Consider the following 111,185-nt stretch of genomic DNA (forward strand, 5'->3'; position numbering starts at 1 on the left):
TCGCGCACCGAGCCGGACCAGGGCCGGCGCGGGCCGGAAAGCCCGGCCGCAACCATGCCGCCGAACGTGGCGCCGCTGAATCTCGGCGGCTCGCAGGGCAGCAATTGCCCGGCCTCGTCCAGCGCCGCTTCGATCTCCGCCAGCGGCGTGCCCGCGCGGGCGGTCAGCACCAGTTCGGTCGGGTCGTAGCTGACGATGCCGCTGTGGGCGCGAGTATCCAGTTCCACGCCGCTGACCGGGCGGCCGAGGAAGGCTTTGCTGTCGCCGCCACGAATGCGCAACGGCGTTCGCGCGCTGAGTGCCTGGTTCACCTGTTCGAGCAGGTCCGCGCTGGCGTCGGCCATCAGAAGCGCTCCAGGTCGGGGAAGGGCAACTGTCCGTGATGCACGTGCATTGCGCCGAACTCGGCGCAGCGGTGCAGGGTCGGGATGTTCTTGCCGGGGTTGAGCAGGCGGTCCGGGTCGAACGCCGCCTTTACTGCATGGAACAGGGTCAGCTCGTCACTGTTGAACTGCGCGCACATCTGGTTGATCTTCTCGCGCCCTACGCCGTGCTCGCCGGTGATGCTGCCGCCCACTGCCACGCAGAGTTCGAGGATCTTGCCGCCGATGGCCTCGGCGCGCTCCAGCTCGCCGGGCACATTGGCATCGAAGAGGATCAGCGGGTGCATGTTGCCGTCGCCGGCGTGGAACACGTTGGCCACGCGCAGGCCGAATTCCTCCGACAGCTCGGCGATGCCGTGCAGCACGCGCGGCAGCTCGCGACGCGGGATGGTGCCGTCCATGCAGTAGTAGTCCGGCGAGATGCGCCCGACCGCCGGGAAGGCGTTCTTGCGCCCAGCCCAGAAGCGCACGCGCTCGGCTTCGTCGCAGGCCAGCCGCACGTCGGTGGCGCCGGCCGCGCGCAGCACGCCATCGACGCACGCGCAGTCGTCCTGCACGTCCGCCTCCACGCCGTCCAGTTCGCACAGCAGGATGGCGGCGGCGTCCACCGGGTAGCCGGCGTGGATGAAGTCCTCGGCGGCGCGGATCGACAGGTTGTCCATCATCTCCAGCCCGCCGGGGATGATGCCGGCGGCGATGATGTCGGCCACCGCGCGGCCGGCCTTTTCCACTGAATCGAAACTGGCCAGCAGGACCCGCGCCACCTGCGGGCGTGGCAGCAGTTTGACGGTGACTTCAGTGACGATGCCGAGCATGCCCTCGGAGCCGGTGAACAGTGCCAGCAGGTCGAAACCGGGGCTGTCGAGGGCATCGCTGCCCAGCGTCAGTTGCTCGCCTTCGACGGTGAGGATGTCCACCTTGAGCAGGTTATGCACGGTCAGGCCGTACTTCAGGCAATGCACGCCGCCGGCATTCTCGGCGACGTTGCCGCCGATGGAACAGGCGATCTGCGAGGACGGGTCGGGCGCGTAGTACAGGCCATGCGGGGCAGCGGCCTGGGAGATCGCCAGGTTGCGCACGCCGGGCTGCACACGGGCGAAGCGGCCCTGCGGGTTTACCTCAAGGATGCGGTTGAAGCGCGCCATCACCAGCAGGATGCCTTTCTCCAGCGGCAGCGCGCCTCCGGAGAGCCCGGTGCCCGCGCCGCGCGCCACCACCGGCACCTTGCGCGCATGGCAGAGCCTGAGCAGCGCCTGCACCTGCTCGATGCGTTCGGGCAGCGCCACCAGCATCGGCACGGTGCGATAGGCAGAGAGTCCGTCGCATTCGTAGGGCTTGAGGTCTTCGGCGGTGTGCAGGAGTTCGAGGTCGGGCAGTGCCGTTCGCAGTTCGGCCAGCAGGGCGGATTTGTCGACGGTGGGCAGCGCGCCGTCGACGCGCTCGTCAAAGAGGATATTCATGGGCCACGGTGCTCTGATCTTGTTATTGGATGAGCCCGTCAGGCGGGCTTCTTGAGCCACAGCGCCGTGAACATGCGGCCGCCGCTTCGCAGGCGTCCATCGGATTTCACACTGGTCCGACCAGTTATTGAGTGCCGGTACGCTGGAAAGGCCCTGTCCTCGCAGCTAGGGTTCTTGGCGACAGGACGGGCGAAGAGGCACTGGTCCTACCAGTTGTGGAGAGCTGTGATGACGACTTACCCGCAGGGCAAGCAGCGCGTCGCCGATCAGGTGGCGGAAAAGATCGAGCGCCTGATCGTCGATGGCGTGCTCAAGGTCGGCCAGGCGCTACCGTCGGAACGGCGCCTGGTGGAGAAGCTCGGCTGTTCGCGCTCGGCATTGCGTGAGGGGCTGCGTGCGTTGCGCGGGCGCGGCATCGTCGATACCGAGCAGGGGCGGGGTTCATTCGTTGCAGACCTGACCGGCGCCGACGACGTCTCACCGCTGATGCACCTGTTCCGCTCGCAGCCGCGCACGCTCTATGACTTGCTGGAGGTGCGCGCGCTGCTGGAAGGGGAGTCTGCCCGGCTGGCCGCCTTGCGCGCCACGGATGTCGACCTGTTGCTGATCGGCCGGCGGTTCGAGGAGATGCACTCGGCTTTCGACGAGCCGCAACCGCTGGACCCACGCGAGCATGCCCGGCGCGACCACGCCTTCCACCAGGCGATCAGCGAGGCCTCGCACAACCCGGTGCTGGTGCACACGCTGCAGTCGCTCAATGAACTGATGCTCAGCACCGTGTTCGCCTCGGTGAACAACCTCTACAACCGGCCACCACAGAAGCGCCAGATCGACCGCCAGCACGCGCGGCTGTATCGCGCCATCTGCGAACGCCAGCCGGAGCAGGCGCAGCGTGCCGCCCGCGAACATATCCACGGCGTCAGGGACAACCTGCGGGAGATCGAACAGGAGGAGCAGCGCCTGGTGCGCGCGACCTTGCGCCTAGAGGGTTGGAAGTGATGTAGGAGCGGACTCTGTCCGCGATGTCCAACCGGCCAGCTCAGCGTTGCCGGGAATCGATCGCGGACGGAGTCCGCTCCTACGCGAGCCGAAAGAAGCAATCGGCTGCCAGCGGCTTTTCGTAGGAGCGAGCTTGCTCGCGAACCGCTTCGCGCCGGAGTGGCCTGGGAGTACCGTTCGCGAGCAAGCTCGCTCCTACAGGTTCTGTATCAGCGCCGCGCCTTGCGTTCGCGAATTTCCGCCAGCATGCGCTCGGCATTCGCTGCACAGCCCATGCCCTCGGGCTTGTTCTCGATCCCGTCGATCACCGCCAGCAAGCGCTCGCGGTTCTGCCGCAACTGCTGCTCCATCGCTTCGATTTCCGCAACCTTGCGGCGCAGGCCAGCGACCAGTTCGCCGTGGCCGTTCTCGATGGGATTGGAGTGCGGCAGCAGGTTGCGGATTTCCTCCAGGCTGAAGCCGGTCTGCTGGGCGCTGCGGATGATCTCCAGCAGGTCGAGGGTCTCCGGCGGGTAGGCGCGGTAGCCGTTGGCCAGGCGCCGCGCCGGGGCGATCAGCCCGCTGGCTTCGTAGAAGCGGATGCGCGAGGGAGCGAGGCCGCTGAGGTTGGCCAGTTCACCGATTTTCATGCTGGGCTCCGAAAGGGGCTTGACCTTGAAGTGAACTTTAAACTTAGCCTTGCTGGCACCACAACCTCGGAGTCGCCTCATGTCGCCTTTCCAGCCCCTGCGCCTGCCCAACGGCGGCGAAGTCCCCAATCGTATCGCCAAGGCCGCCATGGAAGAGAATATGGCCGACGCCGACCAGGCGCCCTCGGCCGAGCTGCTGCGCCTTTACCAGGCCTGGGCGGATGGCGGCGTCGGCCTGATCCTCAGCGGCAACGTGATGATCGACGGCCGCGCCATGACCGGCCCCGGCGGCGTGGTGCTGGAAAACGACCGCCATCTGGAGCGCTTCCGCGAATGGGCGCGCATCGGTCGTTCCCGCGGCGCGCAGTTCTGGTTGCAGTTGAACCATCCCGGTCGCCAGGTGCAGACCAACCTCGGCCAGGGGGCCATTGCGCCCTCGGTTGTGCCGCTGGAGATGGGCAAGTTCTCCAAGCTGTTTGCTGTTGCCCGCGAGATGACCGAGGACGATATCGCCGAGGTGATTCGGCGCTTCGTCCGCGCTGCAAAGCTTTCTGAACAGGCCGGTTTCACCGGCGTGCAGATCCATGCAGCGCACGGCTACCTGCTCAGCCAGTTCCTCTCGCCGCTGGCCAACAAGCGCCAGGACCGCTGGGGAGGCTCGCTGGAAAATCGCGCGCGCCTGTTGCTGGAGGTCGTTCGCGCTGTCCGTGCCGAGGTGTCGCCGGCGTTTTGCGTGGGGGTGAAGATCAACTCCGCCGATTTCCAGCGCGGCGGCTTCGACGCCAGTGATGCGTGCCAGGTGATCGAGTGGTTGAACGACGAACAGGTCGACCTGGTCGAGCTCTCCGGCGGCAGCTACGAGGCGCCGGCCATGCAGGGCGATGCCCGCGATGGCCGCACCCTGGCGCGGGAGGCTTACTTCCTCGAGTTCGCCCGCGAGATGCGCAAAGCGGCGCGCATGCCGCTGATGGTGACTGGCGGCATCCGTCGTCTGCCGGTGGCGGAGCAGGTGCTGGATAGCGGGCTGGAGATGGTCGGTATCGGCACCGCCCTGGCGCTGGAGCCGCAGCTGGTTCTGCACTGGCAGCGCGGCAGCCAGACCCAACCACAGCTACCGGCGATCCGCTGGCGCTCCAAGCCGTTGGCGGCGCTGGCCTACATGGCGCTGGTCAAGCTGCAGCTGCACCGCATCGGCGCCCGCCGCGCGCCCAACCCGCAGGCCTCGCCGTGGCGCACCTTGGTGATGGAGCAATGGCGCACGTTGCGCCGGGCCAAGCAGTACCGCCGCTGGGCAGCGCGCCAGATCGGTTGATTGGTGCGTAGGAGTGGACTCAGTCCGCGATGTGTAATCGCCGCTCTGCGGATGATCCTGGCGATGGGATCAGCCGATCGCGAACGGAGTCCGCTCCTGCAAATGCCTGGGCCCCTCCCTCAAGGGGAGGGCTGGGCGGGCCTGGCGCCGATCACGCCTGCTGCCGCGTCGCCGCCAGCACGATCTCGCGAATGCACACGCCCTGTGGCTGGTTGTAGGCGTAGCCGATGGCGTTGGCCACGTCCTCGGCGCTGAGCACCTTGCCGCCCATCTCGCGCTTCCAGTCCTGGTAGCCGCTCTTGATCGCCTCGTCGGTGGTGTGGCTGAGCAGTTCGGTCTCCACCGCGCCGGGGGCGATGGTGACGACGCGGACGTTATGCGCCGCGACTTCCTCTCGCAGGTTTTCGGAGATCGCGTGCACCGCGAACTTGGTACCAACGTAGGCGACATGGTTGGGGAAAGTCTTGCGCCCAGCCACCGAGCTGACATTGATCACGGTGCCCTGGTTGCGCTCGACCATGCCCTTGAGCACGGCGTGCACACCGTTGAGCAGGCCCTTCACGTTGACGTCGAGCATGCGCTCCCACTCGGCCGGGTCCTGCTCGACCATATTGCCCAGCAGCATCACGCCGGCATTGTTCACCAGCGCGTCGGCTGGCCCGAAGCGCTTCTCGGCATCCGCCACGGCAGCCAGCAGCGCCTCGCGGTCGGTCACGTCCACTGCTCGGCACAGCGCGTTGGGCAGCTTCAGCGCTTCCAGTCGGTCAATGCGCCGGGCCAGCAACAGCAGGGGGTGGCCCTGCTCGGCGAAGAGGCGGGCGGTGGCTTCGCCGATACCGGAACTGGCGCCGGTGACGATGATCAGGGGCTTGCTCATGGTGGTTCTCCTGCAATCGAAAATCTGGATGCCTAAACGATGCAGTGAAGTATATTTAGCAATAATTCGCCTGAAAAATGGCTTATTCCTGTGTCTGGCATCGGGATTTCCTATGGATATTCGACAGCTCGCCGCCTTCGTCGCGGTCTTCGAGGAGCGCAACATCACCGCCGCTGCGCAGCGCCTGTTCGTCAGCCAGCCCACGCTGTCCGCTACCGTGCGCCAGTTGGAGGAGAGCCTGGGCACCGAGCTGTTCGTGCGCCAGCCACGCGGCGTGGATGTCAGCGAAGCGGCACGTACCCTGTACCCGCGCGCCCGTGCCTTGCTCGCCGAGGCGGACGGGTTGCGCAACCTGTTCCGCCAGTCGTCGGAGCGACAGCCACTGCACCTGGGCGTGGAAGGGGACATCAGCGCCGGGCAGGTGGAGAGTTTCGTCGGCCTGGTGCAGCAGGCGATCCCGAACCTGCAGCTGCATCTGGAAGAAGGTTGTGTGGGGGATGCTCGGCTGGCAGCGGAGGAGTTCTGTTGCGAAGACGAGCTTTTCGTCCCGGTCTGGGACGACCCCTACGTGCTGGCGCTGCCGCCAGGTGACGGACGTGCACAGGTCGACGCATGGATCACCTGCCCGTCGCACCCGTCCCACCAGCGACTGATGACGGCCTATGGCAGCGCACCCGTGGTAGCGCAGGCCAGCACGCTGAATCTTGCCCTTCGGCTGACCAACGCCGGTCTGGGCGCAGCCATCCTGCCCGCCTCGCTGCTGAGCGGCGCTCCGGCAGTTCGGAGTGGGAGCCTGAATCTTCCCCTACCCGTACGCCGCATTGGCCTCTGCCATTCCGCCCAGGCGCTGGAGCAGCCGGCGGTGCGCGGGCTCTACGACTTCCTGCGAGCCCGCGAGGCGGCCTGACTCAGGCCTGCGCCTTCTGTGCGGCGGGCGTGCGCAAGGACAGCAGCAGGACCAGCGAGGCCGCGAGAATCTGCAGGCTCGCATAGCCGTTGGTGGTGGCGATCAGGCCGTAGCGCTGGATCGCCAGCCCGGCAAGAATCGCCGGCACGCTGAAGGCCAGGTAGCTCAGCACATAGAAGCTTGCCATCAGCGCACCACGTTCATGGAAGTTGCCGCAGGTCGACCGCATCGTCGATCGTCTGATGGCGCCGCTGGTGTACCGCATCCTGTTTTCCGGCGAGGAGCTGGAGGTGGCGTATGTCGAGCGGTTGGTCGACCTGACGCTGGAGGGGTTGTAACCGCTGCCGTGGGCTCGCTCTTTGCCGGCCGGTGCTGGTTTGCAAATCTCAACTGCTTCTGGCGGGCGACGCCCGGCACGTACCTGTAGGAGCGAGCTTGCTCGCGAACCGCCAAGCACTGTCACTTCGAGGGATGCTGTTCGCGAGCAAGCTCGCTCCTACAATCTCCGTAGGGCGTCTGCCCATGCCTGCAAAGCTTCACAGGCCACGAGCGCAATCTCCTCGTCGCTGCGCCCGGCAAACACCCGCTCCAGTGCATCCGCCGCGATCAGCCCGGCAACGGTCGGTGTACCTACGGCGTCGGTGAGGTCCAGCCACTCACCGAAGCTGGCCGGCGTGTCGTACCAGCGCAGGTAACCCGACGGCGAAACCGGCCACCAGCGCTCGTCGAATTGCAGCACGACTTTCTCAAGTTGCCCCATGCCCAGGTGGTCGAGCGCATTCTGCTGCGCGGGTGGCAAAGGCGGATTGAAGTGAATATCGCGCAGTACGCCGATGGGCACGGTGCAGATGCAGAAGTCGGCGCTTTCATCCGCCACTCGCACCTGATCGCCAGACCAGTCGATGGCGGTCGCCGGCCGGTTGAGGCGGATATCCAGCCCTTCGGCAAGATGCGCGACCAGCTGTGAATACCCCTGCGGCAGGAAGCGGTCGCCGGCGCCGACACCTTCTTCGTCGAGTGCATCGACCGACAACGATTCCAGCGGCAGGCAGGCCTCCAGGATCAGGTTGGCGTCCAGGGCGAAGCGAGTGGCGCGGCGGACAGCTTCATCACGTGATTCGAGATAGCGCGCCACGCCATCGGCCAGCGGCAGGCTGCGGTCGATCCCCGCGCGCAGGGCCTCCCAGGCAGCATCGATGTCGGGCAGCGTGCCATCCGCTGCCGCGGCCAGGGGTTGGCCGAAATCGGTTTCCCGCAACGGCAGGCCAAGCTGCCGGGCATGGATGGCCAGGGGGTTGTCGTTGAACTGTTGCAGCCAGGCGGCGCCTTCGTCCACCCAAACCGGGCCCAGGGCAATGCTGTGGACGCGCCCACCGAGGCGGTCGCGGGCTTCCAGCACCACGCACTCGATGCCGGCCTCCCGCAGGTGCCGCGCCGCGGCCAGGCCGGCGAATCCCGCGCCGATCACCAGCACGCGGCGGGCGCCGGCTTCGATGGCGATTCGGGCGGCGCGCAGGCCGTCGTTCCAGGCGCCATGGGTCATGGCCGGAGCGACGGGATTGCAGGCCTCGCCGGCCAGCACCAGCTTGCCGTCCAGCACTTCGCCGAGGCTGCGCCGATGTTCCGGTGTGCCGCCGGGCAGCAGGCTGCTGTAGGCGCCACGGCTGAACGGGTCGTCGCTCCAGTGGGTGACGTGGAAGCGGATGGGGTGGTGGCGAAGGCTATCCATGACGGGCTCGCTCGATAACGAGCGACGACCTTAGCGGGGGTGGGTTCGCCGGCACAAGATCCCGGATGGGCGCACTTTGTAGGAGCGAGCTTGCTCGCGAATGGCGTCAGCCGGCAGCTACAAGGTTGGGCGGTTCGCGAGCAAGCTCGCTCCTACAGGTCAGACGTGGCTCAGGCGTACGACTTGGCGCGCCACCCACACCCCGGTGAACAACACCACGAACAGCCGCAGTGTCTGCATCGCGAGCACCAGGCCGACGTCGGAGTGGGTATCCACCGCGATGATCGCCATGGCGTCCAGGCCGCCGGGGCTGGTGGCGAGGTAAAGGGAAAGGAAGTCCATCCCGGTGATGGCCGCAAGCGCCCAGGCGAACAGCGCACAACTGACGATCAGCCCGACTGCGCTGACGATCATGGCCGGCAGGTGGCGGCCGACATAGGCCAGGCTTTCGCGGTCGAAGCGCAGGCCGATGTAGCAGCCGATCACGCCGTAGGCGGTGGCCAGCAACCAGTGCGGCAGGGTGATGTGCAGTACGCCGGTGAGCTGCAGCACGGCACCGGCCACCAGCGGCACCAGCAGCGGCCCGGCCGGTAACTTTGCGCCAGCGGTGGTGCAGACGAAGATCAGCAGCAGGCAGTTGATCAGATCGGGCAACGTTGCGGTATCGATGATCGGCGTGCTGTGCGCTACCGAGCCGCCGCCTTCGATGCCCAGGAGCCGCCCGGCCAGGGCACCGGCCATGACCACGCAGACCACCCGCACGTACTGCATGGTGGCGACCACGCGCGGATCGGCGCCGTTGGCTTCGGCCATCGACACCATCGCCGCGGCGCCACCCGGTGCGGTACCCCAGGCAGCGGTGCTGCCGGGGATACCGCCGAAGCGCACCATGGCGTAGCTGACGGCGGCGGAGAGCAGCACGGTGAGCACCGTGGCGCTGAGCATCAGCGGCCAGGAAGCGACCATCGCCTGCAGCACCGACCAGCTCATCGCATGGGCAACCAGCAGGCCGATGCAGCCCTGGCTGAGACGGAAGGCGCTGCGTGGCAGACGGATTTCCGCGCCGCTGACACCAAAGGCGATGGCCACCAGCATGGGGCCGAGGAACAGCGCGGCGGGGATGCCGAGCCAGCCTAGCAACTGCCCGGCGCCTCCAGCCCCGAGCGCCAGGGCCAGCCATTGCAGACTGACGGGGATGCGGGCGGTGGAGAGGGCTGGGCGGCTGGACACGGACGGCTCCGGGCGGGGGAAGACGGAAAAATTATCGGTAGCCGGATCGATCAAGTCTATTTTCTAATAGTCATGAATCCATTCCTGAAATTTATCGGTTGGCCACCATGGACCTGCGCGATCTCGCCTATTTCGAAACCATCGCCGAGCTCGGCCACCTGGGCCGCGCCGCCGAGCGCCTGGGACGTAGCCAACCGGCACTGACCAAGAGTATCCAGCGCCTGGAGGAATCCCTGGGTGCGCGGTTGTTCCAGCGCGATGGCCGACGGATTCGACTGACACCGGCCGGCGAATTGATGCTGCAACGTGCCAGGCAATTGCGTCAGGACATCGAGGAAACCCGCCGCGAGGTGCGCGATTTCGCTAGTGGGGTGGTGGGCAATATCCGACTCGGCTGCGCGGCGACCATGGCCGAGTACCTTTTGCCGCGCTTGACCGAAGACCTGCTGGCCCGCGCGCCGGATGTCACCATGAGTCTGGTGCTGGGGCAGGACGATGTGTTGCGCGAGGCGTTGCGCAGCGGGCGGTTGGACATGGCGATCTGCTCGCGAATCGTCGACGACCCGCAACTGAGCAGCGAGCCGCTGCTGCAGGACCAGGTAGTGGTGGTTGCCAGTCGTGACCATCCGATCTTCGACGCACCCGTAGCCATGGCCGACCTCTGCCGTTATCGCTGGGTGCTGCCGGCCACCGGGGTGTCGTCGCGGCGCTGGATGGATGCCACCTTCCAGGCTCACCAGTTGCCCATGCCGCAGGTGCAGATCGAGACCAATGCGATCCCCATGCTGCCCAACCTGATCGCCCGCACCCGCCTGCTCAGCTTCATCGCGCGCGAGGCGCTGGCCGGCGGGCACGGCATGGACCAGCTGCGCGAGGTACAGTTGGCCGAGACGACGCTGACGCGGACGATTGGCCTGGCGGTGCGGGAAGGGGCTTATCTCTCACCTGCTGCACAGTTGCTGCGGGGGATGTTGCGCGAGCAGGCTGGGCGGTTCGGGGCGGAGTGGTAGCGGCGACGATTTCCGTAGGGCGGATAACCTGTCCCAGGTTATCCGCCCCGACGCAGTCACGAGACTGTAGGAGCGAGCTTGCTCGCGAACCGCTTCGCTTCGGAGTCGCCGGGAAGCACCGTTCGCGAGCAAGCCCGCTCCTACGAAAAGCGAAGCGCCGTACGTCAGCGGCTGGGGATTTCGCCCACCACGGTGGTGCGATACATCTCCCGCCGCATGCCGTGGTAGTCCGACACCGGGTAGTGCCAGGTGCTGCGGTTGTCCCAGATCGCCAGGGTGCCGGCGCTCCAGCGCATGCGGCAGGTGAAGGCCGGCTGGGTGGCGATGCCGAACAGGTAGTCCAGCAGCGGCTGCGACTCGGCCGGGCGCATGCCCTTGATGCCGCTGGTGTAGGCCGGGTTGATGTAGAGGACTTTCTTGCCGGTCTCCGGGTGTTTGGTTACCAGCGGGTGCGAGCGCACTTCGCCGTCGTGGCTGCCATAGCGCACCGCCATGTTTTCCATCAGGTCGTTGTGCTTGGCCTCGGCGCCGTAGGCGCGTTCGGGGCTGTGGATGGCGTCGAGGGTTTCCAGTTGCGCGCGCAGTTTCGGTGACAGCCATTCGTACGCCAGCGCCAGGTTGGCGTAGAGGGTGTCGCCGCCGAACGGCGGGATGTCATGGCCGTAGAGCAGGGTGAAGGCCGGCGGGCGCTCCTGGAACGACCAGTCGCTGTGCCAGGCGCCGCCGAACACCACCGGGGTCTTCTCGTTGGCTTCCTTCACCACCCGCACCACATGCGGGTGGTCCTCCATGCCGACCACATAGGGTTCGCGGCCAAATTCGCCAAAGCGCAGGGTGACGGCTTCGAGGCTCTCCACGCTGAGATTCTGCCCGCGGATGAACAGCACCTTGTGCGCCAGCAGCGCCTGGCGCAGCTCGGCGTAGCCGGCTTCGTCCAGCGTGGTCAGGTCGACGTCGCTGACGTCCGCACCGATCGCGCCGGTGGCCGGGACGATGCGGAAGTGCTTGTACTCGGCGGCGCGGTTCTGGCTCGGCAGCGCGTAGAAGAACTCGAACATGGGGAAGCCTCTTGTGAGTGTTATTGGCACCTGAAGCATGGTCAGCGCCGTCACTTTCTTCCATGATCAAGCCCGCCAAAAATTGACTTTCTCCGCCATGCAACGGTCAGCGAGGCATTCTTGATGGACTGGCGCCAGACCCGCGAAATCACCGGAGTGCAGTACCTGCTCGACAGCGCCCGGGACGAAGGCATCGCTGCGGACGATTGCCTGGTGGGCAGCGCCATCGCCCTGGCCGACCTGCAGGCGCGCGCCGGGCGCATCCAGGCCTGGCAGGAACTGGCGGTGATTCGCAATCTGCTGCAGCGGGTCAGCCGTCCCGGTCTTGGGTTGGCGACGGGACGGCGCTATCACCTCACCTCGTTGGGGCTGCTGGGATTCACCATGCTTGCCAGCCGCACCTTGGAGGAAGCCTTCGAGACCTTCGGCCGCTTCCAGAGCCTGGCGCTGACGCTCTGCCCGGTGAGCAGCGAGACGGAGGCTCGCGGGCTTTGGCTGGTGTACGACGACCGCGTGTTGCCCGAGGATGCCCGCGCCTTCGTGGTGGAGCGGGGCATTGCCGGGTGCTGGCAACTTTCCGGCGAGCTACTCCAGCGATCCTTGCAGCCGCTGGCCATTGAGTTGCGCAGCGCGGCACCCGCGGACATCTCGCCGTTCCTCGACACTTTCGGCATCGAGCCGGTGTTCGATGCGCCGCGCAACGCCATGCTCTTTGCCCTGGAAGACTTGCAGGCGCCGCTGCCGCAAGCGCAGATCAGCGCCCGCGACAGCGGTGAGCAACTCTGCGAACGCCTCTGTGGAGAACTGGCATTGACCCTGGCCAGCACACCGACTGCGCGGCAGGTCCAGCAATTGCTGTTGGGCGATTCCGCCAGCCTGCTCGGTGCGGCGGCGGTGGCCGCACGCATGGGGCTTTCCGAGCGCACGCTGCAACGGCGTCTCGCAGAGGAGGGGCAAAGCCTGCAGGTGCTCAATGACGGCATCAAACAGCGCTTGGCCGAGCGGCTTCTGCGCGAATCGCGCATGGATCTGCACGGCATAGCCCAGTGCCTGGGGTACGCCGAGGCGGCGAGTTTTTCCCGGGCCTTCCAGCGCTGGACGGGGCAGTCGCCCGGTCGTTGGAAACGTCAGTCCGGAACCCTCCCGGCGCCCTGAAGTCGAACCGCCCGCGACGCCTCTGCAATGGGCGAAAGCCGCGAGATAGAGCCTCCTGGTGTGGCCGATTGCCATCGGTTGCGGGTTAATTTCGCGCGCTTCCCATCCGTTGCCCTCAAGAGGCGCATCGCCATTTTTCGTGAGGCGCCCAACAAGAAAAGGAGAATCCATGTCCTCAGCAACCTGCCTGCACGCGTGCCTCGGAAGGCGCGGCGCGATGACCTTCAGCGCACTGCATTGGCCGGCGTGAGCCGCCATCCAACCCTTGCACCGGCACCGCGCAAGCGGCGCGGCCGAGTGCCCCTGGCCGGGCATCCGGCCGTCATCCGAGCATTGAGGGAATCAATGAGCAAGACCTTCCGACTGGCCGCCGTGGCCGGCAGCCTGCTGGCTACCGGACTGCCCGCGCTGGCCTATGGCGCCGAACTCGAGGCGCAGATCCGCTGGACCCGTTACGGCATTCCGCACATCCAGGCCAGGGACGAACTGGGCCTGGGCTATGGCATCGGCTACGCCTACGCCCGCGACAACGCCTGCCTGCTGGCCGAGGAAGTCCTCACTGCGCGCGGAGAGCGTTCGCGTTACTTCGGCGTGGAGGGCAAATCCTCCGCCGGCATCGGCAACCTGCCTTCGGACTTCTTCTACACCTGGCTCAACGACAACGAATCGCTGCGCCGCCTGCGCAGTGCGCAGCCGCAGCCGATCCGCGACCTTCTCGATGGCTACGCGGCCGGCTACAACCGCTGGCTGTGGGACACCCAGGCCGCCGGCACGCAGTGCGCGGGCAAGGCCTGGCTGCGCCCGCTGGAGGCCGACGACCTGCTGCGCCTGACCCGTCGCTTGCTGGTGCAAGCCGGCGCCGGACAGTTCGCCGAGGCCATGATGGCGGCCACGCCGCCGGGGCAGGCGAGCACATCGGTGGTCAGTGACGGCGAGGTGCTGGCGGCGATGCAGCGTCGCGAAAACTTCCACCGCGACCACGGCAGTAACGCCGTCGCCGTGGGTAGCGAGCGCTCGGCGGACGGCAACGGCCTGCTGTTGGCCAACCCGCACTTTCCCTGGTTCGGGGCGTTGCGCTTCTACCAGATGCACCTGACCATTCCCGGCCAGCTCGACGTGATGGGCGCGTCGCTGCCCGGCATGCCGCTGGTGAATATCGGTTTCAGCAAGGACGTGGCCTGGAGCCACACGGTGGATACCTCCAGCCACTTCACCCTGTACCGCCTCGACCTCGATCCGCAGGACCCGCACAGCTATCGCGTCGATGGCCAGTCGCGGCCGCTGAAGGAAATCACCCTGCGCGTTCGCGTGCTGGAACCCAACGGCCGCGTGGGCGTGCGCAGCCATACGCTGTACGAGTCCGAGTACGGCCCGCTGCTCAGCGTGCCGGGAAAATTCCCCTGGAACGCCAGCGAAGCCTTCGCAGTGCGCGACGCCAACCTGGGCAACGACCGCGTGCTGCAGCAGTGGTACGCCATCGATCACGCGCGCAGCCTGGATGAGTTGCGTGACAGCATCGAGCATGTGCAGGGCATTCCCTGGGTCAACACCCTGGCCACCAACGCCGAGGGCAACGTGCTCTACCTCAACCAGTCGGTGGTGCCGTACCTGAGCCAGCAGCAACTGGCCGACTGCGCCATTACCGAGTTCCAGGGCTTGCCGGTGCTGCAGGGCGGGCGCCGCGCGTGCAACTGGTCGAGCGCGCCGGGGAGCCGTCACGCCGGGCTGACGCCGCCGGAGCAGATGCCGGCGCTTGCGCGCGAGGACTTCGTGCAGAACTCCAACGACAGTGCCTGGATGAGCAACCCGGCGCAGCCGCTGACCGGCTTCTCGCCACTGGTGAGTCGCGATTCGGTTCCGGTCAGCGCCCGTGCGCGCTTCGCCCTGGAGCGGTTGAAGGGAGATGGCAAGATCGGTCCGGACGATCTGCAGAAGATGGTCACCGACAACCGCGTCTACGTTGCCGACATGCTTCTCGACGACCTGCTGCAACTGTGCAAGCCGGCCACCGCGGGCACCGAGGCGGCCTGCGCAGCGCTGGGTTCGTGGGACCGTCACGTCAACCTCGACAGCAATCCGGGCTTCGCCTACTTCCAGGCCTTTGTCGCGCGCTTCCTGACGATCGACGGTGGTTGGCGCCTGCCCTTCGATCCCAAGCTGCCGCTGGCCACGCCTTCGGGTATCGCCCTGGACAAGCCGGAGGTACGCCAGCAGGCGCAGCAGGCGCTGGTAGCGGCCGCGCAGGAGATCGACGGCCGCCGCATCCGCGCGGACGAGAAGTGGGGCGAGCTGCAACTGACCGGCGATGTCGCCAACCCGCTGGGCATCCCTGGCGGCACCGGCAACGAGGGCGTGTACAACGCCATCACCTCGGAGTGGCAGGGCGACCATTACCGTGTGCTCAGTGGCAGCAGCTATATCCAGTTGGTGGACTTCACCGCCGACGGGCCGAAGGCGCGTGGGTTGCTGGCGTTCTCGCAGTCCAGCGAGCCGAGCTCGCCGCATCATCGGGACCAGACGGAGCTTTTCGCCCGGCAGCAATGGCCTGAGTTGCCGTTTACCGACGAGCAGATCAAGGCTGATCCGGAGTTGAAGGTGATGGAGTTGCGCGAGCAGTAGAGGAACATCGGTAGCCGGAGTGCTTTTGTAGGAGCGAGCTTGCTCGCGAACAGTGTTCTCCGGCCCCCACCCCGGAGTTGTGCGGTTCGCGAGCAAGCTCGCTCCTACAGGGCGACCGCTGTCACCAGCCTGACACCGAGCGCCCCTAGTCTGGCGGCAAAGCCCCGACGCGTAGGCCGCCGCCATGCCCCTGACCAATGAATCCGTGATCCGCCGCATCCACCGTGAACTGCTCGACCACAGCGATGAAGAGCTGGAACTGGAACTGCTGGAAGATGTGCGCAACCTCGACGAACTGTTCGACGAGCACGCCGACGTCGACGAGGAAAAGCTCGCCCGCCGTCGTTACTTCAGCGAGCTGTTCCGCCTGCAGGGCGAGCTGGTGAAGCTGCAGAGCTGGGTGGTGAAGACCGGCCACAAGGTGGTGATCCTCTTTGAAGGCCGCGATGCGGCAGGCAAGGGCGGCGTGATCAAGCGCATTACCCAACGCCTGAATCCGCGCGTGTGCCGGGTCGCCGCGCTGCCCGCGCCGAATGACCGCGAGCAGACCCAGTGGTACTTCCAGCGCTACGTCTCGCACCTGCCGGCGGCGGGGGAGATCGTCCTGTTCGACCGCAGCTGGTACAACCGCGCCGGGGTGGAACGGGTGATGGGGTTCTGCAACGACGAGCAGTACGAGGAGTTCTTCCGCAGCGTGCCGGAGTTCGAACGCATGCTGGCGCGCTCGGGCATCCAGTTGATCAAGTACTGGTTCTCCATCTCCGACGACGAGCAGCACCTGCGCTTTCTCAGCCGCATCCACGACCCGCTCAAGCAGTGGAAGCTCAGCCCCATGGACCTGGAGTCGCGCCGCCGCTGGGAGGCTTACACCAAGGCCAAGGAAATCATGCTGGATCGCACCCACATTGCCGAGGCGCCCTGGTGGGTGGTGCAGGCCGACGACAAGAAGCGCGCGCGGCTCAATTGCATCAGCCATCTGCTGAAACTGATCCCCTACGAGGACGTCGAGCACCCGGCGGTGATCCTGCCTGCGCGGCAGCGCCACGAGGATTATTCGCGTACGCCGACGCCACGGGAAATCGTGGTGCCGGAGGTTTACTGAGGCCAGGTGGGCAGCGCTTTTCGTAGGAGCGAGCTTGCTCGCGAACCTGGCCGATTGCCGCGGCGTCAGGCACTTCGCGAGCAAGCTCGCTCCTACAGCGTTCGATGCCGGGACTGAGACACAACTTGTAACATTCCCCGCCGATCATGACCGGGACACCCCTCCACGCGGACTCCCAGCATGACCACCGATACCCTGGCCGCCGGCGATCTTCCCGTCGTCGAAGAACGGCCCCATCTGGAACACAAGCCCGGCCGCATCACCGCCTTTATCTTCTTCGCCGTGCTCGCCGTCGGCCTGCTGTTCTCGGCCTGGAGCCTGGTGCGCGACGTCGACGACGTCACCACCGCGGTCACCACCTGGACGCCATTCCTACTGCTCGGGGTCGCCTTGTTCATCGCCCTGGGCTTCGAGTTCGTCAACGGCTTCCACGACACCGCCAACGCGGTGGCCACGGTCATCTATACCCACTCGCTGCCGCCGCACTTCGCGGTGGTCTGGTCGGGCTGCTTCAACTTCCTCGGCGTGCTGCTCTCCAGCGGCGCAGTGGCCTTCGGCATCATCGCCCTGCTGCCGGTTGAGCTGATCCTGCAGGTCGGTTCCTCGGCCGGCTTCGCCATGGTCTTCGCCCTGCTGATCGCCGCCATCCTGTGGAACCTCGGCACCTGGTGGCTGGGCCTGCCGGCATCGTCCTCGCACACGTTGATCGGCTCGATCATCGGCGTCGGTATTGCCAATGCGCTGATGCACGGCCGCGACGGCACCAGCGGCGTCGACTGGGCGCAGGCGACCAAGGTCGGCTACTCGCTGTTGCTCTCGCCGCTGATCGGCTTCGTCTGCGCCGCGCTCCTGCTGCTGGCGCTGCGCCTGCTGGTGAAGAACCGCGCGCTGTACAAGGCGCCCAAGGGCAAGACGCCGCCGCCGTGGTGGATTCGCGGCCTGCTGATCCTCACCTGCACCGGTGTGTCGTTCGCCCACGGCTCCAACGACGGGCAGAAGGGCATGGGCCTGATCATGCTGATCCTGGTCGGCACCTTGCCGATGGCCTACGCGCTGAACCGCACCATGCCGGCGGACCAGACCGTGCAGTTCGTGGCCGTTGCCGAAGTTACCCAGCAGGCGTTGGTCCGCGCCGCGCCGCAGCCGGCGCCGGCCGACCCGCGTGCGGTGCTGTCGGAATACGTACGCACCAAGGAAGCCAAGCCGGAGCTGATCCCGTCCCTGGCGGCGCTGACCGGCGCCATCGGCGCGGAAGTGAAGGGCTACGGCAGCCTGGCCCGCGTGCCGGCCGAAGCCATGGGCAACGTGCGTAACGACATGTACCTGACCAGCGAGGCGATCCGCCTGATGGACAAGGACAAGGTCGGCAACTTCGACGCGGACACCACCAGCAAGCTGGCCGCGTTCAAGGGTAAGATCGACGAGTCGACCCGCTTCATCCCGCTCTGGGTGAAGGTCGCCGTGGCCATCGCCCTCGGCCTGGGCACCATGGTCGGCTGGAAGCGCATCGTGGTCACCGTCGGCGAGAAGATCGGCAAGACCCACCTGACGTACGCCCAGGGCGCCTCGGCGGAACTGGTGGCGATGATGACCATCGGCGCGGCGGACATGTACGGGTTGCCGGTGTCGACGACCCACGTGTTGTCCTCGGGTGTGGCCGGCACCATGGCGGCCAACGGCTCTGGCCTGCAGATGCGCACCATCCGCAACCTGCTGATGGCCTGGGTGCTGACCCTGCCGGCGGCCATCGTGCTCTCCGCTTCGCTCTACTGGCTGTTCACCCATCTGTTCTGATTGGCGTGTACTCACCTTGTAGGAGCGAGCTTGCTCGCGAACAGACCATCCGCCGACTCGGAAGCCGGGCGGGTTCGCGAGCAAGCTCGCTCCTACACGTGTCCTGCCTGCGATCCGGCAAGGTATATCCGATCTTCGGCCCGCTTGAAATATCGAACGCGTGGTGCGTATTTTGTACGGGCTCGCGCACCTCGCGCGGCGTCCTGTGACAAGGACAAGAAGAACAAGGATAAGAAGTCATGAGTAGCGATCTAGCGAACCCACTCGCCGAACGCCTGGCTGGAGTGGAAGAGATCGAGTGCGTCACCCCCGACCTCAACGGGGTGCCGCGTGGCAAGGTGATGACCGGCGAGGGCTTCCTCACCGGGCGCCGGCTGCAACTGGCGCGCGGCGTTCTGCTGCAATGCATCATGGGCGGTTATCCGCCGGCCAAGTACTACGGCAGCGACGATGGCGACCTCGCCCTGATCGCCGAGCCGACCCAGATTCACCGTCTGCCCTGGAGCGACGAACCCCGCGCCTTCGCCATCTGCGATGCGGTGGAACTCGACGGCAAGCCTTCCGGCCTGTCCACCCGCGGCCTGCTCAAGCAGGTGGTCGCGCGCTACGCCGAGCGCGGCTGGAGCCCGGTGGTAGCGACCGAACTGGAGTTCTTCGTCTTCGCCCCCAACCCCGACGCCAACGAAGCCTTCCAGGCGCCGGTCGGCCTCGATGGGCGCCGCGAGATCGGCCACTCGGCCTTCAGCGTGTCCTCCAACAATGGCCTGCGTCCCTTCTTCCAGGACGTCTACCGCTGCATGGAAGCGGTCGGTCTGGAGCGCGACACCTTCATGCACGAGATGGGCACCACCCAGTTCGAGATCAACTTCCTGCATGGCGATCCGGTGCTGCTGGCCGACCAGACCTTCCTGTTCAAGCATCTGCTCAAGGAAGTGGCGCTCAAGCACGGCCTGATCGTGGTGTGCATGGCCAAGCCATTGGCGCATACGCCGGGCAGTTCGATGCATATCCACCAGAGCGTCGTCGATGGCGACGGCCGCAACATCTTCACCGATGCAGGCGGCGAGGCCACGCCGGCGTTCCGGTATTTCATCGGCGGCCAGCAGGCTTGTCTGGCGGACTTCACCCTGCTGTTCGCGCCGAACGTGAACTCCTTCCAGCGCCTGTGTCACCCGTACGCCTCGCCGAACAATGCCTGCTGGTCCCACGACAACCGCGCCGCCGGACTGCGCATTCCGGCCAGTGCGCCGGTGGCCCGGCGGGTGGAGAACCGCCTGGCCGGCGCCGACGCCAACCCCTACCTGGCCATTGCCGCGAGCCTGGCCGCCGGCCTGCACGGCATCGAGCAGACGCTCGAACCCACCGCGCCGATCCAGGGTGAGTTCGAGGTGCCGGATGAGTTGCTGCTGCCCTGCACGATGTACGACGCGATGCAGCGTCTCAAACGCAGCGAACTGGCCCGCGAGGTGTTCGGCAACGAGTTCATCGATGGCTACTGCGCGACCAAGTCCATGGAGCTGACCAGCTTCTTCGACGAGATCAGCCCGTGGGAGCGTCGCGTCCTCGCCGCCCAGGCCTGATGTTGAAAGCCTGATGCGCGGGCCCGCCGACACAGCTGCGGCGAAAGTCTGATGCAGCTGTGATCGGCGGCCATTTCCAGGGGATCTTCAAGCCATCCTCGTGCATCCCGCCGACATCCTTCGAATTGCCTCGCATCACCGTGCGCGACGCTCGCCATTCCGGGCCCGGCAGGCCCCTCGACGCGCCGATTGGCAGCCTCTAATGTGTCAGCGCAAGTCCCGCTTTCCGCTGCCCGGACATTGTGCCGGGGTTGTCCTGGACCAGGAGGTCCAATGCTTCGGATCGTCACCGCGTTTCGTGCTCTGTACTTCGCTGCCGTCATGCTCCTGACCGGTTCCGGTCTGCTCAGTACCTACCTCGCGTTGCGCCTGGGCGCGGAGAAGGTCGATGGGCTGTGGATCGGCGCCATGATGGCCGCCTACTACCTCGGCCTCGTCCTCGGCGGCAAGATCGGCCATCGGCTGATCGCCCGCGTCGGTCACATCCGCGCCTACGTCGCCTGTGGCGGGCTGGTCACGGCGGCGGTGCTGGGCATCGGTCTGTTGCCGTGGATCGGCTTCTGGCTGGTGCTGCGGGTCGCCATCGGCCTGGGGATGATGTGCCAGTACATGGTCATTGAGAGCTGGCTCAACGAACAGGCCGAGGCGCGCCAGCGCGGGCTGGTGTTCGCCGGCTACATGGTCGCCTCGTACCTGGGGCTGGTGCTCGGCCAATTGGTGCTGGTGGTGCATCCGGGGCTGGGCCCGGAGCTGCCGATGCTGATCGCACTATGTTTCGCGATGTCGCTGATCCCGGTGGCGATCACGCACAAGGTCCACCCCGCGCCGTTGCGCCCGGCGCCGCTGGAGCCGCGCTTCTTCATCAAGCGGGTGCCGCAGTCGCTGACCACGGTACTGGTGTCCGGGTTGGTGATCGGCTCCTTCTACGGTTTGGCGCCGCTCTACGCGGTGCGCCAGGGGTTGAGTACGGAGGAGATCGGCCTGTTCATGGGCGGCTGCATCTTCGCTGGGCTGGTGGTGCAATGGCCTCTGGGCTGGCTGTCGGACCGCTACGACCGTGCGGCGCTGATCCGTAATGCTGCGATTCTCTTGCTGGTGGTCGCATTGCCGCTGGCCCTGCTGCCGATGTTGCCGCTGCCGCCAATGACGCTGGCCTGGTTGCTGCCGCTGGGCTTCGTGGTCTGCCTGGTGCAGTTCACGCTGTACCCGCTGGCGGTGGCGTTTTCCAACGACCACGTCGAAGGCGAGCACCGCGTCTCCCTCACTGCCATGTTGCTGGTGACCTTCGGTGTCGGCGCCTGTATCGGCCCGCTGGCGGCCGGCGCGCTGATGAAAGCTTTCGGCGCCAACATGCTCTACGCGTTCGTCTGCGCCTGTTCGCTGATCCTGATCTGGCGCGTGCACCCGGAGAAAGTCAGCGGCGTGCACCGGGTCGACGAAGCACCGGTCAAGCACGTTGCCACGCCCGATAGCCTGGCCTCTTCGCCGCTGTCCGCCGCGCTCGACCCGCGGGTAGCCGAAGCCGCCGTGGAGGAGCAGATGAAAGGCAACGACAGCAGTGCGCCTGCACCTGATGCGGCAGCGGAAGCAGAGGAAGAAAGCCGGCCTGCGTGAGGCCGCAGGGGAAGGGCGGCAAGCGTTTGCCGCCCGGGACGAACTAGAACAGCTCGTCTTTCTCGAATCGCCGGGCTTCGCGTTGCAGCTGGTAGACGAAGCGCTCGATGTTGCGCTGCGCCAGGCCGCTCATTTGATGAAAGCGTACGCCGGCAAAGCTGTAGCCGACCTTTTCCTCGAAATGCACGTGGCGCAGTTCGACTTCCATGGTCAGGGCGCCGAAGGGCAGGCGCGCGGTGAATTCCTCATAGACCTGGCCGGGCTGCAGGCGCTCGACTGCGTTGCCTTCCAGGCGAATCTTGCAGCCAGTGGCGGAGATGTCGATCAGGTTGCCCTTGAGCGGCGATTTCAGCTTGCTGCCACCGATCTCCACGGCCACCGGCTGGCCTTGGCCGACAGGGGCGCGGAAGGCATTGCGGCGCTGGTGGTAAAGCATCTCGGCCGGTACGGGAAGCCAGTAGCAGCGGGCGCCGTCGATTTCGGAGAAGAAAGCGTTCTGGGTGCATTCCCAGGCGATGCGCACGCCTTCGTGGAAGGCTTCGATGCGGAACTGTTCGCCGTTCTGCAGGTAGCGTTCGCCGTCGTTGGGAATGAGTTCGTCGAGGGCGACGATATTGCGGTCGCGGTTGATCTCGACGACGAAGCTCTGGAAGCGCTGGCTGCGCCCTTCGAAGGTGACAACCAGGGGATCGTGACTGTCCATCAGCATTTTCAGGCTGGAGTGGATCTCCACCGGAGCTTTCAACACCTTCGGTGGTTGAGGGCCATTTTCCTCGACGAACAGATTGGACACGGTCCGCGGGTCTCCATTGTGTTTGTTATGAGTCTTGCACGGGGCAGGGCGTGTGATGGCATTTTGCCCGAGGGCGGGCAGTCAGACCAGTGCTGATCGCTGCGATCAGCCTGAGGCTCAGGCCTGGCTGAGCGGGCGCTGGCGACTGCTCTGGGTCGAGCCGCCATGGCGATCGTAGAGACTGGGAGTGTCCTGGCCGCGCAGGATATCGAGCAGGCGCCCGGTGCTGGCCTGGCCGGCGCGGATGACCTTGCCGTTGCGCTGGTTGGCTTCCTGGCACTGGTCGAGGAGGGCGGCGAGCTCGTCGCCACGCGCCAGCAATTCGTTGTTGCCGCTGGCCTGGGCGAGCTGGGCGAGACCCTCGCGGTCGATGCTCACGCCGGCCTGCTGCAGCGCCAGGCTGCGTTCGCGACCATTGCGCTCGAGCTGCTGGAGCAGCGGCAGCTTGCGATCGAGCAGCTTCTGCAGCTGGGCCAGGTCGCGCACCTGCAGCGCCTGGAACTCGTCTTCGATCAGCTGCAGCAGCGCGGTGGCTGCTTCGATGTCGCCATGGATCAGGGAAAGCAGGGCGTCAGACATCTTGGGCTCGGCGTTCTACGAGGGTGGTCCAGCGCGAGTCGGCTCAGCGCTGGGATTCGAAATCGAGCAGCTTGCTGGCGACTTTCTGGCTGTCGACCTGATAGCTGCCGTCAGCGATGGCCGCCTTGATGCGAGCCACTTTTTCATTGTCGACCACGGGCTGATCCTTCAGTTGATCGCTCACTTTCTGCAGCTGCTGCGCGGTATCGCTGAGCTGCACCGATTCGCCGCTCTTGGCCGGGGCGTTGACGGGGGGCTCGGCGGCGGCTTCGCTGCGACCGCTCTGGGCGGCACCGCTACGGCCAGTGCTGACTGGCGTAGTGGCCGGGTTCAGCCGGTTGAAGTCGATAACCATGTTGGAAACCTCTGGAGGTATTGGACGCTTGCCAAGCTTTTCGGCCGTCTTGAGAGAAACTTTAGGCCGAATTTTCGTGCGCCCGAACACATTTCGCGCACCACAGAGACCATCATGCCAGAAACGGCCTCGAACCGCAGGGCTACAGGGTGACCTCGACCGTGCCTGGCTCGATCACCCGAGCCTTGACGATACGCTGCGAGCGCAGGTTGCGCACGCGGATCTGCTCGCCGGGCACGCCGTCGGACAGCGCCTCGCCGGGCATCAGCACATTGATGGCGCTGGTGCGGGCGCGGATCACCACCTGCTCGCCCTTGCGCACGGCGGCGGCCTGCTCGAGAAAGATCGGGGCCAGCACCTGATCGTTCACCGTGGAGCGCTTGAGCTTCTGGCCCAGGGCGCGTTCGGGGTCGGTCAGGTAGCCCTGGGTCAATGCGCCGACGTCGCGCTCGACGACGCTGATGTCGGCGGCTTCGATGACGTGGTCGCGCTTGAGTGGCTGAGTGGTGACGACCACTGGGCGGAAAAGCTTGACCGTGGCCGGCACGAAGACGGTCCAGGGCGAGCTGCCGTCGCAGCGCACGCGCACGGTGACCCGACCAACGGGCTGCGCCGGGCTTTCCAACGCCTGCGTCAGGTCCTTGTCGCACTGTGCCAGGCGCAGGCGGGGGTCGATGCGTGCGACTTCGATGTCGTAGCGCGCGTCTATGCCGGAAGTCTGCAGATAATCTTCCACCTTGAACTCAAGAAAGCCCTGGGTGGAGCCGATAAGGATTTCAGGCGCGGTGAAGCCTTCCGCCCCAGCCGGGGAGAGGGTCAGCGCACCCGTCATGCCGAGCAGCGCAGCCACCAGGGCGCGCGCGGGTCTCAGCTGTCGGAAAAATGTCGTTGCTTGCTTCATGCAACGATCCAAGCAATGGTCATGCCGTCTTCGTGAGTCGGGGCGGCGTTGCGTGCACAGGAGGCTCAATGGCCGGAGTCATGGATTCGGTCAACCAGCGTACGCAGCTGGTTGGCCAGAATCGTCTCGAACTGCTGCTGTTCCGCTTGAACGGCAGCCAGCTGTACGGGATCAACGTGTTCAAGGTGAAGGAGGTGCTGCAATGCCCCCGCCTGACCGTGATGCCCAAGTCCAGCCAGGTGGTGCGCGGGGTGGCGAATATCCGCGGGGGCACCATCCCGATCCTTGATCTGGCGCTGGCGACGGGGCGTCATGCCCTGCGGGATGTCGCCAACAGCTTCGTGATCATCACCGAGTACAACACCAAGGTGCAGGGTTTCCTCGTGCACTCGGTGGAGCGCATCGTCAACATGAACTGGGAGTCGATCCATCCGCCACCCAAGGGGACCGGCCGTGATCACTACCTGACGGCGGTGACGCGGGTGGACAATCAGTTGGTGGAAATCATCGACGTGGAGAAGATCCTCGCCGAAGTGGCCCCGACCTCGGAGGACATCTCCGAAGGCGTGCTGGATGCCGACACCCAGGCCCGAGCGGTCAGCAAGCGCGTGCTGGTGGTGGACGATTCCTCGGTGGCGCGCAAGCAACTGGTGCGTTGCCTGGAGACGGTCGGCGTGGAAGTGCTGGCGCTCAACGATGGCCGCCAGGCGCTGGATTACCTGCACCAGATGGTGGAGGCCGGCGGGCATCCTGGCAGCGATCTGCTGATGGTGATCTCGGATATCGAGATGCCGGAAATGGACGGCTACACGCTCACGGCGGAAATCCGGCACGACCCGCGCATGCAGGATCTGCACATTCTCCTGCATACTTCGTTGTCCGGGGTGTTCAACCAGGCCATGGTGAAGAAGGTCGGCGCTGACGACTTCCTCGCCAAGTTCCGTCCCGATGACCTGGCGGCCCGCGTGTCGGACCGCATCAAGGCAGTGGATGGCGCGACGGCCTGATCCGTTGTGATGAAGTGCGGGTGGCGCCGGTGCCGCCCGCATCGTCTATGGTTTTTTGAGCACCGGTCAGGCAGTTGTCGCCGTAGTCGCGTCGGCAGCCGCCCACGAGCAAAGAGGTTTATCTGTGACATCCACCAATTCTGAATTCGAGCTGTTCCGGGATTTCCTGGAGAAGACCTGCGGCATCCTCCTGGGCGCCAACAAGCAGTACCTGGTCTCCAGCCGCTTGAACAAGTTGATGGAGCAGCAGGGCATCAAGTCCCTGGGCGAACTGGTACAGAAGATTCAGATGCGCAGTCAGCTGCGCGAACAGGTGGTCGACGCGATGACCACCAACGAGACCCTCTGGTTTCGCGATACCTATCCGTTTGAAGTCCTGAAGAACCGCGTGCTGCCGGAGATGATCAAGGCTGCACCCGGCCAGCGCCTGCGCATCTGGTCCGCGGCCTGTTCCTCGGGACAGGAGCCGTACTCGCTGTCGATGTCGATCGACGAGTTCGAACGCACCAACCTCGGCCAGTTGAAGGCAGGCGTGCAGATCGTCGCCACCGACCTCTCTGGCTCCATGCTCACCGCCTGCAAGGCCGGCGAGTACGACAGCCTGGCCATCGGCCGCGGCCTGTCGCAGGAGCGTCTGGCCCGCTACTTCGATCAGAAGACGCCGGGGCGCTGGACGGTGAAGCCGGCGATCAAGAGCCGCGTGGAGTTCCGCGCGCTGAACCTGCTGGACAGCTACGCGACCCTGGGCAAGTTCGACATGGTGTTCTGCCGCAACGTGCTGATCTATTTCTCGGCCGAGGTGAAGCGCGACATCCTCCTGCGCATCCATGCCACGCTCAAGCCCGGCGGCTACCTGTTCCTCGGTGCTTCCGAAGCGCTCAACGCGCTGCCGGACCATTACCAGATGGTTCAGTGCAGCCCAGGGATCATCTACAAGGCCAAGTAACCGGCCGCAGCCCCGCCTGTTCGGGCGGGGTTCCTGCTTCCGCATTCGCATTCATTCGATTGCCGATCATTCGATTGCCGACGGAGTCGGCACCTGCGAGATACGCTTGCGCTCTGGCGTGCTCTAACCCTCTCCCTTTGGAGCGGGGCGCGCAGCCAGGGGGGGGAAGGAATGGGCACCGAGTTACCGGAAGAAAGCCCGTTGCTTCCTCGTATGGTTCCGCTGCCATAGAAGCGGGCTCCGTCTGCAATTTGCCGTGTATCCGCTTCGCATGTTCTTTCTGTAGGAGCGAGCTTGCTCGCGAACGAACTCCGTCGAGTGGCCAGGTTCGCGAGCAAGCTCGCTCCTGCAAATAAGCTCCAGGCAAGCGCGGCAAGCTTGCCGCCTTGCCCGAAGCGGCAAGGAAAGCGCTTGCCGCTTTGCCGCTGTTTGCCGCCCCTTGCCGCTCTTCTGTTTCCTTCAAGCCATTGAAATTAAAGGGTATGCGGTTTTGGCACGCGCCTTGCTGAAGTGTTGGCAAGCCCACACCGGCAAACAGGTTCGCGACCATGAGCATCAGCTTCGACAAAGCCCTCGGCATCCACCAGCAAGCACTGAGCTTCCGCTCCCAGCGCGCGGAAGTCCTGGCCAATAACCTGGCCAACGCCGACACGCCCAACTACAAGGCCCGCGATCTGGATTTCGCCTCGGTACTGGCGGCCCAGTCGGACAAGATGAAGAACGGCACCTTCAGCACCACGCTGACCAATGCCCATCACATCGAGGCCGACGGTTTCGGCATCGGTGACGAATCGCTCAAGTATCGCAACCCGACCCAACCGTCGATCGATCAGAACACCGTCGATGAACAGATCGAACAGTCCAACTACGCGGAAAACTCCGTGCAGTTCCAGGCCTCGTTCACCTTCCTCAACAGCAAGTTCAAAGGGCTGATGAACGCCCTGCGCGGGGAGTAATCGCCATGTCGCTCGCCAGTGTCTTCAACATCGCCGGTACCGGCATGAGTGCCCAGACCACCCGTCTGAACACCACCGCGTCGAACATCGCCAACGCCGAGACCGTTTCCTCCAGCGTGGACCAGACCTACCGCGCCCGCCATCCGGTGTTCGCCACCATGTTCCAGCAGGCTCAGGGCGGCGGCGACCAGGGCTCGCTGTTCGGCGAGACCGACCAGGCCGGCTCCGGCGTACAGGTGCTGGGCGTGGTAGAGGACAAGAGCTCGCTGGTACCGCGCTACGAGCCGAACCACCCGGCTGCCGACAAGGACGGCTACGTCTATTACCCGAACGTCAACGTGGTGGAGGAAATGGCCGACATGATCTCCGCCAGCCGCTCGTTCCAGACCAACGCGGAAATGATGAATACCGCCAAGCAGATGATGCAGAAGGTCCTGACCCTGGGTCAGTAAGCGCTGAGGAAAGAGCACGATGAGCATCGACAACAGTGGCATCAATGGCTCCAGTTCGGTTCTGGACCAGTATGCGATCAACAAGGACAGCGGCAGCGCCACGGCCGGCAAGAGCAATCTTGGCAAGGACGAATTCCTCAAGCTGCTGGTGGCGCAGATGAACAACCAGGACCCGATGTCGCCCCAGGAAAACGGCGAGTTCATCGCCCAGCTGGCCCAGTTCAGCACCGTGGAAGGCATCCAGTCGCTGAACACCAGCATGGACAGCGTGCTTTCCAACTACCAGTCGTCCCAGGCCCTGCAGGCTTCTTCGCTGGTGGGCCGCAAGGTGATCGTGCCGACCGAGAAATCGATGGTGGACACCTCCGAGACCTTCAAGGGCACCTACACCCTGCCGGTGTCCACGGCCAACAGCTGGGTCAACATCTACGACGACAAGGGCACCCTGGTGAACCGCGTCGAGATGGGCCAGCAGACCGCCGGCAACGTCAGCTTCATGTGGGACGGCAAGGATTCCAGCGGCAATCTCGCGCCGCCCGGCCGCTACAAGTTCGAAGCGCAGACCAACTACGAGGGCAAGACCTACGGCCTGACCACCTTCCTGCCGGCCAACGTCGACAGCGTGACCCTCGGGCAGAACGGCGGCGAGCTGACCCTCAACCTCGCCGGACTGGGCAGCATCGGCCTGTCCAAAGTCCAGATCATTGGCCAGTAAGTCGGCGATACCGACCAGGAGCTAAGCATGTCTTTCAATATCGGGCTCAGTGGTATCAAGGCCGCTTCCAGTGACCTCAACACCACCGGCAACAACATCGCCAACGCCAGTACCGTGGGCTTCAAACAGTCCCGCGCGGAGTTCTCCGATGTGTACGCGGCCTCCGTGCTGGGCAGCGGCAGCAACCCGGTGGGCAGCGGCGTGCTGCTGTCCAACGTCTCGCAGCTGTTCAACCAGGGCACCATCGATTCGACCCAGAATGCCTTGGACATGGCCATCAACGGCAACGGCTTCTTCGTCACCAGCAACAACGGCGCGGTGAGCTACACCCGCGCCGGCTACTTCGGCACCGACAAGAACGGTTACGTGGTGGATAACAATGGCTACCGCCTGCAGGGCTACCCGGTGAACGACCAGGGCCAGCTGCAGAGCGGCGTGGTCGGCGACCTGCGCATCGAGACCTCGAACCAGGCGCCCAAGGCGACCACCCAGGTCAGCCAGACCTTCAACCTGAACTCCACCAACACCGTGCCGACGGTTTCCCCGTTCAACTCCAGCGACCCGACCAGCTACAACTCGTCGACCTCGGTGAACATCTATGACAGCCAGGGTAACTCCCATGTCATGACCCAATACTTCACCAAGACCGGCGCGAACACCTGGACCATGAACGTGCTGGTGGACGGCCGCAACCCGGCCAACCCGACCGACGACACCACCGCCATCACCTCGGCCACCACCGCTGCCGCAGCGACCGGCGCGACCCCGGCCAGCGTGGCCGCTGCGGTGGCTGGCTCTGGCGCCACGCCAGCCGCGATTGCCGCCGCCAACGCCGCCGCCGCGGCCACTGGCGCCACGCCAGCCTCCGTGCTGGCGGCCGTCAGCGGCATGGGCACCAGCCCTTACCAGGTCAACCTGACCTTCAGCCCGGCGGGCCAGCTTCTGACCCAGACCCCGGTGAACAATGGCACCGGCGACGCCTTCACGGTCAACCCCACCGACGGCACCCTGGTGATGGGCGACTGGGTTCCGGCGATTTCCGACGGCAAGACCCCGGCGACCTGGAGCGCCAACGGCGCCACCCCGAACGCCGGCGGCATCACCCTGGACATCCGCAAGTCGACCCAGTACGCCACCGCCTTCGCGGTCAACAGCGTCAACCAGGACGGCTACACCACCGGCCAGCTCTCTGGCCTGGAGATCGATGACGAGGGCAACATCTTCGCCCGCTACACCAATGGCCAGTCCAAGGTGCAGGGCCAGGTGGTGCTGGCGAACTTCGCCAACGTCCAGGGCCTGACGCCGATCGGCAAGACTTCCTGGGTGCAGTCATCGGAATCCGGCGAGCCGGTGGTCGGCACGCCGCGCTCGGGCACCCTGGGCGCCCTGCAGTCCGGTTCGCTGGAAGCGTCTAACGTCGATCTGTCCAACGAACTGGTGGACCTGATCGTCGCTCAGCGCAACTACCAGGCGAACGCCAAGACCATCCAGACCGAAGACGCGGTCACGCAGACCATCATCAACCTGCGCTGATCCTGCTCGCCGTCCGTGACTTCCCTTAAAAGGAAGAGGGCGGTGACTCCGCGCCGGTATCACGGCGCGAGCGGCAAATCTCCTCTTGCCGGTGGCGGCAGATCGTCGCCGCCAACGGCTTCCAAGGGCCCCTTTTGGGGCTCTGTCTTTTTATAAGTCCTTATATATTAGTAGCTTGAGAGTTTCTTTCGACTCTGGCACGGCACTTGCTCTATTGCTTCCAAGACAACCCGTACGCGGGTCTGGAGGATTCGATGGACAAGATGCTTTACGTCTCCATGAGCGGCGCCAGCCAGAACACCCTGGCCATGCGCGCCCACGCCAACAACCTGGCGAACATCTCCACCAACGGCTTCCGCCGTGACTTCGAGCAGGCGCGTTCGATGCAGGTGTTCGGCGACAGTTTTCCGTCGCGGGTCTACGCCATGAGCGAACGTCCGGCCACCGACTTTTCCGCCGGCAGCCTGCAGGAAACAGGGCGCGACCTGGACGTGGCCGCCAAGGGCGATTCCTGGATCGCCGTGCAGGCCCCCGATGGCAGCGAAGCGTATGTGCGCACCGGCAGCCTGGAAATCGACGCCCTCGGCCAGCTGCGCACCGGCGATGGTTTGCCGGTGATCGGCAATGGCGGGCCGATTGCCGTGCCGCCGCAGGAAAAGATCGACATCGGCGAGGACGGCACCATCAGCATCCGCGGCCTGGGCGACAACCCCAGCGTGGTGGCCGAGGTGGACCGCATCAAGCTGGTTACCCCGGACCCCAAGCAACTGGAGAAGGGCGCCGGCGGCCTCGTGCGCATCAAGCAACAGCCCGGCCAGCCGGCGGTGCAGGCCGACGCCAACGCGAAGATCGAATCGGGCTTCCTCGAAGCGAGCAACGTCAATGCGGTGGAAGAGATGACCTCGATCCTCTCGCTGTCCCGCCAGTTCGAGCTCCACGTGAAGATGATGCGCACCGCCGAGGATGACTCGGCGGCCATGGCGCGTGTTTTGCAGTTCAGCTGATTAGAACCTGATTAACCGTTCGAGGCGCCACGAATCCGGCGCCCGAGGAGAACGACATGCTTCCGGCACTTTGGGTCAGCAAGACCGGTCTGTCCGCCCAGGACATGAACCTGACCACCATTTCCAACAACCTGGCGAACGTCTCGACCACCGGCTTCAAGCGTGATCGCGCCGAGTTCCAGGACCTGCTGTACCAGATCAAGCGTCAGCCGGGTGCCAACTCTACACAGGACAGCCAGCTCCCTTCGGGCCTGCAGCTGGGGACCGGTGTACGCATCGTCGGCACGCAGAAGAACTTCACCGAAGGCAGCCTGCAGACCACCGACCAGCCGCTCGACATGGCGGTCAACGGTCGAGGCTTCTTCCAGGTGCTCATGCCCGACGGCACCGTCGGCTACACCCGTGACGGCAGCTTCCACCTGAACTCCGACGGCCAGATCGTCACCGCCAACGGCTACGCGCTGGAACCGGCCATCGTCGTGCCGAATGAGACCCAGACCTTCACTGTCGGCCAGGACGGCACCGTCTCGGTGACCACCACCGCCAACCCGCAGCCGCAGATCATCGGCAACCTGCAGACCGCCGACTTCATCAACCCGGCCGGCCTGCAGGCCATCGGCAACAACCTGTTCCTGGAAACCGGTTCCAGCGGCGCGCCACAGGTCGGCACGCCGGGCCTGAACGGCTTGGGCACGGTGCAGCAGAACACCCTGGAAAACTCCAACGTCAACGTGGTCGAGGAACTGGTGAACATGATCACCACCCAGCGCGCCTACGAGATGAACTCAAAGGTGATCTCCACCGCTGACCAGATGCTCTCGTTCGTCACCCAGAACCTGTAAGTCCTGATCCCGTAGTCGCTCTCCCCGAGAGGTAGCTGTAGATGAACCGTTCCCACCTCCTTCCGCTGCTGGCCATCGCCGCGTTGGCAGGGTGCGTGAGCCCGCCGCCCAAGCCGGACGATCCCTATTACGCTCCGGTGCTGCCGCGTACCCCGATGCCGGCCGCGCAGAACAACGGTTCGATCTACCAGTCGGGTTTCGACAACAACCTTTACGGCGACCGCAAGGCCTTCCGCGTGGGTGACATCATCACCATTACCCTTAACGAGAAGACCCAGGCGAGCAAGAAGGCCAGCTCCGACATCTCCAAGGACAGCAAGACCAAGATGGGCCTGACCGGCATGCTCGGCAGTAGCCTGACCACCGACAATCCCATCGGCGGCGGCGACCTCAGCCTCTCCGCCGAATACGGCGGCTCGCGCGATGCCAAGGGCGACAGCCAGGCTGGGCAGAGCAACAGCCTGACCGGCTCGATCACCGTCACCGTGGCCGACGTCATGCCCAACGGCATCCTCGCCGTGCGCGGCGAGAAGTGGATGACCCTGAACACCGGCAACGAGCTGGTGCGCATCGCCGGCCTGATTCGCGCCGACGACATCGCCACCGACAACACCGTCGCTTCCAACCGGGTAGCCGATGCGCGCATCACCTACTCGGGCACCGGCGCGTTCGCCGATGCGAGCCAGCCGGGTTGGTTCGACCGCTTCTTCCTCAGCCCGCTGTTCCCGTTCTGAGCAGGGTGAATGTGATGATCACTCTAGGAGCGAGCTTGCTCGCGAAGATTTCGATCCGCCCGGTTCGCGAGCAAGCTCGCTCCTACAGCCTGGTGCTGCTCGGTGCGCTGCTCCTGGCGCCGCTGGCGCAGGCTGAGCGGTTGAAAGACATCGCCACCATCCAGGGCGTGCGCAACAACCAACTGATCGGCTACGGCCTGGTCGTCGGCCTCAATGGCACCGGCGACCAGACGACCCAGACGCCGTTCACCCTGCAGACCTTCAACAACATGCTGGCGCAGTTCGGCATCAAGGTGCCGGCCAACGTCGGCAACGTGCAGCTGAAGAACGTCGCGGCGGTATCCATCCATGCCGACCTGCCGCCGTTCGCCAAGCCGGGCCAGGTCATCGATATCACCGTGTCGTCCATTGGCAACGCCAAGAGCCTGCGCGGCGGCAGCCTGCTGATGACTCAGCTCAAGGGTATCGACGGCCAGACCTACGCCGTGGCCCAGGGCAACCTGGTGGTCGGTGGCTTCGACGCCGAGGGCCGCGATGGCTCCAAGATCACCGTCAACGTTCCGTCGGCGGGCCGTGTGCCCGGCGGCGCCACCGTCGAACGCGCAGTGCCGAGCGGCTTCGATCAGGGCAACACGCTGACGCTGAACCTCAACCGCCCGGACTTCACCACCGCCAAACACATCGTCGACCGCATCAACGAACTGCTCGGCCCGGGCGTCGCCCAGGCCGTGGACGGTGGCTCGGTGCGCGTCAGCGCGCCGCTGGATCCGAACCAGCGCGTGGACTACATGTCCGTGCTGGAAAATCTCGACGTGCAGTCTGGCGAGGCCGTGGCCAAGGTCATCATCAACTCGCGCACCGGCACCATCGTGATCGGCCAGAATGTGCGCGTGTCGCCGGCCGCCGTGACCCACGGCAGCCTGACCGTGACCATCACCGAAGACCCCATCGTCAGCCAGCCCGGCCCGTTCTCCAACGGTCAGACCGCCGTGGTCCCGCGTTCGCGGGTGAATGCCGAGCAGGAAGCCAAGCCGATGTTCAAGTTCGGCCCCGGCACTACGCTGGATGAAATCGTACGCGCCGTTAACCAGGTGGGCGCCGCGCCCAGCGACCTGATGGCGATCCTCGAAGCTTTGAAACAGGCCGGCGCGCTGCAAGCCGACCTGATCGTGATCTGAGGACGCCGACGTGGATGCCAAACTGCTTTCCGCAGGCTCGTCCGGGACCAGCTCCGGGGCCTACACCGATCTCAATCGCCTGGCGCAGCTCAAGAACGGCGCCGGCCGCGACAGCGAGGGCAACATCCGCAAGGTGGCCCAGGAATTCGAATCGCTGTTCATGAACGAGATGCTCAAGTCGATGCGTTCGGCCAACGACGTGCTCGCCGAAGGCAACTTCATGAACACCTCGACCACCAAGCAGTACCAGGAAATGTACGACCAGCAGCTGTCCGTCAGCCTGTCCACCAAGGGCCGCGGCATCGGCCTGTCGGACGTGCTCACCCGGCAGCTGTCGAAGATGAACGGCGGCCAGCACAGCGGCGCCGCGAACCCCTTCGCCAAGGTCGGCGAGACCTCCAGCTGGCCGTCCACCACCGGGGTGAATGCCAGCGGCAAGGCCTTGCCGCAACCCGAGCAGGGCCGTGACGATTCCAAGCTGCTCAATGCCCGTCGCCTGGCGCTGCCGGGCAAGCTCGCCGATCGTGTGATGGCCGGCATCGTGCCGGGCGCGGCGACGTCGCAAGAGCAGGGCAAGCCGCTGGCTGGCAACGACTGGCAGACGTCGAAATCCTTCGCCAACGCCGTGCAGGAAGTGGACGCCGCCGCTGCCGCCATTGCCGCCGCCTCCAGCGATGACGCCAGCGGCCGCCGCTCCGTCCAATCGCCGCAGGGCAAGGGCACGTCGACCTTCGCCTCGGCGGACGAGTTCGTCGCCACCCTGCTGCCCATGGCGCAGAGGGCCGCCGCGCGCATCGGCGTCGACGCCCGCTACCTGGTGGCCCAGGCCGCCCTGGAAACCGGCTGGGGCAAATCCATCATTCGCGACCAGGACGGCACCAGCAGCCACAACCTGTTCGGCATCAAGACTGGTTCGCGCTGGGGAGGCGACTCCGCCAAGGCGCTGACTACCGAATACGAGAACGGCAAGAAAGTGAAGGAGGTCGCGGCGTTCCGCTCCTACGACTCCTTCGAGCAGAGCTTCAACGACTACGTGAGCTTCCTGCAGAACAACGACCGCTATTCGGACGCCCTGGATTCGACCCAGCGTCCCGAGCAGTTCATGAAGGAACTGCAGCAGGCCGGCTATGCCACCGATCCGAACTACGCCCGCAAGGTGTCGCAGATCGCCCGGCAGATGCAGGTCTACCAGGCGGTCGCCGCGGCGGACACCCCGCCCCTGGGATAAGGACCAAGAGCGATGAGCGATCTACTTTCCATTGGCCTGTCTGGCCTGCGTACCAGCCAGACGTCGTTGACGGTGACCGGCCACAACATCACCAACGTCAATACCCCCGGCTATTCCCGCCAGCAATCGGTGCAGCAGACCGGCATCCCGCAGTACAGCGGCGCCGGCTACATCGGTTCGGGCAGCCAGGTCGTGGACGTGCGCCGGCTCGCCAGCGACTTCCTGTTCTCCCAGGTGCGCACTGCCACCAGCCAGGCCAATGAACTGAGCGCCTTCCAGGGCCAGATCGAACAGCTCGATTCGCTGCTCTCCGACACCACTACCGGCATCAGCCCGGCGCTGCAGAAGTTCTTCGCCGCACTGCAGACCGCCGCCGCCAACCCTTCCGCCAGCGAAGGCCGCGAGGCATTGCTGGCCGAGGCGCAGGGCCTGTCGAAATCGTTCAATACCCTGTATGACCAGCTGGACAAGCAGAACAGCCTGATCAATCAGCAGCTCGGTTCGCTGGCCAGCCAGGTCAATTCCCTGGCCTCCAGCGTTGCCAGCTACAACGACGCCATCGCCAAGGCCAAGGCCGCCGGTGGGCAGCCCAACGACCTGATGGACGCCCGCGAGGAGACCATCCGCAAGCTCTCCGAGCTGATCGGCGTGCAGGCCGTGCCCCAGGACGACAGCTCGATCAACCTGTTCATCGGCACTGGCCAGCCGCTGGTGGTGGGCACTACCACGTCTTCCTTGCAGGTCGTGCCGGGCACCAATGACCCGAGCCGCTTCGAGGTGCAGCTGGTCAGCGGCAGCGCCACCCAGACCATCACCTCGCAGGTTTCCGGCGGGCAGATGGGCGGCTTGATCGCCTACCGTGACACCGCCCTGGACGCCTCGTACAACAAGCTGGGGCAGATCGCCCTGACCTTCGCGGACACCGTCAACAAACAGCTCGGCCAGGGCCTGGACCTTTCCGGCAACGCCGGCTCCAACCTGTTCGGCAACATCAACGACCCGAGCATCGCGCGCCTGCGAGTGCTGGCGCAGTCGACCAACACCGGCACGGTGGACGCCCAGCTGCAGATCACCGACACCAGCAAGCTGGGCGCCAGTGACTACCGCCTGGAGTACGACGGCAACAACTTCACCGCACGGCGGCTTTCGGATAACGCGCAGGTCAACGTCACGGTCAGCGGCACCGGGCCATACACCCTGAGCTTCGCCGACGGCAGCGGCGCGGACCAGGGCTTCACCGTGACCATGCCCACGCTGCCGCCGGCCGGCGATGGCTTCACCCTGCAACCGACCCGTCGCGGCGCTGCCGACATCAGCACCGTGCTGACCAAGGCCGACCAGCTCGCCTTCGCCGGCACCGCGCGCAGCGAAGCCACCACCAACAACCGTGGCACCGGCGCCATCGGCCAGCCCAAGCTCACCAGCGGCCCGTCGCCGATCAACACCGCCGACCTGCAGAACCTGTTCGGCGCCAATGGCCTGAAGCTGAGCTTCGATGCGACGACCAACAGCCTCACCGGCACCTTGCCGGCGGGCGCGACGCTGAGTTACGTGTCGCCCTCGACCACCGGCCTGACCTCCGGGCAGACCAACACCGTGCGTCTGGACTACACCGACCCGGGCACCGGCAACAGCTACCGTTACGAATTCACCCTGAGCGGCGCACCCCAGGCCGGCGACAGTTTCACCGTCGGCATGAACACCAAGGGTATCTCCGACAACAGCAACGCCCTGGCGCTGTCCGGCCTGCAGAGCAAGGCCACCGTAGGCGGCACCGGCAGCGCCGGTTCCACCTACAACGACGCCTACGGCGGTCTGGTGGAACGCATCGGCACCCTGACTGCGCAGGTGCGCAACAACGCCGACGCCAGCGCCACCGTACTCAAGCAGGCCCAGGACAACCGCGACTCGCTGTCGGGGGTGAACCTGGACGAAGAGGCCGCCAACCTCATCCAGTTCCAGCAGTACTACAGCGCTTCGGCCCAGGTCATCCAGGTCGCCCGCTCGCTGTTCGACACCCTGATCGGCGCGTTCCGCTGATAGCTGAGGAAGGAATCGACCATGCGCATCTCCACCATCCAGGCCTACAACAACTCCGTCGGCGGGCTGCAGAAGAACTACGGTAGCGTCACCCGCACCCAGGAGCAGATCAGCACCGGCAAGCGCATCCTCACCCCGGCGGACGACCCGGTGGCCTCGGTGCGTCTGCTGCAACTGAGCCAGGAGCAGTCGCTCAACGACCAGTACAAGAGCAACATCACGGCGGCGAAGAACAGCCTGACGTCCGAGGAATCGATCCTGCAGTCGGTGGGCAACGTCATCCAGCGCATCCGCGAGATTGCCGTGGAAGCCGGCAACGGCGCCCAGGACCCCAGTGACAAGAACGCCCTCGCCACCGAGCTGTCGCAGCGCGAAGACGAACTGCTCAACCTGCTCAACAGCAAGGACGCCAGCGGCAAGTACCTGTTCTCCGGCAGCCAGGGCGACACCCAGCCCTTCGTGCGCAACCCCGACGGCAGCTACAGCTACCAGGGCGATGAAAGCCAGCGCCAGGTGCAGATCGCCAGCAGCACCTTGCTGGGTATCAGCGACAGCGGCAAGGCACTGTTCGACGACGTCAACAACATCAACCGCGTGACTACCGGCGCTGCTGCCGCGAACACCGGCACCGGGCGCATCTCCCTCGGCCTGGTCAACGACAAACAGGCCTACGACGGCACCTTCCCGTCCAGCGTGCCGCCGGCCGCCACCGACGGCATCGGCATCCGCTTCATCGATGACAAGAACTACGAGGTCTACGACCTCAACGATCCGGCGCTGCCGGGCAGCTATACCCCGCTGAAATCCGGCGCCATCGACGACAACAGCCAGACCAACGACTTCATCGAGTATGCTGGGGTGAAGGTGCAGATCGACGGCAAGCCCGCGGCAGGGGATACCTTCAGCATCAACCGCGATCCCTCTACCGAGAAGAAGGGCCTGCTCAACGTCGTGGCCGACCTGCGCAAGGCGCTGTCCAGCGCGACCTCGGACCAGGAAGGCAACTACGCTATCCGTGACGCGACCGCCGTGGCCATCTCTAACCTCGACTCGGTGAACACCCAGGTCCTCTCCGGCCAGGGCAAGATCGGCGCGCGCCTGAACGTGATCGACTCCACCGAGACCTTCATCGACGACGTGAAGCTGGTAAACACCGGCGTCATCTCCGACCTGCAGGACCTCGACTACGCCGAAGCGCTGTCGCGGCTGTCGATGCAGTCCACTATCCTGCAGGCGGCGCAGCAGAGCTACGTGAAGATCAGCGGGCTGAGCCTGTTCAATTACCTCAACTGACGGATCGCCCATGGGTCAGGATCGCTTTGCCGGGTATCGCCAACTGGGCTTCGAGGACTTTCGCGAGCTGGCGGCGCGAGACGATCTGAGCCCGCATCAGAAGATCGGCTTCCCGGACGAGTACCGCGCCGGATTCGCCGACGCCATCCTGGAGGATGTACGGGCAAAGTTGCCCGCACTTCAGCGCGAGGGGGCGCGTATTCTCGACATCGGCGCCGGCTGCGGCGAGCTGGCTGAGCAGATGCAGCTGCAGGCCCGGCACCTCGGCCAGCAACTGTTGCTCAATGATTCCGCCGAAGTGCTGGCGGCGCTGCAGGACGTGCCCGGCAGCGAGAAGCAGCCGGGGCGTTTCCCTGATGAGCTGGGCGACAGGCTGCAGCAATGGCAGGGGAGCTTCGATGCGGTGCTCTGCTACAGCGTGTTCCAGTATGTGTTCGCTGAGGGGAGTCCTTTCGGCTTTCTCGACAGTGCACTGGCGCTGCTGGCCCCCGGCGGGCGTCTGCTGATTGGGGACCTGCCCAGTTCGGGCATGCTCCAGCGCTTTCTGGCTTCTGCGGCAGGCAGGCTCTACCACCGTCAGTACAGCGGGTGTGACGAGGACCCCGAAGTCCAGTTCAATCGCCTGCAGCCTGGCAAGATCGACGACGCCGTGTTGCTGGGATTGATGGCACGGGCGCGGGCGGCCGGGTTCGACGCCTGGCTGGTGCCGCAACCTGCTGCGTTGCCGATGGCCAATCGGCGCGAAGACCTGCTGTTCCAGCGTCCCTAAGCCAGGAGAGCGAGCGTGAGTCAGAAACTCGTCATCGCCGGCGATAGCGCCTTCGCCGAGATCGCCTACGAATACTTTACCCATGACTCGGACTACGAGGTCGTCGGCTTCACCGTCGAGCACGATTATCTGCGCAAGCGAGAGCTATGCGGCCTGCCGGTCGTGCCCTTCGAGGAGCTGGAAGCGCATTTCGCTCCGGCCGAGCACGCCTTCTTCGCAGCAGCGACCTACACCCAGCTCAATCGACTGCGCACCCGCCTGTACCTGGATGCCAAGTCCCGTGGCTATGCGCCTGCCAGCTATATCAGCTCGCGCGCCTTTGTCTGGCACAACGTCAAACTGGGCGAGCATTGCTTCATCTTCGAGAACAACACGCTTCAGCCCTTCGTCAGCCTGGGTGACAATGTCGTGCTTTGGAGTGGCAACCATATTGGCCACCACAGCGTCGTCGGCGACAACTGTTTCATCGCTTCCCATGCCGTAGTGTCGGGGTTCTGCGAGATTGGCGCGAACTGCTTCCTCGGTGTCAATGTCACGCTGGTGAACAACATCCGCATCGGTAACGACTGCCTGGTCGGCGCGGGTGCATTGGTGGCTAAGGATGTCCAGGAGGACAGCCTGGTGAAGACCACCCCCGGCAGCGCGGGTCCCAGCGCACGCCGCTATTTCAAGGTCAGGGAATGATGCGTTGGCGCAAGTTGGGATTGATCGCAGCGCCGCGCGTTGGCGACTGGGCCATGAGCCACGCGATGATCCCGACGCCGGTGCTGCTGGCGGACTGTATCCGTCTCTACCTGTCCTGCCTGGACGGGCAGGGTGTCGGCCGGCCTGGCTACGTCGAAGTGGCGCTCGACGATCCCACGCGGGTCCTGCATGTCTGCGCCGAGCCCCTGCTGGACGCTGGCCGGCCGGGCACCTTCGATGAGAACGGCGCAGTGGTGTGCTCGGTGGTTCCCGGCTCCGTGCCAGGCCGGTGGCTGATGTACTACGTTGGCTTCGAACTGGGTACGCAGATTCGTTATCGACTGCTCACCGGTATCGCCCTGAGCGACGATGACGGCCAGACCTGGCGCCGCTGGCGCGAGACGCCAGCGCTGGAGCGCAGCCCGCAGGAGCTGTTCTTCCGCTGTGGGCCATTCGTACAGCGCGAAGCTGGTGGCTACCGCATGTGGTACATCGCCGGCAGCCAGTGGACCCAGGTGCAGGGCAAGCCGATGCCGGTGTACGAGCTGCGCTACCTGGAGTCGCCCGATGGGCTTGCCTGGGGGGACACCGGCCAGCTATGCATGGCGCTCGATCCCCAGCGCGACGAGCATGGTTTCGGACGTCCCTGGGTCATGCACGAAGAGGGCCTCTATCAGTTGTACTATTCGATTCGTCGCGCATCGCTTGGAGCGTACCGACTGGGTTTCGCCACTTCCGTGAATGGCCTGGACTGGCAGCGTGACGATGCCGCGATGGGCCTGGACGTGTCCGCCGAGGGCTGGGACAGCCAGGCGATCATGTATGCCGCCGCGTTGCGCGTAGGCGAGCGTACCTACTGCTTCTACAACGGCAACGACTTCGGCCGCGACGGCATCGGCGTCGCCGTGCGAGACGACGCATGAAAGCCGTCCGCTACGACGCCAGCCGCCATCGCGGCCTGTGGGATGACGCTGTGCGCGCTGCACGCAATGGCGTGTTCCTGTTCCAGCGCGACTACATGGATTACCACGCCGACCGTTTCGAGGACTGTTCTCTGCTGTTCGTCGATGCTGACGAGCGCATCCGCGCCATCCTGCCGGCCAACCGTCAGGATGGAGTGTTGCACAGTCATGCCGGCCTCACCTTCGGTGGATTGCTGCTGGCGCCGGCAACCGGGCAGCAACAGGTGCTGGATATCTTCGAGTGCCTGCTGGACAGTCTGCCGCTGCTGGAGGTCAGTGAGTTGCGCTACAAGTGCATTCCGGCCATCTACCATGCGCGTCCCTGCGAAGAGGATCGCTATGCCTTGTTCCGCTTCGGCGCAGAGCGCTATCGGTGCGATCCGAGCAGTTGCCTGGCACCCGCCGGCCTGGACCTGTCGAGCCGTCGTCGGCGCGGTCTGGGCAAGGCTCGCAAGCAGGACTTGGAGGTGCGCGAAAGCGCCGATTGGCACGGCTTCTGGTCCGTATTGCGGGAGAACCTGGCCAGTCGTCACGAGACGGCGCCGGTGCACAGCGAGTCGGAAATCGAGCTGCTGGCTTCTCGATTCCCGCAAGCCATCCGTCTGTTCGGCTGTTTCTCCGGCGAGCGCTGGCTGGCTGGCAGCGTGGTCTACGACAGCGGTCAGGTGGCGCATGCGCAATACATCGCGTCCACTGCGCAGGGGCGCGAGAGCGGAGCCCTCGACCTGCTGTTCGCCACGCTGATCTCGGACGTCTTCGTTCGCAGACCTTGGTTCGACTTCGGCATTTCCAGTGAAGCCCAGGGACTTCGGCTCAACGGGGGGCTGATCGGCTTCAAGGAAGGCTTCGGCGCCCATACCATCGTTCATGAACTCCATTGCCTGAGGCGGGGCTGAGCATGTCCTTGCAACACGTACGCATCATCGACCTGCCGCGCATCCTCGATCCGCGGGGTAACCTGACCTTCATTGAGGGCGGCAACCATGTGCCCTTCGACATCCAACGCGTCTACTACCTCTACGACGTACCGGGCGGCGCCCACCGCGGCGGCCATGCCCATCGAGAGCTGCATCAGCTGATCATCGCGATGTCCGGCAGCTTCGATATCCTCCTCGACGACGGCAAGACCCGCTTCAAGTACCACCTCAACCGCTCCTACTACGGCCTGTACATTCCACCGATGATGTGGCGCGAGATCGACAACTTTTCCTCCGGCTCGGTGTGCATGGTGCTGGCCTCCGCAAAGTTCGAGGAAGCCGATTACTACCGCGACTACGCCGAGTTCCAGCACGACGTGCTCAGGAAATCGGCATGAAGGTACCGTTCCTTGACCTGCACGCCATCAACGCCCGCCACGAGTCGCGGATCAAGACGGCGATGGAGCGCTGTTTCGACAGTGGCTGGTACGTGCTCGGACGTGAGGTCCAGGCCTTCGAATCCGCGTTCGGCGACTACTGCGGTGGACGCAGGGCGGTGGGGGTCGGCAATGGCCTGGATGCACTGACGTTGGCACTGCGCGCCCTGGACATTGGGCCGGGCGACGAGGTCATCGTGCCCGGCCACACCTTCATCGCCACCTGGCTCGCGGTCACCGCCGTAGGGGCGGATCCGGTGCCGGTGGATGTCTGCGAACGCTCGGCGAACCTCGACCCGATGCTTATCGAGCGCGCGATCACGCCGCGCACCCGAGCGATCCTGCCGGTTCATCTCTACGGCCATCCCGCGGATATGCCGGAGATCCTGCGTGTTGCCCGCGCCCATGGGCTGGCGGTGCTGGAAGATGCGGCCCAGGCTCACGGAGCGCGGCTGCATGGCCACGTGTGCGGCAGCTTTGGCGACATGGCCGGCTTCAGTTTCTACCCCGGCAAGAATCTTGGCGCGCTGGGTGACGGCGGCGCGGTGGTCTGCGCCAACGATGCCCTCGCCGAGCGGGTCGAGCGCTTGCGCAACTATGGCTCGCGGGTGCGCTATGCCCACGAGGAACTGGGCTGCAACTCGCGCCTGGATGAGCTGCAGGCAGCCATTCTCAACGTCAAGCTCGATGCGCTCGATGCCGAGAACCAGCGCCGCCGGCAAATCGCCGCGCGTTACTCGAATGGGCTAGCCGATCTGACCGAGCTCGGGCTGCCGTGCACTGGCGAAGGCGCGGAGCCCGTGTGGCACCTGTACGTCGTGCGCAGCACAGAGCGCGATGCGCTGCAGGCGCACCTGGCTGCCCGGGACGTGCAGACCCTGATCCATTACCCCACGACTCCACACCATCAACCCGCCTACCAGGGGACTGCTGCGGCTGCCTGTGAGTTGCCGGTCAGCGAACGACTGGCCGCCAGCGTGCTGAGCCTGCCGATGGGTCCCCACCTCGATGACCTCCAGGTCGACCGGGTCGTCGATGTCATCCACCAGTTCTACGAGCGGCGTAGCGCATGAGTCAGCCCAAGGTCAGTGTCTTCATCCCATCCTACAACTACGAGCGCTACATCGCCGAAACCATTGACTCGATCCTTGCCCAGACCTGGCAGGACTGGGAGCTGGTGATCGTCGACGATGCTTCCACCGACGGCAGCCGGGCGTTGATCGAGCGCTACGTCCAGCGCTATCCACAGAAGATCCGCGCGCATTTCCTCGAACAGAATGGTGGTCAGGCGCGTTCGGCGCGGCTGGGGCTGCAGTTGTGTCGGGGGCGCTACATCTCCTTCCTTGCCGCCGATGACGTGGCGACACCGCAGCGTCTGGAGCAGGGCGTGGCCCTGCTGGACAGCAGGCCCGATGTCGCGGCCGCCTTCTCGAAGGTCGGCGCCATCGATGCGCAGGGCACGGAGCTCCCGGTGGAGACGGTGTTCAACAAGGAATTCAGTTCCATGCGGCAGGAGTTGCTCACGGGCAACTTCCTTTGCGCGACTTCCACCATCGCCCGCCGCGACGTGCTGCTGGCCGAGGGGGCCTGGAACTCCGAGCTGCGCGCGGTGGAAGACTACGACCTCTGGGTTCGCCTGCTGGCGCGGCATGAGCTGGTACGTGTCGATGATGTCTGGGTCAAGTACCGTCTGCACGACAGCAACCTGAGCAGCATCACCAACCTCGATGGCGTTCGTGCCAATGCGTGCTACGAAACGCTGATGGTGGCGCTTAGCGCCATCGATCTGTGGCCCATCGAGAAGATATTCGCCTTCGAGCATGCGCCAGGCACTGCCGGCCATGAGCTCGAAGTGGGGGCCGCCCGGTTGAGCCTGGCCCGGCATTGCCTGCGACTCGATCAGCAATACTGTGGCCGCCCGCTGCTGGGCACCGGCAAGGCTTATGCGTTGGCGCTGCAGGTTTCCCTGGCTACGCCAGACCACCCGGAGTTGCCGGATGTCTTTGCGGCCATCTATGCGGCACTCGGCGATCAGCCGCGTGCCGAGGGCGAGCGCTCGATGCTCGCTCGCGATTGGCTGGCGCAGGTCCGCCCCGAGACACCGCGCTTCAGTTATGACCGCTGGATCGCGGAGCGCGTGCTGGACGAAGCCGCGCCTGCGGTGGAGGCGCTGGTGCAGCGCCTGGTGCCGACCTTCGATTTCCGTATCGAGATTCTCTGCGTCGATGGCGCGGTGGAGGCAGTGGAGCGCACGCTCGCCAGCCTCACCCGGCAGCAGGGAAGCTTCAGGCTCGCGGTGCGCGTGCATGGCCTGGCGGAAGTGCCGCGGCGGGGCGGCGGGCTGTCCATCGAGTGCTGCCCGCGGAGCGAGGAGTGGATCGAGCGGATCAACGCAGGTCTTCAGGGTGCGCCTTCGGGCTGGCTGGTACTGCTGGAGAGCGGTGATCAACTGGCGGACCACGCATTGTTGCTGCTGGCCGAGCGCGCTCAGGCGGAGCCGGGCATGGCCTGCTGCTACTTCGACCAGGACCAGCTCGTGGACGGCGTACCGAGTGCGCCAGTGTTCAAGCCCGACTTCAACCTGGATCTGCTGCGCAGCTATCCCTACGTCGGCGCCTGCGTGGCGATCGATGCCAGGGCGCTGGCGGAACTGGGCGGCTTGAACCCGCAGCACGCTCACCTGGCTGCGGTGGACGTGTTCCTGCGCGCGGCAGAGGCCAAGGGCCTGGACAGTGTCGGCCACATCGCCGAAGTGCTGGTCCACGGCGCTCGCTCCCTGGGGCAATGGCTGACCGGCGAAGGCCTGGTCGCCGAAGTACCGAGTGTCGTGTCTGCACACCTCCAGCGCCTGGGTGTGCCGCATCGCATCGAGCCGGGCGTGCTGCCAATGATCAACCGGGTCACCTATGACTATCCGGAGCAGCCGCTGGTCTCCATCCTCGTGCCCACCCGCGATCAGTTGCCGCTGCTGCGGCGCTGCGTGGAGAGCTTGCTGGAGACGACCCGCTACCGGAACTACGAGCTGCTCATCATCGACAATGACAGCCAGGACGCGGATGCCGTGCAGTGGCTGGCCGGCATCGATGCCTTGGATAGCGAACAGGTACGTGTGCTGCGTTATCCACAGCCGTTCAACTTCTCCGCGATGAACAATTTCGCCTCGCGGCGGGCACGGGGCGAGTACCTGGTGCTGCTGAACAACGACACCGCAATCATCGACGGCGGCTGGCTCGACGCACTGCTCAATCATGCGCGGCGGCCGGAAGTCGGCATAGTTGGCGCTAAGCTCTACTATCCCGACGGGCGCATCCAGCATGGCGGCGTGGTGCTGGGTCTGAACGGCCCGGCGGATCATCCCTTCATTGGTGCGGAGCACGCTGCGCCCGGCTACATGCACCGCCTGCTGGTGGACCAGAACTACAGTGCGGTCACGGCGGCCTGCCTGATGATTCGCCGCAGCCTCTACGAGGAGGTGCAGGGGATGGACGAGATCGACTTCAAGGTCTCGTACAACGATGTCGATCTCTGCCTGAAAGTGCGCGAGGCCGGCTATCTAGCCGTGTGGACACCCTACGCGGAGGTCCTGCACGAGGGCAGCGTCAGTCAGAAGCACATAGATCCGGCGAGCCAGGCGCAAAAGGTCCAGCGCTTCCAGGGCGAACAGCAGACGATGTACCGCAAGTGGTTGCCGCTGCTCGCGCGCGACCCGGCCTACAACCGCAACCTGAGCCTGGGTCGCGCAGGCTTCGAGGTGGAGCTGACCCGCAACCTGGCCTGGCAACCATTCAGCCAGCCGCTGCGCCCGCGCGTGCTGTGCTATCCCGCCGATCAATTCGGCTGCGGACATTACCGCGTGCGCCAGCCTTTCCAGAGCCTGCTGCGGGAGGACATGATCGAGGGGGCGCTGAGCGAGAACCTGCTCGATGCGGTGGAACTGGCCCGGTTCGAGGCTGATGTCGTGGTGTATCAGCGGCAGACCTCGGATACTCAGCTGGCGTCGATCGAGCGGATGCGCGGCCTGACCGGTGCCTTCTGCGTCTACGAACTGGACGACTACCTGCCCAACCTGCCGATGAAGAACCTGCACCGCGACGAGATGCCCAAGGATGTTCTGCGCTCGTTGCGTCGCGCGGTATCGATGATGGATCGCTTCGTGGTATCCACCGTGCCACTGGCGGAAGCTTTCGCTGATCTACATGCGGATATCCGCGTGGTGCCTAACCGTTTGCCGGTGGACTGGTGGAGCGGACTTTCCAGCCAGCGCCGGGTCGGTCGCAAGCCCCGTGTCGGCTGGGCCGGTGGGGTAGGGCATACCGGCGATCTGGAACTGCTCGCCGATGTGGTCCGCGACCTGTCTGGTGAGGTGGAGTGGGTGTTCTTCGGCCATTGTCCCGACAAGCTGCGGCCTTACATCCACGAGTGGCATCCGGGTGTGGCCATCTCGGACTACCCGGCGCGGCTGGCAGCATTGAATCTGGACCTCGCCCTGGCGCCGCTGGAGCAGAACCGGTTCAACGACTGCAAGAGCAACCTGCGCCTGCTTGAGTATGGCGTCCTCGGTTTACCGGTGATCTGCAGCGACATCCTGCCGTACCGTGGTGACCTTCCGGTTACCCGGGTGAAGAATCGCTACCGCGACTGGGTGGATGCAATCCGCATGCATATTGCCGATCTGGATGCCACGGCCCATGCGGGCGATGAGCTGCAGGCCGTCGTGCGGCGCAACTGGATGCTCGACGGCCAGAATCTGACGGCCTGGGCGAAGGCCTGGCTGCCGGACTGACTCACGCCACGGCGAAGCTGCAAGGCCCAAGGGAAACCCTGGGCCTTTTTTCATTTCAGCCGCGGAAGCGCCTCGGGTGCAGAGGACCGTCTAAAGGAATGCCCGCGGCGGTCGATCCATTGGGGGCGACGCTGCAGCAAGCCGGATTCTGTCTCGGTCGACGGGAGACGCTTTTCCCCAGGCACCGGGAAACTACCGGCAAATGCATGCAAGAAGCTGAAAATAAACAGGAAAAAAAACTTCCTGTTTTTTTCCTAAAGCTCTCCGCGACAACGCCGATAAACAGTACGAATGCGAATTCTTGGTGTCCCTGAGCAAGCAGGCCGAGATCTCGCAAGCTCAGGAACTAACAGGACCTCTGAAGGAGACCATCATGGCCCTTACCGTCAATACCAACATTGCTTCCCTGAACACCCAGCGCAACCTGAACGGTTCGTCGAACGCGCTGAGCACCTCGCTGCAGCGTCTGTCCACCGGCAACCGCATCAACAGCGCCAAAGACGACGCTGCCGGCCTGCAGATCTCCAACCGTCTGTCCAACCAGATCAGCGGCCTGGGCGTTGCCACCCGTAACGCCAACGATGGTATCTCCCTGGCGCAGACCGCTGAAGGCGCCCTGCAGCAGTCCACCAACATCCTGTCGCGTATCCGTGACCTCTCCCTGCAGTCCGCCAACGGCTCCAACAGCGACACCGACCGTGCCGCCCTGCAGAAGGAAGTATCCGCCCAGCAGGCCGAACTGACCCGTATCTCCGATACCACCACCTTCGGTGGCCGTAAGCTGCTCGATGGCTCCTTCGGTACCTCCAGCTTCCAGGTCGGTTCCAACGCCTACGAAACCATCGACATCAGCCTGCAGAACGCCTCCGCCAGCGCCATCGGTTCCTACCAGATCGGTAGCCAGGGTGCGGGTACTGTCGCTACCGTCGCCGGCACCGCCACTGCCAGTGGTGCCGCATCGGGTACCGTCAACGTGGTCGGCGGCGGCCAGACCAAGGCTGTATCGATTGCCGCTGGCGACAGCGCTAAGGCCATCGCCGACAAGATGGATGGTTCGATCCCGAACCTGACCGCCCGTGCCCGTACCGTGTTCACCGCGGACGTCGCCGGTGTCACCGGCGGTTCGATGGACTTCACCGTCAAGGTGGGCAGCAACACCGTCAACCTGGCTGGCGTTACCTCCACCCAGGACCTGGCTGATCAACTGAACTCCAACGCCTCCAAGCTGGGCATCACCGCCAGCATGAACGACAAGGGCGTGCTGACCATCACCTCCGCCACGGGTGAGAACGTCACCTTCGGCGCCGAGACTGGCTCCGCCACCGCCGGCACCGTGAAGGTCGCGGTACAGGGCGCTGACGGCAAGTTCGAGTCCACTGCCAAGAGCGTCGTCGACGCCGGCACCGCTGCCACCACCACTATCGTCACCGGCTATGTGCAGCTGAACTCTCCGACCGCCTACTCCATCAGCGGCACCGGCACCGACGCTTCGCAGATCTTCGGCAACGCCACCGCTGCGCAGAAGAGCACTGTCGCCAACATCGACATCTCCACTGCCGATGGCGCGCAGAATGCGATCGCTGTGATCGACAGCGCCCTGGCCGCGATCGACGCCCAGCGTGCCGACCTCGGTGCGGTGCAGAACCGCTTCGACAACACCATCTCCAACCTGACCAACATCTCCGAGAACGTCGACGCTGCCCGTAGCCGCATCAAGGACACCGACTTCGCCTCGGAAACCGCCACCCTGTCGAAGAACCAGGTTCTGCAACAGGCCGGCACCGCGATCCTGGCTCAGGCCAACCAGCTGCCGCAGTCTGTACTCAGCCTGCTCCGCTAACGGTTGGCGGGTCTTCGATCCGACCGCAGGAGGAAGGGGCAACCCTTCCTCCTTTTTGCCTTTTCGAAGGAGTGAACGATGGACGTTGGAAACATAGCCGGACTTCCGGCGTTCAAGGGGACGAATCGCACCGACGCCGCGGTTCCCGCCACCAGCACCACTGCGCCGCAGGATGGTGAGGCGCGCCCGGAGGGGCAGCAGGATTCGCGCGCACGCCTGGACGAGGCCGTGTCGGACATCCAGAAGCATGTGCAGAGCGTGCGTCGCAACCTGAACTTCAGCATCGACGACACGACCGGCGATGTGGTGGTGAAGGTCATCGACGGCGATTCCGGCAAGGTGGTGCGGCAAATTCCTTCCGAGGAAGTGCTGAAACTTGCCGCTCGACTCGACGATATACGCAGCCTGATGTTCGAAGCCCAGGCGTGACGGGCTGTTCACAGAGCTGGTACGGCAATTGCTCTAATCTGGTGATTGGATAGCGCTGAACAGATTTTTGACGGAGGTGGAAGATGGCTGGTATCACGGGACTGGGTTCGGGCCTCAATATCGACAATATCGTCACCGCACTGGTGAATGCCGAGAAGACTCCCAAGCAGAACCAGATCGATGCCCTCGAGAAGAAGACCACCACGCAGATCACCGCGATCGGTGGGCTCAAGGGTGCCATCAGCACCTTCCAGACCGCCCTGGGGAAACTCAACACCCTGACGCAGTTCCAGGCACGCAGTTTCACCTCGTCCAACACCGATGTGCTCAAGGGCAGCGCGACCGAGAAGGCTGCCGCGGGCACCTACCAGATCCAGGTCGAGCAACTGGCCGCCAGCAGCAAGGTCGCCCTGGGCGCTGTTCCGGCAAATTCGACGTCGACCTTCAACAGCGGCACTCTGAAAATCTCCGTGGGTGACGTCAATCTAGATGACATCACCATCGACAGCAGCAACAACAGCCTGGCCGGCGTTCGGGATGCGATCAACAAGGCCGGCAAGGACCAGGGCGTCACCGCGACCATCGTCAACGATGCGCAGGGTTCGCGCCTGGTGGTGTCCAGCAACAAGACCGGTGAAGGCAAGGACATCAAGATTCAGGCCGTCGACAGCGGCGCGGGTGGTACCCAGGCTCTGAGCAAGCTGGCCTTCGACCCAGCCAGCGCGCCCGATCTGTCCAAGCTGACCGACGCGCAGAAGGCCAACGGCGACGGCGGTTTCATCACCCATGCGCAGAGCGCCCTGCTGACGGTTGACGGCCTGGAGATCAAGAGCGACTCCAACAGCGTGTCCACCGCCATCGAAGGCGTGACCATCGACCTGAAGACCAAGACCGAAGCCGACAAGCCCGTGACGCTGACGGTCGACCTGGACCGGACGACCGTCACGAACAACATCAAGTCCTTCGTCGACGCCTACAACACCCTGGTCAGCTTCGTGAACACCCAGACCAAGGTGACCAAGGTCGGCGAGGACAAGACGCCAGTGACCGGTGCGCTGGTGGGAGACGCCACTGCGCGTTCGCTGCTCAGCACCGTACGCAACGAACTGGTCGCCACCCAGAGCGATAGCGACAGTAAAATGCGCGTCCTGGCCGACCTGGGCATTACCACCAAGGCCGACGGCACCCTGGAAATCAACAACGACAAGTTGGACAAGGCAGTCGCCAACAACTTCCAGGACGTCGCTAATCTGTTCACCGGCGACAAGGGCCTGGCCACCCGCCTGGACTCCAAGCTCAAGGCGTACACCGATACCAACGGCATCCTCGACCAGCGCAACAGCATCCTGCAGAAGACCCTGAACAGCGTCGACGATCAGCAGGCTGCCCTGGACCGCCGCATCACCTCACTGCAGGAACGTCTGTACAAGCAGTACAACACCATGGACTCCCTGGTCAGCCAGCTCACCCAGACCACCACCAGCCTGACCAGCCAGCTCGCCAGCCTGCCGTTCGCCAAGAGCTGATCCCATCCACCGGAGCCGCTGACCGGCGGCCCCGGTGAAAAAATCGGAAACTAGCCTTCAAGCTCCCGCTTCACTGGCCGATACCTTGGTCAGTAAGAGAATTTGCAGCAGGAGCCTGCCATGTACGCCATGAAAGCCATGAAGCAATACCAGCAAGTAGGCCTGGAAGCGCGAGTCGCCGAGGCCTCGCCGCATGGCCTGATCCAACTGCTCATGCAGGGCGGTCTGGAGCGTCTGGCCCAGGCCCGTGGCGCCATCGAGCGCGGCCACTTGGCCGAGCGCGGCGAGCTGATCAGTAAGGCCATCGGCATCGTTGGTGGCTTGCGCGAGGCGCTGAATCAGGAAGCGGGCGGCGAGCTGGCCTTGAACCTCGACCGCCTCTACGCTTACATGACCGAGCGCCTGCTGGAGGCGAACCGCAATGGCGACGCCGCGATCCTCGAAGAGGTCTCGGGTCTGCTGCGTGAAGTAAAATCGGGCTGGGACGCCATTGCCGCCTGAAGGAAGGAACACTCATGAGCCAGGCCATGCTTCAACTCAACGAGACCCGCGCCGCCCTGAGCGAGGCGATGCATAACCAGGACTGGGAAGCCATCGGCAACCTGGATCAGGAATGCCGCGCGCAGGTCGAGGTGGCCATGCAGGACGCCGAGCGCGACGAGCAGGCACTGCGCGACACCATGGAACAACTGCTCGCGCTGTATGCTGAGCTGGTCCAGGTCTGCACCGCCCAGCGCAGCGCCATTGGCGAGGAGCTGACCGCCGTGCATCGCTCCAGCCAAGGCGCCAAGGTTTACCAGATGTTCGGCTGATCCGTCCGGATCAGCTCTCGTTCGGCGGTGATCGGTCAGGTGCCGGTGGCCGCCTTCTGCGCTTCGAACTACCCTCCAGTTCGATTGCCATGACGAGGATCAACACCCTTCGTCGGGCTGCATCAAAAAAAACACGCCATAAATTTGACTCGAGCCACAATTTTGACTTAACTAGTGGCCAAATGCTGGCTAGCACGAGGAATTTGTGCTGTGGCCGGATCGTGTCAGCCGCCGTAGTACGGCCTTCAAGCCCGGGATGACAAGCTAAGATGTGGCGCGAAACCAAGATTCTCGTGATCGATGACAACCAGGACCGTTGCCGGGACCTCTCGGTGATCATCAGCTTCCTGGGTGAAGACCAACTGTCCTGCAGCAGCCGTGACTGGCGCCAGGTGGTCGACCCGCTGCCCAACGGCAGCCGCGACGTGCTCTGTGTGCTGGTCGGCGCGGTGGAGAGCAAGGGCGGTGCACTGGAGCTGCTCAAGCAGCTTGCGGCCTGGGACGAATACCTGCCCGTGTTGCTGATGGGCGAACCGGTACCCAACGAATGGCCCGAGGAGTTGCGCCGCCGCGTGCTGGCCAGCCTTGAGATGCCGCCCAGCTACAACAAGCTGCTCGACTCCCTGCACCGCGCCCAGGTCTACCGCGAGATGTACGACCAGGCCCGCGAGCGTGGTCGCCAGCGCGAACCCAACCTGTTCCGCAGCCTGGTGGGCACCAGCCGTGCCATCCAGCAGGTGCGGCAGATGATGCAGCAGGTCGCCGACACCGACGCCAGCGTGCTGATCCTCGGCGAGTCCGGCACCGGCAAGGAAGTGGTCGCCCGCAACCTGCACTATCACTCCAAGCGCCGCGACGCGCCCTTCGTGCCGGTCAACTGCGGCGCGATCCCGGCGGAGCTGCTGGAAAGCGAACTGTTCGGCCACGAGAAGGGCGCCTTCACCGGCGCCATCACCACTCGGGCTGGGCGCTTCGAGCTGGCCAACGGCGGCACCCTGTTCCTTGACGAGATCGGCGACATGCCGCTGCCAATGCAGGTCAAGCTGCTGCGTGTGCTGCAGGAGCGCACCTTCGAGCGTGTGGGCAGCAACAAGACGCAGAACGTCGACGTGCGCATCATCGCCGCGACCCACAAGAACCTCGAGAAGATGATCGAGGACGGCAGCTTCCGCGAAGACCTGTACTACCGCCTCAACGTCTTCCCCATCGAGATGGCCCCGTTGCGCGAGCGCGTGGAGGACATCCCGCTGCTGATGAACGAACTCATCTCGCGCATGGAGCACGAGAAGCGCGGCTCGATCCGCTTCAACTCCGCTGCCATCATGTCGCTCTGCCGTCACGACTGGCCGGGCAACGTGCGCGAACTGGCCAACCTCGTCGAGCGCCTGGCGATCATGCATCCCTACGGCGTGATCGGCGTGGGCGAGCTGCCGAAGAAATTCCGTCACGTCGACGACGAAGACGAGCAACTGGCGACCAGCCTACGCGAGGAGCTGGAAGAGCGCGCGGCGATCACCGCCGGTCTGCCGGGCCTCGACTCGCCAGCCATGCTGCCGGCTGAGGGCATCGACCTGAAGGATTACCTGGCCAACCTGGAACAGGGCCTGATCCAACAGGCGCTGGACGACGCCAGCGGCGTGGTCGCCCGCGCTGCCGAACGTCTGCGCATCCGCCGCACCACCCTGGTGGAAAAAATGCGCAAGTACGGCATGAGCCGTCGCGAAGAGGAAATGGCGGAGGATTGACGCCTTCGCCTGACTCGTTTTTTCAAGTCATTGAAATATAACGAGTAAATTTTAGGCACGGGGTTTGCTAAGACTCATCCGACCGACAGATTCACGCCGTCGGACGGATGAGGAAAACCCGCATGATGCCTGCCACCAATCGCCAGACTGAACTCGTTTCCCAGTTGCCCGCAGAGCCCCTGCAGGTGCCGGCGGAGCAGCAGAGTCGTGCCCATCTGGAGCAGACCTTCGCGCTGTTCAGCCAGATGTCCAGCCAGCTCAACCAGTCCTACAGCCTGCTGGAAGCCCGCGTTACCGAGCTCAAGGGTGAACTCGCCCTGGTCAGTGCGCAGCGCATGCAGGAGCTGGCGGAGAAGGAGCGGCAGGCCAACCGTCTGCAGAGCCTGCTCGATGTGCTGCCTGGCGGCGTCATCATGATCGACGGCCAGGGCGTGGTGCGCGATGCCAACCCAGTGGCGGTGGCCCTGTTGGGCAAGCCGCTGGTGGGCATGCTCTGGCGCGAAGTCATCTCCCGCAGCTTCGATCCCCGCGCCGACGACGGTCACGAAGTTTCCCTGCGCGACGGACGCCGCGTGTCCATCGCCATCCGCCCGCTGAACGGCGAGCCCGGCCAGCTCATCCTGCTCAACGACCTGACGGAAACCCGTCGCCTGCAGGACCAGCTCGCTCGCCACGAACGCCTGTCCGCCCTGGGCCGCATGGTCGCCTCCCTGGCTCATCAGATCCGTACCCCGTTGTCCGCGGCCATGCTTTACGCCGGCCACCTGAGCGAGGGCGAGCTGCCGGTCGAGCAGCAGCAGCGTTTCGCCGGACGCATCAAGGAGCGCCTGCACGAGTTGGAAAGCCAGGTGCGCGACATGCTGGTGTTCGCCCGTGGCGAGCTGCCGCTGCCGGATCGCCTCGCGCCCAACCAGCTGTTTGCCAGCGTGCGTGCCGCCGCCGAGTCCCATGTCGCTGGCCTCAACCTGCGCTGGCAGTGCGATGCCCGCGTCGGAGAATTGCTGTGCAACCGCGACACCCTGGTGGGCACCGTGCTCAACCTGGTGGAAAACGCCATTCAGGCCGCCGGCCGCGACGTGCGCCTGAAAGTGCACCTGTACCAGCGTGGCAACAGCCTGCGCCTGTCTGTGAGCGACAACGGTCCTGGCATGAGTGCCGAGACCCTGGCGCGACTGGGCGAACCCTTCTTCACCACCAAGACCACCGGTACCGGCCTCGGCCTCGCTGTGGTGAAGGCCGTCGCCAAGGCGCATCAGGGCGAGCTGCGCCTGCGTTCGCGCCCCGGTGTAGGCACCAGCGCCACCTTGATCCTGCCGCTGATCCTGGCTCAACCCGTCGTCCACGAGGAGTGATTTCCATGGCCGCCAAAGTCCTGCTGGTCGAAGACGACCGCGCCCTTCGTGAAGCCCTCTCCGACACCCTGTCGCTCGGCGGGCACGACTTCGTTGCCGTCGATTGCGCCGAGGCCGCGCTGCCGGCGCTGGAGAAGGACGCCTTCAGCCTGGTGATCAGCGACGTCAACATGCCGGGCATGGACGGACACCAACTGCTCGGTCTGATTCGCAAGCGCTACCCGCAATTGCCGGTGCTGCTGATGACCGCCTATGGTGCCGTCGATCGTGCCGTGGACGCGATGCGCCAGGGCGCCGCCGATTATCTGGTCAAGCCTTTCGAGCCGCGCGCGCTGCTGGAACTGGTGGCGCGTCATGCGCTGGGGGCTGTATCTGCCAGCGCCGGCGAAGGCCCTGTGGCCCTGGAGCCGGCCAGCCAGCAGCTGCTGGAGCTGGCCGCCCGTGTGGCGCGCAGCGACTCCACCGTGCTGATCTCCGGCGAGTCCGGTACCGGCAAGGAAGTCCTGGCGCAGTACATTCACCAGCAGTCGCCCCGTGTTGGCAAACCCTTCGTCGCGATCAACTGCGCGGCCATCCCGGACAACATGCTCGAGGCCACCCTGTTCGGCCACGAAAAGGGTGCCTTCACCGGCGCCATCGCCGCGCAGCCGGGCAAATTCGAACTGGCCGACGGCGGCACCATTCTGCTCGATGAAATCTCCGAAATGCCGCTGGCCCTGCAGGCCAAGCTGCTGCGCGTGCTGCAGGAGCGGGAAGTGGAGCGCGTCGGTGCGCGCAAGCCGATCAGCCTCGATATCCGCGTACTCGCCACCACCAACCGCGACCTGCTGGGAGAAGTGGGCGCCGGGCGTTTTCGCGAGGACCTCTACTATCGCCTGTCGGTCTTCCCGCTGGCCTGGCGTCCGCTGCGCGAGCGCCCAGCCGATATCCTGCCGCTGGCCGAACGCCTGCTGGCCAAGTACGCGCGCAAGATGAACCATGCGCCGGTAACCCTGGCCGACGACGCCCGCGCCGCTTTGCTGGCGCATCCCTGGCCGGGCAACGTGCGCGAACTGGACAACGCCATCCAGCGTTCGCTCATCCTGCAGCAGGGTGGTCGGGTCCAGGCGGCTGACCTTTGCCTGACTTCCCCCATTGGCCTGGCGCCGCGCCCGATGCTGGCGGCCGTGCCGAGCTCGTCTCCCGGCGCTCCGGCTCCCACGAGCGTCGAGATTCCGTCACCGGCCTCGGCGGAAGCGGGGCAATTGGGCGAAGACCTCAAACGCCGCGAGTTCCAGATGATCATCGACACCCTGCGCAGCGAGCGCGGCCGCCGCAAGGAAGCCGCCGAGCGCCTGGGCATCAGCCCGCGCACCCTGCGCTACAAGCTCGCGCAGATGCGCGACGCCGGCATGGATGTGGAGGCTTATCTCTACGCCAGCTGATCGGTGACAGAACAACCCCTCTTGGCCCGCATTCGTGCGGGCCTTTTCTTGGCGGCGTCCTCAGGTCAGTTGTAGGAGCGAGCTTGCTCGCGAACCGGTCTCGCAGCGGGGCCGTTCGCGAGCAAGCTCGCTCCTACAGTAAAAATGTTCGGATTCGGCAAGCCAAACATCTCGAAGATGCGCGATGCAGGGCGCCAGTTGACCGACGATCCGACAACCCTCTTGGCCTGGATTCATGCGAGCTTTTCTCGCTGGTGTGGGTGCAAAAGTGGAAATGCTTTTGTAGGAGCGAGCTTGCTCGCGAACCGGTCTTGCGGTGGGGCCGTTCGCGAGCAAGCTCGCTCCTACAGTAATAACGTTCGGATTCGGCAAGCCAAACATCTCGAAGATGCGCGATGCAGGGCGCCAGTTGACCGACGATCCGACAACCCTCTTGGCCTGGATTCATGCGAGCTTTTCTCGCTGGTGTGGATGCAAAAGTGGAAATGCTTTTGTAGGAGCGAGCTTGCTCGCGAGCCGGTCTTGCGGCGGGGCCGTTCGAGAGCAAGCTCGCTCCTACAGAAAAAGCATTCTTCCGCCGTCGGATTCGTCAGGGGATGGGGCTATCGCTTTTTTCTCTGAAAGGTGCATTCCAGAGCTGTCTTCCGTATTTTTCCTACACCCTGAAAACCTGGCACCCAAGTTGCAATCACCTCTGCAAAGCGCCGCGCAGTGTCAAAAAACCGCGGCCAGTCGGAGGGGTAAGTGATGAGTCAGGGTATCGAGTTCAATCGTCTGCTGCTGGAAATGCGCTCCATGCAAATGGAGGCCATGGCCAAGGCGAAGACGCAGGCTGCTCCGGTAGAACCGGGTGCGCCGAGCTTCTCGCAGATGCTCGGCCAGGCCGTGGACAAGGTGAACGGTACCCAGCAGGCCGCCTCCGACATGGCGACCGCTTTCGAGATGGGGCAGGGCGGTGTCGATCTCACCGACGTGATGATCGCGTCCCAGAAGGCCAGTGTTTCTTTCCAGGCGATGACCCAGGTACGCAACAAGCTCGTGCAGGCGTACCAGGACATCATGCAGATGCCGGTTTGAGCGTCGAGGATCGTAGGTAATGTCCCAAGCCTCCGTTGTTGACAGTCAGGTCCCGGCCAAGGTCGGTGCTGACGCGCCGAAAAAGCCGCTGCTCGGCCTGACTTTCCTCGAGAACCTCGCGGACATGCCGGTGCTGCGCCAGGTCGGCCTGCTGGTCGGTCTCGCTGCGAGCATCGCCATCGGTTTCGGCATGGTCCTGTGGTCCCAGCAGCCGGACTACAAACCACTCTACGGCAGCCTCAACGGCGTCGACGCCAACAAGGTCGTCGAGGCGTTGTCCGCCGCCGACATCGGCTACAAGATCGAGCCCAACTCCGGCGCGCTGCTGGTGAAGGCCGACGACCTGGGCCGTGCGCGCATGAAAGTTGCCGGTGCCGGTCTCGCCCCGACCGACAGCAACGTCGGCTTCGAGATTCTCGACAAGGAACAGGCGCTGGGCACCAGCCAGTTCATGGAAGCGACCAATTACCGTCGCGGCCTGGAAGGCGAACTGGCGCGCACCGTCTCCAGCCTGAACAACGTCAAGGGCGCCCGCGTGCACCTGGCGATCCCCAAGAGCTCGGTGTTCGTCCGCGACGACCGCAAGCCCAGCGCCTCGGTGCTGGTCGAGCTGTATCCGGGGCGCACCCTGGAGCCGAGCCAGGTGCTGGCCATCGTCAACCTGGTCGCCACCAGTGTGCCGGAACTGGATAAATCCCAGGTCACCGTGGTCGACCAGAAAGGCAACCTGCTCTCCGACCAGCAGGAGCTCTCCGAGCTGACCATGGCCGGCAAGCAGTTCGACTTCACCCGTCGCATGGAAACCAACTTCACTCAGCGCGTGCACAGCATCCTTGCGCCGGTACTGGGCAATGGCCGCTACAAGGCCGAGGTGTCCGCCGACGTCGACTTCAGCGCGGTGGAATCCACTTCCGAGTCGTTCAACCCGGACCAGCCAGCCCTGCGCAGCGAGCAGGTGAACAATGAGGAGCGCCAGAACAGCAACGGTCCGCAGGGCGTGCCGGGTGCGCTGTCGAATCAGCCGCCGGGCCCGGCCAGCGCGCCGCAGTCCACCGCTCAGAACGCCAGCGCGGATTTCGTCGCTCCGGGTCAGCCGCTGAAGGACGCCAACGGTCAGACGATCATCGATCCGAAGACCGGCAAGCCGGAACTGGCGCCGTACCCGACCGACAAGCGTCAGCAGAACACCCGCAACTACGAGCTGGATCGCTCGGTGAGCTACACCAAGCAGCAGCAGGGTCGCCTGCGCCGGCTTTCCGTCGCGGTGGTGCTGGATGACCGTGTGGTCGCCGACCCGAAGACCGGCGAAGTCAGCCACCAGCCCTGGACTGCCGACGAGCTGGGTCGCTTCACCCGCCTGGTACAGGACGCGGTAGGCTATGACGCCAGCCGTGGCGACAGCGTCAGCGTAATCAACGCGCCCTTCGCCCCGGAACTGGGTGATGAAATTGCATCGCCGCCGTTCTACTCGCAGCCCTGGTTCTGGGACGTGGTCAAGCAGGTGCTGGGCATCGTCTTCATCCTGGTGCTGGTGCTGGGTGTACTGCGCCCGGTGCTGAACAACCTGTCGGGCAACAAGAGCAAGGCCCTGGTGGGCGGTGGCGCTGCAGGCGAAGGCGGCCTGGGCGAGTTGGGCGGTCTGGAGGGCGAGCTGTCCGAAGACCGCGTGAGCCTCGGTGGCCCGGCCAGCATCCTGCTGCCCAGCCCGTCCGAGGGGTACGATGCACAATTGAATGCGATCAAGAGTCTGGTCGCCCAGGACCCGGGGCGCGTTGCCCAGGTAGTGAAGGACTGGATCAATTCCGATGAGTGAAGCCCGCATGAGCGCCAAACTGAACAAGGTCGACAAGGCCGCCATCCTCCTGCTCTCCCTGGGTGAGACCGATGCCGCGCAGGTGCTGCGCCACATGGGCCCGAAGGAAGTGCAGAAGGTCGGCGTGGCCATGGCGCAGATGCGCAATGTGCACCGCGAGCAGGTCGAGCAGGTGATGGGCGAGTTCGTCGAGATCGTCGGCGACCAGACCAGCCTGGGCGTGGGCGCTGACAGCTACATTCGCAAGATGCTCACCCAGGCCCTGGGCGAGGACAAGGCGAACAACCTCATCGACCGCATCCTGCTGGGCGGCAACACCAGCGGCCTGGACAGCCTGAAGTGGATGGAGCCGCGCGCCGTGGCCGACGTGATCCGCTACGAGCACCCGCAGATCCAGGCCATCGTGGTGGCCTACCTCGACCCGGACCAGGCCGGCGAAGTGCTCAGCCACTTCGACCACAAGGTGCGCCTGGACATCATCCTGCGCGTGTCCTCGCTGAACACCGTGCAGCCGTCCGCGCTCAAGGAACTGAACCTGATTCTGGAGAAACAGTTCGCCGGCAACGCCAACTCCACTCGCACCACCATGGGCGGCGTGAAGCGCGCGGCGGACATCATGAACTACCTCGACAGCTCGGTCGAAGGCGCGCTGATGGACGCCATCCGCGAAGTCGACGAGGACCTGTCGGGCCAGATCGAAGATCTGATGTTCGTCTTCGACAACCTCGCCGATGTCGACGACCGCGGCATCCAGGCGCTGCTGCGCGAAGTGTCCTCGGACGTGCTGGTGCTGGCCCTCAAGGGCTCGGACGAGGCGATCCGCGAGAAGATCTTCCGCAACATGTCCAAGCGTGCTGCCGAACTGCTGCGCGACGACCTCGAGGCCAAGGGCCCGGTGCGCGTCAGCGAAGTGGAAGGCGCACAGAAGGAAATCCTCACCATCGCCCGCCGTATGGCCGAGTCCGGCGAAATCGTGCTGGGTGGCAAGGGCGGCGAGGAGATGATCTGACGTGGTACCGCCGGCGAAGGATGAAGACAAACTCAGCGAGCTGATCCGCGCGCGCGACGTGGCGGGCTTCGACCGCTGGTCGCTGCCCAGCTTCGACCCGGCACGGCCGGCTCCCGAGCCGGAGCCGGAACCCGAGCCGGAGGTTGCGGAGCAGCCGCAGATCGAGGAGGTGCCGGAGGAAGAGGTCAAGCCGCTGACGCTCGACGAACTCGAGGCGATCCGTCAGGAGGCCTACAACGAAGGGTTCTCCACCGGCGAGAAGGACGGCTTCCACGCCGGCCAGTTGAAGGCGCGCCAGGAAGCCGACGCGGCGCTGCAGCCCCGTCTGCAGAACCTGGAAACCCTGATGTCGCACCTGCTCGACCCTATCGCCGAGCAGGACCAGATGCTCGAACAGGGCATGCTCAACCTGGTGACCCACGTGGTGCGCCAGGTGGTACAGCGCGAGCTGGCCACCGACTCCAGCCAGATCCGCCTGGTGCTGCGCGAAGCGCTCAAGCTGCTGCCCATGGGCGCCAGCAACATCCGCATCCAGGTCAACCCGCAGGACTTCGAACTGGTGAAGGCGCTGCGCGACCGTCACGAGGAAAGCTGGAAGATCATCGAGGACGACGGCCTGCTGCCCGGCGGCTGCCGCATCGAAACCGAACATTCGCGCATCGACGCCACTGTCGAGACGCGCCTGGCCCAGGCTGTGAAGCAGCTTTTCGAGCAGCAGCGCGACCAGGCGACCCATGCCCTGGAGCCCGATCTGCACGTGAACCTCGAAGCCGACCAGGGCGGCTCCGATGCGTCTTGATCGCGTCAGCTTCGCCCGCCGTCTACAGGGCTACAGCGACGCTGTCAGCCTGCCGACCCAGCCGGTGGTGGAAGGCCGCCTGCTGCGCATGGTCGGTCTGACACTGGAGGCCGAGGGCCTGCAGGCCGCCGTTGGCAGCCGCTGCCAGGTGATCAACGACGGCGGCTATCACCCGGTGCAGGTGGAAGCCGAAGTCATGGGCTTCGCCGGCAGCAAGATCTACCTGATGCCGGTGGGCAGCCTCGTCGGCATCGCCCCCGGCGCCCGCGTGGTGCCGCTGCCGGATTCCGGCCGCCTGCCCATGGGCATGTCCATGCTCGGCCGCGTGCTCGATGGCGTCGGCCGCGCGCTGGACGGCAAGGGTGGCATGCGCGCCGAGGACTGGGTGCCGATGGATGGCCCGATCATCAACCCGCTGGCGCGCGACCCGATCCATGAACCGATGGACGTTGGTATCCGTTCGATCAACTCGTTGCTCACCGTCGGCCGCGGCCAGCGCCTGGGCCTGTTCGCCGGTACCGGCGTCGGTAAGTCCGTGTTGCTGGGCATGATGACCAAGTTCACCAAGGCCGACATCATCGTGGTCGGGCTGATCGGCGAACGGGGCCGCGAGGTGAAGGAATTCATCGAGCACATTCTCGGCGAGGAAGGCCTGAAGCGTTCCGTGGTCGTTGCTTCGCCGGCGGATGACGCACCGCTGATGCGCCTGCGCGCCGCGCAGTACTGCACGCGGATCGCCGAATACTTCCGTGACAAGGGCAAGAACGTCCTGTTGCTGATGGATTCCCTGACCCGTTACGCCCAGGCCCAGCGCGAGATCGCCCTGGCCATCGGCGAGCCGCCGGCGACCAAGGGTTATCCGCCGTCGGTGTTTGCCAAGCTGCCGCGCCTCGTTGAGCGCGCCGGCAACGGCGAGAAGGGCGGCGGCTCGATCACTGCGTTCTACACCGTGCTCAGCGAAGGCGACGACCAGCAGGACCCGATCGCCGACGCCGCGCGGGGTGTGCTCGACGGCCACTTCGTGCTGTCGCGCCGGCTGGCTGAGGAAGGCCATTACCCGGCCATCGACATCGAAGCCTCCATCAGCCGGGTGATGCCCCAGGTCACCACGCCTGAACACCTGCGCGATGCCCAGCGCTTCAAGCAACTGTGGTCACGCTACCAGCAGAGCCGCGACCTGATCAGCGTCGGCGCCTATGTAGCTGGCGGCGATCCGGAAACCGACCTGGCCATCCAGCGCTTCCCGATCATGCGCCAGTACCTGCGCCAGGCCCTGGACGAAAGCCAGAACCTCGAAGACAGCCGCCTGCTGCTGGACGCGGTCGTCAGCGGCAAGGCCGGGTGATGGACTTCATCCTGCGCGCCGAGTGCTTTGCCCCCTCTCCCTTTAGGGCGAGGGCTGGGGAGAGGGCCGCACGGCAGAGGACTATGTCGTGAATCGTCGCGCCGAACGCCTTGCCCCGGTGGTGGACATGGCGCTCAAGGCCGAGCGCGAAGCCGCGCGCCAGCTCGGTCAGATGCAGGGCCAGTTGCAGCAGGCACAGCGCAAGCTCGCCGAGCTCGAACGCTACCGCTTCGACTACCAGCAGCAGTGGATCACCAACGGCCAGCAGGGCGTCAGTGGCCAGTGGCTGATCAACTATCAGCGCTTCCTGTCCCAGCTCGAAGGCGCCGTCGAGCAGCAGAACCGCTCGGTGGCCTTCCACGAGAACAACGTGGGCAAGGCGCGGGTCATCTGGCAGGAGAAGTACGCGCGTCTGGAAGGTCTGCGCAAGCTGGTGGAGCGCTATCGCGAGGAGGCGCGCCTGGCCGCCGACAAGTACGAGCAGAAGCAGCTGGACGAGTTCGCCCAGCGCCTCAGACCCTCGCCTGATTGACAGCCGGTCCGGCTCAGATAGCGATCTGGTACTCGGCCAGCTTCGCGCGGTGCTGGGCCTCCAGGTACTCCTTGTTCACCCGTCTGGCGAATTGCTGGAAGTCTGCGCGCGCATCATCGGGCTGCTCCAGCGCTTCATAGGCGCGGCCGCGCTCCCAGTAGGCCCAGGCGTAGTCCTTCTGCATCCTCAGGCCGGCGCTCAGGGCCTCGGCGGACTCGCGGTAGCGTCCCAGGTCGTACAGCGCCTGCCCAAGATGATAGTAAGTCGGCATATGGAAGCCGGAGCCCTTGCCGCCTTCGCCGAGCCCGTTGTCGATATTGCCCTGGACCAGTTGCAGGGCCTTCTCGTGTTCGCCGTTCAGGCGGTAGTAGCGGCTGAGCGTCAGGGTGTCGCGCGGGTTGGTGGTGGGTGCCACGCGAATGGCGTTCTCCATGGCGGTGATGGCCTTGGGGTAGTCGCGCATTTTCTCGCCGGCAGCGTCCGCCTGGAGCGAGTACATCAGCGATTGGAACTTGGGCGCGAGCTGATTCTGTGCCATGCACTGGTCGGCCTGGTCGAAGAGCTGGCGCCCGAGCGACAGGGTATGGACGTTTTCGTTCTTCAGGTAGAGGTCCAGAGTTTCGTAGCACAGCGCCAGTTTCGGATCGACAGGCTTCTGCGTGGCGCACCCGGTGAGCGCGAGCACCAGGGCAAGAATGGAAAGAGCCAGGTTCGAGGATTTCATCGGGACGTCCTTGTCAGTCGAGCAGGTGGGCATTGAGGTCGGGGCGGTAGACCTGCAGCAGCGGCGGTGTGACGGTGCCCTGCAACGAGCAGAAGACTTTCACCTTGCCGTTGAACGGCGGTTCCGCTGCGCCGGGCTCGATCAGCAACACGCGCTCAACCTGGCCGAATGGGGTCGGCATGCCCGCGCCGGGCAGCGAATCGGTACGCCATTCGCGGATGGGATCACCCACCTTGCGCAATTCCGCTCGCGCCCAGCTGTCCCGCTGCCGGCTCAGCCGCGCGGAGTCGGCGATCAGCGGGCGCAGTTTCTCCTGCACCGAATCCGCTGTGCCCTCGGCAACGAATCCCCAGTAGAAGAAGTCCCCCAGTTTGCTCAGGGACGCAGCGTCGTCGTAATAGCCCACCAGCTTTACGCCGTTCACTTCCAACGGTTGCTGGAACGATTGGAAGCGTCCGCCTTCGAGCAGGCGGTTGGCGACCTTCGGCGAGGCTACGCCGTTGTGGCTGTCCAGGGACAGGTAAGGGGCCAGTGCGCTGGCGTCGGCGGGCAGGGCGCGGAAGAAGGTGTCGTCGCACTGGGCGAAGCGCTGGAAGATCTGCTCGGGTGTATCGGCCAGGGCAGGTGCGCTGATAAGGGCGAGGCTTATCAGCCAGGCGCGCGGAAACAGGGGGGTTGGCATCGGTCGGTCCTTGACTGAGGGGGCTGAAGCGCCAAGAGCCTACTGGATGACAGGGAGGAGCGCCAAGTGAACGATTGTCGCGATGGGCCGTGCTAGGCTGTTTCCGTGCCTTTGCGGAACCCCTGTCCATGCCTCGCCCGTCCCAGTTGCCCATGGAGTTCGACCGATACCTGCGCTTATGGGGGCTTGCCCGCGATGGCGAGCCGATCATCACACACAGCAGCCATTTGCTGCCGGTGCGCTGGCTGGGCCGCGCGGCGATGATCAAGGTCGCGCTCGACGTGGACGAGCAGGGCGGCGGTCAAGTCATGCGCTGGTGGGGCGGCGAGGGCGCTGCGCAGGTTTTCGCCCACGCCGGCGACGCGATCCTGATGGAGCGCGCTGAAGGTCCGCGGTCGCTGATGCGCATGGCATTGCACGGTGAGGATGATGAGGCCAGCCGCATCGTCTGTGACGTGGTGCAGCGCCTGCATCTGCCGCGCGACGGGCAACCGCCGGAGCTGCTCGGCCTGCGCCAGTGGTTCCGTGATCTCGCTCCCGCTGCCACACGGTACGCTGGCCTGTTCCCGCGCTGCCTGGAAACTGCCGAAGCGCTGCTGGCCAGCGAGCACGACCGCGCGGTGCTGCACGGCGACGTGCACCACGACAACATCCTCGACTTCGGCCATCGCGGCTGGCTGGCCATCGACCCCAAGCGACTCCACGGCGAGCGTCTGTTCGACTACGCCAACCTGCTGTGCAACCCGGACCTGCCAACCTCGCGCGAGCGCACACGCTTCCTGCGCCAGCTGGACGTGATCGTCGAGCACGCGCGCGTCGATCGGCGCCGGCTGCTGGAGTGGGTGCTGGCGTTCGCTGGGCTGTCCGCCGCCTGGTTCCTCGACGACGGCATGCTCGCCGACAGCGACTTGAGCGTGGCCCACCTGGCCGCTGCCGAATTGGACCGCACGGCATGCTGCGCCTGAACCGTGCCTTCCTGCAGGCCCATCCGCGGCTGATCAGCGCCGCCGTGGTCGGCGTGCTGGTGGCGCTTGCCTGCTACAAATTCTCGCCCATGACCCGGGTGCTGCTGGGCTGGAACTGCCTGGCCTGGCTCTACGTGCTGCTGATCGGCTGGCTGGCCCTGCGCGCCGACCCGGCGGAGGTGCGACGCATCGCCGGCATCGAGGACGAGAACGCCGAGGCGGTGCTGGTGCTGATCAGCATCGCGGCGCTGGCCAGCCTCGGCGCCATCGTGGTCGAACTGGCCAGCGCCGGGCATGCCGACGACAGCGAAAAGCTCGCCCGCTACGCCTTCACCGCCAGCACCGTGCTTGGCTCCTGGTTCCTCATCGGCACCATGTTCGCCATGCACTATGCGCGGATGTTCTACGCGGCAACTGAAGGCGACCCGGTGCTGCGTTTCCCCGAAGGCGAGCAGAGCCCGGACTTCTGGGACTTCTTCTACTTCTCCTTCACGCTCAGCGTGGCGGTGCAGACCTCCGACGTGGAAATCGCCTCGCGGGCGATGCGCAAGGTGGTGCTGGCGCATTCGGTGATCGGCTTCCTGTTCAATACCGCGATCCTGGGGTTGGCGATCAACATGGGCGCGGGGCTGGTTGGCTAGGCAGACGGCAGCGTCTCGGCGGCCAGGCGCAGCGCGAGCACCACGAAGGCCAGCGAGAAGCCCCAGCGAATTCCTTTCATCACGACGGGGCGGCCGATCACATGGTCGCGCACCCAGGCGGCCAGCAGTCCGTAGCCGATGAACACGACGAAGGTCATCAGCGCGAACGCCAGGCCCAACATCAGGAACAGCCCCCGGACGTCCTCGCTGCCGGTCGGGACGAACTGCGGCAGAAAGGCCAGGAAGAACAACCCGAGCTTGGGATTGAGCAGGTTCAGCCAGAGCCCGGTGCCCACCAGTTGCGGGGTACTGCGCGGGCTGCTGGCCGAATCCAGCGCCAGGGCGCCGCTGCCGCGAAACACCTGCCAGGCGATGAACAGCAGATAGGTGGTGCCCAGTACCCGGATGATCTGGAAGCTGGTCGCGCTGGCCTGCAGGATCACTGACAGGCCGAACGTGGCGAGCAGCAGTTGCGGCAGCATGCCCAGCGTGCAGCCCAGTGCCGCAAGGGTTGCCGCGCGGGCGCCAAGACCGAGACCAACGGCCAGGGTATAGAGCACGCCGGTGCCGGGCAGCAAGATGACGACGAACGCCGTCAGCAGGAATTCTGAGTTCATTCCCGTGGGTTTCCTGTGTGGAAGAGGCGAGGCCCTGAGGCCTGGGTTTTCAGGGAGCTGGCGGTTGCCTGAGCGATGAGCGCCATTGCCCCGGCGTCAGCCCGAACTGGCGAGCGAAGGCGCGGGTCATATGCGACTGGTCGGCGAAGCCGGCGAGCAGGGCGGCGTCGGCCAGCGTGCGGCCCTCGCCGATGGCCTTGTGGGCCTGTCGCACACGGTACTGCAGGAGGTAGGCGTGGGGTGTGGTGCCCAGTTCGCGGCGGAAGCGACGTAGCGCCGCGTAGGGTGTCAGCCCGGCGATACCGGCCAGCTCCGCCAGCGCGGGAGCGTTGCGCGGGTCGTCGTGAATCCGTTCGAGCATGCGCGCCACGCCGCGGCTGGGCGGGGCCGCCACGCTGGTGTCGGTGCGCTCGTCGAGCAGCTCGCCGAACAGGTCGAGCACGCCTTCGCCGGCGTCATCTGCGCAAGCGCCCGGCAGCTGTTGCAGCAAGCGGGCAATGCGCTGGGCGAGTTGCGGGTCGGCGAGGGCGGGGAGGGTGAACTCGCGACGGGCCATTTCCCCGCCAGCCAGTTCTGCCAGTAGTGTCGGTTCGACGTAGAGCATCCACCAGCGTCGTGGTGCACCGCCCAGGGGAATGCCGTCGTGCAGTTCATTGGGGCTCACGGTGATGATGTCGCGCGGTCCGGCCTCGACCTGGCCGCGGCCGCTCCAGGAGCGGTGCCCGCCCTCGAGCATCACGCCGATGCCGTACTCGTCGTGGGCATGGCGCGGAAAGCTGCGCTGCGTGAGTATCTCGACGATGCGCAGGCCGGGCAGGGCGGCAGAGGTGCAGTTCACTCGGTGCAGCATTGGAGGGGCCTGCGTAAACGGTGAGTTGACTGGCAGAGTAGACCCTGCGCCCACGGCCATCTTGAATGAAATTGACTATTTCAGGACTGCCGGGCGTTGCCCATCATGCATCGGGCAGGAACATGGCTCTGGCGCCGTTGTGTAGGAGCGAACTTGCTCGCGAACATGCGCAGCTCCGCCGTCGAGAGGCTCGCGAGCAAGCTCGCTCCTACAGGTTGGACTCTGTTGCGCCGGGCCGGGGCGTGCGCACAAAGCCTGACATCAGAAGAACGGTCGTGAGGCCTTGAACATGAACGCCGAATCGCAATAGGCGTTGTGCCCGGAATAGGCGCTGCAGTCGCCGCCGGTGAGGCTGCTGCCGCTGTAGGAGAAGTTCAGGTCGATGCCGTTCCAGGGGCGACTGAAGTTCAGCGACCAGTCGCCGAACTCGCTGACGTTGCCGCCGCTGCTCAGGCTTACAGGGGAGGCGAGGCTGTAGGTGGAGTATTTGAAGGTCACGTCGAAGCCAAGGTCCTGCTGCACGCCCAGGTCGGTGAACAGCGTGGCTGTGCTGCGCCCGGCCTGGGCGCTGTAGGCTGCGCCGAGACGGCTGCCGAATACCGAGAGGCCGCCGTACAGCGCCTGACTGTCGTAATCGGGCTGTTCCGGACGGCTGTAGCGCAGGGTGCCTACTTCATAGCCCAGCTTGCCGTCGGCCAACGGGTGCTTGAAGCCGGCGTAGCTGTCGATCTCCAGGGGCTTTTCCTGCTCCAGGTTCGAGGTCCAGCTGCCGACGTACCAGCCGCTGTCGTGGGTGATGTCGAGGCCGCCCTGGGCGCTGTTGGCCTGCCCCGGCTGCACCAGCCCCTGTGCCATGCTGCGTGTCGGCGAGTTGGCGAACTTGAGCTCGAAATCGCCCACCTCGCGCTGCATCACCTGGGCACCTGCGTACGGAGCCGCGCACAACACGCAGGCCGCGATGAGAATGGACTTGTACATGCTGCCCCCTTCTTGCCGGGTGCGACCCTTCCAAGGCCTCTTCCGAGCCTTCGCCCTACGTCGCACACGTAAAAGGGTAAAGGCATTCGCCGTGGCTGTGTCGACCGGTGGTCCATTAATCGACCTGGGCGGTGTCCGTTCGACCGGTCTGGCGAGGCGGTTTCCCATCGCTCGCCGAGGTTGCCGCTGTCACCGCTAACTGCTACATCTTCAAGCTCGTGCGCGACCATTGATCGATAAGGAGAATCCCATGGCCATCACTTCCGTTCCCTCCGCTGACGGGCAGGAGCTCACCATCGTGGTCCAGGGACGCTTCGATTTCGGCGCACACCAGGAATTCCGCAACGCCTACGAGCGCGTCGAGACCACGCCCAAGCGCTACGTGGTGGACCTGAAGGGCGCCACCTACCTCGACAGTTCGGCCCTGGGCATGCTCCTGCTGCTGCGTGACCACGCCGGCGGCGAGAACGCGCAGATCAGCCTGGCGCACTGTAATCCGGACGTGCGCAAGGTGCTGGCGATCTCCAACTTCGAGCAGTTGTTCAAGATCAGCTGACGCGCCGCACAGTGGCAACGGCCATGTCTGAACTGCTCACCGTCCTGATCGCCGACGACAACGCGGCCGATCGCCTGTTGCTCTCGACCATCGTCAGCCGCCAGGGTCATCGCGTACTCACCGCCGCCAACGGCCTGGAGGCGCTCGCGCTGTTCGCCCAGGAGCGCCCGCAGCTGGTGCTGATGGATGCGCTGATGCCGGTGATGGACGGCTTCGAGGCGGCGCGGCGGATTCGCCGGCAGGCCGGCGAGGAACTGGTGCCGATCATCTTCCTCACGTCGCTGAGCGAGCCCGAGGCGCTGGTGCAGAGCCTGGAGGCGGGCGGCGATGACTTCCTCTCCAAGCCCTACAATCGCGTCATCCTCGAAGCCAAGATCCGCGCCATGGGGCGGCTGCATCACCTGCAGCGGATGGTGCTGGAACAGCGCGACCTGATCTCACGGCACAATGAGCACCTGCTCAACGAGCAGCGGGTGGCCAAGGCGGTGTTCGACAAGGTGGCGCACTCGGGCTGCCTCAACGCGGCGAACATCCGCTACTTGCAATCGCCCTTCGCGCTGTTCAACGGCGACCTGCTGCTGGCGGCGTTCAAGCCTTCGGGCGGCATGCACGTGCTGCTCGGTGACTTCACCGGCCACGGCTTGCCGGCGGCCATCGGCGCCATGCCGCTGGCCGAGGTGTTCTATGGCATGACCGCCAAGGGCTACCCGATGGCGGACATCCTTCGCGAGATGAACGCCAAGCTCAAACGCATTCTTCCGGTAGGCGTGTTCTGCTGCGCCGCGGTGCTCAATCTGAGTTTTCAGCGCGGCCTGGTGGAGGTGTGGAACGGGGGCCTGCCCAACGGCTACCTGCACCGCCACGACAGCGGCGAACTGCAGCCGCTGGTGTCGCGGCACCTGCCGCTGGGCATTCTCGATCCCTCGGCCTTCAGCGACCATTTCGAGGTCTACGCGATGGAGGAGGGCGACCGGGTGTTCCTCTTCTCCGATGGCGTGCTGGAGGCGCGCAATGCCGCGGGCGAAGCCTTCGGTGAAGAGCGCCTGCAGCAGGTGTTCAGCGAGGGCCACGCGCCGTCGCGCCTGTTCGACGGCATCCAGGCGGCGGTGGCGCGGTTTCGCGGCGAGGCCCAGGACGACGTCAGCATGCTGGAGATCGCGCTGGTCCCGGAGGATTCGCTGCAGCGCCCGCCGCTGGCGTTCTCCGATAACGGCCTGAGCAGCCCGCTGGACTGGTCCGCCAGCTTCGAATTCCGCGCGCCGACCTTGCGCAACTTCAATCCGCTGCCCTTCCTGTTGCAGCTGCTGATGGAAGTGCAGGACCTGCGCCCGCGCGGCGGTGCGCTCTATACCGTGCTCGCCGAGTTGTACTCCAACGCACTGGAGCACGGCGTGATGGGCCTGGACTCCTCGCTCAAGTGCGACGCCGCCGGCTTCGCCCGTTATTACCAGGAGCGCAGCAAGCGCCTGGTCAACCTGCGCGACGGCTTCGTGCGCTTCCACCTCGACCTCGCGCCCCACGGTGATGGCGGGCGGCTGCTGGTGCGGGTGGAAGACAGCGGCGACGGTTTCGACGTGGGCGCGGTGCTGGCTTCCCAGCAGGCCGCCGGCAGTCTCTGCGGGCGCGGTTTGACGCTGGTTCGGCAGTTGTCTGACCGCTGCCAGTGGTCGGCCGATGGCAAGGCGGTGTCCGTGGAGTTCTTCTGGCCGGCTCAGGCATAATCGGGGCCTTCTTGTCTCCCTGCAGGGTGGCGAGCCGTCCTTCAGGGAGTGCCCCATGTCCGAGCCGCATCTCGATGGCGCCGTGCTGAGCAATTTGCTGTCGATCATGGAAGACGAATACCCGCTCCTGGTGGAAACCTTCCTCAGCGACTCCGAGGAGCGCCTGCGCAGCATCAGCGAAGCCTTCGCCGCCAGTGATGCGCCGGCCCTGCGACACGCTGCGCACAGCTTCAAGGGCAGCTGCGGCAACATGGGCGCCTCGGTGCTGAGCAGCCTGTGCAAGCGCCTAGAAGAGGCCGCGCGGCACAACGACATGGCTGGCGCGCAGAGCTTGATTGGCAAGGTCGAACACGAATTCACCATCGTTCGCACCCTGCTGCTGCCTGGTCGCCCCTGACCTTTTTCGAGTTGGCCCGCGCCTTGCTATCTCCGTGTTGGATATTCACATCAACGGAGAACTCCGATGGCTGTCGCCCCGGATATTTTATTGACGTCGACGCCTGACACCCGGCCCAAGGCGGCGCTCTCCAGGTCTGCCCAGAATTCGTCGAACAGCAACAGCGACAAGGGTTCCAGCTTCGCCGACGTGTATGCCAAGGAGCAGCGTCCGGCGGCCAGCGAGCGGGCCGATAAACCGGCCAAGGCGAAGACCGACAAGCCTCGGGACGCTGCCGACAAGGACACCGCGAGCAAGGATTCCTCCGCGCCGGCTGCCGCCGACCAGCCAAAGGTTGCCGAGGACGGCAAGGCCTTGCCGGCTGATGCTGCCGGTAAGGCGGACGAGAAGGTGGCGGAGGCCGAGAGCGACCCCGACGCGACCCTCGACCCGCTGCTGATGCTGGGCATGACTGGCCAGCTTCCGGAGCCCGAGGCGCCGCCGCTGGTGGTCAGCACCGGCACCAGCCAGCTCACCGATGCCAGCAGCGATGGCGATCTGCAGAAGCTCAACGAGATTCCGGGGGTGAACCTGACGCTCGCCGTAGGTGCTGACGACCAGGCGCAGTCGGTGCAGCAGCCCCAGCTCACTGGCCAGCCTGGCGCCAAGGCGGGAGACAAGTCACTGGATGCCGGCGGCAAGCATGATCTGAGTGCCGCACTCTCTGCGCTGACTGCGGATTCGACGGCCAAGGGCGCCGAAGGCAAGCTGGCGGAGGGCGCGCGGAAGGATGGCGTCGACCTGACCCAGCAACTGGCGGACGTGCAGACTGACGCCAAGCCGGAGATGCCGCGCAACGAGGCCTTCGCTGCGCGTCTGGAGTCGCTGACACAGGCGCTGAACACGCCGCAGGCCATGACCAGCCGGCCGGTGAATCCGCTGGTGCCTGGCCAGGCGGTGTCGGTGCAGCAGAATGGCTGGACCGATCAGGTGGTGGACCGGGTGATGTGGATGTCCTCGCAGAACCTCAAGTCCGCCGAGATCCAGATGGACCCGGCCAACCTTGGCCGCCTGGAAGTGCGTATCCACATGACCGGGGACCAGACCCAGGTGAATTTCGTCAGCGCCAACGCCAACGTCCGCGAAGCGCTGGACAGCCAGCAGCACCGCCTGCGCGAGATGTTCAACCAGCAGGGCATGCAGCTGGACGTGAACGTCTCCGACCAGTCTGCCCGTGGCTGGCAGCAACAGCAGCAGGGCGACGGCCGGGGCAGCTCGCGGAGCGTGGCGGGGTCCGGCAGCGGTGACGACGAGCCGATGATCAGTGGTGTGTCCGAGATCCGCCCGCAGACGGCGGCGCAGGACAGGGGATTGGTGGATTACTACGCGTGATCGGGAGTTGAGGGGCTTGAAAGAACCCTCTCCCCAGCCCTCTCCCCTCAGGGAGAGGGTATAAGCCCGAGCGCCACGTTCTGCCCCAGTTCGCGAGCAAGCTCGCTCCTACAATCTGGGGCGGACGCCAAGCCGGCTTTTCGTAGGAGCGAGCTTGCTCGCGAACCGCCTCAACACCAATCCCAGCTATCGCCAAGGAAAATTCTTACACCTCCCCGTGACATCCTCCGTCTAGCCTGTAATATCCGCGGCGTCGCCAGCAGGCTCTTCCAAACTGGCACAGCCCTTGCTGCTACCCCTGGTATCAGCGCTTTGCGCCGCAAATGTGACGGATTATTGGCATGGCCAAGAAAGAACAGACGCCTTCTCTCCCCGATGGCCAGGCGCCCGGCAAGGGCAAGCTGAAGCTCATCATCATCATCGTGCTGGCCTTTCTGCTGGCGGTGGGCGCGTCGGTGGGCGGTACCTGGTTCTTCCTGCACAAGAGCGCCAAGCCCGCGGAAGCCGAAGCCAAGTCCACGGAACACGCCGAGCCGACCAAGAAGCAGGCGATCTACGAGATTCTCGCGCCGTCCTTCGTGGTCAACTTCAATCAGAACGGCCGCCAGCGCTATCTTCAGGTCGCCGTCGCGCTGATGGGCCGCGACCAGGCGCAGATGGACGCGCTGCGCGAGCAGATGCCGCTGGTGCGCAATCAACTGGTGATGCTGTTCTCCAGTCAGAATTTCGACACGCTGGTAACGCCGGTGGGCAAGGAAATGCTGCGTCAGCAGGCGACTTCCAGTCTTCAGGAACTGGCGAAGAAGGCGACCGGTCAGTTGACCGTGGAGCAAGTGCTTTTCACCAATTTCGTATTGCAGTAGGTACCCGCCATGGCCATGCAGGATCTACTTTCCCAGGACGAGATCGACGCGCTGTTGCACGGCGTCGACGACGGCCTGGTGGAAACCGAGTCCGACGTCGAGCCGGGGGCGATCAAGTCCTACGACCTGACCAGTCAGGACCGTATCGTCCGGGGCCGCATGCCGACCCTGGAGATGATCAACGAGCGTTTCGCCCGTTATACCCGCATCAGCATGTTCAACCTGCTGCGCCGCTCGGCGGATGTCGCCGTGGGCGGCGTGCAGGTGATGAAGTTCGGCGAATACGTGCATTCGCTGTACGTGCCCACCAGCCTCAACCTGGTGAAGATGAAGCCGCTGCGCGGCACCGCACTGTTCATCCTCGACGCCAAGCTGGTGTTCAAGCTGGTGGACAACTTCTTCGGCGGTGACGGTCGTCACGCCAAGATCGAGGGCCGCGAGTTCACCCCCACCGAGCTGCGCGTGGTGCGCATGGTCATCGAACAGGCCTTCGTCGACCTCGCCGAGGCCTGGCACGCGGTAATGCCGATCACCTTCGAGTACGTGAACTCCGAAGTGAACCCGGCGATGGCCAACATCGTCAGCCCCAGCGAAGTGGTGGTGGTCTCCACCTTCCACATCGAACTGGACGGCGGCGGCGGCGACCTGCACATCACCCTGCCGTACGCGATGATCGAGCCCATCCGCGAGATGCTCGACGCCGGTTTCCAGTCCGACGTGGACGACCAGGACGAGCGCTGGATCAACGCCCTGCGCGAGGACATCCTCGATGTCAACGTGCCGGTAGGCGCCACCGTCGTGCGTCGCCAGCTCAAGCTGCGGGACATCCTGCACATGCAGCCGGGCGACGTGATCCCGGTGGAGCTGCCCGAGCACATGATCATGCGCGCCAACGGCGTGCCTTCCTTCAAGGTCAAGCTGGGTTCGCACAAGGGCAACCTGGCCTTGCAGATTCTCGATCCGCTCGTGCGCCCGCGCTGAGCGAATCCCAAGAGGACCCACCATGTCAGACGAAGAAAACGTGACTCCCGAAGAACAGGCACTGGCCGACGAGTGGGCCGCGGCGCTCTCCGAATCGGGTGACGCCAACCAGGACGACATCGACGCGATGATGGCCGGCGCCGCGGCTCCGGCTGTCCCCGCCGCGCCGCGCGCACCGATGGAAGAGTTCGGCATGGCGCCCAAGGCGCCGACCATCGCCGGCCTCGAAGGCCCGAACCTGGACGTGATCCTGGACATTCCGGTGACCATCTCCATGGAGGTCGGCCATACCGACATCAGCATTCGCAACCTGCTGCAACTCAACCAGGGCTCGGTGATCGAACTCGATCGGCTGGCCGGCGAACCGCTGGACGTGCTGGTCAACGGCACCCTGATCGCCCACGGCGAAGTGGTGGTGGTGAACGAGAAGTTCGGCATCCGCCTCACCGACGTGATCAGCCCCAGCGAACGCATCAAGAAGCTGCGCTGACATGGCCCGCCTGCTCGCGAAGCTGTCCGTCCTGCCGCTGGCAGGGCTGTCCCTCCTGGCCATGGCCGAAGAAGCCGCCAAGGCACCGGCGTCCAATCCGGCCATCGTCCATGCCAGCTCCACGCCGAGCCTCATCACCGGCAGCGCCGGCGCGCAGCTGATGCAGCTGCTGTTGGGCCTGGTGCTGGTAGTTGGCCTGATCTTCCTGCTGGCCTGGCTGGTGCGCCGCGTGCAACAGGTCGTGCCGCGTGGCAACCAGGCGATCCGCCTGATCTCCAGCCTGGCGCTCGGCCCGCGTGATCGGCTGGTGCTGGTGCAGGTGGGCGAGGAACAGGTGCTGCTGGGCCTGACACCTGGTCGCATCACCCCGCTGCACGTCATGCGCCAGCCGGTGCATGCCGCCGAGTCGGAGCCGGCGCAGCCGGAATTCGCCCAGCGCCTGCTGGAATTGCTGAACAAGGACAAGGGCCGCCCGCAGTGACCCGTTCGCCGAACCTCTCCGCTCTGATCGGTGCGCTCAAGGCAGTCGCGCCGCTGCTCCTGGGCCTGCTGGCGCTGATGGCGCCACAGGCATTCGCCGCCGATCCGACGCAGCTGACGGCGATCACCGTGACCACTAATCCGCAGGGTCAGCAGGAGTATTCGGTCAGCCTGCAGATTCTGCTGATCATGACCGCGCTGAGCTTCATTCCGGCGTTCGTCATGCTGATGACCAGCTTCACCCGGATCATCATCGTCTTCTCCATCCTGCGCCAGGCGTTGGGCCTGCAGAGCACGCCGTCGAACCAGGTGCTGATCGGCCTGGCCATGTTCCTGACGCTGTTCGTGATGGCGCCGGTGTTCGACAAGATCAACAGCACCGCGCTGCAGCCTTACCTGAGCGAACAGATCCCCGCGCAGGAAGCGATCACCCGCGCCGAGGTGCCGCTCAAGGCCTTCATGCTGGCGCAAACCCGGCAATCGGACCTGGAGCTGTTCGTGCGGCTGTCCAAGCGCACCGACATCGCCAGCGCCGACGCCACGCCCCTGACCATCCTGGTGCCGGCGTTCGTCACCTCGGAGTTGAAGACCGCGTTCCAGATCGGTTTCATGATCTTCATTCCGTTCCTGATCATCGACCTGGTGGTGTCCAGCGTACTGATGGCGATGGGCATGATGATGCTCTCGCCGTTGATCATCTCGTTGCCGTTCAAGATCATGCTGTTCGTCCTGGTGGACGGCTGGGCCTTGATCATCGGCACGCTCGCCGGCAGTTTCGGGACGGTCTAGCGATGCTCTCTGCTCTTGTAGGAGCGAGCTTGCTCGCGAACCGGAATGGCACAAAAGCTTCGCGAGCAAGCTCGCTCCTGCAGGCTGCTGCGAAAGAGGACCGACCATGACCCCCGAAGTCGCCGTAGACCTGTTTCGCGAAGCGCTCTGGCTGACGGCGATGATCGTCGGCATCCTGGTGCTGCCCAGTCTGCTGGTGGGCCTGATCGTCGCGATGTTCCAGGCCGCCACGCAGATCAACGAACAGACCCTGAGCTTCCTGCCGCGCCTGCTGGTGGTGCTGCTTACCCTCATCGTGCTGGGCCCCTGGCTGCTGCGGCAGCTGATGGAATACACCCAGTCGCTGATCACCAGCATCCCGACGCTGATCGGCTGATGCTCGAGCTCAGCAACGCGCAGATCGGCGGCTGGATCGGGGCATTCCTGTTCCCGCTGTTCCGCATTGCCGCGATGTTGATGGTGATGCCGATCATCGGTACCCAGTTGGTGCCGACACGTGTCCGCCTCTACCTGTCGGTTGCCATCGCCGTGGCGCTGGTGCCGAACCTGCCGCCGATGCCGCAGGTGGATGCGCTCAGCCTCAAGGCGATGGTCTACATCGCCCAGGAAATCCTCGTCGGCGCCATGCTCGGCTTCGTCCTGCAGCTGATGTTCCACGCCTTCGTCATTTCCGGGCAGATCATCTCCATGCAGATGGGCCTGGGCTTCGCCTCCATGGTCGATCCCACCAACGGCATCTCGGTACCGGTGCTGGGGCAGTTCTTCACCATGCTGGTGACTCTGCTGTTCCTCTCCATGAACGGCCACCTGGTGGTGTTCGAGGTGCTCGCGGAAAGCTTCAACACCTTGCCGGTGGGCGAGGGGCTGTCGAGCAACCATTTCATCACCGTCGCCGGCAAGCTCGGCTGGGTCCTGGGCGCCGGCCTGATGATCGCCTTGCCGGCGATCACCGCCTTGTTGGTGGTCAACCTGGCGTTTGGCGCCATGACCCGCGCCGCGCCGCAGCTGAACATCTTCTCGATCGGCTTCCCGCTGACCCTGGTGATGGGCTTCGTCATCGTCTGGATCGGCAGTGCCGACATTCTGACCCAGTACCAGTCCCTGGCCAGTGAGGGCCTGCGACTGTTGCGCGAACTCGTGGGGGCCCGCTGATGGCCGAGAACGACAGTAGCGAAGACAAGACAGAGGAACCTACAGAGAAACGGCGCCGCGACGCGCGCGAGAAAGGGCAGCTACCCAGGTCCAAGGAGCTCAATACCCTCGCCGTGCTGCTGGCCGGCGCCGGAGCCCTGCTGATGTTCGGCGCGAGCCTGGCCGATGCGCTGATGCGCCTGATGCGCGGCAGCTTCGAGCTGGACCGCGCGACGGTGATGAACAGCGAGAGCATGCTCAACCTGCTGATTGCCGGTGGCAAGATCGGCGCCGATGCGGTCTGGCCGATCCTCGCGGTGCTGCTCGTCGCGGCGTTGGTCGGTCCGGTTGCGCTCGGTGGCTGGCTGTTCTCCGCCGAGGCGCTGGCGCCCAAGTTCAGCCGGCTCAACCCGCTGGCAGGCATCAAGCGCATGTTCTCGGTGCGCTCGGTGACTGAGTTGCTCAAGGCCCTGGCGAAGTTCGTACTGGTTCTGATCGTGGCGATCCTGGTGCTCAAGTCCGACCAGGACGACCTTCTGGGCATGGGGCGCGAGCCGCTCGAACAGGCCATGGTGCACAGCGCCAAGGTCGTGGGCTGGAGTGCCTTCTGGCTGGCCTGCAGCATCATCTTCATCGCCGCGGCGGACGTCCCCTTCCAGCTCTGGGACAACCGCAAGAAGCTGATGATGACCAAGCAGGAAGTGAAGGACGAGTACAAGGACTCCGAGGGCAAGCCGGAGGTCAAGGCCAAGGTCCGCCAGATGCAGCGCGAGATGGCCAACCGGCGGATGATGCAGGCCGTACCCCAGGCCGACGTGGTGATCACCAACCCGACGCACTTCGCCGTGGCCCTGCAATACGACGCGGAGAAGGGCGGGGCGCCGAAGTTGCTGGCCAAGGGCAACGACTTCATGGCGCTGAAGATCCGCGAGATCGCCCAGGAGCACAAGGTCACGGTGCTCGAGTCGCCGGCGCTGGCGCGGGCGGTGTACTACTCCACCGAACTCGACCACGAGATTCCCGCGGGCCTTTATCTCGCCGTGGCCCAGGTGCTGGCCTACGTCTATCAGCTCAAGCAGTACCGCGCCGGCAAGGGCAAGCGCCCGGGGCCGATGCCGGATCTGCCAATTCCGCCGGATTTACGCCGCGACGAGTGATTCCGGACCGCGTCTGCTGTATCTCGCCCTTCCCAGCGCAGTAGCATGGGCGGTTCATGGCCGGGCAGCATGCTCCGGCTGCAAGGATCGCGAAGGGACACTTCGATGCTTCATGGATTCTCCGCCGGCTGGCGCTCGACGCTCTGGTTTCTGCTCTGCCTGTTCTGTTCCCAGCACGCCTGGGCGGCTGCGGGTGCCGAGGGCGAAGTCCTGCTGCCGTTGGGCGAACGCGTGGTCGATGTCACCGGCACTCTCGACTCCTCCGCCAAGGCGCACCTGATCGACAAGCTCAAGGCCCTGGAAGACCGGCGCGGCGCACAGATTGCCGTGGTGATGCTACCCACGGTCGGCAAGATGGGCATCGAGGCCTTCGCCAACAAACTGTTCAACGTGTGGAAGCTCGGCCGCAAGGGCATCGACGATGGCGTGCTGGTGGTCGTAGCGAAGGACGACCATCTGATGCGCATCGAGGTCGGCTATGGCCTGGAAGGCGCGATCCCCGACGTGCTGGCCGGGCGCATCATCCGCGAGCGCATGGCGCCGGCTTTCCGTGAAGGCGATTACGCGGGTGGTATCGACGAGGCAGTGGATGCGCTGATCGGGCTGGTCGACGGCGATACGCTGCCTGAGCCAGCGTCCGAGCCGTTGCACATTCCGCTGGAAGCCTGGCTGCTGCTGGCGTCCTTCGTTGTTGGCGGCGTGGGCGGCGCGCTGCTGGCGGCGCGCCGTATCGGCTGGCGTGGCGCGCTGGTGATCTGTGCGGCAGTCGTCGCGCTGGTGACAGTGGTGGCGGGCGGCAATGACTGGCTGGCGACCGTGGCAACGACGCCGATCTGTCTGCTGGTCGGCGGTGCCACCTTCGGCGCGCTATGGACGGTGCGGGCGGCGTTCTACACCGTGCTCGGGCTGATCGCCTACTGCATCCTGCTCGGCTTCCTGACGCCGCGTTTCGGCGGCGTCCTGTGGGTCTACGCACTCGCCGCTCCCATCATGGCGCTGTTCGTATTGGGGCTCTGGTGGCTGCTGATCTCGATGATGCGCGATGCATGGCGCGGCGGGATCAAGGCCGGCAAGAGCCGCAAGGCGGTCAGCGCGCCGGGCAGTCGCAAAGGCTTCTACAAGCGCCTGGCGGTCCTCATCGGCCTGTACCTGCTGTTTGGTTTGGCTATCGGCGCGCCATCGGCTCCGCTGAACTGGCTGGTGGTGCTGCCCTTCATGGGGCTGCCGGGGATATGGGTGTTCGGCACCGGGCGGGGTGGCGCTGGAGGTCGCTCCGGCTCGGGCGGCGGTTCGTCCGGCGGCTCCTCCAGTGGCAGTTCCGGCGGCGGTTCCAGCGGTGGCGGGGGCGCGTCCGGCAGTTGGTGAGGGTGTGATTCGCGCTCCCTGCGGCGATTTTCAAGGAATGAAGGTATGAACATCTGGATTCGCTGTGCTCTGTTGCTCTCCATCCTGCTCGGTACGGCTGGCGCCCAGGCACAGGTGCCGACCGACGTCGCCCGTCCCGCGCAGGACGAGCTCGTTGCCGCGCCCGGCAAGGCGGAAGCTGAAGATGAGCTTCCCCTCGCCATCAAGGTGCCTGAGCTGCAAAGCCCCGTCACCGACCTCACCGGCACCCTCGATGACGACTGGATCGCTGCGATGACACAGCGGCTGATGGCGCTGCAGCAGCGCAAGGGGTCACAGATCGCCATTCTGATGCTGCCCAGCACCGGCGAGGAGAGCATCGAACAGTTTGCCACCCGCGTTTTCGAGCAATGGCGTCTGGGGCGCCAGGGCGTGGACGACGGGGTGCTGGTGCTGGTGGCCAAGGATGATCGGACCATGCGCATCGAGGTCGGCTACGGCCTGGAAGGGGCGATTCCCGACGTGGTCGCCGGGCGCATCATCCGGGAAGAGATGGTTCCGGCGTTCCGCAATGGCGATTTCGCCGGCGGTATCGAGAAGGCGGTGGGAGTGCTGGAGCGCCTGATCGACGGCGAAACTCTCCCGGAAGAAAGTCGCGACTTCCATCTGACGACTGAGGGCTGGGCGCTGTTGATCGGCCTGGGTGTCGGCGCATTGGCGGGAGCTGCACTGCGCCGCCGCTGGCTTGGCGTGAAGATAGTCATCCCGGGCGCTGTGGGCGTGGCCATGGTGCTGGCGCTCGGTTGTGGCCTGCAGAGCGCTCCGGCGATGCTGTTCGCCTTGTCGTTCTGCCTGCTGATGGGTGGGGGCGTCGGCGCCTTGGCGGCGTCATCGGGCAAGGCGGCGATGATAGTGGGCGGTATCGTCCTTTACCTGACTGCTATTGCGCTAGGCGCGGCGCAGTTCGGTAGCGACGTGCCGCTCTTTGGCCTGGCGTTGCCCTTTGCCGCGGGTATCGGATTGGTGTTTCTGTGCCTGCCGTTCTTCCTCGCCTTCGGTGCCTGGAAGCGCAGTCGCGTAGAGTTCGCCGTCCGCCTGGCGTTTGCCATGGTGATCGCCGGATTCGTCATCCATACGGTAGGCGTCCTGCAGCGGCCCTGGGTGTTTCCCGACTCTCTGGTGCTGATTCCCATGCTGTATTTCCCCTTCCTGGTCGCCTTCATGACTGGCGGCAGTTCGAGGTCAGGGTCGGGGTCTTCGGGGGGAGGATCGTCCTCCGGTGGGGGCAGCAGCTATTCCGGCGGTGGTGGTTCCAGCGGCGGTGGCGGCGCTTCAGGAAGTTGGTGATCCGGCCGCTCTGAATCAGCTATTTCCAGCCCTTCGAGAAAGTTGGAACGCTTCCTGCAAAACCCTGTGCGGATGCCCGGTTGGGCGTCAAAAGTTTGATCCGGCGGCCACCTCGGCCGCCAACGCGCAGGGGAATCACGGGTGGATCGTACGCAACTGATCGGCACTGTTCGCAGCAATCTGGTAGGGCTCAGCCGGGGCAACCTCGGCGTGCCGCTGCTGCTGCTGGCGATGCTGGCGATGATGACCCTGCCCATCCCGCCGTTCCTGCTGGATGTGCTGTTCACCTTCAACATCGCGCTGTCCATCGTCGTCCTGCTGGTCAGCGTGTATGCCCTGCGCCCGCTGGATTTCGCCGTATTCCCGACCATCCTGCTGGTCGCCACCCTGTTGCGCCTGGCGCTGAACGTCGCGTCCACCCGCGTCGTGCTGCTGCACGGCCATGACGGCCACGCCGCCGCGGGCAAGGTGATCCAGGCCTTCGGTGAGGTGGTGATCGGCGGCAACTACGTCGTCGGTATCGTGGTCTTCGCGATCCTCATGATCATCAACTTCGTGGTGGTCACCAAGGGTGCCGGGCGTATCTCCGAGGTGAGCGCGCGTTTCACCCTCGACGCCATGCCCGGCAAGCAGATGGCCATCGATGCCGACCTCAACGCCGGCCTGATCGAGCAGGCGGAAGCCAAGAAGCGTCGCGCCGAAGTGGCCCAGGAAGCCGACTTCTATGGCTCCATGGACGGTGCCAGCAAGTTCGTCCGCGGTGACGCCGTCGCCGGCCTGCTGATTCTCTTCATCAACCTCATCGGTGGCGTGGCCATCGGCATGATCCAGCACTCGATGAGCTTCGGCGACGCCGGCAAGGTCTACGCCCTGCTGACCATCGGTGACGGCCTGGTGGCGCAGTTGCCGTCGCTGCTGCTGTCCACCGCCGCCGCGATCATGGTGACCCGCGTCTCCAGCTCCGAGGACATGGGCCAGCAGGTCAACCGCCAGATGTTCGCCTCGCCCAAGGCGCTGGCGATCTCCGCCGCCATCCTGATCGCCATGGGCCTGGTCCCGGGCATGCCGCACGTGTCCTTTGTCGGCCTGGGCGGCTTGGCTGCCGCTGGCGCCTACCTGATCTGGCACCGCCAGCGCCAGGCCAGCCAGAAGGCCGAGCAGGAAGCCCAGACCCAGCAGGAGCTGCTGCCGGCGCAACGTGCCGAGCAGACCAAGGAGCTGGGCTGGGACGACGTGACCCCGGTTGACATGGTCGGTCTGGAGGTGGGCTACCGCCTGATTCCGCTGGTGGACCGCAACCAGGGCGGCCAACTGCTGGCGCGGATCAAGGGCGTGCGCAAGAAGCTGTCCCAGGACCTGGGCTTCCTGATGCCGTCAGTGCATATCCGCGACAATCTCGACCTGCTGCCCAACGCCTACCGTTTGACGCTCATGGGCGTCAGTGTGGCGGAAGCCGAGATCTATCCGGACCGCGACCTGGCGATCAACCCCGGCCAGGTGTTCGGCACCCTCAATGGCATCGCTGGCAAGGACCCGGCCTTCGGCCTGGAAGCGGTATGGATCGAGGCTTCGCAGCGCGACCAGGCGCAGTCCCTGGGCTACACCGTGGTGGATGCCAGTACCGTGGTTGCTACCCACCTGAACCAGGTGCTGCACAAGCATGCCCACGAGTTGCTCGGCCACGAGGAAGTCCAGCAACTGATGCAGCTGCTGGCCAAGACCTCGCCCAAGCTCGCCGAAGAGCTGGTGCCGGGGCTGATTTCCCTGTCGACCCTGCTCAAGGTGCTTCAGGCGCTGCTGCAGGAGCAGGTGCCGGTACGCGACATTCGTACCATCGCCGAAGCCATCGCCAACGTGGCAGCGAAGAGTCAAGATCCCGCCGCGATGGTGGCGGCGGTTCGCGTCGCGCTGTCCCGCGCAATCGTGCAAACCATTGTGGGACTAGAGCCGGAGCTGCCTGTGATCACTCTGGAACCCAGGTTGGAACAGATATTGCTCAACAGTCTTCAGAAGGCCGGACAGGGCTCCGAAGACGGCATGTTGCTGGAACCCGGAATGGCCGAAAAGCTGCAGCGCTCGATGGTTGAGGCGGCGCAGCGTCAGGAGATGCTTGGCAAGCCGGCGATTCTGCTGGTGGCAGGTCCCATCCGCGCGATGATGTCGCGATTCGCCCGGATGGCGGTTCCCACCATGAACGTGCTGGCCTACCAGGAAATCCCGGACAACAAACAAGTCACGATTGTTGCCACCGTTGGGCAGAATTGAGGTCCAAGACCATGCAGGTAAAACGCTTCTTCGCCGCTGATATGCGTCAGGCCATGAAACTGGTCCGTGACGAACTGGGCCCGGATGCCTCGATCATCGGCAATCGCCGTGTCGCCGGCGGCGTGGAGCTGACCGCGGCGCTGGATTACCAGGCCCCGGTGGCTGCCAGCAAGCCGAACCCGGCGCTGGAAGCCGAACTGCGCAAGACCCAGGCGAAGATCGCCCAGGCCAAGGCGGACCTGTCGGCCCCTGCCCGCGCAAGCGATGGTGTGCGCAAGGACCGTCAAATGTACGGCACCCAGGCGCCGCGTCGCAGCGCTGCCGAGACCCTCGCCGAAGCCATGGACGCTCCGGTCGCCCCGGCGCCCGCCGCTGCCGGCCAGCAGGCGCTGGAAGCCATGCGCTTCGAGCTCAACGGCCTGCGCGAACTGATTGAAGTGCAGCTGGGCTCGATTGCCTGGAACCAGTTGCAGAACCAGCGTCCGAAACAAGCCAACCTGTGGCGTCGCCTGCAACGCATGGGGCTGCCGGCCGATCTGTCGCGCAACCTGCTGGAGCGCGTGGCGTCCATCGCCGACCCGAAGCAGGCCTGGCGCATGCTGCTGGCGCACCTGGCGCGCTCGATCAATACCGCGGAAATCGACCTGCTGGAGCAGGGTGGCGTGATCGCCCTGGTCGGCCCGGCCGGCATGGGCAAGACCACCACCCTGGCCAAGCTGGCTGCCCGCTACGTGCTGAAATATGGCGCGCAGAGCATTGCCCTGGTGTCCATGGACAGCTTCCGCATCGGCGCCCAGGAGCAGATCAAGACTCTCGGCCGTATCCTCAATGTGCCGGTGACCCTGGTCGATCCGGGCCAGTCGCTGATCCAGGCCATGGCGCCGCTGGCGCGCAAGCGCCTGGTGCTGATCGACACCGCCGGCCTGCCGGCCAACGACCCGGCGCTGCGCATGCAGCTCGAAGCGCTGTCGTCGCTGAGCCTGAACGTGAAGAATTACCTCGTGCTGGCCGCGACCAGCCAGAGCCAGGTGCTCAAGTCCGCCTGGCAGAACTATCGTTCCTGTGGGCTGGCCGGGTGCATCCTGACCAAACTGGACGAAGCGGGAAGCCTCGGCGAAGCTCTGGCTCTGGCTATCAGCCAGCATCTCCCGGTAGCCTATCTGGCTGACGGGCCGAAGATCCCGGATGACCTGCATGTGGCACGCGCGCACCAGTTGGTGAGTCGTGCGGTGAGCCTGCAGTCGCCCGAAGAGCCCTGCGAAGACGCCATGGCGGACATGTTCGCCGGTCTTTACCAACAGCCGGTGCGTCGCGCCAGCTGAAGATTGTGAGCCCCGTGTGGGGCGTGGGGTGGCCGCTTGGGCCGCCCAAGCGATGCGGATGCTCTGTTAGACGATCCGCGAGCGCCGGAGGCGGTAGAGCACTGCAACCGGATTAGCCGAAACGCCAGAAGCGTGACGGTCGAACGACGAGACAAGGTATTGATATGGGTATGCATCCCGTTCAGGTAATCGCGGTCACTGGTGGCAAGGGTGGCGTAGGCAAGACCAACGTGTCAGTGAACCTGTCGCTGGCGCTGGCCGATCTCGGCCGCCGCGTCATGCTGCTGGACGCCGACCTGGGCCTGGCCAACGTTGACGTGCTGCTGGGCCTGTCGCCCAAGCGGACGCTGGCCGACGTGATCGAAGGCGAATGCGACCTGCGCGACGTGATCCTCCAGGGGCCCGGCGGCATCCGCATCGTCCCGGCGGCCTCGGGCACCCAGAGCATGGTGCACCTCACGCCGATGCAGCACGCCGGCCTGATCCAGGCCTTCAGTGATATCAGCGACAACATCGATGTGCTGGTGGTGGATACCGCTGCCGGCATCGGCGATTCGGTGGTGAGCTTCGTCCGTGCCGCCCAGGAAGTGCTGCTGGTCGTTTGTGATGAACCCACGTCCATCACCGATGCCTACGCTTTGATCAAGCTGCTCAATCGCGACTACGGCATGACCCGATTCCGCGTGCTGGCGAACATGGCCCACAGCCCTCAGGAAGGCCGCAATCTGTTCGCCAAGCTGACCAAGGTCACCGACCGCTTCCTGGACGTGGCGCTGCAGTACGTCGGCGCCATCCCCTACGACGAGTCGGTGCGTAAGGCCGTGCAGAAGCAGCGTTCGGTGTATGAGGCGTTTCCGCGCAGCAAGGCTTCCCTGGCCTTCCGTGCGGTGGCGCAGAAGGTCGACAGCTGGCCGCTGCCGGCCAACCCACGAGGGCACCTGGAGTTCTTCGTCGAGCGCCTGGTGCAACATCCCACGGGTTCGGCCGTATGACCGCGGCCTCCGGAGCGCGTATGTACAGCAAGGCACAGGCGCACAACTCCCAGGAACTGCTGATCCAGAAACACGCCCCTCTGGTGAAGCGCATCGCCTACCACCTGCTCGGCCGCCTGCCGGCCAGCGTGCAGGTGGAGGACCTGATGCAGGCCGGCATGATCGGCCTGCTGGAGGCAGCGAAGAAGTACGATCAGGGCAAGGGCGCGAGTTTCGAAACCTACGCCGGCATCCGCATCCGTGGCGCCATGCTCGATGAGGTGCGCAAGGGCGACTGGGCGCCGCGTTCGGTCCACCGCAACACCCGCATGGTCAGTGACGCCATCCGCGCCGTCGAGGCGCGCACCGGACGTGACGCTAAAGATCAGGAGGTTGCTGCCGAACTCAATATGAGCCTCGAAGATTATTACGGCATCCTCAGCGACACCCAGGGCAGCCGTCTGTATAGCTTCGATGACATGTTGCAGGACGGCGACCAGGGTAGCGGCTTTGCCGAAGACGCATCGCACCACGACAACGAGCCGTCCCACGGGCTGGAGGATGAACGCTTCCAGGCGGCCCTGGCCGACGCCATCACCAAGCTGCCCGAGCGTGAGCGACTGGTGCTGGCCCTGTACTACGACGAGGAACTCAACCTCAAGGAGATCGGCGAAGTACTGGGCGTCAGCGAGTCCCGCGTCAGCCAGTTGCACAGCCAGTGCGCCGCGCGCCTGCGTTCGCGTCTGGCGGAGTGGCGCGCTCGCTGAGCATCGGGTAGTTTCGCGTCGACTGCTTCTGAGAGGCAGTGCTGAAGGGATTTTCCTTAGGCAAGTTATAGGCTTACGAATTTTTGGGTGACGTTCCTTTGACGCGCCCACAGCAAAGAGCGCACGGCGCTCAATGAATTGACGGCACGCCCGCCAGGGCGCGTTTGGTATCGATGGAGGCAGGTTTGGACAAGAACATGAAAATTCTCATCGTGGACGACTTTTCCACGATGAGGCGCATCATCAAGAACCTCCTGCGGGACCTGGGGTTCACCAACACCGCAGAGGCCGACGACGGCACCACTGCGCTGCCGATGCTGCACAGCGGCAACTTCGACTTCCTCGTTACCGACTGGAACATGCCCGGCATGACCGGCATCGACCTGCTCCGTGCAGTCCGCGCCGACGAGCGTCTGAAGCACCTGCCGGTGCTGATGGTCACCGCCGAAGCCAAGCGCGACCAGATCATCGAAGCGGCTCAGGCCGGGGTCAACGGCTATGTGGTCAAGCCTTTCACCGCTCAGGTGCTGAAAGAAAAGATCGAGAAGATTTTCGAGCGGGTCGGCAGCTGAGGCTGACCAAGAGGGCGTCATGGATTTCAACGAATCCGCGGGTGACTTCGAGTCGACCCTGAAAAAACACGCGCGCGAATTGGTCGACTGCCTCGAACGCGGCGAAGTCCAGACTGCCGTGCAGCTGATCTCCGAGCTCAACCAGGCGCGCGATCGCGGTCTTTACCAGGAAGTGGGCAAGCTCACCCGTGAGCTGCACAACGCCATCGTCAACTTCCAGATCGACCCCAGCTCGCCACGCGCCCAGGAAGTCTCGCAGATCGCCGACGCCACTGACCGCCTGTCCTACGTGGTGACGATGACCGAGAAAGCGGCCAATCGCACCATGGACCTGGTGGAAGAGTGCACCCCGGTGGTCATGCACATCGAGACCCAGGCCAAGGAACTGCAGGAAGACTGGTCGCGCTTCATGCGCCGCGAGCTGGGTCCCGAAGCCTTCCGCGACCTCGCCAAGCGTGTCGAGCAGTTCCTCTACATCAGCGCCCAGGACAGCCGAAAGCTCTCCGCGCACCTGAACGACATCCTGCTGGCGCAGGACTTCCAGGACCTTACCGGGCAAGTGATCAAACGCGTCACCAAGCTGGTGACCGAGGTCGAATCGAACCTGGTGAAGCTGGTCTGGATGGCAGGGCAGGTCGATCGCTACGCCGGCATCGAGCATGACCACGAGAGCATGCGCGACGCGGTGGAAAAAGAAAGATCGTCCAAGGGTGAAGGTCCGCAGATTGCTGCCGATACAAGAAAGGACGTCGTGTCCGGTCAGGACGATGTCGACGATCTGTTGTCCAGCCTTGGTTTTTAAGCGTCCGCTGACGCTGTAGAGGGAGCACCCGAATGAGCTTCGACGCCGATGACGAAATCCTCCAGGACTTCCTGGTGGAGGCCGGCGAGATCCTCGAGCTACTGTCCGAACAACTGGTCGAGCTGGAAAGCCGTCCGGAAGACATGGACCTGCTCAATGCCATCTTCCGTGGGTTCCACACCGTCAAGGGTGGGGCGGGCTTCCTCCAGCTGAACGCGCTGGTCGAGTGCTGCCACATCGCCGAGAACGTCTTCGACATGCTGCGCAAAGGCGAACGCCGCGTGGATGCCGAACTGATGGACGTGATGCTGCAGGCGCTGGATACCGTCAACGTCATGTTCCAGCAGGTCCGTGACGCTGAGGAACCGACGCCGGCTACTCCCGAGCTGCTCGCTGCGCTGTCACGTCTGGCTGATCCGAACGCTGCTCCGGCCGAAGCGCCGGTTGCCGCTCCGGTGGCCGCCGAGCCGGTTGTAGAGGAAGCTCCTGCTGCTCCTGCTGCCTATGGCGACATCACCGATGCCGAGTTCGAGCAACTGATGGATGCCCTCGAGCCCACCGCTGATGCGCCGGCCGCGCCGGTAGGCGCGGGTGGCGACGACATCACCGATGACGAGTTCGAAGCGCTGCTCGACCAACTGCACGGCAAGGGCCAGTTCAGCGCTGGCGCCAAGGAGCCCGCCAAGCCGGCGCCGGCCCCCGCTGCCGAGACCCCGGCCGGCGGCGACGAGATCAGCGACGACGAGTTCGAAGCACTGCTGGACCAGTTGCATGGCAAGGGCCAGTTCACTGGCGCGAAGGAAGAAGCCAGCGCTCCCGTCGAGGCTGCTGCACAGACGAAGCCTGAGGAAGCTCCGGCCGCCAGCGGCGATGACAACATCACCGACGACGAATTCGAGAAGCTGCTCGATGAACTGCATGGCAAAGGCCAGTTCACCGGTGCGAAAGAAGAACCGGCCGCGGCTGCCAAGCCGGCTGCCGCAACGCCTGCGCCCAAACCCGCTGCCGCTCCGGCGCCAGCTCCGGCCGCTGCCGCCAAACCCGCTGCTGCCGCCAAGCCTGCCGCTGCTGCGGCTGACAAGCCGGCCAACGAGGCGGAAACCACCGTCCGTGTGGACACCGCGCGTCTGGACGAGATCATGAACATGGTCGGCGAACTGGTGCTGGTGCGTAACCGCCTGGTGCGCCTGGGCCTGAACAGCGGCGACGAGGCGATGGCCAAAGCCGTCTCCAACCTCGATGTGGTCACCGCCGACCTGCAGTCGTCGGTCATGAAGACCCGCATGCAGCCGATCAAGAAGGTCTTCGGCCGCTTCCCGCGCCAGGTCCGCGATCTGGCGCGCAATCTGAAGAAAGAGATCAACCTCGAGCTGATCGGCGAAGAGACCGACCTGGACAAGAACCTGGTCGAGGCCCTCGCCGACCCGCTGGTGCACCTGGTGCGCAACGCGGTGGACCATGGCATCGAAGGCCCTGACGAGCGCGAGGCCGCCGGCAAGTCGCGTTCGGGCAAGGTGGTGCTGTCCGCCGAGCAGGAAGGCGACCACATCCTGCTGTCGATCTCCGACGACGGCAAAGGCATGGACCCGGACGTGCTGCGCGCCAAGGCGGTGGAGAAGGGCCTGCTGGACAAGGACGCGGCCGATCGCCTGTCCGAATCCGACTGCTACAACCTGATCTTCGCCCCGGGCTTCTCGACCAAGACCGAGATTTCCGACGTCTCCGGCCGCGGTGTCGGCATGGACGTGGTGAAGACCAAGATTTCCCAGCTCAACGGGATCATCAACATCTACTCGACCAAGGGCCAGGGCTCGAAGATCGTCATCAAGGTCCCGCTGACCCTGGCGATCATGCCGACCCTGATGGTGATGCTGGGCAACCAGGCCTTCGCCTTCCCGCTGGTCAACGTCAACGAGATCTTCCACCTCGACCTGTCGAACACCAACGTGGTCGACGGCCAGGAAGTGGTGATCGTCCGCGACAAGGCCCTGCCGTTGTTCTACCTCAAGCGCTGGCTGGTGCCGGGCGCGCAGTATGACGAGCCGGGCGAAGGTCACGTGGTGATCCTCTCCGTGGGCACCCAGCGCATCGGCTTCGTGGTCGACCAACTGGTGGGCCAGGAAGAGGTGGTGATCAAGCCGCTGGGCAAGATGCTGCAGGGCACGCCGGGCATGGCGGGGGCGACGATTACCGGGGACGGGCGCATCGCGCTGATCCTCGACGTGCCGAGCATGCTCAAGCGCTACGCCCGTCGTATCTGACCGCCGTGGGCGAGCGCAGTCAATAAAACAAGCTGCGCTGGCCCATGTGATGGAAGAAGTTTTTTTCAGGAGTGTCTATGGCTGTCAAAGTCCTGGTGGTGGACGATTCGGGGTTCTTCCGCCGCCGCGTCTCGGAGATTCTTTCGGCTGATCCGCAGATCCAGGTGGTCGGTACGGCTACCAATGGCCGCGAGGCAATCGATCAGGCGCTGGCACTCAAGCCCGACGTGATCACCATGGACTACGAGATGCCGCTGATGGACGGCATCACTGCCGTACGGACCATCATGCAGCGCTGCCCGACGCCGGTCCTGATGTTCTCCTCGCTGACCCACGAGGGCGCGCGGGTGACCCTGGACGCGCTCGACGCTGGCGCCGTCGATTACCTGCCGAAGAATTTCGAGGACATCTCGCGCAACCCGGACAAGGTCCGCCAGCTGCTGTGCGAGAAGGTCCACACCATTGCCAAGAGCAACCGTCGCTTCGCTGCGTACTCTTCGTATTCCTCGAGCCCTTCGGCACCGGCTTCGACTCCGGCCGCCAGCGCTGCGCGTCAGGCTGCGCCCGCTTCGTCGGCCGGCAGCCATGCGCCGGCCGCTCCGGCGTCGGCGACCTCTGCCGCCCCAAAGCGTAAGCCCTACCGGCTGGTAGCCATCGGCACTTCGACCGGTGGGCCGGTGGCGCTGCAGCGGGTCCTGACCCAGCTGCCTGCCAACTTCCCCGCGCCGCTGGTGCTGATCCAGCACATGCCGGCGGCCTTCACCAAGGCATTCGCCGAGCGCCTGGACAAGCTGTGCAAGATCACCGTCAAGGAAGCCGAGGACGGCGACATCCTCCGTCCCGGCGTGGCCCTGCTGGCCCCCGGCGGCAAGCAGATGATGGTCGACGCCCGTGGCGCGATCCGCATTCTTCCCGGTGACGAGCGCCTGAACTACAAGCCCTGCGTGGATGTGACCTTCGGTTCCGCGTCCAAGGCCTATGGCGACAAGGTCCTGGCGGTGGTTCTCACCGGCATGGGCGCCGATGGCCGCGAGGGCGCGCGCATGCTCAAGCAGGGCGGTGCCCAGGTGTGGGCGCAGGATGAAGCCAGCTGCGTGATCTATGGCATGCCCATGGCGATCGCCAAGGCGGGCCTGGCCGATGCGGTGTACAGCCTGGATGACATCGGTCGCCACCTGACCGAGGCCTGCGGCTGATGGATGTCCTCAGTCTGGTCGGCCTGATCCTCGCGCTGGTTGCCATCATCGGCGGCAACTTCCTCGAGGGCGGGCACGTCGGTGCCCTGGCCAACGGCCCGGCGGCACTGATCGTGGTCGGCGGTACGCTGGCCGCGGCCCTGCTGCAAACTCCCGTCGTGGTGCTCAAGCGCGCCGTGACCATGCTGCGCTGGATGGTCCTGCCGCCCAAGGTGGACCTGGTCGGCGGCATCAACCATGTGGTCGGCTGGAGCATGACGGCGCGCAAGGAAGGCCTGCTGGGCCTGGAAACCGTCGCCGACGCCGAGCGCGACCCCTACGCGCGCAAGGGCCTGCAACTGCTGGTGGATGGCACCGAGCCGGAGACCATCCGCAGCATCCTCGAAGTCGACCTGTTCAACCAGGAAAGCCGTGACCTCGCCGCCGCCAAGGTGTTCGAGGCGATGGGCGGTTACTCGCCGACCATCGGCATCATTGGCGCGGTAATGGGCCTGATCCATGTGATGGGCAATCTTGCCGACCCCAGCCAGCTGGGCAATGGCATCGCCGTCGCGTTCGTCGCCACCATCTATGGCGTCGGCCTGGCCAACCTCCTGCTGCTGCCCATCGGCAACAAGCTGAAAAGCATCGTGCTGCGTCAGTCCTGCTACCGCGAAATGCTCATGGAGGGTCTGCTGTCCATCGCCGAGGGTGAGAACCCGCGCTCCATCGAGCTGAAGCTGCAAGGCTTCGTCGGCTAAGGGGGAGGGATGCGTATGCCTCGCCGCCGGCGCCATGAGGAACACGAGAATCACGAACGCTGGCTGGTGTCCTACGCGGACTTCATCACCCTGCTGTTCGCCTTCTTCGTGGTGATGTACTCGATCTCCTCGATCAACGAGGGCAAGTACAAGATCCTCTCGGAGACCCTGACCGGCGTGTTCAACCAGCCGGACCGCTCGATCCGCCCGATCCCCGTCGGCGAGGAGCGCCCGCGCACCCAGCAGCCGGACCAGTCGCTCAACGAACCGCAGGATGACGGCCAGACCCAGGGCAACCCCGATACCCTGCAGCAGATCACCGACAGCGTGCGCCAGGCTTTCGGCGACCTGATCTCCACCGACCAGTTGTCGGTGCGCGGCAACGAGTTCTGGATCGAGATCACCCTCAATTCCAGCCTGCTGTTCCCCAGTGGCGACGCGATACCCAACGACGCCGCCTTCGCCATCATCGAGAAGGTCGCCAGGATTCTGGCGCCCTACCGCAACCCGGTGCACGTCGAGGGCTTCACCGACAATGTGCCGATCCATAATTCGCAGTACCCGACCAACTGGGAACTGTCGGCGGCACGCGCCGCCAGCATCGTTCGCATGCTTGCCCAGGACGGCCTCGACGCCGGTCGGCTGGCGGCGGTGGGCTATGGCGAATTCCAGCCAGTGGCGGACAATGCCACGGCGGATGGCCGCGCACGCAACCGCCGGGTGGTGCTGGTGATCTCCCGCAACCTGGAGGTGCGCCGCAGCATCAGCGGGGTGGGCAGCGGCAAGGCGCAGCCGGACCCGGCGTTGCGGCATGCTGGCACGCAATCTGCACCAGTGATTGCCAGCGAGGCGCCCGGCAGTGGCGCCGTCAATTCTTCGTCATCGGCAGGGGACTAGGGTCTGATGATGCTTTTGGCGCGGCCGCGACGGAGCCGCATTTTGCGCAGTGTTAGGCGCGAGGAGTGTGGTTTGGTCATTCCAAATGAACGACGAGTAACGCAGCACTGCGCAAAATGCGGCCCGTCCCTTCGGGTTGCGCGGCAAATCACGCCATGCGTCGTTGCGGGACTTGAAAAGGGAATGACCATTTCCTGCGCCCCGCGTCTAGCCTGGCGTGATTTGTCGCGGCAACGCGGCTCGTGCCAAAAGCATCATCAGACCCTTCACATGATGACCCTGATCCGATCCTGTGCATGCGGGGAGCCAGCACTATGAAAGTCTGGGCGGTAGCCAACCAGAAAGGTGGCGTGGGCAAGACCACATCCTCCATCGCATTGGCCGGCCTGCTGGCGGACGCCGGCAAGCGCGTGCTGATCGTCGACCTGGACCCCCACGGCTCGATGACCAGTTACTTCGGCCACGACCCGGACACCCTGGAGCACAGCGTATTCGACCTGTTCCTGCACCAGGGCAACGTGCCCGAGGGCCTGCCGCAATCGCTGTTGCTTCCCACCAGCCACGAGAACATCCGCCTGCTGCCCTCCAGCACCGCGCTGGCCACCCTGGAGCGCCAGTCGCCCGGGCAGAACGGCCTGGGCCTGGTGATCGCCAAGAGCCTGGCGCAGCTGTGGAACGAATTCGACCACGCCATCATCGACAGCCCGCCACTGCTGGGCGTGCTGATGGTCAACGCCATGGCGGCCAGCCAGCACCTGGTGATCCCGGTGCAGACTGAATTCCTCGCCCTCAAGGGCCTGGAACGCATGGTCAACACGCTGAAAATGGTCAATCGCTCGCGCAAGCAGGCGCTGCCGTTCACCATCGTGCCGACCCTGTTCGACCGTCGTACCCAGGCATCGCTGGGCACGCTTCGGGTGTTGCGCGATACCTATCCGGACACCCTCTGGCAGGCGTTCATCCCGGTGGACACCAAGCTGCGTGATGCCAGCCGGCTGGGCACAGTGCCCTCGCGCAACGACGGCAACAGCCGCGGCGTGATCGCCTACCGCGCGCTGCTCAAGCATCTGCTGGCCCATGTGCCGGCGAGCCAGGTAGCCTGAAGATGGCAGGCACGATTAAAAGAATCCGACGGATGCGCTCAAGAGCGGCGCGTCTGCTGCCGATAGGCTGGACAGTCACCTTGCGCGGTTATCCATCATGAGTCGTTCCGCTACCGCCACACGCCCCCAGCTCGCGCTGCAGTCCTACCTGGACGCGCTGCTGCAGGAGGCCACTTTCGAAGACTTCGTCGCGGAACCGGTGGCGCAGCCTGTTGCTGCGCCTGTCGTTCTCGCTCCGGTTGCCTCGGTGGCACTGGTCGTCAGCGAGCCGGTCGCGCCCTTGCTCGCCGAGCCTCAGGCTGCCGTCGTACAGGCGCCGGAAACCAGCGTCAGCCTCGACGAATTTGAAGCAGCGGTGCTGGAAGAACAGGTCCGCGATGCGCGTTTGAACGCGGCTGCCCGTGAGCCGGTGGTCCAGGCTCCGGCGGCTGAAGTGCGCCTGCCCGAGCCGGTCGCGGAAGCCTTTGTCGCCGATGAGCCACCGGCACAGCTGGCCCAGGTCATCGACCTGCACCAGCCCGGCAGCGCCGAGATGCCCGCCGCGCCGCTCAAGCTGCTCGATGACGGTCGCCCGGTGTGGGCCGCCGAGCCCTTCGAGTGCCTGCTGTTCGACGTCGCCGGGCTGACCCTGGCGGTGCCGCTGGTGTGCCTGGGCTCCATTTATCCACTGGCGGGGCACGACCTGACCCCGCTGTTCGGCCAGCCCGACTGGTTCCTCGGCATCCTGCCGGGGCAGAACGGCAACCTGAAGGTACTCGACACCGCGCGCTGGGTGATGCCCGAGCGTTACCGCGACGATTACCGCGAGGGGCTGCAATACGTGATTTCCGTGCAGGGCTACGAGTGGGGGCTGGCCGTGCACCAGGTCAGCCGCTCGGTGCGCCTGGACCCGTCCGAGGTGAAGTGGCGCAGCCAGCGCCAGCAACGCCCGTGGCTGGCCGGCACGGTGATCGACCAGATGTGCGCGCTGCTCGATGTCTCGGCCCTGGCCGAATTGATCGCCAGCGGCGCGGCCAAGCGCCTGCAGCCCTGAGGCCGGGTGCAATCCTGATTTGACAGACAACCTCCGCGCCGCAGGCGGCGTGGAACCAGAAGAGGCGAGGGGATATGAAGAAAACGTCAGCGCAAGGTGCCGAAGATCCGATTCTGCAGTGGGTCACCTTCCGCCTGGACAACGAGACCTACGGCATCAACGTGATGCAGGTCCAGGAAGTGCTGCGCTACACCGAGATCGCGCCGGTCCCTGGGGCCCCGAGCTACGTGCTGGGCATCATCAACCTGCGCGGCAACGTGGTCACCGTGATCGACACCCGCCAGCGCTTCGGCCTGGACCCGGCTCCGGTCTCGGACAACACCCGCATCGTCATCATCGAAGCTGACAAGCAAGTCGTCGGCATCCTGGTCGATAGCGTTGCCGAGGTCGTCTACCTGCGCCAGTCCGAGATCGAGACCGCGCCGAACGTCGGTAACGAGGAATCGGCCAAGTTCATCCAGGGCGTCTGCAACAAGAACGGCGAGCTGCTGATCCTGGTCGAGCTGGACAAGATGATGACCGAGGAAGAGTGGTCGGAGCTGGAGAGCATCTGAGGTGCTGATCGCTCTGGTGGTGCTCGGTATCGCCTGCGCGGGGCTCGCGCTGGCCTGTGTGTGGCTGTCCGGCCGGCAGCGCGCCCAGGAAGCCCGGGCGGCGCAGCTGGAGAAGCAGTTGGCGGTGTTCGAGCAGCGTCTGAAGGAGCAGAGCAAGCGCATCGAGTCGTACCAGCAGGTCAACATCCGCATGGGCGAAGAGCTGCGCGAGCTGAACAAGCAGGTCGCGCCGTTGCCTGAGCGCCTGGTGCGCATGGAGCAGCGCGACCCCTCCAGCCTGTCCTTCAGCCAGGCCGCGCGGCTGGTCGGCATGGGCGCCAGCCCTGAGGACCTGACCCAGAGCTGCGGCCTTTCCCAGGCTGAAGCCGAGCTGGTTGCCCGCCTGCATCAGGGCAAGGCGCGGGACTGAGCCCGGGCCGGCCCTTGCCAGCACGATGTTTTCCGCGCTGTCCACCGCCTGTCGGGATTTCTGATTTGTAGGATTCGCACTACGAGCAATTAGGACTCGTCTGATAAGAATGGCGGCAAATCGTCGCTAAATTGGCCTCGTCAAAATTCTTTCCGAGGCCATCGATATGGCAACCATTTCCCGACGCGCCATGGTGCTGTGTTCGCATCCCGGCCGGCTGCTGAACTACAGCGTGCTGCTCAATCGTCTGGAGTTCTACCACTTGAGCCTGTGCCTGAACCTCGACGAGGTGCGCAAGGCGCTCGCCACCCGCCAGCGTTACAGCCTGTTCATTCATGACGACTTCCGTCCCGGCCCCGGCGAGCTACTGAGCCTGAAGGCGCTGAGCCAGAGCAACACCTTCCGCCAGTTCCTGCTGGTCGGGCACTACAGCGCGGAAGAGAAACGCGGCCTGATGCAGTGGGCCTGGTCCAACCGCGTGCCCTTGCTGGACGTGCTGGACAAGCCGATTTCGCTGGCGCACCTGCGTGAAGTGACCAGCAGCATGGTGCTCTACCACAGCGAGGACGAGCAGCCGATTCACCAGGCGGTTCGCGAGATCCGCGACTTCGCCCCGGCAGGTGACCATCCGCCGCTGCGCACGGGCTGCGACTTCCGCTCCTGAGCGGTCTACCGGCGCCGGGAGGCAGGGCCTTCCAGCAGCAGGGGCGTGGCGTCCGGCGGTGACTCCGGCGTGTCGTGCAGCGGGCTCTTGCCCTTGAGGTACCAGGCAAAGGCGATGATCTCGGCGATGGTGCGGTAGAGCGCCTCGGGAATAGCGTCGCCCAGCTCCAGGCGCGCCAGCAGGCGCACCAGGTCGCCGTTTTCGTAGATCGGCACTTCGTGGTGTCTGGCGATGGCGAGGATGGTTTCCGCCAATTCGTCGTCGCCCTTGGCGGTGAGCGTCGGCGCGCTCTGGCCGTCGTAGTTGAGCGCGATGGCCTGACGCGGCGCTTTTCTGGCTTTCTTCATGCGGTTTCATCCACCCAGCGTTGTTCCACCGCCGTGCGCGCGCCCTGGGGCGGCTTGCCCTGGCGGCAACTCAGCTCGCCCACGGTCAGGCCGGCGTCGTTCAGACGTTGGCGCAGGGTGCCCAGTTCGCCATCGATCAAGCTGGCAGTGGTGGCGCGTTCGGCCCACAACTGCGTGCCGATGCTGCCATGGGCCAGGGTCGCCTGGACCTGGAGCGGTCCGAGGCCATCCAGGTCGAAGGCCAGGTCGACGCGCCAGAGCATTTCGCGCGTCTGCTGCTCGCGCTCGCTCGCCGGACTGTCCTTTTCTTCCTGCTGGATACGCACCTGGATCGGCACCATCTGCTGCTGATGGCGCAGGGGGATTTCCAGCTGCCAGGTATTCACCAGCGTGCCGTCGGGCAGTACGTCGCTTTGCGCCAGGCTGCCCAACTGATGCGTCTGCAGGCGCGAAACCGCTGCGGCGGCAAGCTTGAGCAGCGCCTGGAGATCGCCCTCCTGCTCCAGTTCACGGGCCAGCCGGCTGGGCAGCGGAAAGCTGATCGCTGGCGGCGTGCGGCCGCTGGTCTGGCCGATCACGCCCAGGGCATTGCGCACGAAGGAGGGCATGGCCTGCGCCAGATTGTTGGCTCCGGCGAGGGCATTTCCCGGCAGGTTGCTCAGGACCGCGGCTGCGGTTCCGCCCTGGACGGCTGGCAGGAGCTGGGCGATCAATCTCAGCAGATTGGCCTTGAGGTCCTGGGGCAGGCCCTCCACCCCGCGCAGCAACTGCGCCTCAAGGAATACGCCGCTCTGCTGGAAGGCTTGGGCCACGCCCTTGGCGTCGCTGAGCTGGCGCACGTCCGGGAGTGCGCCGAGCAGTTTGTCCATCGCCTGGCGCAGCTCGGGGCTCAGGTCCGGGCTCGTGTTCGGATTGGTTCCAGCGCCCTGCAGCGCCCTGAACAGGCCGTCCAGCGAGCCCTGGCGACTTTGTTGGGCGCCGAGTTGCAGGCTCAGGTCGAGCTGGTCCAGGCGTGCGTTCATCGGCAGGAACTGCAAGGCCTGCTGGTCCTGCACACGGGCGCTGAGCAGACTGTTGAGCGGTAGCGGGTTGGGTGATTCGAGGCTCAGCTGGCGCCCGGCCAGCGGAGTGTTGAGCAGCGTCACCAGGACCTTGTAGACCACCTGTTCGGCCTTGCCCTGGGCGATCAGCTGGCTGGCGTCCACCTTGCCCTGGATCAGCGTTCCGACCGGCAGCACGTCGAGGTCGAGGCTGCCCAGTGGCGATTGGCTGGCACCGCCCAGGCCGAGCGGGCCGAGGCTCGGTTGCGTCAGCAAAGTAGCGGCGAGGCTGGTCTGGTTCAGCGTCGAGAGTTGCAGGGTGCTGCCCTTGGGCAGCGGCTGGGAGCTTTCCGCGACGACCAATGCTTGCTGGCCGCTGGCCATGGTCAGGCGCAGCAGCAATTGGAAGTTCACTTGCCCATCGCGTACGGCCAGCACCTCCGCGTGGGCCTTCTCTCCCGGCGGCAACAGGTCGCCCAGGCTCTGCGCGAGCTTGAGCGTCAGCTCGGCCGAGCTCTGCGCGCTGCGCAGCGACGGTGTAGGCGGTAGCGGACGGGAAGCGCCAATTTCACTCGGCATCGGGGACCTGTAGGCGGCGTGGCGGGGTTACGCCCAGTATATCGGCGGCGACCGTGGGCACTTTAGACCGCCTGGCGGCAGCGGAGGAGGGCGGTGCACACAGGCAAGGTGCGCTGATTTGACGTTACACCCTGTCGAAAAACCTGACGTCGAGCGTAGGAACGCCTGTGTATAATGCGCCGCCCGAGGCCGTGCTTGGCGGCCCGGGCGGTATGGCCGCTTTTTTGCACCACTGACTGTTTTCTGCCCGACGGTTGCCGATGCCCTTGACCCATCCACTCCTCGAAACCGTGGCGCTCGCCTGCGAGCGGGACTGGCGCATGCTGTTCGAGCGTCTCGATTTGCGACTGGGCGCGGGCGAGATGCTACAGATCGTCGGCCCCAACGGCAGCGGCAAGACCAGCCTGCTGCGCCTGCTCAGCGGTCTGATGCAGCCCACCGCCGGTGACGTGCTGCTCAACGGCAAGCCGCTCACCGAGCAGCGTCACGAACTGGCCCGGCTGCTGCTGTGGATCGGCCACGCCGCCGGCATCAAGGGCCTGCTCACCGCCGAGGAAAACCTCGCCTGGCTCTGCGCCCTGCACCAGCCGGCCAACCGCGATGCCATCTGGCAGGCGCTGGATGCGGTGGGCCTGCGCGGCTTCGAGGATGTTCCCTGCCATACGCTGTCCGCCGGCCAGCAGCGCCGCGTGGCCCTGGCGCGCCTGTACCTGGACGCGCCGCCGCTGTGGATCCTCGACGAACCCTTCACCGCCCTGGACAAGCAGGGCGTGGCTCAGCTCGAAGAACACCTGGCCGGCCATTGCGAGCGTGGCGGTCTGGTCGTGCTGACCACCCACCACACGCTGGAGCGCATGCCGCAGGGCTACCGTGCCCTTGACCTGGGCCAGCATGCACGGGAGGTCGCGGCGCGATGAGCAACGTTTTCACCCTGTTGCTCGCCCGCGAAGCGCGCCTGCTGTTCCGCCGTCCGGCGGAGCTGGCTAATCCTTTGGTGTTCTTTGCCATCGTCATCGCATTGTTCCCGCTGGCGGTCGGCCCCGAATCGGAAATGCTCAAGAATCTCTCGCCGGGGCTGGTCTGGGTTGCGGCTTTGCTGGCAGTGCTGCTGTCGCTGGACGGCCTGTTCCGCAGCGATTTCGAAGATGGCTCCTTGGAACAGTGGGTCCTTTCGCCGCACCCCCTGCCACTACTGGTCCTGGCTAAAGTGCTGGCACACTGGCTGGTTTCAGGGCTGGCGCTGGTGCTGCTGTCGCCGCTGTTCGCCCTGATGCTGGGCCTGCCGGCGCGCTGCCTGCCCGACCTGTTGCTGTCGTTGCTGCTGGGCACGCCGATCCTGAGCCTGCTGGGCGCGGTTGGCGCGGCCCTTACCGTGGGCTTGAAGCGAGGCGGCCTGCTGCTGGCCTTGCTGATTCTGCCGCTCTACATTCCGGTGCTGATCCTGGGCAGCGGAGCGCTGCAGGCGTCGCTGCAGGGGCTGCCCACCGCCGGGCACCTGTTGTGGCTGGCCAGCCTGACGGCGTTAGCATTGACGCTGACGCCCTTTGCCATCGCCGCCGGGCTGAAGATCAGCGTCGGCGAGTGAACGAACGATCGCCGGGCTGGGAAGCGGCACCGGCGGCAGACTAGAGCTTTGAATTACAGAGCCTGATGATGAACTGGACTTGGTTTCACAAGCTTGGCTCGCCCAAGTGGTTCTACGAGATCAGCGGACGCTGGATGCCCTGGTTCGCGGTCGCCGCGATCCTGCTGATGGTTGCCGGCACTGTCTGGGGCCTGGCCTTCGCGCCGCCGGACTACCAGCAGGGCAACAGCTTCCGGATCATCTACATCCACGTGCCGGCCGCGTTCCTCGCCCAGTCCTGCTACGTGATGCTGGCGGTGGCCGGCGCGGTCGGGCTGATCTGGAAAATGAAGATCGCCGACGTCGCCGTACAGTGCGCCGCGCCCATCGGTGCCTGGATGACCTTCGTCGCGCTGGTCACCGGCGCCATCTGGGGCAAGCCGACCTGGGGCGCCTGGTGGGTCTGGGACGCGCGCCTGACCTCGATGCTGATCCTGCTGTTCCTGTATTTCGGCATCATCGCTCTCGGCCAGGCCATCACCAACCGCGACAGCGCCGCGAAGGCCTGCGCCGTGCTGGCCATCGTCGGCGTAGTGAACATCCCGATCATCAAGTACTCGGTGGACTGGTGGAGCACCCTGCACCAGCCGGCCACCTTCACCCTCACCGAGAAGCCGCCAATGCCGCCGGAGATGTGGATCCCGCTGCTGATGATGGTCGCCGGTTTCTACTGCTTCTTCGCCGTGGTGCTGATGATGCGCATGCGCCTTGAAGTGCTCAAGCGCGAAGCCCGCGCGAGCTGGGTCAAGGCCGAGGTGGAGCGCGCGCTATGAGTTTCGAGTCCTTCTCCGATTTCCTCGCCATGGGACACCATGGTCCGTATGTGTGGTCCGCCTACGCCATCTGCGCGGTGGTCCTGGCGATCAACGTCGTCTCGCCGATCGTGGCGCGGCGGCGTTACCTGCAAGAAGAGGCGCGTCGTCTGCGCCGGGAGGCCAGCAAGTGAATCCGGTCCGCAAGAAGCGTCTGTACATCGTTCTCGCCATCGTCGCCGGCGTTGGCGTCGCCGTCAGCCTGGCGCTGTCGGCCCTGCAGGAAAACATCAACCTGTTCTATACCCCGACCCAGATCGCCAACGGCGAGGCGCCGCACGACACGCGCATCCGCGCCGGCGGCATGGTGGAGAAGGGTTCGCTCAAGCGTTCGGCGGATTCGCTGGACGTGGAGTTCGTGGTCACCGACTTCGCCAAGGAAGTCACGGTGAAGTACCGCGGCATCCTCCCGGACCTGTTCCGCGAAGGGCAGGGCATCGTCGCCCTGGGCAAGATCAACGAAGCCGGCGTGCTGACCGCCGATGAAGTGCTGGCCAAGCACGACGAGAAATACATGCCGCCGGAAGTCACCAAGGCGCTCAAGGACAGCGGCAAGCTGGAACACTACGAGGCCAGCCAGAGCGGCAATGCCGCGCCACAGCAGGGGAGCAACTGACATGGTCCCCGAACTCGGCCACCTTTCGCTGATCCTCGCGCTGTGCATGGCGCTGGTGATGTCCTTTTTCCCACTGATCGGCGCCTGGCGCGGCGATCGCCAGTGGATGAGCCTGGCGCGCCCGGCAGCCTGGGGGCAGTTCGCCTTCCTGCTGTTCTCCTTCGGCTGCCTGACCTGGGCCTTCCTCCACGATGACTTCTCGGTGGCCTATGTCGCCAGCAACTCCAACAGCGCGCTGCCCTGGTTCTACAAGTTCAGCGCGGTGTGGGGCGCCCACGAAGGCTCGCTGCTGCTCTGGGCGCTGATTCTTGGCGGCTGGACTTTCGCCGTATCGGTGTTCTCCCGCCAGTTGCCGGAAGTGATGCTGGCCCGCGTGCTGGCCGTGATGGGCATGATCAGCACCGGCTTCCTACTGTTCCTGATCATCACCTCGAACCCCTTCAGCCGCCTGCTGCCGCAGGTGCCGGCCGACGGCAACGACCTGAACCCGCTGTTGCAGGACCCGGGCCTGATCTTCCACCCGCCGATGCTCTACATGGGCTACGTGGGCTTCTCGGTGGCCTTCGCCTTTGCCATCGCCGCGCTGCTCGGTGGCCGCCTCGACGCGGCCTGGGCGCGTTGGTCGCGCCCGTGGACCCTGGTGGCCTGGACCTTCCTCGGCGTGGGCATCGTGCTCGGCTCCTGGTGGGCCTACTACGAACTGGGTTGGGGCGGCTGGTGGTTCTGGGACCCGGTGGAAAACGCGTCCTTCATGCCCTGGCTGGTGGGCACCGCACTGATCCACTCGCTGGCGGTGACCGAGAAACGCGGCGTGTTCAAGAGCTGGACCGTGCTGCTGGCCATCGCGGCCTTCTCGCTGAGCCTGCTGGGTACCTTCCTGGTCCGCTCGGGCGTACTGACCTCGGTGCACGCCTTCGCCTCGGACCCTGAGCGCGGCGTGTTCATCCTCGCCTTCCTGCTGGTGGTGGTCGGTGGCTCACTGACGCTGTTCGCCCTGCGCGCGCCGGTGGTCAAGAGCCAGGTCGGCTTCGCCCTGTGGTCCCGCGAGACCCTGCTGTTGCTGAACAACCTGATCCTGGTGGTCACCGCTTCGATGATCCTGCTGGGCACCCTCTACCCGCTGGTGCTAGATGCCATCAGCGGCGCCAAGCTGTCGGTCGGCCCGCCGTACTTCAACGCGCTGTTCGTGCCGCTGATCGCCATCCTCATGCTGGCCCTGGCGGTCGGTGTGCTGGTGCGCTGGAAGGACACCCCGACGCGCTGGCTGCGCAACATGCTCACCCCGGTGCTGATCGGCACCGTGGTGCTGGGCGGCCTCGGCAGCTTCCTGTACGGCGAGTTGCACTGGGAAGTGCTGACCGTCTTCATGCTGGCGGCCTGGGTGGTGCTGGCCGGTGTGCGTGACTTCTTTGACAAGGTCCGCCACAAGGGCGTGATCGCCGGTGCCGCGGGTCTGAACCGCAGCTACTGGGGCATGCAGCTGGCGCACTTCGGTATCGCCATCTGCGCCATCGGCGTGGTCCTCACCAGCCAGTTCAGCGCCCAGCGCGACCTGCGCATGGCGCCGGGCGAGTCGGTGGAGCTGGCCGGTTACCAGTTCCGCTTCGAGGGTACCCATCACTTCGAAGGGCCGAACTTCACCTCCGACAAGGGCACCATCCTGGTGACCCGCAACGGTTCCGAAGTCGCCACGCTGCACCCGGAGAAGCGCCTGTACAGCGTGCAGAACTCGATGATGACCGAGGCCGGCATCCACGGCAGCCTGACCCGCGACCTCTACGTCGCCCTGGGTGAGCCGCTGGACAACGGCGCCTGGGCCGTGCGCGTGCACATCAAGCCCTTCGTGCGCTTCATCTGGCTCGGCGGTCTGCTGATGGCCCTGGGCGGCGTGCTGGCGGCGCTGGATCGTCGCTATCGCCTGAAAGTGAAAACGCGTGTACGCGAGGCCCTCGGCCTCGCCGGACAGGGAGCCTGAGTGTGAAGCGTGCGATCCTGCTGTTGCCCCTGGCGATCTTCCTGGTCGTCGCGGTATTCCTCTTCCGTGGCCTGTGGCTGGACCCCAGCGAGCTGCCGTCGGCGCTGATCGGCAAGCCGTTCCCGGCGTTCTCCCTGCCCAGCGTCACCGAGCCGGGCAAGACCTACACCGAGGCCGATATCAAGGGCAAGCCGGCGCTGGTCAACGTCTGGGGCACCTGGTGCCCGACCTGCCGCTTCGAGCACCCGGTGCTCACCGATCTCGCCGCCAAGGGCGTGGTGATCTACGGCATCAACTACAAGGATGATGGCGCCGCCGCGCAGAAGTGGCTCAAGGAGCTGCACAACCCCTACCTGCTGAACATCGCCGATGCGCAGGGCACCCTGGGCCTGGACCTGGGCGTCTACGGCGCGCCGGAGACCTACATCATCGACAAGGACGGCATCATCCGCCACAAGCTGGTCGGCGCCGTCGACGAGAAGGTCTGGCGTGAACAGCTGGCACCGATCTACCAGGGCCTGGTCGACGAAGCGGAGGGCAAATGAAGCGTCTGCTAGCTGCCGCAGCGCTAGGTCTTGCCCTCACCGGCATCGCCCACGCCGCCATCGACACCTACGAGTTCGCCAATGACGCCGAGCGCGCGCGCTTCCGCGACCTGACCACCGAGCTGCGCTGTCCCAAGTGCCAGAACCAGGACATCGCCGACTCCAACGCGCCGATCGCCGCCGACCTGCGCAAGCAGATCTACACCCAGATGGCGGCCGGCAAGAGCAACCAGCAGATCGTCGACTATATGGTCGACCGCTACGGCGAGTTCGTGCGCTACAAGCCCGAAGTCAGCGAGCGCACCTGGCTGCTCTGGTTCGGCCCCGCCGCGTTGCTGGGTCTGGGCGTGATCGTCATTGGCGCCATCGTCGTGCGCCGCCGTCGCCCTGCCGCTGCCACCTCCACCACGCTGTCCGCCGAGGAGCAGGCGCGTCTCGACCAATTGCTGGATAACCAAGACAAATGATCGATTTCTGGCTCGCTGCCGGCCTGCTGTTGCTGGTGGCCCTGGCATTCCTCCTTGTCCCTCTGCTGCGCGGCCGCAAGGCCCAGGCCGAGGAAGACCGTACCGCCCTCAACGTCGCCCTGTACCAGGAGCGCCTGGCCGAACTGACCACCCAGCGTGACGCCGGGACCCTCGACGATGCCCAGCTCGAAGCCGGCCGCGCCGAAGCGGCCCGCGAGCTCCTCTCCGACACCGAAGGTGCCAGCGAGGATCGCCGTTCACGTCTTGGTCGTGCTGCGCCGATGATCGTGGCGCTGGTCCTGCCGTTCCTTGCCCTGGGTCTGTACCTGCACTGGGGCGCCAGCGACAAGGTCGCCCTGGCCCGCGAGTTCGCCACGGCGCCGCATTCCATGGAAGAGATGACCACGCGCCTGGAGCGCGCCGTGCAGGCCCAGCCGGATTCCGCCGAAGGCTGGTACTTCCTCGGTCGCACCTACATGACGCAGAACCGCGCCGCCGATGCCGCCAAGGCCTTCGAGCAGGCCGCGCGCCTGTCCGGTCGCCAGCCGGAAGTGCTCGGTCAGTGGGCCCAGGCGTTGTATTTCGCCGGTGACAAGGCGCTGACCCCCGAGGTACGTGCCCTGGCCGATGAAGCCCTGAAGAAGGACCCACAGGAAGTCACCACCCTCGGCCTGCTCGGCATTGCTGCGTTCGAGGATGAGAAGTACGCCGACGCCATCGACTACTGGGGCCGCCTGGTCGCTGTGCTGCCGCAGGATGACCCGTCCCGCGAAGCCATTGCCGGTGGTGTCGAGCGTGCCCGCCAGCGCATGATCGAGAAGGGCCAGACCCCGCCGGAGGCGCCGGTTGCCGCCGCCACCGCTGGCGTGACCCTGAAGGTGAAGGTCGACCTGACCGCCGCGGTGAAGGGTCAGGTCAAGCCGGACGACAGCGTGTTCGTCTTCGCCCGCGCCGTGAGCGGCCCGCCGATGCCGCTGGCGGTGAAGCGCCTGAAGGTCTCCGACCTGCCCAGCGAAGTTTCGTTGAGCGACGCCGATGCAATGATGCCGCAGCTCAAGCTGTCGCAGCATCCGCAGGTGCAGCTCGTCGCCCGGATCTCCCGCGCCGGCAATGCCACCGCTGGGGAATGGATCGGACGAAGCGCTTCGTTGTCTACTTCCCAGGCGGGCGAACAGAGCGTGACAATCGACAGCCCGGATCAGAAGTAATCACGACAAGAGAGGGTTGAGCGATGAAGGGCAGAGTGTTGGCGCTGGGCGCCATGCTGGTACTGAGTGGTTGCGTGGTGCAGCCACAACAGCCGGAGCAACCGCCCGAGCATACGCCGCCGCCTTCGCAGCCGAGCAAGCCGATCCCGCCGGCGAAGACCTCCAGCTCGCCCATCACCCCGCAACCCAGCGCTGCGCCGGCCGCCAAGCGCCCGACCCAGTTCGCCCCGCCGCCTGGCGGCAAGGGCCGCTGGGACGCCAGTCTCGGCGTCTATGTGATCCAGGGGCAGAAGGACCTGTACTACCGCCAGCGCACCTACTACCACTGGGAAAACGGCTGGTACTGGGGCGTCGGCCCGCAAGGTCCCTGGACTGAAACCGACAGCAGCGGCGTTCCGCCGGGGCTTACCCGCAAGTACGCGCAGTAACGCGCCGATATCGCTATTCGCGAGCTGTTTGCCAGCTTTCTAGGAGCGAGCTTGCTCGCGAACGGGCTCTCCGGTGGTGCCAGCGTCAAGCGGTTCGCGAGCAAGCTCGTTCCTACAGGGACTCTCTGGCTGCGTTCAATCGAACGTCCCCATCTCCGTTCCCAGCTCAATCACTTCCACCCGATTGCGCCCGCTCGCCTTGGCCCTGTACAGCGCCTTGTCCGCCGCTGCGTAGAGCCCCTCGTAGGTGCCCGGCACGCCAGCCTCCAGGCAGGCGATGCCGAAGCTTGCGGTGAGGTAGAGCAGGCCATCCTTCATCGGCAGTGGGGTTTCCTCCAGTAGCCGACGCACCTTCTCGGCAATCACCCGTGCCTGGGGCTGGGAGGTATCGGGCAACAGCAGCAGGAATTCCTCGCCGCCCAGGCGCGCCACGCTATCGCCGGTGCGGGTGTAGTTGCGCAGCAGGGTGGCGGTGTGGCGGATGACTTCGTCGCCCAGCGGGTGGCCGTAGCGGTCGTTGATGAACTTGAAATGATCCAGGTCCACCATGAGCAGGCTGATCGGGGCAGGCTGGCGGGCGGCGCGCGAAAGCTCCATACCCACCAGCTGGTCGAACTGGCGGCGATTGAACAAACCTGTCAGGGGATCGTGGCCGGCGAGGTATTCCAGCTGGCGGTTCTTTTCCTCCAGCTCCAGCCGTTGCTGGCGGAGGAACTCGCGTTGGCGCAGGTTGCGCACATGGCCATGCCAGAGGATGAATGACAGCACCAGGCCGATGCCGCAGATGGTCAACCCGCCCATCTGGTTCGACAGGCGCAATTGCGGGCTGGCCTGGGTCAGCGCCATGGTCAGCTCGAAGGCGGCCAGGGCGAGGATATAGAGGATGACGGCGAGGCTCGGGCGCAGCAGGATGAGCAGGGCGGTGGCCACCGAGGCCATGAGGAAGGGCGTGATGCTGCTGGTTACCTGCTGGTCGGCGCCGGTGATGGCGATGCCGAACCCCAGGACCAGGGCGCTGCCCAGCATTGTGAGTAGTTGCATGTACCACAATGGCATGCTGCGGCGCGGCGGCGAGGCCAGCCATGCGAGGAGACCGAGAAGGCTGAATAGCACCGCGACCACGGCGTGGACTCGGATGATGTCCAGCCGCCAGCCGTCGTATTCGGGGCTGGAGCCCTGCAGGTTGAGGCGGAAGACCAGGATGTGAATCAGGTCGAAGGGCACCGCCAGCAAGGCGGAAAAGTACAGGCGTCGCAGGTTTTCCCGGGCAATGGGCAGCGCCAGCGCGTCGTTGACGGCAATGGCGTGGTACAGACGCTGGAGCAACGTCCTGGACACGGTCTCTGGCCTCCTGCGCAAAGTGCCGGGCATTTGCAGAATAGTCAGCCACCGCCTTGCTGTCGTGGCGATCAGACGCGACGTGACCCGGCTGCACGCGCGGGCTGTCACAGGTCGCTACGCTGAAATTTCTGATCCAGGCAGTAAATTGGCCTGGAACATTGTCGGATAAGCCCTCGGCGGGCATAGTCCGCAACCCCGTTCTTCCAAGGACGCTGTCATGAATCCCAGGACGCCTTCATGAATAAAGTGCAACGACTGTCGGCGCAGCAGGGCCTGGACGCCGAGCGCGCGCTGCTCGATGCCACCTTCGCCGGTGAACGCGACAGCGGCCTGCTGTTCTGGAGCCCGCTGGAGCAGTCGCTGGTGATGCCCCGGCGACTGAGCCGCCTGGACGGCTTCCCTGCTGCCGAAGCGGCCTGCGCCGGGCTCGGCTGGCCGATTGCCCTGCGCGATACTGGCGGTGAGCCGGTGCCGCAGTCCGCCGGGGTGCTCAACGTCGCGCTGGTCTATGCCATCCCACCGGGCGACAACGAGCAGACGCGCATCGAGACCGCCTACCTTCGCCTGTGCCAGCCGCTCTGCGACTGGCTGGCCGCCCTCGGCCTCGATCCGGGCCTGGGAGAAGTGGAGGGTGCCTTCTGTGATGGCCGCTACAACGTCAACCTGGGCGGTCGCAAGCTGGTGGGCACCGCCCAGCGCTGGCGCCGCCGGCCCAGCGACGGGCGCTACGTGGTGCTGGCCCACGGCGCCATCCTGATGGAGAACCAGCGCGAGCCGATGGTTGCCGCGGTGAATGCGTTCTACGAGAACTGCGGGCTCGACGCTCGCGTGCGTGCCAGTAGCCATGTGGCGCTGGAAGAGCGCTACGAGCAGCCCTGGAACCAGGTGGACGCCCTGGCCGGGCAGTTCCAGCGGCACCTGCTGGCCGAGGGCGTGGCGCTGGACGTGTGAGATGAACGACGTGGGTGGATCTTTGCTTCGCCCCAACCCTTCCAAGGAGTCTTGATAGATGGAACATGGGACGAATTACCTGCAGTCGGCAGTGGTCTTCCTGCTCGCGGCGGTATTCATGGTGCCGCTGGCCAAGCGCCTGCAGCTGGGCGCGGTGCTCGGCTACCTGCTCGCCGGGGTGTTCATCGGCCCGTCGCTGCTGGGGCTGATCGACAATCCCGAAAGCGTCGCCAGCCTGTCCGAGCTGGGGGTGGTGCTGCTGCTCTTCATCATTGGCCTGGAGCTCTCGCCCAAGCGCCTGTGGGTCATGCGCAAGCAGGTGTTCGGCGTCGGCCTGGCGCAGGTGCTGCTCACCGCGCTGGCCATTGGCAGCGTCGCGGTGCTGGCCTTCGATATGCCGGTGAACACCTCGGTCGTGCTGGGCGGCGGCCTGGCGCTGTCGTCCACCGCCTTCGGCCTGCAGATTCTCGCCGAGCGCAAGGAGCTGAACAGCCCATACGGCCGCCTGGGTTTCGCCATCCTGCTGTTCCAGGACATCGCCGCAATCCCGCTGATCGCCATGATTCCCTTGCTGGGCGCGCGCGCCGACTCGGCCGCGCCCGGTGGCGATCTGGCCCACGTCATGGAAGTGGTCGGCAGCATCGCCGTCGTGGTCATCGGCGGGCGCTTCCTGCTGCGCCCGGTGTTCCGCTCGGTGGCCCGCACTGGCCAGGCTGACCTGTCCACCGCCACAGCGCTGCTGGTGGTGGTGGGCACTGCCTGGCTGATGGAGTGGGCCGGTGTGTCCATGGGCCTGGGCGCCTTCCTCGCCGGCCTGCTGCTGGCGGACTCGGAATACCGCCACGAGCTGGAAGCGCAGATCGAACCCTTCAAGGGCCTGCTGCTCGGCCTGTTCTTCATCAGCGTGGGCATGAGCGCCGACCTCGGCCTGCTCAAGAGCGAGCCGTTCGTGGTACTCGGCCTGACCCTGCTGCTGGTGGGTATCAAGCTGCCGTTACTGTTCCTCATCGGCCGTCTGGCCGGCGGCCTGGACAAGGTCTCGGCGATCCGCCTGGGTGTGCTGCTGGGGGCCGGCGGCGAGTTCGCCTTCGTGGTGTTCAAGCTCGCCCTGGCCCAGGGGCTGATGGACGGCAAGCTGCACTCGCTGCTGGTGCTGTGCATCACTCTGTCCATGGCGATGACGCCGCTGCTGGTGCTGGCCCTGGCGCGCAGCATCAAGCCCAAGCCTGCTGTACTGCGTGAGCCGCCGCCGGAATACCGCCAGCTCCCGGACGACGCACCGCGCGTGGTGATCGCCGGCATGGGCCGGATGGGCCAGGTGGTTGCCCGTATCATGCGCGCCCAGGGCGTGCCCTTCGTTGCGCTGGATACCTCGGTGGACACCATCGAACTGACCCGCAGCTACGGCAATATCCCGATCTTCTATGGCGACCCGCTGCGCCCGGAAATCCTCCGTGCCGCCCAGGTGGAAAAGGCCGAGTTCTTCGTCGTCGCCACGGACGATCCGCAGACCAACATCGAGACCGCGCGCCTGGTGCGCAAGCTCTACCCGCACCTGAAGGTCATCGGCCGGGCGCGAAACCGCCAGCACGTCTACCACCTGCTGGACGCTGACGCGACGCCGGTGCGCGAGACCTTCCACTCGAGCCTGGAGATGAGCCGCCTGCTGCTCACCGGCCTGGGCCTCAACGAGGAGCAGGTCGCCGCGCGCATCCGCCGCTTCAAGCGCCACGACGAAGCGGTGCTGATGGCCCAGTACCGTGTCTACGACGACGAGACCGCAGTGATCCAGACCGCCCGCGAGGCCCGCAAGGAGCTGGAGACCCTGTTCGAGGCGGACCATCTGGAAGACCAGGGCATCGGCCACCACTGACGGGCCATTCCGCGCATCGATAGTGCTGGGGCGCAGCTCGCGCCCCGGCGCATCCTCGGGCCTTCGCAACGGAGGCCCCAGTGATGAGCGACTACCGCACTTTCACCCGTGAAGACCGCGACGGCGTTGCCGTGGTGAGCTTCGCTCACCCGCCGATCAACCTGGTCGACCGCGCCATGGTCATTGACCTGCTGCACCTGGCCGATGAACTGGAGCGCGACAGCGATACCCGTGTGGTGCTGTTCCGCAGCGCCAACCCGGACTTCTTCCTCGCCCATTACGACCTTGGTAGCCAGCTGGACGCGCCGCCGATGAAGCTGCCCGCCGGCATGGCCAGCCCGCTCAGCGCGCTGTTCAGTCGCTTCAGCCGGCTACCGCAGGTGACCATCGGCGAGCTGCGCGGCCGTGCGCGGGGCGCCGGCAGCGAATTCCTCCTCGCGCTGGATATGCGCTTCGCCTCACGCGAGCGCGCACTGCTCGGCCAGCCGGAAGTGGCAGTCGGCCTGTTACCCGGTGCGGGCGGCACGGTGCGTCTGGCCCAAATGCTGGGGCGGGGCAGGGCGCTGGAAGTCTGCCTGGGCGGCGAGGATTTCGATGCGGATACGGCGGAGCGCTACGGCTGGATCAATCGCGCGCTGGCGGATGCGGAGCTTGAAGGGTTTTGCGAGACACTGGCGCGACGCATGGCGGCCTTCCCGGCGGCGGGCATCGCCCATGTCAAGGTGGTGGTGGAGCAGGTGACGGCAGCGGATCAGGCAGCGCTGGTGGAGGAATCGCAACGCTTCGTCGGTGACATGTCGGCGCCGGAAACGCTGGAGCGGGTGCGCTGGATGATGGACAACGGTGGGCAGCAGGACGCAGAGCTTGAGCGCGACCTGGGGGCCGCGCTCGGGCACTATTCCAAGCGGATCGAGGACTGATTCACGCGGTCTTCGCCAGGATCGGTTCGTTCGCTACGGCGACCAGTACCGGCCGTGCCAGTTGGTGTTTCACCGCCGGGCGCGGCTGGCGGCTGACCGAGGGGCGACGGTCGGGGATCACCACGGCGGAGCCTGGCGAGCGCAGGGTCAGTACGGCGATGCCACCTGCAAGCAGCGTGGTGGCGAGCACGACGCTGGCCAGCGCGACGTACAGCAGCAGCTCTACCAGGGAGCCAACGAGCAGCAGGAAATCGAGAATGACTTGCATGGTGGTGTCCTCTTGACGATCCGTTGGGGGCGTCTCGCGAGTAGCTTGTTCGCCCCTGCGGCCCGACTGCGGGGCCGGCGAATCTCCTGCCAGCGAGTTGATGGGGCAAAGATGCCGCGCGCGGACTATCAAGAGAACTGAATGCGTCGACTGGTGACTATCGACGTTATCGATAACGGCGGGAAGCCGCGTGGCAGAGCGGTTGGGCTTTTCGTAGGATCGAGGGGGACGCCTGGTCCTTGCTCGCGAACTGGCATCGGAGCAGGGGCTTGTTCGCGAGCA

Annotated in this window: 110 protein-coding genes (1 of these 110 only partly in view); 89 read left to right on the forward strand and 21 right to left on the reverse strand. The window is 65.3% G+C overall.

Annotated features, from left to right (window positions below; all coding sequences use genetic code 11):
- Together glcE and glcD are read right to left on the reverse strand one after the other, a co-directional pair.
- On the reverse strand, positions 1-344 hold the 5' portion of the coding sequence (gene glcE / locus AC2T4A_RS13545) for a glycolate oxidase subunit GlcE (RefSeq protein WP_486743498.1). It extends 697 nt beyond the left edge of the window; only the first 344 of its 1,041 coding nucleotides appear in the window; it begins with the start codon at positions 342-344; its stop codon lies off the left edge, out of view.
- Positions 344-1,843 (reverse strand): glycolate oxidase subunit GlcD, encoded by a 1,500-nt coding sequence (gene glcD / locus AC2T4A_RS13550; RefSeq protein WP_486743499.1) that lies wholly within the window; start codon positions 1,841-1,843, stop codon positions 344-346. The genes glcE and glcD overlap by 1 nt, the downstream gene beginning before the upstream one ends.
- A gap of 228 nt (positions 1,844-2,071) precedes the next feature.
- Between glcD and glcC the strand changes: the two genes are divergently transcribed.
- Positions 2,072-2,842 (forward strand): transcriptional regulator GlcC, encoded by a 771-nt coding sequence (gene glcC / locus AC2T4A_RS13555; RefSeq protein ID WP_486743500.1) that lies wholly within the window; start codon positions 2,072-2,074, stop codon positions 2,840-2,842.
- Positions 2,843-3,051: 209 nt separating this feature from the next.
- Here glcC and AC2T4A_RS13560 read toward each other — a convergent pair whose 3' ends face one another.
- On the reverse strand, positions 3,052-3,471 hold the full coding sequence (locus AC2T4A_RS13560; RefSeq protein ID WP_486743501.1) for a MerR family transcriptional regulator: 420 nt from the start codon (positions 3,469-3,471) through the stop codon (positions 3,052-3,054).
- A gap of 79 nt (positions 3,472-3,550) precedes the next feature.
- Between AC2T4A_RS13560 and AC2T4A_RS13565 the strand changes: the two genes are divergently transcribed.
- Entirely contained in the window at positions 3,551-4,783 is a 1,233-nt protein-coding gene (locus AC2T4A_RS13565; protein ID WP_486743502.1) for an NADH:flavin oxidoreductase/NADH oxidase family protein, read from the forward strand.
- Positions 4,784-4,934: 151 nt separating this feature from the next.
- Here AC2T4A_RS13565 and AC2T4A_RS13570 read toward each other — a convergent pair whose 3' ends face one another.
- A complete protein-coding gene (locus AC2T4A_RS13570; RefSeq protein WP_486743503.1) occupies positions 4,935-5,660 on the reverse strand; it encodes an SDR family oxidoreductase in 726 nt (241 codons plus the stop codon).
- Between the two features lie 112 nt (positions 5,661-5,772).
- Between AC2T4A_RS13570 and AC2T4A_RS13575 the strand changes: the two genes are divergently transcribed.
- Entirely contained in the window at positions 5,773-6,567 is a 795-nt protein-coding gene (locus tag AC2T4A_RS13575; protein ID WP_486743504.1) for a LysR family transcriptional regulator, read from the forward strand.
- A 1-nt stretch (position 6,568) separates the two neighbouring features.
- Here the strand turns inward: AC2T4A_RS13575 and AC2T4A_RS13580 are convergent, their stop codons facing one another.
- Positions 6,569-6,754 (reverse strand): hypothetical protein, encoded by a 186-nt coding sequence (locus AC2T4A_RS13580; RefSeq protein ID WP_486743505.1) that lies wholly within the window; start codon positions 6,752-6,754, stop codon positions 6,569-6,571.
- A 22-nt stretch (positions 6,755-6,776) separates the two neighbouring features.
- Here AC2T4A_RS13580 and AC2T4A_RS13585 point away from each other — a divergent pair, with 22 nt between their 5' ends.
- Complete coding sequence (locus AC2T4A_RS13585) at positions 6,777-6,905, forward strand: hypothetical protein (protein ID WP_486743506.1); 129 nt, start codon at positions 6,777-6,779, stop codon at positions 6,903-6,905.
- Positions 6,906-7,063: 158 nt separating this feature from the next.
- Here the strand turns inward: AC2T4A_RS13585 and AC2T4A_RS13590 are convergent, their stop codons facing one another.
- Both AC2T4A_RS13590 and AC2T4A_RS13595 read right to left on the reverse strand, forming a co-directional pair.
- Complete coding sequence (locus tag AC2T4A_RS13590) at positions 7,064-8,296, reverse strand: flavin monoamine oxidase family protein (protein WP_416745167.1); 1,233 nt, start codon at positions 8,294-8,296, stop codon at positions 7,064-7,066.
- 159 nt (positions 8,297-8,455) lie between these two features.
- Complete coding sequence (locus AC2T4A_RS13595; RefSeq protein ID WP_486743507.1) at positions 8,456-9,526, reverse strand: AbrB family transcriptional regulator; 1,071 nt, start codon at positions 9,524-9,526, stop codon at positions 8,456-8,458.
- A gap of 107 nt (positions 9,527-9,633) precedes the next feature.
- On the opposite strand from AC2T4A_RS13595, the gene AC2T4A_RS13600 reads away from it, so the two are divergent.
- Positions 9,634-10,536 (forward strand): LysR family transcriptional regulator, encoded by a 903-nt coding sequence (locus tag AC2T4A_RS13600; RefSeq protein ID WP_416745165.1) that lies wholly within the window; start codon positions 9,634-9,636, stop codon positions 10,534-10,536.
- 164 nt (positions 10,537-10,700) lie between these two features.
- Here AC2T4A_RS13600 and AC2T4A_RS13605 read toward each other — a convergent pair whose 3' ends face one another.
- Positions 10,701-11,594 carry a TauD/TfdA dioxygenase family protein gene (locus tag AC2T4A_RS13605; RefSeq protein WP_486743508.1) on the reverse strand — a complete coding sequence of 298 codons (894 nt, stop codon included), beginning with the start codon at positions 11,592-11,594 and terminating at the stop codon, positions 10,701-10,703.
- Between the two features lie 123 nt (positions 11,595-11,717).
- Here AC2T4A_RS13605 and AC2T4A_RS13610 point away from each other — a divergent pair, with 123 nt between their 5' ends.
- The 6 genes from AC2T4A_RS13610 to AC2T4A_RS13635 all read left to right on the forward strand — a co-directional run bounded on the left by AC2T4A_RS13610 (position 11,718) and on the right by AC2T4A_RS13635 (position 21,458).
- A complete protein-coding gene (locus tag AC2T4A_RS13610; RefSeq protein ID WP_486743509.1) occupies positions 11,718-12,749 on the forward strand; it encodes an AraC family transcriptional regulator in 1,032 nt (343 codons plus the stop codon).
- A gap of 345 nt (positions 12,750-13,094) precedes the next feature.
- Positions 13,095-15,368, forward strand: a complete 2,274-nt coding sequence (pvdQ, locus tag AC2T4A_RS13615; RefSeq protein WP_486743510.1) for a bifunctional acylase PvdQ — start codon at positions 13,095-13,097, stop codon at positions 15,366-15,368.
- Positions 15,369-15,552: 184 nt separating this feature from the next.
- Entirely contained in the window at positions 15,553-16,470 is a 918-nt protein-coding gene (gene ppk2, locus AC2T4A_RS13620) for a polyphosphate kinase 2 (RefSeq protein WP_416745161.1), read from the forward strand.
- A gap of 180 nt (positions 16,471-16,650) precedes the next feature.
- On the forward strand, positions 16,651-18,264 hold the full coding sequence (locus AC2T4A_RS13625; RefSeq protein ID WP_416745160.1) for an inorganic phosphate transporter: 1,614 nt from the start codon (positions 16,651-16,653) through the stop codon (positions 18,262-18,264).
- 341 nt (positions 18,265-18,605) lie between these two features.
- On the forward strand, positions 18,606-19,844 hold the full coding sequence (locus tag AC2T4A_RS13630; RefSeq protein ID WP_486743680.1) for a glutamine synthetase family protein: 1,239 nt from the start codon (positions 18,606-18,608) through the stop codon (positions 19,842-19,844).
- Positions 19,845-20,117: 273 nt separating this feature from the next.
- Positions 20,118-21,458, forward strand: a complete 1,341-nt coding sequence (locus tag AC2T4A_RS13635; RefSeq protein ID WP_416745159.1) for an MFS transporter — start codon at positions 20,118-20,120, stop codon at positions 21,456-21,458.
- A 43-nt stretch (positions 21,459-21,501) separates the two neighbouring features.
- Here AC2T4A_RS13635 and AC2T4A_RS13640 read toward each other — a convergent pair whose 3' ends face one another.
- The 4 genes from AC2T4A_RS13640 to flgA all read right to left on the reverse strand — a co-directional run bounded on the left by AC2T4A_RS13640 (position 21,502) and on the right by flgA (position 24,017).
- Positions 21,502-22,251 (reverse strand): flagellar brake protein, encoded by a 750-nt coding sequence (locus AC2T4A_RS13640; protein WP_478377452.1) that lies wholly within the window; start codon positions 22,249-22,251, stop codon positions 21,502-21,504.
- A 117-nt stretch (positions 22,252-22,368) separates the two neighbouring features.
- Positions 22,369-22,830, reverse strand: a complete 462-nt coding sequence (locus tag AC2T4A_RS13645; protein WP_416745157.1) for a flagella synthesis protein FlgN — start codon at positions 22,828-22,830, stop codon at positions 22,369-22,371.
- 43 nt (positions 22,831-22,873) lie between these two features.
- The gene (gene flgM / locus AC2T4A_RS13650) at positions 22,874-23,185 is read right to left on the reverse strand and encodes a flagellar biosynthesis anti-sigma factor FlgM (protein WP_486743511.1); all 312 of its coding nucleotides are present in this window, start codon (positions 23,183-23,185) and stop codon (positions 22,874-22,876) included.
- A 142-nt stretch (positions 23,186-23,327) separates the two neighbouring features.
- Positions 23,328-24,017, reverse strand: a complete 690-nt coding sequence (flgA, locus tag AC2T4A_RS13655; RefSeq protein ID WP_416745638.1) for a flagellar basal body P-ring formation chaperone FlgA — start codon at positions 24,015-24,017, stop codon at positions 23,328-23,330.
- A gap of 137 nt (positions 24,018-24,154) precedes the next feature.
- On the opposite strand from flgA, the gene AC2T4A_RS13660 reads away from it, so the two are divergent.
- The 34 genes from AC2T4A_RS13660 (at position 24,155) to fliJ (ending at position 62,269) form a co-directional block, all read left to right on the forward strand.
- Positions 24,155-25,093, forward strand: a complete 939-nt coding sequence (locus AC2T4A_RS13660) for a chemotaxis protein CheV (protein WP_416745155.1) — start codon at positions 24,155-24,157, stop codon at positions 25,091-25,093.
- Between the two features lie 124 nt (positions 25,094-25,217).
- Positions 25,218-26,039 carry a protein-glutamate O-methyltransferase CheR gene (gene cheR, locus AC2T4A_RS13665; protein WP_416745154.1) on the forward strand — a complete coding sequence of 274 codons (822 nt, stop codon included), beginning with the start codon at positions 25,218-25,220 and terminating at the stop codon, positions 26,037-26,039.
- Between the two features lie 548 nt (positions 26,040-26,587).
- A complete protein-coding gene (gene flgB, locus AC2T4A_RS13670) occupies positions 26,588-26,995 on the forward strand; it encodes a flagellar basal body rod protein FlgB (protein ID WP_416745153.1) in 408 nt (135 codons plus the stop codon).
- A gap of 5 nt (positions 26,996-27,000) precedes the next feature.
- A complete protein-coding gene (gene flgC / locus AC2T4A_RS13675; protein WP_017520252.1) occupies positions 27,001-27,447 on the forward strand; it encodes a flagellar basal body rod protein FlgC in 447 nt (148 codons plus the stop codon).
- Between the two features lie 19 nt (positions 27,448-27,466).
- A complete protein-coding gene (flgD, locus tag AC2T4A_RS13680) occupies positions 27,467-28,162 on the forward strand; it encodes a flagellar hook assembly protein FlgD (RefSeq protein WP_416745152.1) in 696 nt (231 codons plus the stop codon).
- Positions 28,163-28,189: 27 nt separating this feature from the next.
- A complete protein-coding gene (locus tag AC2T4A_RS13685; protein WP_478377455.1) occupies positions 28,190-29,695 on the forward strand; it encodes a flagellar hook protein FlgE in 1,506 nt (501 codons plus the stop codon).
- A gap of 254 nt (positions 29,696-29,949) precedes the next feature.
- Positions 29,950-30,699 (forward strand): flagellar basal-body rod protein FlgF, encoded by a 750-nt coding sequence (flgF, locus tag AC2T4A_RS13690; RefSeq protein WP_486743512.1) that lies wholly within the window; start codon positions 29,950-29,952, stop codon positions 30,697-30,699.
- Positions 30,700-30,755: 56 nt separating this feature from the next.
- The gene (flgG, locus tag AC2T4A_RS13695; RefSeq protein ID WP_413349723.1) at positions 30,756-31,541 is read left to right on the forward strand and encodes a flagellar basal-body rod protein FlgG; all 786 of its coding nucleotides are present in this window, start codon (positions 30,756-30,758) and stop codon (positions 31,539-31,541) included.
- A gap of 41 nt (positions 31,542-31,582) precedes the next feature.
- A complete protein-coding gene (gene flgH / locus AC2T4A_RS13700; RefSeq protein ID WP_017520257.1) occupies positions 31,583-32,275 on the forward strand; it encodes a flagellar basal body L-ring protein FlgH in 693 nt (230 codons plus the stop codon).
- A gap of 35 nt (positions 32,276-32,310) precedes the next feature.
- Complete coding sequence (locus AC2T4A_RS13705; protein ID WP_486743513.1) at positions 32,311-33,453, forward strand: flagellar basal body P-ring protein FlgI; 1,143 nt, start codon at positions 32,311-32,313, stop codon at positions 33,451-33,453.
- Between the two features lie 10 nt (positions 33,454-33,463).
- Positions 33,464-34,681: a flagellar assembly peptidoglycan hydrolase FlgJ gene (gene flgJ / locus AC2T4A_RS13710; RefSeq protein ID WP_486743514.1), complete on the forward strand. Its 1,218-nt coding sequence runs from the start codon at positions 33,464-33,466 to the stop codon at positions 34,679-34,681.
- A 12-nt stretch (positions 34,682-34,693) separates the two neighbouring features.
- On the forward strand, positions 34,694-36,721 hold the full coding sequence (gene flgK, locus AC2T4A_RS13715) for a flagellar hook-associated protein FlgK (RefSeq protein ID WP_416745148.1): 2,028 nt from the start codon (positions 34,694-34,696) through the stop codon (positions 36,719-36,721).
- A gap of 21 nt (positions 36,722-36,742) precedes the next feature.
- Complete coding sequence (gene flgL / locus AC2T4A_RS13720; protein WP_416745147.1) at positions 36,743-38,014, forward strand: flagellar hook-associated protein FlgL; 1,272 nt, start codon at positions 36,743-36,745, stop codon at positions 38,012-38,014.
- Between the two features lie 10 nt (positions 38,015-38,024).
- Entirely contained in the window at positions 38,025-38,783 is a 759-nt protein-coding gene (locus AC2T4A_RS13725) for a class I SAM-dependent methyltransferase (RefSeq protein WP_478377456.1), read from the forward strand.
- Between the two features lie 15 nt (positions 38,784-38,798).
- Positions 38,799-39,467, forward strand: a complete 669-nt coding sequence (locus AC2T4A_RS13730; RefSeq protein WP_486743515.1) for an acetyltransferase — start codon at positions 38,799-38,801, stop codon at positions 39,465-39,467.
- Complete coding sequence (locus tag AC2T4A_RS13735; protein WP_486743516.1) at positions 39,467-40,390, forward strand: hypothetical protein; 924 nt, start codon at positions 39,467-39,469, stop codon at positions 40,388-40,390. Before AC2T4A_RS13730 ends, AC2T4A_RS13735 begins: the two co-directional genes overlap by 1 nt.
- Entirely contained in the window at positions 40,387-41,325 is a 939-nt protein-coding gene (locus AC2T4A_RS13740) for a GNAT family N-acetyltransferase (protein ID WP_478377459.1), read from the forward strand. Before AC2T4A_RS13735 ends, AC2T4A_RS13740 begins: the two co-directional genes overlap by 4 nt.
- Before the next feature lie 2 nt (positions 41,326-41,327).
- Complete coding sequence (locus AC2T4A_RS13745) at positions 41,328-41,744, forward strand: sugar 3,4-ketoisomerase (protein WP_478377460.1); 417 nt, start codon at positions 41,328-41,330, stop codon at positions 41,742-41,744.
- Positions 41,741-42,856, forward strand: a complete 1,116-nt coding sequence (locus AC2T4A_RS13750; RefSeq protein ID WP_486743517.1) for a DegT/DnrJ/EryC1/StrS family aminotransferase — start codon at positions 41,741-41,743, stop codon at positions 42,854-42,856. The genes AC2T4A_RS13745 and AC2T4A_RS13750 overlap by 4 nt, the downstream gene beginning before the upstream one ends.
- Entirely contained in the window at positions 42,853-46,566 is a 3,714-nt protein-coding gene (locus AC2T4A_RS13755; protein WP_486743518.1) for a glycosyltransferase, read from the forward strand. Before AC2T4A_RS13750 ends, AC2T4A_RS13755 begins: the two co-directional genes overlap by 4 nt.
- A gap of 373 nt (positions 46,567-46,939) precedes the next feature.
- Positions 46,940-48,406 (forward strand): flagellin, encoded by a 1,467-nt coding sequence (locus AC2T4A_RS13760; RefSeq protein ID WP_478377463.1) that lies wholly within the window; start codon positions 46,940-46,942, stop codon positions 48,404-48,406.
- Positions 48,407-48,484: 78 nt separating this feature from the next.
- The gene (locus AC2T4A_RS13765; protein ID WP_486743519.1) at positions 48,485-48,835 is read left to right on the forward strand and encodes a flagellar protein FlaG; all 351 of its coding nucleotides are present in this window, start codon (positions 48,485-48,487) and stop codon (positions 48,833-48,835) included.
- An 83-nt stretch (positions 48,836-48,918) separates the two neighbouring features.
- Entirely contained in the window at positions 48,919-50,361 is a 1,443-nt protein-coding gene (fliD, locus tag AC2T4A_RS13770) for a flagellar filament capping protein FliD (protein ID WP_486743520.1), read from the forward strand.
- A gap of 120 nt (positions 50,362-50,481) precedes the next feature.
- Positions 50,482-50,862 carry a flagellar export chaperone FliS gene (gene fliS / locus AC2T4A_RS13775; protein WP_486743521.1) on the forward strand — a complete coding sequence of 127 codons (381 nt, stop codon included), beginning with the start codon at positions 50,482-50,484 and terminating at the stop codon, positions 50,860-50,862.
- A gap of 14 nt (positions 50,863-50,876) precedes the next feature.
- Positions 50,877-51,173, forward strand: coding sequence for a flagellar protein FliT (gene fliT / locus AC2T4A_RS13780; protein WP_416745140.1), 297 nt, complete (start codon positions 50,877-50,879; stop codon positions 51,171-51,173).
- A 269-nt stretch (positions 51,174-51,442) separates the two neighbouring features.
- On the forward strand, positions 51,443-52,918 hold the full coding sequence (locus AC2T4A_RS13785; protein WP_416745139.1) for a sigma-54 dependent transcriptional regulator: 1,476 nt from the start codon (positions 51,443-51,445) through the stop codon (positions 52,916-52,918).
- A 122-nt stretch (positions 52,919-53,040) separates the two neighbouring features.
- The gene (locus AC2T4A_RS13790; RefSeq protein WP_486743522.1) at positions 53,041-54,270 is read left to right on the forward strand and encodes a sensor histidine kinase; all 1,230 of its coding nucleotides are present in this window, start codon (positions 53,041-53,043) and stop codon (positions 54,268-54,270) included.
- Between the two features lie 5 nt (positions 54,271-54,275).
- Positions 54,276-55,694, forward strand: a complete 1,419-nt coding sequence (gene fleR / locus AC2T4A_RS13795) for a sigma-54-dependent response regulator transcription factor FleR (RefSeq protein ID WP_486743523.1) — start codon at positions 54,276-54,278, stop codon at positions 55,692-55,694.
- A gap of 747 nt (positions 55,695-56,441) precedes the next feature.
- Positions 56,442-56,771: a flagellar hook-basal body complex protein FliE gene (fliE, locus tag AC2T4A_RS13800; RefSeq protein ID WP_416745136.1), complete on the forward strand. Its 330-nt coding sequence runs from the start codon at positions 56,442-56,444 to the stop codon at positions 56,769-56,771.
- 19 nt (positions 56,772-56,790) lie between these two features.
- A complete protein-coding gene (fliF, locus tag AC2T4A_RS13805; RefSeq protein WP_486743524.1) occupies positions 56,791-58,584 on the forward strand; it encodes a flagellar basal-body MS-ring/collar protein FliF in 1,794 nt (597 codons plus the stop codon).
- Positions 58,577-59,593 (forward strand): flagellar motor switch protein FliG, encoded by a 1,017-nt coding sequence (fliG, locus tag AC2T4A_RS13810; protein WP_017520274.1) that lies wholly within the window; start codon positions 58,577-58,579, stop codon positions 59,591-59,593. The genes fliF and fliG overlap by 8 nt, the downstream gene beginning before the upstream one ends.
- Position 59,594: 1 nt before the next feature.
- The gene (gene fliH / locus AC2T4A_RS13815; RefSeq protein ID WP_416745134.1) at positions 59,595-60,392 is read left to right on the forward strand and encodes a flagellar assembly protein FliH; all 798 of its coding nucleotides are present in this window, start codon (positions 59,595-59,597) and stop codon (positions 60,390-60,392) included.
- Positions 60,382-61,737 (forward strand): flagellar protein export ATPase FliI, encoded by a 1,356-nt coding sequence (gene fliI / locus AC2T4A_RS13820; RefSeq protein ID WP_416745133.1) that lies wholly within the window; start codon positions 60,382-60,384, stop codon positions 61,735-61,737. The genes fliH and fliI overlap by 11 nt, the downstream gene beginning before the upstream one ends.
- A gap of 88 nt (positions 61,738-61,825) precedes the next feature.
- Positions 61,826-62,269 carry a flagellar export protein FliJ gene (gene fliJ, locus AC2T4A_RS13825; protein WP_486743525.1) on the forward strand — a complete coding sequence of 148 codons (444 nt, stop codon included), beginning with the start codon at positions 61,826-61,828 and terminating at the stop codon, positions 62,267-62,269.
- A 13-nt stretch (positions 62,270-62,282) separates the two neighbouring features.
- Here fliJ and AC2T4A_RS13830 read toward each other — a convergent pair whose 3' ends face one another.
- Entirely contained in the window at positions 62,283-62,993 is a 711-nt protein-coding gene (locus tag AC2T4A_RS13830; protein ID WP_486743526.1) for a tetratricopeptide repeat protein, read from the reverse strand.
- Between the two features lie 13 nt (positions 62,994-63,006).
- Positions 63,007-63,675, reverse strand: a complete 669-nt coding sequence (locus AC2T4A_RS13835) for a hypothetical protein (protein WP_486743527.1) — start codon at positions 63,673-63,675, stop codon at positions 63,007-63,009.
- Between the two features lie 128 nt (positions 63,676-63,803).
- Here AC2T4A_RS13835 and AC2T4A_RS13840 point away from each other — a divergent pair, with 128 nt between their 5' ends.
- Together AC2T4A_RS13840 and AC2T4A_RS13845 are read left to right on the forward strand one after the other, a co-directional pair.
- A complete protein-coding gene (locus AC2T4A_RS13840; RefSeq protein ID WP_486743528.1) occupies positions 63,804-64,640 on the forward strand; it encodes an aminoglycoside phosphotransferase family protein in 837 nt (278 codons plus the stop codon).
- The gene (locus AC2T4A_RS13845) at positions 64,628-65,281 is read left to right on the forward strand and encodes a DUF1345 domain-containing protein (protein ID WP_486743529.1); all 654 of its coding nucleotides are present in this window, start codon (positions 64,628-64,630) and stop codon (positions 65,279-65,281) included. The genes AC2T4A_RS13840 and AC2T4A_RS13845 overlap by 13 nt, the downstream gene beginning before the upstream one ends.
- Here AC2T4A_RS13845 and AC2T4A_RS13850 read toward each other — a convergent pair.
- The 3 genes from AC2T4A_RS13850 to AC2T4A_RS13860 all read right to left on the reverse strand — a co-directional run bounded on the left by AC2T4A_RS13850 (position 65,278) and on the right by AC2T4A_RS13860 (position 67,726).
- Positions 65,278-65,898: a LysE family translocator gene (locus AC2T4A_RS13850; RefSeq protein WP_478377468.1), complete on the reverse strand. Its 621-nt coding sequence runs from the start codon at positions 65,896-65,898 to the stop codon at positions 65,278-65,280. The genes AC2T4A_RS13845 and AC2T4A_RS13850 overlap by 4 nt on opposite strands.
- A gap of 49 nt (positions 65,899-65,947) precedes the next feature.
- Positions 65,948-66,748 carry a helix-turn-helix transcriptional regulator gene (locus tag AC2T4A_RS13855; RefSeq protein WP_486743530.1) on the reverse strand — a complete coding sequence of 267 codons (801 nt, stop codon included), beginning with the start codon at positions 66,746-66,748 and terminating at the stop codon, positions 65,948-65,950.
- 261 nt (positions 66,749-67,009) lie between these two features.
- Positions 67,010-67,726 carry a TorF family putative porin gene (locus tag AC2T4A_RS13860; RefSeq protein WP_486743531.1) on the reverse strand — a complete coding sequence of 239 codons (717 nt, stop codon included), beginning with the start codon at positions 67,724-67,726 and terminating at the stop codon, positions 67,010-67,012.
- 250 nt (positions 67,727-67,976) lie between these two features.
- Here AC2T4A_RS13860 and AC2T4A_RS13865 point away from each other — a divergent pair, with 250 nt between their 5' ends.
- From AC2T4A_RS13865 to AC2T4A_RS14005, 29 genes are all read left to right on the forward strand, one after another.
- A complete protein-coding gene (locus tag AC2T4A_RS13865) occupies positions 67,977-68,282 on the forward strand; it encodes an STAS domain-containing protein (RefSeq protein WP_416745126.1) in 306 nt (101 codons plus the stop codon).
- A gap of 23 nt (positions 68,283-68,305) precedes the next feature.
- Positions 68,306-70,003: an ATP-binding SpoIIE family protein phosphatase gene (locus tag AC2T4A_RS13870; RefSeq protein WP_486743532.1), complete on the forward strand. Its 1,698-nt coding sequence runs from the start codon at positions 68,306-68,308 to the stop codon at positions 70,001-70,003.
- A 55-nt stretch (positions 70,004-70,058) separates the two neighbouring features.
- The gene (locus tag AC2T4A_RS13875) at positions 70,059-70,400 is read left to right on the forward strand and encodes an Hpt domain-containing protein (RefSeq protein WP_416745124.1); all 342 of its coding nucleotides are present in this window, start codon (positions 70,059-70,061) and stop codon (positions 70,398-70,400) included.
- A gap of 66 nt (positions 70,401-70,466) precedes the next feature.
- Entirely contained in the window at positions 70,467-71,771 is a 1,305-nt protein-coding gene (locus AC2T4A_RS13880; protein WP_486743533.1) for a flagellar hook-length control protein FliK, read from the forward strand.
- A gap of 341 nt (positions 71,772-72,112) precedes the next feature.
- Positions 72,113-72,634: a flagellar basal body-associated protein FliL gene (gene fliL / locus AC2T4A_RS13885; RefSeq protein WP_486743534.1), complete on the forward strand. Its 522-nt coding sequence runs from the start codon at positions 72,113-72,115 to the stop codon at positions 72,632-72,634.
- A 9-nt stretch (positions 72,635-72,643) separates the two neighbouring features.
- A complete protein-coding gene (gene fliM, locus AC2T4A_RS13890) occupies positions 72,644-73,615 on the forward strand; it encodes a flagellar motor switch protein FliM (protein WP_416745121.1) in 972 nt (323 codons plus the stop codon).
- A 22-nt stretch (positions 73,616-73,637) separates the two neighbouring features.
- Positions 73,638-74,105: a flagellar motor switch protein FliN gene (gene fliN / locus AC2T4A_RS13895; protein WP_024764960.1), complete on the forward strand. Its 468-nt coding sequence runs from the start codon at positions 73,638-73,640 to the stop codon at positions 74,103-74,105.
- 1 nt (position 74,106) lies between these two features.
- Complete coding sequence (gene fliO / locus AC2T4A_RS13900) at positions 74,107-74,586, forward strand: flagellar biosynthetic protein FliO (protein ID WP_486743535.1); 480 nt, start codon at positions 74,107-74,109, stop codon at positions 74,584-74,586.
- A gap of 77 nt (positions 74,587-74,663) precedes the next feature.
- Positions 74,664-75,374, forward strand: a complete 711-nt coding sequence (gene fliP, locus AC2T4A_RS13905) for a flagellar type III secretion system pore protein FliP (protein WP_416745634.1) — start codon at positions 74,664-74,666, stop codon at positions 75,372-75,374.
- 106 nt (positions 75,375-75,480) lie between these two features.
- Positions 75,481-75,750 (forward strand): flagellar biosynthesis protein FliQ, encoded by a 270-nt coding sequence (gene fliQ / locus AC2T4A_RS13910; protein ID WP_416745119.1) that lies wholly within the window; start codon positions 75,481-75,483, stop codon positions 75,748-75,750.
- Positions 75,750-76,526: a flagellar biosynthetic protein FliR gene (fliR, locus tag AC2T4A_RS13915; protein WP_486743536.1), complete on the forward strand. Its 777-nt coding sequence runs from the start codon at positions 75,750-75,752 to the stop codon at positions 76,524-76,526. The genes fliQ and fliR overlap by 1 nt, the downstream gene beginning before the upstream one ends.
- Positions 76,526-77,662, forward strand: coding sequence for a flagellar biosynthesis protein FlhB (gene flhB / locus AC2T4A_RS13920; protein ID WP_416745117.1), 1,137 nt, complete (start codon positions 76,526-76,528; stop codon positions 77,660-77,662). The genes fliR and flhB overlap by 1 nt, the downstream gene beginning before the upstream one ends.
- Before the next feature lie 105 nt (positions 77,663-77,767).
- A complete protein-coding gene (locus tag AC2T4A_RS13925; protein WP_486743537.1) occupies positions 77,768-79,027 on the forward strand; it encodes a TPM domain-containing protein in 1,260 nt (419 codons plus the stop codon).
- A 45-nt stretch (positions 79,028-79,072) separates the two neighbouring features.
- Positions 79,073-80,353, forward strand: a complete 1,281-nt coding sequence (locus AC2T4A_RS13930) for a TPM domain-containing protein (protein WP_486743538.1) — start codon at positions 79,073-79,075, stop codon at positions 80,351-80,353.
- Between the two features lie 141 nt (positions 80,354-80,494).
- On the forward strand, positions 80,495-82,618 hold the full coding sequence (gene flhA, locus AC2T4A_RS13935) for a flagellar biosynthesis protein FlhA (protein WP_416745114.1): 2,124 nt from the start codon (positions 80,495-80,497) through the stop codon (positions 82,616-82,618).
- 11 nt (positions 82,619-82,629) lie between these two features.
- Positions 82,630-83,940 (forward strand): flagellar biosynthesis GTPase FlhF, encoded by a 1,311-nt coding sequence (gene flhF, locus AC2T4A_RS13940; protein ID WP_486743539.1) that lies wholly within the window; start codon positions 82,630-82,632, stop codon positions 83,938-83,940.
- 164 nt (positions 83,941-84,104) lie between these two features.
- Positions 84,105-84,932, forward strand: coding sequence for a flagellar synthesis regulator FleN (fleN, locus tag AC2T4A_RS13945; RefSeq protein ID WP_017520297.1), 828 nt, complete (start codon positions 84,105-84,107; stop codon positions 84,930-84,932).
- Positions 84,929-85,678 carry an RNA polymerase sigma factor FliA gene (gene fliA / locus AC2T4A_RS13950; protein ID WP_416745112.1) on the forward strand — a complete coding sequence of 250 codons (750 nt, stop codon included), beginning with the start codon at positions 84,929-84,931 and terminating at the stop codon, positions 85,676-85,678. The genes fleN and fliA overlap by 4 nt, the downstream gene beginning before the upstream one ends.
- 197 nt (positions 85,679-85,875) lie before the next feature.
- Positions 85,876-86,250, forward strand: coding sequence for a chemotaxis response regulator CheY (locus AC2T4A_RS13955; protein WP_085988857.1), 375 nt, complete (start codon positions 85,876-85,878; stop codon positions 86,248-86,250).
- Between the two features lie 19 nt (positions 86,251-86,269).
- Positions 86,270-87,052 (forward strand): protein phosphatase CheZ, encoded by a 783-nt coding sequence (locus tag AC2T4A_RS13960; RefSeq protein WP_416745111.1) that lies wholly within the window; start codon positions 86,270-86,272, stop codon positions 87,050-87,052.
- A gap of 32 nt (positions 87,053-87,084) precedes the next feature.
- On the forward strand, positions 87,085-89,313 hold the full coding sequence (locus AC2T4A_RS13965) for a chemotaxis protein CheA (protein ID WP_486743540.1): 2,229 nt from the start codon (positions 87,085-87,087) through the stop codon (positions 89,311-89,313).
- A gap of 77 nt (positions 89,314-89,390) precedes the next feature.
- Complete coding sequence (locus tag AC2T4A_RS13970) at positions 89,391-90,509, forward strand: protein-glutamate methylesterase/protein-glutamine glutaminase (protein WP_486743541.1); 1,119 nt, start codon at positions 89,391-89,393, stop codon at positions 90,507-90,509.
- Positions 90,509-91,249: a flagellar motor protein gene (locus tag AC2T4A_RS13975; protein ID WP_486743542.1), complete on the forward strand. Its 741-nt coding sequence runs from the start codon at positions 90,509-90,511 to the stop codon at positions 91,247-91,249. The genes AC2T4A_RS13970 and AC2T4A_RS13975 overlap by 1 nt, the downstream gene beginning before the upstream one ends.
- Positions 91,250-91,264: 15 nt before the next feature.
- Positions 91,265-92,146, forward strand: a complete 882-nt coding sequence (motD, locus tag AC2T4A_RS13980) for a flagellar motor protein MotD (protein ID WP_416745107.1) — start codon at positions 91,265-91,267, stop codon at positions 92,144-92,146.
- Between the two features lie 314 nt (positions 92,147-92,460).
- Entirely contained in the window at positions 92,461-93,249 is a 789-nt protein-coding gene (locus AC2T4A_RS13985) for a ParA family protein (protein WP_416745106.1), read from the forward strand.
- 97 nt (positions 93,250-93,346) lie between these two features.
- Positions 93,347-94,282 carry a CheW domain-containing protein gene (locus tag AC2T4A_RS13990; protein ID WP_486743543.1) on the forward strand — a complete coding sequence of 312 codons (936 nt, stop codon included), beginning with the start codon at positions 93,347-93,349 and terminating at the stop codon, positions 94,280-94,282.
- 74 nt (positions 94,283-94,356) lie between these two features.
- On the forward strand, positions 94,357-94,836 hold the full coding sequence (locus AC2T4A_RS13995; protein WP_015476565.1) for a chemotaxis protein CheW: 480 nt from the start codon (positions 94,357-94,359) through the stop codon (positions 94,834-94,836).
- 1 nt (position 94,837) lies between these two features.
- A complete protein-coding gene (locus AC2T4A_RS14000) occupies positions 94,838-95,245 on the forward strand; it encodes a DUF2802 domain-containing protein (RefSeq protein WP_486743544.1) in 408 nt (135 codons plus the stop codon).
- Between the two features lie 166 nt (positions 95,246-95,411).
- Positions 95,412-95,909, forward strand: coding sequence for a hypothetical protein (locus tag AC2T4A_RS14005; RefSeq protein ID WP_416745103.1), 498 nt, complete (start codon positions 95,412-95,414; stop codon positions 95,907-95,909).
- A 5-nt stretch (positions 95,910-95,914) separates the two neighbouring features.
- Here AC2T4A_RS14005 and AC2T4A_RS14010 read toward each other — a convergent pair whose 3' ends face one another.
- On the reverse strand, positions 95,915-96,256 hold the full coding sequence (locus AC2T4A_RS14010; RefSeq protein ID WP_486743545.1) for an EscU/YscU/HrcU family type III secretion system export apparatus switch protein: 342 nt from the start codon (positions 96,254-96,256) through the stop codon (positions 95,915-95,917).
- Positions 96,253-97,875 carry a flagellar hook-length control protein FliK gene (fliK, locus tag AC2T4A_RS14015; protein ID WP_486743546.1) on the reverse strand — a complete coding sequence of 541 codons (1,623 nt, stop codon included), beginning with the start codon at positions 97,873-97,875 and terminating at the stop codon, positions 96,253-96,255. Before fliK ends, AC2T4A_RS14010 begins: the two co-directional genes overlap by 4 nt.
- Before the next feature lie 260 nt (positions 97,876-98,135).
- Between fliK and ccmA the strand changes: the two genes are divergently transcribed.
- The 10 genes from ccmA to AC2T4A_RS14065 all read left to right on the forward strand — a co-directional run bounded on the left by ccmA (position 98,136) and on the right by AC2T4A_RS14065 (position 105,550).
- The gene (gene ccmA, locus AC2T4A_RS14020) at positions 98,136-98,792 is read left to right on the forward strand and encodes a cytochrome c biogenesis heme-transporting ATPase CcmA (RefSeq protein WP_478377482.1); all 657 of its coding nucleotides are present in this window, start codon (positions 98,136-98,138) and stop codon (positions 98,790-98,792) included.
- Positions 98,789-99,460 (forward strand): heme exporter protein CcmB, encoded by a 672-nt coding sequence (gene ccmB / locus AC2T4A_RS14025; RefSeq protein ID WP_017520311.1) that lies wholly within the window; start codon positions 98,789-98,791, stop codon positions 99,458-99,460. Before ccmA ends, ccmB begins: the two co-directional genes overlap by 4 nt.
- A gap of 65 nt (positions 99,461-99,525) precedes the next feature.
- Positions 99,526-100,272 carry a heme ABC transporter permease gene (locus AC2T4A_RS14030; RefSeq protein WP_486743547.1) on the forward strand — a complete coding sequence of 249 codons (747 nt, stop codon included), beginning with the start codon at positions 99,526-99,528 and terminating at the stop codon, positions 100,270-100,272.
- The gene (gene ccmD, locus AC2T4A_RS14035; RefSeq protein ID WP_024765945.1) at positions 100,269-100,445 is read left to right on the forward strand and encodes a heme exporter protein CcmD; all 177 of its coding nucleotides are present in this window, start codon (positions 100,269-100,271) and stop codon (positions 100,443-100,445) included. Before AC2T4A_RS14030 ends, ccmD begins: the two co-directional genes overlap by 4 nt.
- The gene (gene ccmE, locus AC2T4A_RS14040) at positions 100,442-100,927 is read left to right on the forward strand and encodes a cytochrome c maturation protein CcmE (protein WP_045212029.1); all 486 of its coding nucleotides are present in this window, start codon (positions 100,442-100,444) and stop codon (positions 100,925-100,927) included. The genes ccmD and ccmE overlap by 4 nt, the downstream gene beginning before the upstream one ends.
- 1 nt (position 100,928) lies before the next feature.
- A complete protein-coding gene (locus AC2T4A_RS14045) occupies positions 100,929-102,902 on the forward strand; it encodes a heme lyase CcmF/NrfE family subunit (protein WP_416745098.1) in 1,974 nt (657 codons plus the stop codon).
- Positions 102,903-102,904: 2 nt separating this feature from the next.
- Positions 102,905-103,447, forward strand: coding sequence for a thiol:disulfide interchange protein DsbE (dsbE, locus tag AC2T4A_RS14050; RefSeq protein WP_017520316.1), 543 nt, complete (start codon positions 102,905-102,907; stop codon positions 103,445-103,447).
- Entirely contained in the window at positions 103,444-103,914 is a 471-nt protein-coding gene (locus AC2T4A_RS14055) for a cytochrome c-type biogenesis protein (RefSeq protein ID WP_416745096.1), read from the forward strand. Before dsbE ends, AC2T4A_RS14055 begins: the two co-directional genes overlap by 4 nt.
- The gene (gene ccmI, locus AC2T4A_RS14060; RefSeq protein ID WP_478377485.1) at positions 103,911-105,122 is read left to right on the forward strand and encodes a c-type cytochrome biogenesis protein CcmI; all 1,212 of its coding nucleotides are present in this window, start codon (positions 103,911-103,913) and stop codon (positions 105,120-105,122) included. The genes AC2T4A_RS14055 and ccmI overlap by 4 nt, the downstream gene beginning before the upstream one ends.
- 23 nt (positions 105,123-105,145) lie before the next feature.
- Positions 105,146-105,550: a hypothetical protein gene (locus tag AC2T4A_RS14065; RefSeq protein ID WP_416745094.1), complete on the forward strand. Its 405-nt coding sequence runs from the start codon at positions 105,146-105,148 to the stop codon at positions 105,548-105,550.
- Between the two features lie 135 nt (positions 105,551-105,685).
- Here AC2T4A_RS14065 and AC2T4A_RS14070 read toward each other — a convergent pair whose 3' ends face one another.
- Positions 105,686-106,888, reverse strand: a complete 1,203-nt coding sequence (locus tag AC2T4A_RS14070) for a GGDEF domain-containing protein (protein ID WP_486743548.1) — start codon at positions 106,886-106,888, stop codon at positions 105,686-105,688.
- 240 nt (positions 106,889-107,128) lie between these two features.
- Here AC2T4A_RS14070 and AC2T4A_RS14075 point away from each other — a divergent pair, with 240 nt between their 5' ends.
- The 3 genes from AC2T4A_RS14075 to AC2T4A_RS14085 all read left to right on the forward strand — a co-directional run bounded on the left by AC2T4A_RS14075 (position 107,129) and on the right by AC2T4A_RS14085 (position 110,635).
- Positions 107,129-107,842, forward strand: a complete 714-nt coding sequence (locus AC2T4A_RS14075; RefSeq protein WP_416745092.1) for a lipoate--protein ligase family protein — start codon at positions 107,129-107,131, stop codon at positions 107,840-107,842.
- A 58-nt stretch (positions 107,843-107,900) separates the two neighbouring features.
- Positions 107,901-109,715 carry a monovalent cation:proton antiporter-2 (CPA2) family protein gene (locus tag AC2T4A_RS14080; RefSeq protein ID WP_416745091.1) on the forward strand — a complete coding sequence of 605 codons (1,815 nt, stop codon included), beginning with the start codon at positions 107,901-107,903 and terminating at the stop codon, positions 109,713-109,715.
- A gap of 83 nt (positions 109,716-109,798) precedes the next feature.
- Positions 109,799-110,635, forward strand: coding sequence for an enoyl-CoA hydratase/isomerase family protein (locus AC2T4A_RS14085; protein WP_486743549.1), 837 nt, complete (start codon positions 109,799-109,801; stop codon positions 110,633-110,635).
- Position 110,636: 1 nt separating this feature from the next.
- Here the strand turns inward: AC2T4A_RS14085 and AC2T4A_RS14090 are convergent, their stop codons facing one another.
- Entirely contained in the window at positions 110,637-110,903 is a 267-nt protein-coding gene (locus AC2T4A_RS14090; RefSeq protein ID WP_138215053.1) for a hypothetical protein, read from the reverse strand.
- Between the last annotated feature and the right edge of the window lie 282 nt (positions 110,904-111,185).

Source organism: Pseudomonas sp. PVC-3-1, assembly GCF_057444315.1.

What these genes read in the sequence shown, in the direction of transcription:
- glcD (WP_486743499.1), bottom strand. Translation starts at nt 1,843, where the DNA reads ATGAATATCCTCTTTGACGAGCGCGTCGACGGCGCGCTGCCCACCGTC.
- glcC (WP_486743500.1), top strand. Translation starts at nt 2,072, where the DNA reads ATGACGACTTACCCGCAGGGCAAGCAGCGCGTCGCCGATCAGGTGGCG.
- AC2T4A_RS13560 (WP_486743501.1), bottom strand. Translation starts at nt 3,471, where the DNA reads ATGAAAATCGGTGAACTGGCCAACCTCAGCGGCCTCGCTCCCTCGCGC.
- AC2T4A_RS13565 (WP_486743502.1), top strand. Translation starts at nt 3,551, where the DNA reads ATGTCGCCTTTCCAGCCCCTGCGCCTGCCCAACGGCGGCGAAGTCCCC.
- AC2T4A_RS13570 (WP_486743503.1), bottom strand. Translation starts at nt 5,660, where the DNA reads ATGAGCAAGCCCCTGATCATCGTCACCGGCGCCAGTTCCGGTATCGGC.
- AC2T4A_RS13575 (WP_486743504.1), top strand. Translation starts at nt 5,773, where the DNA reads ATGGATATTCGACAGCTCGCCGCCTTCGTCGCGGTCTTCGAGGAGCGC.
- AC2T4A_RS13580 (WP_486743505.1), bottom strand. Translation starts at nt 6,754, where the DNA reads ATGGCAAGCTTCTATGTGCTGAGCTACCTGGCCTTCAGCGTGCCGGCG.
- AC2T4A_RS13590 (WP_416745167.1), bottom strand. Translation starts at nt 8,296, where the DNA reads ATGGATAGCCTTCGCCACCACCCCATCCGCTTCCACGTCACCCACTGG.
- AC2T4A_RS13600 (WP_416745165.1), top strand. Translation starts at nt 9,634, where the DNA reads ATGGACCTGCGCGATCTCGCCTATTTCGAAACCATCGCCGAGCTCGGC.
- AC2T4A_RS13605 (WP_486743508.1), bottom strand. Translation starts at nt 11,594, where the DNA reads ATGTTCGAGTTCTTCTACGCGCTGCCGAGCCAGAACCGCGCCGCCGAG.
- AC2T4A_RS13610 (WP_486743509.1), top strand. Translation starts at nt 11,718, where the DNA reads ATGGACTGGCGCCAGACCCGCGAAATCACCGGAGTGCAGTACCTGCTC.
- pvdQ (WP_486743510.1), top strand. Translation starts at nt 13,095, where the DNA reads ATGAGCAAGACCTTCCGACTGGCCGCCGTGGCCGGCAGCCTGCTGGCT.
- ppk2 (WP_416745161.1), top strand. Translation starts at nt 15,553, where the DNA reads ATGCCCCTGACCAATGAATCCGTGATCCGCCGCATCCACCGTGAACTG.
- AC2T4A_RS13625 (WP_416745160.1), top strand. Translation starts at nt 16,651, where the DNA reads ATGACCACCGATACCCTGGCCGCCGGCGATCTTCCCGTCGTCGAAGAA.
- AC2T4A_RS13630 (WP_486743680.1), top strand. Translation starts at nt 18,606, where the DNA reads ATGACCGGCGAGGGCTTCCTCACCGGGCGCCGGCTGCAACTGGCGCGC.
- AC2T4A_RS13635 (WP_416745159.1), top strand. Translation starts at nt 20,118, where the DNA reads ATGCTTCGGATCGTCACCGCGTTTCGTGCTCTGTACTTCGCTGCCGTC.
- AC2T4A_RS13645 (WP_416745157.1), bottom strand. Translation starts at nt 22,830, where the DNA reads ATGTCTGACGCCCTGCTTTCCCTGATCCATGGCGACATCGAAGCAGCC.
- flgM (WP_486743511.1), bottom strand. Translation starts at nt 23,185, where the DNA reads ATGGTTATCGACTTCAACCGGCTGAACCCGGCCACTACGCCAGTCAGC.
- flgA (WP_416745638.1), bottom strand. Translation starts at nt 24,017, where the DNA reads ATGACGGGTGCGCTGACCCTCTCCCCGGCTGGGGCGGAAGGCTTCACC.
- AC2T4A_RS13660 (WP_416745155.1), top strand. Translation starts at nt 24,155, where the DNA reads ATGGCCGGAGTCATGGATTCGGTCAACCAGCGTACGCAGCTGGTTGGC.
- flgB (WP_416745153.1), top strand. Translation starts at nt 26,588, where the DNA reads ATGAGCATCAGCTTCGACAAAGCCCTCGGCATCCACCAGCAAGCACTG.
- flgC (WP_017520252.1), top strand. Translation starts at nt 27,001, where the DNA reads ATGTCGCTCGCCAGTGTCTTCAACATCGCCGGTACCGGCATGAGTGCC.
- flgD (WP_416745152.1), top strand. Translation starts at nt 27,467, where the DNA reads ATGAGCATCGACAACAGTGGCATCAATGGCTCCAGTTCGGTTCTGGAC.
- AC2T4A_RS13685 (WP_478377455.1), top strand. Translation starts at nt 28,190, where the DNA reads ATGTCTTTCAATATCGGGCTCAGTGGTATCAAGGCCGCTTCCAGTGAC.
- flgF (WP_486743512.1), top strand. Translation starts at nt 29,950, where the DNA reads ATGGACAAGATGCTTTACGTCTCCATGAGCGGCGCCAGCCAGAACACC.
- flgG (WP_413349723.1), top strand. Translation starts at nt 30,756, where the DNA reads ATGCTTCCGGCACTTTGGGTCAGCAAGACCGGTCTGTCCGCCCAGGAC.
- flgH (WP_017520257.1), top strand. Translation starts at nt 31,583, where the DNA reads ATGAACCGTTCCCACCTCCTTCCGCTGCTGGCCATCGCCGCGTTGGCA.
- flgK (WP_416745148.1), top strand. Translation starts at nt 34,694, where the DNA reads ATGAGCGATCTACTTTCCATTGGCCTGTCTGGCCTGCGTACCAGCCAG.
- flgL (WP_416745147.1), top strand. Translation starts at nt 36,743, where the DNA reads ATGCGCATCTCCACCATCCAGGCCTACAACAACTCCGTCGGCGGGCTG.
- AC2T4A_RS13725 (WP_478377456.1), top strand. Translation starts at nt 38,025, where the DNA reads ATGGGTCAGGATCGCTTTGCCGGGTATCGCCAACTGGGCTTCGAGGAC.
- AC2T4A_RS13735 (WP_486743516.1), top strand. Translation starts at nt 39,467, where the DNA reads ATGCGTTGGCGCAAGTTGGGATTGATCGCAGCGCCGCGCGTTGGCGAC.
- AC2T4A_RS13740 (WP_478377459.1), top strand. Translation starts at nt 40,387, where the DNA reads ATGAAAGCCGTCCGCTACGACGCCAGCCGCCATCGCGGCCTGTGGGAT.
- AC2T4A_RS13745 (WP_478377460.1), top strand. Translation starts at nt 41,328, where the DNA reads ATGTCCTTGCAACACGTACGCATCATCGACCTGCCGCGCATCCTCGAT.
- AC2T4A_RS13750 (WP_486743517.1), top strand. Translation starts at nt 41,741, where the DNA reads ATGAAGGTACCGTTCCTTGACCTGCACGCCATCAACGCCCGCCACGAG.
- AC2T4A_RS13755 (WP_486743518.1), top strand. Translation starts at nt 42,853, where the DNA reads ATGAGTCAGCCCAAGGTCAGTGTCTTCATCCCATCCTACAACTACGAG.
- AC2T4A_RS13760 (WP_478377463.1), top strand. Translation starts at nt 46,940, where the DNA reads ATGGCCCTTACCGTCAATACCAACATTGCTTCCCTGAACACCCAGCGC.
- AC2T4A_RS13765 (WP_486743519.1), top strand. Translation starts at nt 48,485, where the DNA reads ATGGACGTTGGAAACATAGCCGGACTTCCGGCGTTCAAGGGGACGAAT.
- fliD (WP_486743520.1), top strand. Translation starts at nt 48,919, where the DNA reads ATGGCTGGTATCACGGGACTGGGTTCGGGCCTCAATATCGACAATATC.
- fliS (WP_486743521.1), top strand. Translation starts at nt 50,482, where the DNA reads ATGTACGCCATGAAAGCCATGAAGCAATACCAGCAAGTAGGCCTGGAA.
- fliT (WP_416745140.1), top strand. Translation starts at nt 50,877, where the DNA reads ATGAGCCAGGCCATGCTTCAACTCAACGAGACCCGCGCCGCCCTGAGC.
- AC2T4A_RS13785 (WP_416745139.1), top strand. Translation starts at nt 51,443, where the DNA reads ATGTGGCGCGAAACCAAGATTCTCGTGATCGATGACAACCAGGACCGT.
- AC2T4A_RS13790 (WP_486743522.1), top strand. Translation starts at nt 53,041, where the DNA reads ATGATGCCTGCCACCAATCGCCAGACTGAACTCGTTTCCCAGTTGCCC.
- fleR (WP_486743523.1), top strand. Translation starts at nt 54,276, where the DNA reads ATGGCCGCCAAAGTCCTGCTGGTCGAAGACGACCGCGCCCTTCGTGAA.
- fliE (WP_416745136.1), top strand. Translation starts at nt 56,442, where the DNA reads ATGAGTCAGGGTATCGAGTTCAATCGTCTGCTGCTGGAAATGCGCTCC.
- fliF (WP_486743524.1), top strand. Translation starts at nt 56,791, where the DNA reads ATGTCCCAAGCCTCCGTTGTTGACAGTCAGGTCCCGGCCAAGGTCGGT.
- fliG (WP_017520274.1), top strand. Translation starts at nt 58,577, where the DNA reads ATGAGTGAAGCCCGCATGAGCGCCAAACTGAACAAGGTCGACAAGGCC.
- fliI (WP_416745133.1), top strand. Translation starts at nt 60,382, where the DNA reads ATGCGTCTTGATCGCGTCAGCTTCGCCCGCCGTCTACAGGGCTACAGC.
- AC2T4A_RS13830 (WP_486743526.1), bottom strand. Translation starts at nt 62,993, where the DNA reads ATGAAATCCTCGAACCTGGCTCTTTCCATTCTTGCCCTGGTGCTCGCG.
- AC2T4A_RS13835 (WP_486743527.1), bottom strand. Translation starts at nt 63,675, where the DNA reads ATGCCAACCCCCCTGTTTCCGCGCGCCTGGCTGATAAGCCTCGCCCTT.
- AC2T4A_RS13840 (WP_486743528.1), top strand. Translation starts at nt 63,804, where the DNA reads ATGCCTCGCCCGTCCCAGTTGCCCATGGAGTTCGACCGATACCTGCGC.
- AC2T4A_RS13845 (WP_486743529.1), top strand. Translation starts at nt 64,628, where the DNA reads ATGCTGCGCCTGAACCGTGCCTTCCTGCAGGCCCATCCGCGGCTGATC.
- AC2T4A_RS13850 (WP_478377468.1), bottom strand. Translation starts at nt 65,898, where the DNA reads ATGAACTCAGAATTCCTGCTGACGGCGTTCGTCGTCATCTTGCTGCCC.
- AC2T4A_RS13855 (WP_486743530.1), bottom strand. Translation starts at nt 66,748, where the DNA reads ATGCTGCACCGAGTGAACTGCACCTCTGCCGCCCTGCCCGGCCTGCGC.
- AC2T4A_RS13860 (WP_486743531.1), bottom strand. Translation starts at nt 67,726, where the DNA reads ATGTACAAGTCCATTCTCATCGCGGCCTGCGTGTTGTGCGCGGCTCCG.
- AC2T4A_RS13865 (WP_416745126.1), top strand. Translation starts at nt 67,977, where the DNA reads ATGGCCATCACTTCCGTTCCCTCCGCTGACGGGCAGGAGCTCACCATC.
- AC2T4A_RS13870 (WP_486743532.1), top strand. Translation starts at nt 68,306, where the DNA reads ATGTCTGAACTGCTCACCGTCCTGATCGCCGACGACAACGCGGCCGAT.
- AC2T4A_RS13875 (WP_416745124.1), top strand. Translation starts at nt 70,059, where the DNA reads ATGTCCGAGCCGCATCTCGATGGCGCCGTGCTGAGCAATTTGCTGTCG.
- AC2T4A_RS13880 (WP_486743533.1), top strand. Translation starts at nt 70,467, where the DNA reads ATGGCTGTCGCCCCGGATATTTTATTGACGTCGACGCCTGACACCCGG.
- fliL (WP_486743534.1), top strand. Translation starts at nt 72,113, where the DNA reads ATGGCCAAGAAAGAACAGACGCCTTCTCTCCCCGATGGCCAGGCGCCC.
- fliM (WP_416745121.1), top strand. Translation starts at nt 72,644, where the DNA reads ATGGCCATGCAGGATCTACTTTCCCAGGACGAGATCGACGCGCTGTTG.
- fliN (WP_024764960.1), top strand. Translation starts at nt 73,638, where the DNA reads ATGTCAGACGAAGAAAACGTGACTCCCGAAGAACAGGCACTGGCCGAC.
- fliO (WP_486743535.1), top strand. Translation starts at nt 74,107, where the DNA reads ATGGCCCGCCTGCTCGCGAAGCTGTCCGTCCTGCCGCTGGCAGGGCTG.
- fliP (WP_416745634.1), top strand. Translation starts at nt 74,664, where the DNA reads ATGGCGCCACAGGCATTCGCCGCCGATCCGACGCAGCTGACGGCGATC.
- fliQ (WP_416745119.1), top strand. Translation starts at nt 75,481, where the DNA reads ATGACCCCCGAAGTCGCCGTAGACCTGTTTCGCGAAGCGCTCTGGCTG.
- fliR (WP_486743536.1), top strand. Translation starts at nt 75,750, where the DNA reads ATGCTCGAGCTCAGCAACGCGCAGATCGGCGGCTGGATCGGGGCATTC.
- flhB (WP_416745117.1), top strand. Translation starts at nt 76,526, where the DNA reads ATGGCCGAGAACGACAGTAGCGAAGACAAGACAGAGGAACCTACAGAG.
- AC2T4A_RS13925 (WP_486743537.1), top strand. Translation starts at nt 77,768, where the DNA reads ATGCTTCATGGATTCTCCGCCGGCTGGCGCTCGACGCTCTGGTTTCTG.
- AC2T4A_RS13930 (WP_486743538.1), top strand. Translation starts at nt 79,073, where the DNA reads ATGAACATCTGGATTCGCTGTGCTCTGTTGCTCTCCATCCTGCTCGGT.
- flhF (WP_486743539.1), top strand. Translation starts at nt 82,630, where the DNA reads ATGCAGGTAAAACGCTTCTTCGCCGCTGATATGCGTCAGGCCATGAAA.
- fleN (WP_017520297.1), top strand. Translation starts at nt 84,105, where the DNA reads ATGGGTATGCATCCCGTTCAGGTAATCGCGGTCACTGGTGGCAAGGGT.
- fliA (WP_416745112.1), top strand. Translation starts at nt 84,929, where the DNA reads ATGACCGCGGCCTCCGGAGCGCGTATGTACAGCAAGGCACAGGCGCAC.
- AC2T4A_RS13955 (WP_085988857.1), top strand. Translation starts at nt 85,876, where the DNA reads ATGAAAATTCTCATCGTGGACGACTTTTCCACGATGAGGCGCATCATC.
- AC2T4A_RS13960 (WP_416745111.1), top strand. Translation starts at nt 86,270, where the DNA reads ATGGATTTCAACGAATCCGCGGGTGACTTCGAGTCGACCCTGAAAAAA.
- AC2T4A_RS13965 (WP_486743540.1), top strand. Translation starts at nt 87,085, where the DNA reads ATGAGCTTCGACGCCGATGACGAAATCCTCCAGGACTTCCTGGTGGAG.
- AC2T4A_RS13970 (WP_486743541.1), top strand. Translation starts at nt 89,391, where the DNA reads ATGGCTGTCAAAGTCCTGGTGGTGGACGATTCGGGGTTCTTCCGCCGC.
- AC2T4A_RS13975 (WP_486743542.1), top strand. Translation starts at nt 90,509, where the DNA reads ATGGATGTCCTCAGTCTGGTCGGCCTGATCCTCGCGCTGGTTGCCATC.
- motD (WP_416745107.1), top strand. Translation starts at nt 91,265, where the DNA reads ATGCCTCGCCGCCGGCGCCATGAGGAACACGAGAATCACGAACGCTGG.
- AC2T4A_RS13985 (WP_416745106.1), top strand. Translation starts at nt 92,461, where the DNA reads ATGAAAGTCTGGGCGGTAGCCAACCAGAAAGGTGGCGTGGGCAAGACC.
- AC2T4A_RS13990 (WP_486743543.1), top strand. Translation starts at nt 93,347, where the DNA reads ATGAGTCGTTCCGCTACCGCCACACGCCCCCAGCTCGCGCTGCAGTCC.
- AC2T4A_RS13995 (WP_015476565.1), top strand. Translation starts at nt 94,357, where the DNA reads ATGAAGAAAACGTCAGCGCAAGGTGCCGAAGATCCGATTCTGCAGTGG.
- AC2T4A_RS14005 (WP_416745103.1), top strand. Translation starts at nt 95,412, where the DNA reads ATGGCAACCATTTCCCGACGCGCCATGGTGCTGTGTTCGCATCCCGGC.
- AC2T4A_RS14010 (WP_486743545.1), bottom strand. Translation starts at nt 96,256, where the DNA reads ATGAAGAAAGCCAGAAAAGCGCCGCGTCAGGCCATCGCGCTCAACTAC.
- fliK (WP_486743546.1), bottom strand. Translation starts at nt 97,875, where the DNA reads ATGCCGAGTGAAATTGGCGCTTCCCGTCCGCTACCGCCTACACCGTCG.
- ccmA (WP_478377482.1), top strand. Translation starts at nt 98,136, where the DNA reads ATGCCCTTGACCCATCCACTCCTCGAAACCGTGGCGCTCGCCTGCGAG.
- ccmB (WP_017520311.1), top strand. Translation starts at nt 98,789, where the DNA reads ATGAGCAACGTTTTCACCCTGTTGCTCGCCCGCGAAGCGCGCCTGCTG.
- AC2T4A_RS14030 (WP_486743547.1), top strand. Translation starts at nt 99,526, where the DNA reads ATGATGAACTGGACTTGGTTTCACAAGCTTGGCTCGCCCAAGTGGTTC.
- ccmD (WP_024765945.1), top strand. Translation starts at nt 100,269, where the DNA reads ATGAGTTTCGAGTCCTTCTCCGATTTCCTCGCCATGGGACACCATGGT.
- AC2T4A_RS14045 (WP_416745098.1), top strand. Translation starts at nt 100,929, where the DNA reads ATGGTCCCCGAACTCGGCCACCTTTCGCTGATCCTCGCGCTGTGCATG.
- AC2T4A_RS14055 (WP_416745096.1), top strand. Translation starts at nt 103,444, where the DNA reads ATGAAGCGTCTGCTAGCTGCCGCAGCGCTAGGTCTTGCCCTCACCGGC.
- ccmI (WP_478377485.1), top strand. Translation starts at nt 103,911, where the DNA reads ATGATCGATTTCTGGCTCGCTGCCGGCCTGCTGTTGCTGGTGGCCCTG.
- AC2T4A_RS14065 (WP_416745094.1), top strand. Translation starts at nt 105,146, where the DNA reads ATGAAGGGCAGAGTGTTGGCGCTGGGCGCCATGCTGGTACTGAGTGGT.
- AC2T4A_RS14075 (WP_416745092.1), top strand. Translation starts at nt 107,129, where the DNA reads ATGAATAAAGTGCAACGACTGTCGGCGCAGCAGGGCCTGGACGCCGAG.
- AC2T4A_RS14080 (WP_416745091.1), top strand. Translation starts at nt 107,901, where the DNA reads ATGGAACATGGGACGAATTACCTGCAGTCGGCAGTGGTCTTCCTGCTC.
- AC2T4A_RS14085 (WP_486743549.1), top strand. Translation starts at nt 109,799, where the DNA reads ATGAGCGACTACCGCACTTTCACCCGTGAAGACCGCGACGGCGTTGCC.
- AC2T4A_RS14090 (WP_138215053.1), bottom strand. Translation starts at nt 110,903, where the DNA reads ATGCAAGTCATTCTCGATTTCCTGCTGCTCGTTGGCTCCCTGGTAGAG.